General features: G+C 64.3%; 109 protein-coding genes, 1 tRNA gene, 1 pseudogene and 1 riboswitch (2 of these 112 only partly in view). Of the genes and pseudogenes, 56 read left to right on the top strand and 55 right to left on the bottom strand.

The genetic code is table 11. The features are described 5' to 3' along the window. Positions 1-957: the 5' portion of a YeaH/YhbH family protein gene (locus CK224_RS16280; protein ID WP_066990345.1), read on the bottom strand. The gene continues 354 nt to the left of window position 1, outside the view; the window shows 957 of its 1311 coding nt (coding positions 1-957); it begins with the start codon at positions 955-957; its stop codon lies off the left edge, out of view. A gap of 20 nt (positions 958-977) precedes the next feature. Beyond that, on the bottom strand, positions 978-2927 hold the full coding sequence (locus CK224_RS16275; protein WP_095782455.1) for a PrkA family serine protein kinase: 1950 nt from the start codon (positions 2925-2927) through the stop codon (positions 978-980). A gap of 698 nt (positions 2928-3625) precedes the next feature. Here CK224_RS16275 and CK224_RS31290 point away from each other — a divergent pair. After that, on the top strand, positions 3626-3838 hold the full coding sequence (locus tag CK224_RS31290; RefSeq protein ID WP_176477940.1) for a hypothetical protein: 213 nt from the start codon (positions 3626-3628) through the stop codon (positions 3836-3838). A gap of 110 nt (positions 3839-3948) precedes the next feature. Beyond that, a complete protein-coding gene (locus CK224_RS16260; protein ID WP_095782454.1) occupies positions 3949-5502 on the top strand; it encodes an acetolactate synthase large subunit in 1554 nt (517 codons plus the stop codon). Between the two features lie 21 nt (positions 5503-5523). On the opposite strand, the gene CK224_RS16255 is transcribed toward CK224_RS16260, so the two are convergent. Then, complete coding sequence (locus CK224_RS16255) at positions 5524-5826, bottom strand: BolA family transcriptional regulator (RefSeq protein ID WP_095782453.1); 303 nt, start codon at positions 5824-5826, stop codon at positions 5524-5526. A 145-nt stretch (positions 5827-5971) separates the two neighbouring features. Between CK224_RS16255 and CK224_RS16250 the strand changes: the two genes are divergently transcribed. The 4 genes from CK224_RS16250 (at position 5972) to CK224_RS16235 (ending at position 10666) form a co-directional block, all read left to right on the top strand. Continuing rightward, complete coding sequence (locus CK224_RS16250; RefSeq protein ID WP_066990335.1) at positions 5972-6586, top strand: J domain-containing protein; 615 nt, start codon at positions 5972-5974, stop codon at positions 6584-6586. 122 nt (positions 6587-6708) lie between these two features. Next, positions 6709-7695: a cobaltochelatase subunit CobS gene (cobS, locus tag CK224_RS16245; protein WP_066990333.1), complete on the top strand. Its 987-nt coding sequence runs from the start codon at positions 6709-6711 to the stop codon at positions 7693-7695. A gap of 53 nt (positions 7696-7748) precedes the next feature. Further along, positions 7749-9647, top strand: coding sequence for a cobaltochelatase subunit CobT (cobT, locus tag CK224_RS16240; RefSeq protein WP_095782452.1), 1899 nt, complete (start codon positions 7749-7751; stop codon positions 9645-9647). Beyond that, positions 9644-10666, top strand: a complete 1023-nt coding sequence (locus tag CK224_RS16235; RefSeq protein ID WP_066990326.1) for an esterase-like activity of phytase family protein — start codon at positions 9644-9646, stop codon at positions 10664-10666. Before cobT ends, CK224_RS16235 begins: the two co-directional genes overlap by 4 nt. A gap of 67 nt (positions 10667-10733) precedes the next feature. On the opposite strand, the gene CK224_RS16230 is transcribed toward CK224_RS16235, so the two are convergent. The 3 genes from CK224_RS16230 to rpmB form a co-directional block, all read right to left on the bottom strand. Then, positions 10734-12512 (bottom strand): glycosyltransferase family 39 protein, encoded by a 1779-nt coding sequence (locus CK224_RS16230; protein ID WP_095782451.1) that lies wholly within the window; start codon positions 12510-12512, stop codon positions 10734-10736. Between the two features lie 86 nt (positions 12513-12598). After that, a complete protein-coding gene (locus CK224_RS16225; protein ID WP_095782450.1) occupies positions 12599-13276 on the bottom strand; it encodes a queuosine precursor transporter in 678 nt (225 codons plus the stop codon). Positions 13277-13387: 111 nt separating this feature from the next. Continuing rightward, entirely contained in the window at positions 13388-13684 is a 297-nt protein-coding gene (gene rpmB, locus CK224_RS16220; RefSeq protein WP_066990317.1) for a 50S ribosomal protein L28, read from the bottom strand. 253 nt (positions 13685-13937) lie between these two features. On the opposite strand from rpmB, the gene CK224_RS16215 reads away from it, so the two are divergent. Both CK224_RS16215 and CK224_RS16210 read left to right on the top strand, forming a co-directional pair. Then, positions 13938-14729: a DUF3108 domain-containing protein gene (locus tag CK224_RS16215; protein WP_095782781.1), complete on the top strand. Its 792-nt coding sequence runs from the start codon at positions 13938-13940 to the stop codon at positions 14727-14729. A 143-nt stretch (positions 14730-14872) separates the two neighbouring features. Then, a complete protein-coding gene (locus CK224_RS16210; protein WP_095782449.1) occupies positions 14873-15544 on the top strand; it encodes a lysoplasmalogenase in 672 nt (223 codons plus the stop codon). On the opposite strand, the gene CK224_RS16205 is transcribed toward CK224_RS16210, so the two are convergent. Together CK224_RS16205 and gloB are read right to left on the bottom strand one after the other, a co-directional pair. After that, positions 15541-15972 carry a cupin domain-containing protein gene (locus CK224_RS16205; RefSeq protein ID WP_095782448.1) on the bottom strand — a complete coding sequence of 144 codons (432 nt, stop codon included), beginning with the start codon at positions 15970-15972 and terminating at the stop codon, positions 15541-15543. The genes CK224_RS16210 and CK224_RS16205 overlap by 4 nt on opposite strands. A gap of 10 nt (positions 15973-15982) precedes the next feature. After that, positions 15983-16750, bottom strand: coding sequence for a hydroxyacylglutathione hydrolase (gene gloB, locus CK224_RS16200; protein WP_095782447.1), 768 nt, complete (start codon positions 16748-16750; stop codon positions 15983-15985). Positions 16751-16850: 100 nt separating this feature from the next. On the opposite strand from gloB, the gene CK224_RS16195 reads away from it, so the two are divergent. The 3 genes from CK224_RS16195 to CK224_RS16185 all read left to right on the top strand — a co-directional run bounded on the left by CK224_RS16195 (position 16851) and on the right by CK224_RS16185 (position 20401). Continuing rightward, positions 16851-17621: a methyltransferase domain-containing protein gene (locus tag CK224_RS16195; protein ID WP_095782446.1), complete on the top strand. Its 771-nt coding sequence runs from the start codon at positions 16851-16853 to the stop codon at positions 17619-17621. 119 nt (positions 17622-17740) lie between these two features. Beyond that, positions 17741-19552 carry an ABC transporter ATP-binding protein/permease gene (locus tag CK224_RS16190; protein WP_095782445.1) on the top strand — a complete coding sequence of 604 codons (1812 nt, stop codon included), beginning with the start codon at positions 17741-17743 and terminating at the stop codon, positions 19550-19552. Positions 19553-19603: 51 nt separating this feature from the next. After that, on the top strand, positions 19604-20401 hold the full coding sequence (locus tag CK224_RS16185; protein WP_245425963.1) for a DUF1194 domain-containing protein: 798 nt from the start codon (positions 19604-19606) through the stop codon (positions 20399-20401). A 43-nt stretch (positions 20402-20444) separates the two neighbouring features. Here CK224_RS16185 and CK224_RS16180 read toward each other — a convergent pair whose 3' ends face one another. From CK224_RS16180 to CK224_RS16160, 5 genes are all read right to left on the bottom strand, one after another. Next, the gene (locus tag CK224_RS16180) at positions 20445-21380 is read right to left on the bottom strand and encodes a glycosyltransferase family A protein (RefSeq protein ID WP_095782444.1); all 936 of its coding nucleotides are present in this window, start codon (positions 21378-21380) and stop codon (positions 20445-20447) included. Between the two features lie 201 nt (positions 21381-21581). After that, positions 21582-22571, bottom strand: a complete 990-nt coding sequence (locus CK224_RS16175) for a glycosyltransferase (protein WP_095782443.1) — start codon at positions 22569-22571, stop codon at positions 21582-21584. 120 nt (positions 22572-22691) lie between these two features. Continuing rightward, complete coding sequence (locus CK224_RS16170) at positions 22692-23510, bottom strand: Stf0 family sulfotransferase (RefSeq protein ID WP_141245818.1); 819 nt, start codon at positions 23508-23510, stop codon at positions 22692-22694. Then, positions 23459-24073, bottom strand: coding sequence for a methionine biosynthesis protein MetW (gene metW, locus CK224_RS16165; RefSeq protein ID WP_066990286.1), 615 nt, complete (start codon positions 24071-24073; stop codon positions 23459-23461). Before metW ends, CK224_RS16170 begins: the two co-directional genes overlap by 52 nt. 88 nt (positions 24074-24161) lie before the next feature. Further along, the gene (locus CK224_RS16160) at positions 24162-25331 is read right to left on the bottom strand and encodes a homoserine O-acetyltransferase (protein WP_095782441.1); all 1170 of its coding nucleotides are present in this window, start codon (positions 25329-25331) and stop codon (positions 24162-24164) included. Between the two features lie 90 nt (positions 25332-25421). Beyond that, positions 25422-25499, bottom strand: a riboswitch (SAM riboswitch). 135 nt (positions 25500-25634) lie between these two features. Here CK224_RS16160 and hisC point away from each other — a divergent pair. Continuing rightward, positions 25635-26738, top strand: a complete 1104-nt coding sequence (hisC, locus tag CK224_RS16155) for a histidinol-phosphate transaminase (protein WP_095782440.1) — start codon at positions 25635-25637, stop codon at positions 26736-26738. A 6-nt stretch (positions 26739-26744) separates the two neighbouring features. Continuing rightward, a complete protein-coding gene (locus tag CK224_RS16150; RefSeq protein WP_176477939.1) occupies positions 26745-27683 on the top strand; it encodes a prephenate/arogenate dehydrogenase family protein in 939 nt (312 codons plus the stop codon). Here the strand turns inward: CK224_RS16150 and CK224_RS16145 are convergent. Together CK224_RS16145 and CK224_RS16140 are read right to left on the bottom strand one after the other, a co-directional pair. Further along, on the bottom strand, positions 27680-28627 hold the full coding sequence (locus CK224_RS16145) for a sugar kinase (protein WP_095779342.1): 948 nt from the start codon (positions 28625-28627) through the stop codon (positions 27680-27682). The two genes, CK224_RS16150 and CK224_RS16145, sit on opposite strands and share 4 nt — an antisense overlap. Before the next feature lie 7 nt (positions 28628-28634). Next, complete coding sequence (locus CK224_RS16140) at positions 28635-29633, bottom strand: DUF2125 domain-containing protein (RefSeq protein WP_066990272.1); 999 nt, start codon at positions 29631-29633, stop codon at positions 28635-28637. A gap of 125 nt (positions 29634-29758) precedes the next feature. On the opposite strand from CK224_RS16140, the gene CK224_RS16135 reads away from it, so the two are divergent. The 3 genes and pseudogenes from CK224_RS16135 to CK224_RS16125 all read left to right on the top strand — a co-directional run bounded on the left by CK224_RS16135 (position 29759) and on the right by CK224_RS16125 (position 32119). Then, entirely contained in the window at positions 29759-30289 is a 531-nt protein-coding gene (locus tag CK224_RS16135) for a gamma-glutamylcyclotransferase (RefSeq protein WP_066990269.1), read from the top strand. Positions 30290-30407: 118 nt separating this feature from the next. Further along, positions 30408-31355, top strand: a complete 948-nt coding sequence (locus CK224_RS16130) for an aldo/keto reductase (protein ID WP_067319141.1) — start codon at positions 30408-30410, stop codon at positions 31353-31355. Positions 31356-31497: 142 nt separating this feature from the next. After that, a pseudogene (locus tag CK224_RS16125) lies at positions 31498-32119 on the top strand (LysE family transporter). A 7-nt stretch (positions 32120-32126) separates the two neighbouring features. Here the strand turns inward: CK224_RS16125 and CK224_RS16120 are convergent. Together CK224_RS16120 and CK224_RS16115 are read right to left on the bottom strand one after the other, a co-directional pair. Next, positions 32127-32921, bottom strand: a complete 795-nt coding sequence (locus CK224_RS16120; RefSeq protein ID WP_095779346.1) for a 1-acyl-sn-glycerol-3-phosphate acyltransferase — start codon at positions 32919-32921, stop codon at positions 32127-32129. Positions 32922-33002: 81 nt separating this feature from the next. Further along, entirely contained in the window at positions 33003-33905 is a 903-nt protein-coding gene (locus CK224_RS16115) for a LysR family transcriptional regulator (RefSeq protein WP_095782439.1), read from the bottom strand. Between the two features lie 102 nt (positions 33906-34007). Between CK224_RS16115 and CK224_RS16110 the strand changes: the two genes are divergently transcribed. After that, complete coding sequence (locus tag CK224_RS16110) at positions 34008-34628, top strand: pyridoxamine 5'-phosphate oxidase family protein (protein WP_095782438.1); 621 nt, start codon at positions 34008-34010, stop codon at positions 34626-34628. Here CK224_RS16110 and CK224_RS16105 read toward each other — a convergent pair. From CK224_RS16105 to ftsE, 3 genes are all read right to left on the bottom strand, one after another. After that, on the bottom strand, positions 34625-35353 hold the full coding sequence (locus tag CK224_RS16105; RefSeq protein WP_066990251.1) for a YdcF family protein: 729 nt from the start codon (positions 35351-35353) through the stop codon (positions 34625-34627). The two genes, CK224_RS16110 and CK224_RS16105, sit on opposite strands and share 4 nt — an antisense overlap. A 184-nt stretch (positions 35354-35537) precedes the next feature. Further along, positions 35538-36527, bottom strand: coding sequence for an ABC transporter permease (locus tag CK224_RS16100; RefSeq protein ID WP_095779349.1), 990 nt, complete (start codon positions 36525-36527; stop codon positions 35538-35540). Beyond that, a complete protein-coding gene (gene ftsE / locus CK224_RS16095) occupies positions 36520-37179 on the bottom strand; it encodes a cell division ATP-binding protein FtsE (RefSeq protein WP_095782437.1) in 660 nt (219 codons plus the stop codon). Before ftsE ends, CK224_RS16100 begins: the two co-directional genes overlap by 8 nt. A gap of 181 nt (positions 37180-37360) precedes the next feature. Here ftsE and CK224_RS16090 point away from each other — a divergent pair, with 181 nt between their 5' ends. The 3 genes from CK224_RS16090 (at position 37361) to CK224_RS16080 (ending at position 39169) form a co-directional block, all read left to right on the top strand. Beyond that, on the top strand, positions 37361-38002 hold the full coding sequence (locus CK224_RS16090) for a hypothetical protein (RefSeq protein WP_095782436.1): 642 nt from the start codon (positions 37361-37363) through the stop codon (positions 38000-38002). A gap of 177 nt (positions 38003-38179) precedes the next feature. Beyond that, positions 38180-38722: a hypoxanthine phosphoribosyltransferase gene (gene hpt, locus CK224_RS16085; RefSeq protein ID WP_095782435.1), complete on the top strand. Its 543-nt coding sequence runs from the start codon at positions 38180-38182 to the stop codon at positions 38720-38722. A gap of 75 nt (positions 38723-38797) precedes the next feature. Further along, on the top strand, positions 38798-39169 hold the full coding sequence (locus CK224_RS16080; protein ID WP_067319126.1) for a response regulator: 372 nt from the start codon (positions 38798-38800) through the stop codon (positions 39167-39169). A 4-nt stretch (positions 39170-39173) separates the two neighbouring features. Here the strand turns inward: CK224_RS16080 and CK224_RS16075 are convergent, their stop codons facing one another. Then, positions 39174-40124 (bottom strand): DMT family transporter, encoded by a 951-nt coding sequence (locus CK224_RS16075; RefSeq protein ID WP_095782434.1) that lies wholly within the window; start codon positions 40122-40124, stop codon positions 39174-39176. Positions 40125-40313: 189 nt separating this feature from the next. On the opposite strand from CK224_RS16075, the gene CK224_RS16070 reads away from it, so the two are divergent. Beyond that, on the top strand, positions 40314-41198 hold the full coding sequence (locus CK224_RS16070) for a LysR substrate-binding domain-containing protein (protein ID WP_095782779.1): 885 nt from the start codon (positions 40314-40316) through the stop codon (positions 41196-41198). A gap of 17 nt (positions 41199-41215) precedes the next feature. Here CK224_RS16070 and CK224_RS16065 read toward each other — a convergent pair whose 3' ends face one another. The 7 genes from CK224_RS16065 to argH all read right to left on the bottom strand — a co-directional run bounded on the left by CK224_RS16065 (position 41216) and on the right by argH (position 48982). Beyond that, positions 41216-41818 carry a 2-hydroxychromene-2-carboxylate isomerase gene (locus CK224_RS16065; RefSeq protein WP_095782433.1) on the bottom strand — a complete coding sequence of 201 codons (603 nt, stop codon included), beginning with the start codon at positions 41816-41818 and terminating at the stop codon, positions 41216-41218. Between the two features lie 87 nt (positions 41819-41905). Further along, entirely contained in the window at positions 41906-42271 is a 366-nt protein-coding gene (locus CK224_RS16060; RefSeq protein WP_066990233.1) for a glyoxalase superfamily protein, read from the bottom strand. Positions 42272-42294: 23 nt separating this feature from the next. Further along, positions 42295-44892 carry a TIGR02302 family protein gene (locus tag CK224_RS16055; RefSeq protein ID WP_095782432.1) on the bottom strand — a complete coding sequence of 866 codons (2598 nt, stop codon included), beginning with the start codon at positions 44890-44892 and terminating at the stop codon, positions 42295-42297. 113 nt (positions 44893-45005) lie between these two features. Next, on the bottom strand, positions 45006-45947 hold the full coding sequence (locus tag CK224_RS16050; protein WP_095782431.1) for a threonine/serine dehydratase: 942 nt from the start codon (positions 45945-45947) through the stop codon (positions 45006-45008). Between the two features lie 34 nt (positions 45948-45981). Then, positions 45982-47250 (bottom strand): diaminopimelate decarboxylase, encoded by a 1269-nt coding sequence (gene lysA, locus CK224_RS16045; protein WP_095782430.1) that lies wholly within the window; start codon positions 47248-47250, stop codon positions 45982-45984. Between the two features lie 52 nt (positions 47251-47302). Further along, positions 47303-47509 (bottom strand): lipoprotein, encoded by a 207-nt coding sequence (locus CK224_RS16040; protein ID WP_066990222.1) that lies wholly within the window; start codon positions 47507-47509, stop codon positions 47303-47305. 72 nt (positions 47510-47581) lie between these two features. Then, a complete protein-coding gene (argH, locus tag CK224_RS16035; RefSeq protein WP_095782429.1) occupies positions 47582-48982 on the bottom strand; it encodes an argininosuccinate lyase in 1401 nt (466 codons plus the stop codon). A 36-nt stretch (positions 48983-49018) separates the two neighbouring features. Here argH and CK224_RS16030 point away from each other — a divergent pair, with 36 nt between their 5' ends. Continuing rightward, complete coding sequence (locus CK224_RS16030; RefSeq protein ID WP_095782428.1) at positions 49019-49708, top strand: TlpA disulfide reductase family protein; 690 nt, start codon at positions 49019-49021, stop codon at positions 49706-49708. On the opposite strand, the gene CK224_RS16025 is transcribed toward CK224_RS16030, so the two are convergent. Beyond that, positions 49700-52126 carry an EAL domain-containing protein gene (locus tag CK224_RS16025; RefSeq protein WP_095782427.1) on the bottom strand — a complete coding sequence of 809 codons (2427 nt, stop codon included), beginning with the start codon at positions 52124-52126 and terminating at the stop codon, positions 49700-49702. The two genes, CK224_RS16030 and CK224_RS16025, sit on opposite strands and share 9 nt — an antisense overlap. A 326-nt stretch (positions 52127-52452) precedes the next feature. On the opposite strand from CK224_RS16025, the gene ugpB reads away from it, so the two are divergent. The 4 genes from ugpB to CK224_RS16005 all read left to right on the top strand — a co-directional run bounded on the left by ugpB (position 52453) and on the right by CK224_RS16005 (position 56663). Beyond that, positions 52453-53763, top strand: a complete 1311-nt coding sequence (gene ugpB / locus CK224_RS16020) for a sn-glycerol-3-phosphate ABC transporter substrate-binding protein UgpB (RefSeq protein ID WP_066990210.1) — start codon at positions 52453-52455, stop codon at positions 53761-53763. A 69-nt stretch (positions 53764-53832) separates the two neighbouring features. Next, positions 53833-54717: a sn-glycerol-3-phosphate ABC transporter permease UgpA gene (ugpA, locus tag CK224_RS16015; RefSeq protein WP_095782778.1), complete on the top strand. Its 885-nt coding sequence runs from the start codon at positions 53833-53835 to the stop codon at positions 54715-54717. An 8-nt stretch (positions 54718-54725) separates the two neighbouring features. Then, positions 54726-55574 (top strand): sn-glycerol-3-phosphate ABC transporter permease UgpE, encoded by an 849-nt coding sequence (ugpE, locus tag CK224_RS16010; RefSeq protein WP_066990208.1) that lies wholly within the window; start codon positions 54726-54728, stop codon positions 55572-55574. Positions 55575-55580: 6 nt separating this feature from the next. Then, the gene (locus tag CK224_RS16005) at positions 55581-56663 is read left to right on the top strand and encodes a sn-glycerol-3-phosphate import ATP-binding protein UgpC (protein WP_095782426.1); all 1083 of its coding nucleotides are present in this window, start codon (positions 55581-55583) and stop codon (positions 56661-56663) included. A gap of 7 nt (positions 56664-56670) precedes the next feature. Here CK224_RS16005 and CK224_RS16000 read toward each other — a convergent pair whose 3' ends face one another. From CK224_RS16000 to CK224_RS15990, 3 genes are all read right to left on the bottom strand, one after another. After that, complete coding sequence (locus CK224_RS16000) at positions 56671-57753, bottom strand: ABC transporter ATP-binding protein (protein ID WP_095779358.1); 1083 nt, start codon at positions 57751-57753, stop codon at positions 56671-56673. Beyond that, positions 57750-59321, bottom strand: coding sequence for an iron ABC transporter permease (locus tag CK224_RS15995; protein WP_095782425.1), 1572 nt, complete (start codon positions 59319-59321; stop codon positions 57750-57752). The genes CK224_RS16000 and CK224_RS15995 overlap by 4 nt, the downstream gene beginning before the upstream one ends. Before the next feature lie 161 nt (positions 59322-59482). Beyond that, positions 59483-60490, bottom strand: a complete 1008-nt coding sequence (locus tag CK224_RS15990; RefSeq protein WP_095782424.1) for an iron ABC transporter substrate-binding protein — start codon at positions 60488-60490, stop codon at positions 59483-59485. Positions 60491-60694: 204 nt separating this feature from the next. Here CK224_RS15990 and CK224_RS15985 point away from each other — a divergent pair, with 204 nt between their 5' ends. The 3 genes from CK224_RS15985 to CK224_RS15975 all read left to right on the top strand — a co-directional run bounded on the left by CK224_RS15985 (position 60695) and on the right by CK224_RS15975 (position 63956). Next, the gene (locus CK224_RS15985) at positions 60695-61222 is read left to right on the top strand and encodes a sigma-70 family RNA polymerase sigma factor (protein WP_095782423.1); all 528 of its coding nucleotides are present in this window, start codon (positions 60695-60697) and stop codon (positions 61220-61222) included. Position 61223: 1 nt separating this feature from the next. Beyond that, entirely contained in the window at positions 61224-61862 is a 639-nt protein-coding gene (locus tag CK224_RS15980) for an NrsF family protein (RefSeq protein ID WP_095782422.1), read from the top strand. Positions 61863-61994: 132 nt separating this feature from the next. Then, entirely contained in the window at positions 61995-63956 is a 1962-nt protein-coding gene (locus CK224_RS15975; RefSeq protein ID WP_245425962.1) for a PAS domain S-box protein, read from the top strand. A gap of 34 nt (positions 63957-63990) precedes the next feature. On the opposite strand, the gene CK224_RS15970 is transcribed toward CK224_RS15975, so the two are convergent. From CK224_RS15970 to CK224_RS15940, 7 genes are all read right to left on the bottom strand, one after another. Beyond that, complete coding sequence (locus tag CK224_RS15970) at positions 63991-64869, bottom strand: 3-hydroxybutyryl-CoA dehydrogenase (protein ID WP_066990182.1); 879 nt, start codon at positions 64867-64869, stop codon at positions 63991-63993. A gap of 272 nt (positions 64870-65141) precedes the next feature. Next, positions 65142-66071: an electron transfer flavoprotein subunit alpha/FixB family protein gene (locus CK224_RS15965; protein ID WP_095782420.1), complete on the bottom strand. Its 930-nt coding sequence runs from the start codon at positions 66069-66071 to the stop codon at positions 65142-65144. A 24-nt stretch (positions 66072-66095) separates the two neighbouring features. Continuing rightward, a complete protein-coding gene (locus CK224_RS15960; protein WP_095782419.1) occupies positions 66096-66845 on the bottom strand; it encodes an electron transfer flavoprotein subunit beta/FixA family protein in 750 nt (249 codons plus the stop codon). 248 nt (positions 66846-67093) lie between these two features. Then, positions 67094-67903 (bottom strand): rhomboid family intramembrane serine protease, encoded by an 810-nt coding sequence (locus tag CK224_RS15955; RefSeq protein ID WP_095782418.1) that lies wholly within the window; start codon positions 67901-67903, stop codon positions 67094-67096. Between the two features lie 25 nt (positions 67904-67928). Continuing rightward, positions 67929-68510, bottom strand: a complete 582-nt coding sequence (locus tag CK224_RS15950) for a cob(I)yrinic acid a,c-diamide adenosyltransferase (RefSeq protein WP_095782417.1) — start codon at positions 68508-68510, stop codon at positions 67929-67931. A gap of 18 nt (positions 68511-68528) precedes the next feature. Then, positions 68529-68720: a twin transmembrane helix small protein gene (locus CK224_RS15945; protein ID WP_066990167.1), complete on the bottom strand. Its 192-nt coding sequence runs from the start codon at positions 68718-68720 to the stop codon at positions 68529-68531. Between the two features lie 25 nt (positions 68721-68745). Further along, positions 68746-69612, bottom strand: coding sequence for an SDR family oxidoreductase (locus CK224_RS15940; RefSeq protein WP_095782416.1), 867 nt, complete (start codon positions 69610-69612; stop codon positions 68746-68748). Between the two features lie 58 nt (positions 69613-69670). Here CK224_RS15940 and CK224_RS15935 point away from each other — a divergent pair, with 58 nt between their 5' ends. Beyond that, the gene (locus CK224_RS15935) at positions 69671-70522 is read left to right on the top strand and encodes a YihY/virulence factor BrkB family protein (RefSeq protein WP_066990164.1); all 852 of its coding nucleotides are present in this window, start codon (positions 69671-69673) and stop codon (positions 70520-70522) included. Here the strand turns inward: CK224_RS15935 and CK224_RS15930 are convergent. Continuing rightward, a complete protein-coding gene (locus tag CK224_RS15930; protein ID WP_095782415.1) occupies positions 70492-71394 on the bottom strand; it encodes a DMT family transporter in 903 nt (300 codons plus the stop codon). The genes CK224_RS15935 and CK224_RS15930 overlap by 31 nt on opposite strands. A 160-nt stretch (positions 71395-71554) precedes the next feature. Between CK224_RS15930 and CK224_RS15925 the strand changes: the two genes are divergently transcribed. Further along, positions 71555-71842: a hypothetical protein gene (locus tag CK224_RS15925; protein ID WP_066990158.1), complete on the top strand. Its 288-nt coding sequence runs from the start codon at positions 71555-71557 to the stop codon at positions 71840-71842. On the opposite strand, the gene gluQRS is transcribed toward CK224_RS15925, so the two are convergent. Next, the gene (gluQRS, locus tag CK224_RS15920; RefSeq protein WP_095782777.1) at positions 71843-72718 is read right to left on the bottom strand and encodes a tRNA glutamyl-Q(34) synthetase GluQRS; all 876 of its coding nucleotides are present in this window, start codon (positions 72716-72718) and stop codon (positions 71843-71845) included. Positions 72719-72810: 92 nt separating this feature from the next. Between gluQRS and CK224_RS15915 the strand changes: the two genes are divergently transcribed. After that, positions 72811-73470, top strand: a complete 660-nt coding sequence (locus CK224_RS15915) for a DNA-3-methyladenine glycosylase (RefSeq protein WP_095782414.1) — start codon at positions 72811-72813, stop codon at positions 73468-73470. A gap of 110 nt (positions 73471-73580) precedes the next feature. Beyond that, complete coding sequence (locus CK224_RS15910; RefSeq protein ID WP_066990153.1) at positions 73581-74138, top strand: HNH endonuclease; 558 nt, start codon at positions 73581-73583, stop codon at positions 74136-74138. Positions 74139-74337: 199 nt separating this feature from the next. On the opposite strand, the gene CK224_RS15905 is transcribed toward CK224_RS15910, so the two are convergent. Further along, positions 74338-74856 (bottom strand): disulfide bond formation protein B, encoded by a 519-nt coding sequence (locus CK224_RS15905; protein ID WP_066990150.1) that lies wholly within the window; start codon positions 74854-74856, stop codon positions 74338-74340. Positions 74857-74983: 127 nt separating this feature from the next. Beyond that, on the bottom strand, positions 74984-75574 hold the full coding sequence (locus tag CK224_RS15900) for a YqaA family protein (RefSeq protein ID WP_066990147.1): 591 nt from the start codon (positions 75572-75574) through the stop codon (positions 74984-74986). A gap of 264 nt (positions 75575-75838) precedes the next feature. Here CK224_RS15900 and CK224_RS15895 point away from each other — a divergent pair. Continuing rightward, positions 75839-75923, top strand: a tRNA-Leu gene (locus tag CK224_RS15895). A 97-nt stretch (positions 75924-76020) separates the two neighbouring features. On the opposite strand, the gene CK224_RS15890 is transcribed toward CK224_RS15895, so the two are convergent. From CK224_RS15890 to secA, 7 genes are all read right to left on the bottom strand, one after another. Next, positions 76021-77220, bottom strand: a complete 1200-nt coding sequence (locus CK224_RS15890; protein WP_095782413.1) for an MFS transporter — start codon at positions 77218-77220, stop codon at positions 76021-76023. 14 nt (positions 77221-77234) lie between these two features. After that, complete coding sequence (locus tag CK224_RS15885) at positions 77235-78623, bottom strand: NAD(P)-binding protein (RefSeq protein WP_066990487.1); 1389 nt, start codon at positions 78621-78623, stop codon at positions 77235-77237. Between the two features lie 51 nt (positions 78624-78674). Then, positions 78675-78995 (bottom strand): metalloregulator ArsR/SmtB family transcription factor, encoded by a 321-nt coding sequence (locus CK224_RS15880; RefSeq protein ID WP_066990141.1) that lies wholly within the window; start codon positions 78993-78995, stop codon positions 78675-78677. Between the two features lie 173 nt (positions 78996-79168). Beyond that, positions 79169-80323 (bottom strand): YncE family protein, encoded by a 1155-nt coding sequence (locus CK224_RS15875; protein WP_095782412.1) that lies wholly within the window; start codon positions 80321-80323, stop codon positions 79169-79171. 70 nt (positions 80324-80393) lie between these two features. Beyond that, positions 80394-81674, bottom strand: a complete 1281-nt coding sequence (locus tag CK224_RS15870; RefSeq protein ID WP_095782411.1) for a GNAT family N-acetyltransferase — start codon at positions 81672-81674, stop codon at positions 80394-80396. Next, positions 81674-83077, bottom strand: coding sequence for a lipopolysaccharide biosynthesis protein (locus CK224_RS15865; protein ID WP_095782410.1), 1404 nt, complete (start codon positions 83075-83077; stop codon positions 81674-81676). Before CK224_RS15865 ends, CK224_RS15870 begins: the two co-directional genes overlap by 1 nt. 122 nt (positions 83078-83199) lie before the next feature. Continuing rightward, positions 83200-85932, bottom strand: a complete 2733-nt coding sequence (secA, locus tag CK224_RS15860) for a preprotein translocase subunit SecA (protein ID WP_095782409.1) — start codon at positions 85930-85932, stop codon at positions 83200-83202. Between the two features lie 263 nt (positions 85933-86195). Between secA and CK224_RS15855 the strand changes: the two genes are divergently transcribed. The 6 genes from CK224_RS15855 to CK224_RS15830 all read left to right on the top strand — a co-directional run bounded on the left by CK224_RS15855 (position 86196) and on the right by CK224_RS15830 (position 90493). Next, positions 86196-87113 (top strand): peptidylprolyl isomerase, encoded by a 918-nt coding sequence (locus CK224_RS15855; protein WP_066990127.1) that lies wholly within the window; start codon positions 86196-86198, stop codon positions 87111-87113. 175 nt (positions 87114-87288) lie between these two features. Then, positions 87289-88530, top strand: a complete 1242-nt coding sequence (gene argJ / locus CK224_RS15850) for a bifunctional glutamate N-acetyltransferase/amino-acid acetyltransferase ArgJ (protein ID WP_066990124.1) — start codon at positions 87289-87291, stop codon at positions 88528-88530. Next, complete coding sequence (locus tag CK224_RS15845) at positions 88530-89309, top strand: GNAT family N-acetyltransferase (RefSeq protein ID WP_176477585.1); 780 nt, start codon at positions 88530-88532, stop codon at positions 89307-89309. The genes argJ and CK224_RS15845 overlap by 1 nt, the downstream gene beginning before the upstream one ends. Continuing rightward, the gene (locus CK224_RS15840; RefSeq protein ID WP_066990121.1) at positions 89306-89728 is read left to right on the top strand and encodes a (deoxy)nucleoside triphosphate pyrophosphohydrolase; all 423 of its coding nucleotides are present in this window, start codon (positions 89306-89308) and stop codon (positions 89726-89728) included. The genes CK224_RS15845 and CK224_RS15840 overlap by 4 nt, the downstream gene beginning before the upstream one ends. Before the next feature lie 153 nt (positions 89729-89881). Beyond that, positions 89882-90199, top strand: coding sequence for a hypothetical protein (locus CK224_RS15835; RefSeq protein ID WP_067319072.1), 318 nt, complete (start codon positions 89882-89884; stop codon positions 90197-90199). Between the two features lie 105 nt (positions 90200-90304). Next, positions 90305-90493, top strand: coding sequence for a Flp family type IVb pilin (locus tag CK224_RS15830; RefSeq protein ID WP_095779373.1), 189 nt, complete (start codon positions 90305-90307; stop codon positions 90491-90493). A 29-nt stretch (positions 90494-90522) separates the two neighbouring features. Here CK224_RS15830 and CK224_RS15825 read toward each other — a convergent pair whose 3' ends face one another. Beyond that, complete coding sequence (locus tag CK224_RS15825) at positions 90523-91395, bottom strand: methyltransferase domain-containing protein (RefSeq protein ID WP_095782408.1); 873 nt, start codon at positions 91393-91395, stop codon at positions 90523-90525. Positions 91396-91459: 64 nt separating this feature from the next. On the opposite strand from CK224_RS15825, the gene CK224_RS15820 reads away from it, so the two are divergent. The 4 genes from CK224_RS15820 (at position 91460) to CK224_RS15805 (ending at position 93891) form a co-directional block, all read left to right on the top strand. Further along, positions 91460-92260, top strand: a complete 801-nt coding sequence (locus tag CK224_RS15820; protein ID WP_095779390.1) for a ComF family protein — start codon at positions 91460-91462, stop codon at positions 92258-92260. Between the two features lie 76 nt (positions 92261-92336). Further along, positions 92337-92606 carry a glutaredoxin 3 gene (gene grxC / locus CK224_RS15815; RefSeq protein ID WP_095779375.1) on the top strand — a complete coding sequence of 90 codons (270 nt, stop codon included), beginning with the start codon at positions 92337-92339 and terminating at the stop codon, positions 92604-92606. Between the two features lie 2 nt (positions 92607-92608). Further along, a complete protein-coding gene (locus CK224_RS15810) occupies positions 92609-93469 on the top strand; it encodes a carbon-nitrogen hydrolase family protein (protein WP_095779376.1) in 861 nt (286 codons plus the stop codon). Continuing rightward, positions 93466-93891: a DUF1178 family protein gene (locus CK224_RS15805; RefSeq protein ID WP_066990107.1), complete on the top strand. Its 426-nt coding sequence runs from the start codon at positions 93466-93468 to the stop codon at positions 93889-93891. Before CK224_RS15810 ends, CK224_RS15805 begins: the two co-directional genes overlap by 4 nt. Here CK224_RS15805 and CK224_RS15800 read toward each other — a convergent pair. Further along, complete coding sequence (locus CK224_RS15800) at positions 93854-94369, bottom strand: MarR family transcriptional regulator (protein WP_095782407.1); 516 nt, start codon at positions 94367-94369, stop codon at positions 93854-93856. The two genes, CK224_RS15805 and CK224_RS15800, sit on opposite strands and share 38 nt — an antisense overlap. Positions 94370-94471: 102 nt before the next feature. Between CK224_RS15800 and CK224_RS15795 the strand changes: the two genes are divergently transcribed. Then, positions 94472-95386 carry a DMT family transporter gene (locus tag CK224_RS15795; protein WP_095782406.1) on the top strand — a complete coding sequence of 305 codons (915 nt, stop codon included), beginning with the start codon at positions 94472-94474 and terminating at the stop codon, positions 95384-95386. A 17-nt stretch (positions 95387-95403) separates the two neighbouring features. Here the strand turns inward: CK224_RS15795 and ubiG are convergent, their stop codons facing one another. Next, positions 95404-96153, bottom strand: a complete 750-nt coding sequence (ubiG, locus tag CK224_RS15790; RefSeq protein WP_095782405.1) for a bifunctional 2-polyprenyl-6-hydroxyphenol methylase/3-demethylubiquinol 3-O-methyltransferase UbiG — start codon at positions 96151-96153, stop codon at positions 95404-95406. A 125-nt stretch (positions 96154-96278) separates the two neighbouring features. Next, positions 96279-96575, bottom strand: a complete 297-nt coding sequence (locus CK224_RS15785; RefSeq protein ID WP_176477938.1) for an antibiotic biosynthesis monooxygenase — start codon at positions 96573-96575, stop codon at positions 96279-96281. Between the two features lie 218 nt (positions 96576-96793). Between CK224_RS15785 and CK224_RS15780 the strand changes: the two genes are divergently transcribed. The 11 genes from CK224_RS15780 (at position 96794) to CK224_RS15730 (ending at position 111685) form a co-directional block, all read left to right on the top strand. Beyond that, on the top strand, positions 96794-98047 hold the full coding sequence (locus CK224_RS15780; protein WP_066990093.1) for an aspartate kinase: 1254 nt from the start codon (positions 96794-96796) through the stop codon (positions 98045-98047). An 83-nt stretch (positions 98048-98130) separates the two neighbouring features. Further along, the gene (ptsP, locus tag CK224_RS15775; RefSeq protein WP_095782403.1) at positions 98131-100401 is read left to right on the top strand and encodes a phosphoenolpyruvate--protein phosphotransferase; all 2271 of its coding nucleotides are present in this window, start codon (positions 98131-98133) and stop codon (positions 100399-100401) included. A 137-nt stretch (positions 100402-100538) separates the two neighbouring features. After that, positions 100539-101618 carry a peptide chain release factor 1 gene (prfA, locus tag CK224_RS15770; protein ID WP_095782402.1) on the top strand — a complete coding sequence of 360 codons (1080 nt, stop codon included), beginning with the start codon at positions 100539-100541 and terminating at the stop codon, positions 101616-101618. After that, on the top strand, positions 101611-102480 hold the full coding sequence (gene prmC / locus CK224_RS15765; RefSeq protein WP_095782401.1) for a peptide chain release factor N(5)-glutamine methyltransferase: 870 nt from the start codon (positions 101611-101613) through the stop codon (positions 102478-102480). Before prfA ends, prmC begins: the two co-directional genes overlap by 8 nt. Before the next feature lie 337 nt (positions 102481-102817). Beyond that, entirely contained in the window at positions 102818-103792 is a 975-nt protein-coding gene (locus tag CK224_RS15760) for a DUF4167 domain-containing protein (protein WP_245425960.1), read from the top strand. Between the two features lie 153 nt (positions 103793-103945). Further along, positions 103946-104311: a metalloregulator ArsR/SmtB family transcription factor gene (locus CK224_RS15755; RefSeq protein ID WP_095782399.1), complete on the top strand. Its 366-nt coding sequence runs from the start codon at positions 103946-103948 to the stop codon at positions 104309-104311. Further along, on the top strand, positions 104289-104810 hold the full coding sequence (locus CK224_RS15750; protein ID WP_245425958.1) for an SRPBCC family protein: 522 nt from the start codon (positions 104289-104291) through the stop codon (positions 104808-104810). The genes CK224_RS15755 and CK224_RS15750 overlap by 23 nt, the downstream gene beginning before the upstream one ends. A gap of 255 nt (positions 104811-105065) precedes the next feature. Beyond that, positions 105066-107672: an ATP-dependent chaperone ClpB gene (clpB, locus tag CK224_RS15745; protein WP_095782397.1), complete on the top strand. Its 2607-nt coding sequence runs from the start codon at positions 105066-105068 to the stop codon at positions 107670-107672. 182 nt (positions 107673-107854) lie between these two features. Then, positions 107855-108214, top strand: coding sequence for an MmcQ/YjbR family DNA-binding protein (locus CK224_RS15740; RefSeq protein ID WP_095782396.1), 360 nt, complete (start codon positions 107855-107857; stop codon positions 108212-108214). A gap of 159 nt (positions 108215-108373) precedes the next feature. After that, positions 108374-109888 carry a L,D-transpeptidase family protein gene (locus CK224_RS15735; RefSeq protein WP_095782395.1) on the top strand — a complete coding sequence of 505 codons (1515 nt, stop codon included), beginning with the start codon at positions 108374-108376 and terminating at the stop codon, positions 109886-109888. Between the two features lie 240 nt (positions 109889-110128). After that, positions 110129-111685 (top strand): MFS transporter, encoded by a 1557-nt coding sequence (locus CK224_RS15730; protein WP_095782394.1) that lies wholly within the window; start codon positions 110129-110131, stop codon positions 111683-111685. Here CK224_RS15730 and CK224_RS15725 read toward each other — a convergent pair. Continuing rightward, on the bottom strand, positions 111682-113006 hold the 3' portion of the coding sequence (locus CK224_RS15725; RefSeq protein ID WP_095782776.1) for a M23 family metallopeptidase. It continues 655 nt past the right edge of the window; 1325 of the gene's 1980 nt are visible here — the last part of the coding sequence; the start codon falls outside the window, past its right edge — the gene reads right to left on this strand; it ends in the stop codon at positions 111682-111684. The genes CK224_RS15730 and CK224_RS15725 overlap by 4 nt on opposite strands.

The raw sequence follows: 113006 nt of genomic DNA, 5'->3' as shown, positions 1-113006 counted from the left end.
GAGCGCCGTCGAGACGACGGTACCGCCGCTCTCGGTGTGGTAGAAGAAGGTGTGCTCATCCACCTCCTTGGCCTCATGGGTGTGGCGGATGAAAACGATGTCCGTCCTTTCGTAGCGCCGCGTCAGGAACAGATGCAGCAGCACGAAAAACCGTTTGGCCAGATCCTTCTCGCGCTCTCCCATCGATCCCGACACGTCCATCAGGCAAAACATGACGGCGCTGGCATTCGGCACCGGCTGGGGGTCGAAGCGGTTGAACCGAATGTCGACCGGATCGACATAGGCGATCCGCCTGCGCCGGCGTTCAAGCCGATCAACTTCCTCGCGCAGAGCAGCGATGCGTTCGCGCGTTGCCTCGGTTGGCGGCTTCGCTTCCAACTCGGCGATCTGCGTTGAGATGGCGTCCAGCTCCGCCTGCTTGGGACGCCTGAGCGCGATGCGGCGGCCGTGGCTGTTTCGCATGGTGCGTCCGACATTGACGTTGGTCGGCGCCCCGCTTGCCGTGAAGCCCGCCCGTCTTGGCTTGAAGCTCAGTATCTGCTTGAGATTGAGCTTGACCAGATCGGGCAGTTCGAGATCTTCGAAGAAGAGGTCGAGCACTTCCTCGCGCGACAGCACGAAGCGAAAGTCATCCTCGGATTGCTTGGTTCCCGGCGCCGAAGAGCCAGTGCCGCCGCCGCCAGGCTTGGGTATCAGATCACCGGGACTGAACGATTTGTTGCCAGGCAGTATGTGCTGGCGCTGCCCACTGTCCCTGGCGTCGCTGAAGGTCGGTTCGCTGGTGCCTTTGCGGGGCATCGGCACGGCATGCTCGCGGTCGACCTCGGCGATGCGGCCTGTCCGGACATGGTCGCGGATGCTGCGCTTGAGCTCTTCCCGAGCGCGCTTGAGGAAGCGCTGGCGATTGCTCAGGCTCTTGTCCTTCGGATTCAGGCGGCGGTCGATGAAGATCGGCATGCGAACCCTTCGGGCTTTGGTCAGCCAGCCTTGTTCACGCGCATGTACCAGTCGACCAGCCGGCGCACCTGCCGCTGAGTGTAGCCGCGCTCCACCATCCGCTGCACGAATTCGTTGTGCCGCTTCTCGGTGACGCTGTCCTGCTTGGAGCCGAAGCTGATCACCGGCAACAAATCCTCGACCTGACCGAACATGCGCTTCTCGATCACTTCGCGAAGCTTTTCATAGCTCGTCCAGGACGGATTGCGGCCATGGTTGCGCGCCCGGGCGCGCAAGGTGAACTTGACCACCTCGTTGCGAAAATCCTTGGGATTGGCGATGCCGGCCGGCTTTTCAACCTGCGACAATTCCTTGTCCAGGACCTCGCGATTGAGGATCTGGCCGGTATCGGGATCCTTGTAGTCCTGATCCTCGATCCACGCATCGGCATAGGCGATGTAGCGGTCGAAAAGGTTCTGGCCGTACTCGCTATACGATTCCAGGTAAGCCTTCTGGATCTCGTGGCCGATGAACTCGGCGTAGCGCGCTGCAAGTTCCGATTTGATGAACTCGAGGTACGCGGCTTCGGTTTCCTTGGGGAATTGCTCGCGTTTGATCGCCTCCTCGAGGATGTACATCAAGTGCACGGGATCGGCTGCGACCTCCTTGGTGTCGTAGTTGAAAGTCTGCGACAGAATCTTGAAGGCGAAGCGCGTGCTGACCCCGGTCATGCCTTCGTCGACGCCGGCGGCATCGCGATATTCCTGGACCGACTTCGCCTTCGGGTCGATCTCCTTGAGGTTCTCGCCGTCATAGGCGCGCATCTTGGTGTAGAGCGGCGAGTTCTCGTGCTCGGCAAGCCGGGTCGAGACGGTGAAACGGCTGAGGATGTCCAGCACTTCGGGCGCGCAGGGACTGTTCGCCAGATCGCTCTCGCGCAGAAGTTTCTCGTAAATCTGCCTCTCTTCGGTGATACGAAGGCAATACGGAACCTTGACCACAAGGATGCGGTCGAGGAAGGCCTCATTGTTCTTGTTGTTCTTGAATTGCTGCCATTCCGATTCGTTGGAATGGGCAACGACGATGCCCTGATAGGGGAAGGAGCCGAAATTCTCGGTGCCGTTGTAGCTGCCTTCCTGGGTTGCCGTCAGCAACGGGTGCAGGACCTTGATGGGCGCCTTGAACATCTCGACGAATTCGAGCAGGCCCTGCGTCGTCCGGTTCAAGCCGCCGCTGTAGGAATAGGCATCCGGATCGGATTGGCTGAAATGTTCCAACTGCCTGATGTCGACCTTGCCGACCAGGGCCGAGACGTCCTGGTTGTTCTCGTCGCCGGGCTCGGTCTTGGCGATGGCGATCTGACGCAGACGCGACGGCGACAGCTTGACCACGCTGAATTTGGAAATGTCGCCGGACAGTTCGTCGAGTCGTTTGGCCGCCCAAGGCGAGATGAGCCCATTCAGGCGGCGGCGGGCTATCCCGTATTTGTCTTCCAGCAGATCGCCCATCCGATCGGGGTGGAAAAGGCCAAGCGGCGATTCGAATATAGGGCTGATCTGGTTGCCGACCTTCAGCGTGTAGATCGGGCGCTGTTCCATGAGCTTCTTCAGCCGTTCGGCAAGCGAGGACTTGCCGCCGCCGACCGGCCCGAGCAGGTAAAGGATCTGCTTGCGCTCCTCGAGACCCTGCGAGGCATAACGGAAATACCCGGCGATGCGCTCGATCGTATCCTCCATTCCGTAGAAATCGGAGAAGGAGGGGTACACCTTGATGGTCCGGTTCGAGAAGATGCGCCCGAGCCGCTCATCCTTGCTGGTGTCGACCAGGTTGGGCTCGCCGATGGCCTCGACCATTCGCTCAGGTGCCGAGGCATACATGGATTTGTCTTCGCGGCAGCCAAGCAGATACTGCTGGAGGCTCATATCTTCCTGGGCCGCGTTGGAATATATCTCCGAAAACAGATCGAAGACGTCGGATTGGTTCTCTCGCATGATATTCTGCCCTCAGAGCCGCTCTGGTTGCCAGTCGGCCAGTCAGCTCGTCTCGTATTCAACTGCCGGAAAGCATTGTGGTTCCCTCATATGAGAGAGAGCGCCTGCAATCGGGCATTGACGACTCACAGCACCCGATGCGGACGGAATGCTCACCCATGATGATTAGGTGGTGATGGCCGGGAGAGCTTCAAGGAAAATCTTAGGTTTTCCACTCACATGTCGTGATCGGGAACGTAGAGGCAGAAGGAATGCTGAGAATTCGCGTCGCCTCCGGGCTTACACTCGTGAAAGAACTCGTCACGCGAACGCCTGATCCGACGATCGGAGTAGGGAATGAGCTCTCCGGTGGAGAGCTGGTACCCATATTTCGTTTCCTTCACGTCGGCCGCGGGTGCTTGGTAGCAGTCCATTCCCGAGCAGCATGAGCTGTCATACTGCCAGCCCTTGGGCGCCTGATGCGCAGCCGCCGGAGCCGAAAGGAGTACCGCCAGTGCAATTGCCGGAAACAGGCGCAGAGGTTCTGAGCGGCTTGAGCGCCCATTGGGCGGCGCGGCTGGAGGTCGATACGTCTTCCTCATTGGTGGTCACCGTTCCGAAGCGCCGGCCGAGGGCATCGGTTCTCCGGTCCGACTAGCAATCCGCCCAGCATGGACGAGGCAAGGGCCGAGCCTGCATCAAACCGCCAGATCAGGCAAATGTTCCATGGTGCCCCCCCCGGGGCGGCGGAGCGCGCCGGCCCATGCAGCCGCGGCCCACGATCTCGCGAACCGGCCGCGACCAGGGAATCCGAGGTAACCCGATTCGACGGCGGCGCCTATTGGCATATGGCGATCAACCACCGCTTCGGGGAGGACGGCGATGCGCTGACTGCCGCCGTCATGGCTTTCCTGAAGGCGAGGGTCGCCTGAACGCGCCGGCACTCCTGAAACTGGATCACTTCAAAGTCGTTGACCGGACATTGCGGCATGAAGACTTGTCGGCTCAATTGTCCGGGGGCAATCGGACGAGAGGGAACGCGATGAATGGCGCCGATGTGCTTTGCGATGTGCTACTGGCGAACGGCGTGAATGTCTGCTTCGCCAAACCCGGTACCTCGGAAATGCACTTCGTCGCCGCGCTCGACCGCAAGCCGGAGATGCGCTGCGTGCTCGGTCTTGCCGAGGGCGTGGTGACGGGTGCCGCCGACGGCTACGCCAGGATGACCGACCGGCCGGCTGCGACGCTGCTCCACACCGGCCCCGGACTGGCCAATGGCCTCTCCAACATCCACAATGCCCGGCGCGCCCGCGTGCCGATGATCAACATCGTCGGCGACCATGCCTCCTATCACCTGCCGCTCGACGCGCCGCTCACCAGCGACATTGAAGGTCTCGCCGCGCCGATGTCGAACTGGGTCCGCCGCATCGCCGGTCCGGCCGACATCGCGCCGGCCGCGCAGGCGGCCTTTCGCGCTTCGCTGACGCCTCCCGGCATCGCTACGCTGATCCTGCCGGCGGACGCGGCGTGGGGAGAGGCCAGTTCGCTCCTGTCGGCCAAGGTGGAGCTCGCGGCGCCGCGTTCGGTCGACGCAGCCATCGTGCGCAAGATTGCCGGAGCCATTCGCGCCGCGCCCGGTCGCGTCGGCATGATCCTGCGTGGGCCGGCCGCGCGTGAGGATGCCTTGGAAATCGCCGGACAGATATCGGCGGTTTCGGATGTCCGGCTGTTCAGCGACGTTCTGATCGCCCGGATGCAGCGCGGCCGCGGCCGAGTTGCGCCTACCCGCGTTCCATATCCGATCGACGCCGCGCGCACTCTCCTTGCCGACATCGATCTCCTGATCCTCGTTGGAGCCAAGGAACCGGTGGCGTTCTTTGCCTATCCCGGAAAGCCGAGCCGGCTTGTGAGCGAAGGCTGTGAACTGATGTCGTTGGCCGAGCATGGCGAGAATTTGAAGGCGGCACTCGCTGCGCTTCGCGACGAACTGGGCATCAAACCGTCGCAGCCGGTGCCTGTCGCCACGGCCTTTCCCGATGAGCCGGCCCCACGCGGCAAGCTGACGGACGACGCGGTTGCACTTTCGGTAGCCCGGAAGCTGCCGGAGAATGCGATCGTCTGTGACGAGGCCGTCACCTCGGCGCGGCGCTATTTTGCGCTCTCGGCCTTTGCCGCCCCGCACGATTACATGATGGGCACAGGCGGATCGATCGGCGGCGGCATTCCAATGGCGACTGGCGCGGCCATCGCCTGTCCTGGCCGCAAGGTGCTGAATCTGGAGGCGGACGGCAGCGGCATGTACACGGTGCAGGGATTATGGACCCAGTCGCGGGAAAAGCTCGACGTGGTGACGATCGTCTTTTCCAACCGGACCTACGCCATCCTGCACGGCGAGATGCGCAATGTCGGGGTGAACGCGATCGGCGAGAATGCCAGGCGAATGCTCGACCTTGATCAGCCGGCTCTGGACTGGGTTTCGCTGGCAAGCGGCATGGGGGTGGAAGCAGCCCGCGCCGACACATGCGAGCGCTTCGACGCGCTGCTCGACAGCGCGCTGTCGCGTCCGGGGCCGTTCCTCATCGAAGCGGTGATCTGAGCGGCCCCCGGCCCGCCGAGCTTACCAGCGTGTCTTCTCACCAGGTGCTGCAGGCTCGATCGCCAGCGCGTGCACGCCGGCCTTCAGTTCGTCGGCAAGCAGGTGATTGACGGCGCGGTGGCGCTCGATGCGGTTCATGCCGGCAAAATCCTGCGAGACGATACGGACGCGGAAATGGGTCTCGCCGGTGCCGTCGAAGACGGCCTCGTGGCCGTGCTCGACGTGGTGATGGCCGGCGTGAAGATGGCTTTCGTTGATGACGGTGAGCCTTTCCGGCGAAAATGCCGCCTTCAGCTTGTTTTCCATCGTCGACTGTATGGACATCGGGGCTTCCCTTCACCACATCTGCGGTACCGCCGCAAAATCTGTGCTTTCGACCGCTTTAGGCCGCGATTCAGCGGTTAGGGCGATCATCGGCGAAATGTCAATTCTTGTTTCGCGGTAGCGAACAGCCCATAAATGGGTGAGGATGAAACCGTATCCCAAATATTTCGAGAAGATTCGCATCCGACCGGAAAAGGACGCGGAGCTGAAGTCGCGCGCGCCGATCTGCCAGTGGGACGGTTGCAGCGAGGCCGGTACGCATCGCGCGCCGGTCGGGCGCCTGAAGGAGGGCGAGTATTTCCGCTTCTGCTTTGAGCATGTGCGCGAATACAACAAGAGCTTCAACTACTTCTCGGGCGTGTCGGACAGCGAGATCGCCCGCTTCCAGAAAGAGGCGCTGACCGGACACCGGCCGACCTGGCGCATGGGCGCCAATGGCGGCGGCATGCGTTCGGCACCCGACTTCGCGCAGCAGCGCTCCGGGCGTGCAGGCTACTACAACCGCATGCGCGATCCCTTCAATCTGTTCGGCGGCGGAACGCGCGAAGTGCGCGAGCGCAAGGCAAAGCCGCTTGAGGCCAAGGCGCTGGAAACGCTTGGCCTTGATACAAAGGCGACTGGCAAGGATATCAAGGCACGCTATAAGGAACTCGTAAAGCGCCACCATCCGGATGCGAATGGCGGCGACAGAGGTTCGGAAGACCGGTTCCGCGATGTGCTGCAGGCCTATCGCGTGCTCAAGCAAGCAGGATTGTGCTGAGCGACCCTACGGTCCATGTCGTTTTCCAACTTTCATAAGGTTGGAAAAGGCTCTAAGACCGCCCCCGAACAAATCGATTGCCGGCGAAACGCGGCGTTTCGCCCGTGGAGACGTTGATAGAGATGAACAAGGTCGATCGCGACATCGCCAACCTGCCCGATACGACGGTGCCGGTGAAGGAGAAATTCGGCTTCGACTCCAAGATGGTGGTTCCGGCCTATTCGGCGGCGACCGAGCACGTGCCCGACATCGACCCGGACTATCTGTTCGACAAGGCAACGACTTTGGCGATCCTCGCCGGCTTCGCCTACAACCGCCGCGTCATGGTGTCGGGCTATCACGGCACCGGCAAGTCCACCCATATCGAGCAGGTTGCCGCGCGCCTCAACTGGCCCTGCGTGCGCGTCAATCTCGACAGCCATGTCAGCCGCATCGATCTCGTCGGCAAGGACGCCATAGTCGTCAAGGAAGGCCTGCAGGTCACGGAATTTCGCGACGGCATCCTGCCCTGGGCCTATCAGCACAACGTCGCACTCTGCTTCGACGAGTACGATGCCGGACGCCCGGACGTGATGTTCGTCATCCAGCGCGTGCTGGAATCGTCGGGCCGGCTGACGCTGCTCGACCAGAGCCGCGTCATACGCCCGCATCCGGCTTTCCGGCTGTTCGCCACCGCCAACACGGTGGGTCTCGGCGACACCACCGGCCTCTATCACGGCACGCAGCAGATCAATCAGGCGCAGATGGACCGCTGGTCGATCGTCACCACGCTCAACTACCTGCCGCACGACAACGAGGTGTCGATCGTGCTGGCCAAGGCCAAGCACTATCGCGACAGCAAGGGCAAAGAGATCGTCAACAAGATGGTGCGCGTCGCCGACATGACGCGCTCGGCCTTCATCAATGGCGACCTGTCGACGGTGATGAGCCCGCGCACGGTCATCACCTGGGCCGAGAACGCCGAGATCTTCGGCGATATCGGCATGGCGTTCCGGCTCACCTTCCTCAACAAATGCGACGAGCTGGAGCGTTCGGTGGTCGCCGAATTCTACCAGCGCGCCTTCGGCGAGGATCTGCCGGAGAGCGCCGCCAACGTGGTGCTGGGGTAAGGCGCGTGCCGGAAGGCTTGGCCTTTCGGACCACAACGCGCAGGGAATGATCGATGGCGGGTCCGGGCGACAACACGCGCAACAAGCCGAAGAACGGGTCTGAAGCGGACAGCTTCAAGCGCGCCGTCATCGTCTGCATGCGCGCCGTCGCCGGCGACAAGGATCTCGAGGTCGGCTTCGCCAAGGACCGGCCGGCGCTGGCCGGCAACCGCGCCCGCCTGCCCGAACTGCCGAAGAAGGCTTCCCGGACCGACATCGCGATCACCCGCGGCATCGGCGATTCCATGGCGCTGAAGCGCGCCTGCCACGATCAGCGCATCCACAGCAAGCTGGCGCCGGAAGGCAAGCTCGCGCGGGCTATTTTCGATGCCGTCGAGCAGGCCCGCGTCGAGGCGATCGGCAGCCGCGCCATGCAGGGCGTGGCCGACAATATCGGCTCGATGCTCGAGGACAAATACGCCAGGGCAAACCTGGTCGACGTCAAGGACAAGGCCGACGCCCCGCTCGAGGAGGCGGTGGCGCTGATGGTGCGCGAAAAGCTTACCGGCCGCACCGTGCCGAAGAGCGGCGAGCGACTGGTCGATCTGTGGCGGCCCTGGGTCGAGGAAAAGGCCAGCAGCGACCTCGACGGCCTGTCGTCCAGGCTCGATGACCAGCAAGCCTTCGCCCGCATCGTACGCGACATGCTCGTCTCCATGGAGATGGCCGAGGAGCTCGGCGACGACCAGGAGACGGAAGACTCCGAGGACAACGAGGAAAACGAGCAGCAGGGCGAGGAGCAGAGCGAGGAAGGCGGCGAGGACGATTCCGGCTCCGAACAGTCGCAGTCCGAGGACGCGGAGGCTTCCGCCGACGAGGAAGAGTCGGCCGAAACGGAGGCGACCGACGCCACATCGGACGACCTTTCCGACGAGGATGATTCCGACGCCGAGACGCCGGGCGAGGCGCGCCGCAACGACAATCCGTTCCTCAACCTGCCGAAGGACATCGACTACAAGGTCTTCACCACCGCCTTCGACGAGACGGTCGGCGCCGAGGACCTTTGCGAGGAAGAGGAACTCGACCGGCTGCGCGCCTTCCTCGACAAGCAGCTCGCCAATCTCTCCGGCGTCGTCGGCCGCTTGGCCAACCGGCTGCAGCGCCGCCTGATGGCGCAGCAGAACCGTTCCTGGGATTTCGACCTGGAGGAGGGCTATCTCGATCCATCCAGGCTGGTGCGCGTCGTTATCGATCCGATGCAGCCGTTGTCCTTCAAGCAGGAGCGCGACACCAAGTTCCGCGACACGGTGGTGTCGCTGGTGCTCGACAATTCGGGCTCGATGCGCGGGCGGCCGATCACGGTTGCCGCGACTTGCGCCGACATCCTGGCGCGCACTCTGGAGCGCTGCGGGGTTTCGGTGGAAATCCTCGGCTTCACCACACGTGCGTGGAAAGGTGGGCAGGCACGCGAGAAGTGGCTGAAGGACGGCAAGCCGTCGAATCCTGGCCGGCTCAACGATCTGCGCCACATCATCTACAAGTCCGCCGACCATCCGTGGCGGCGCGCGCGCCGCAATCTCGGCCTGATGATGCGCGAGGGCTTGCTCAAGGAAAACATCGACGGCGAGGCTCTGCTTTGGGCGCACAACCGGCTGATCGGCCGGCCGGAACAGCGCAAGATCCTGATGATGATCTCAGACGGCGCGCCGGTCGACGATTCTACGCTCTCGGTCAACCCCGGCAACTATCTGGAGCGCCATTTGCGCGCGGTGATCGATCTCATCGAGACGCGCTCGCCGGTGGAGCTTTTAGCCATCGGCATCGGCCACGATGTCACGCGCTACTATCGCCGCGCCGTCACCATCGTCGATGCCGAAGAGCTGGCCGGCGCCATGACGGAGCAATTGGCATCGCTGTTCGGCGAGGAGAGCGCGCGCGACACGCGGCGCGGTGGCTTGAGGCGCGCCGGATGATCCTTTCGCGAGGCGGATGCCGGCGGACGGCTTTTGTTTGCGCGCTGGTCTGTTCGGCCGCCTCTCCAGTCTTCGCCGAGGGAGGCGCTGCGGTTGAGACGATCGAAGTTTCAGCGCGGCCGATCACCGAGTTCCATATCGGCCGCGACCGGAAACAGTTCGGGTCGCTCGAGTTCGTCGGCGGGCTGGAGATGACCTCGCCGTCGCGCGATTTCGGCGCACTTTCGGCTTTCCGCTTCCTCAAATCAGGCAGCGATTTCATTGGCGTCACCGATACCGGCTTCTGGTTCTTCGGCACCATCACCCACGATGCCGACAAGCGCCCCTCGGGCGTGTCGAATTTCCGCATGCAGCAGATGGTCGACGCCTCGGGCCAGCCGATCGAGAAGAAATGGGAGGTCGACGCCGAAGGCCTCGCGGTCAAGGACGGTATCGCCACCGTCGGTTTCGAGCGCGACCAGCGCGTCGTCCAGTTCAAGGTCGAGCCGGACAATATGAAGGCGCCGTTCAAGACGCTCGACTATCTGGTCCCGGCGCGGGAGCTGCGCCAGAACCGCGGCTTCGAGACGGTCACCCACGCCAATCCTTACGGCCAGCACGAGGGCGGCCTGGTCGTGGTGTCGGAAAAGAGCCTCGACAAGGCCGGCAACATCTATGCCGCCATCATCGAGGGACCGAGGAAGGGCGTCTTCACCGTCAAGCGCAACGGCAATTTCGACATCACCGACGGCGCCTTCCTGCCCGATGGCGACCTGCTGCTACTCGAACGCAGCTTCTCGATGGCGCGCGGGGTGAAGATGCGGCTGAGGCGTATCTATGGCGAGAGCATCGAGAAGGGCGCGGTCGCCGACGGCCCGGTGCTGATCGACGCCGATATGGGCTACCAGATCGACAATATGGAAGGGCTCGACGTCTGGACCCGCGACGACGGCGCGCTGATGGTGTCGCTGGTCTCGGACGACAATCAATCGATCCTGCAGCGGAACCTCTACCTGGAATTCATCCTGCACCAGGACTGAGCGGTGCTTGATTTTGTCCAATTCGGGACGGAAATTCGCTGCGCATTTTCCCCGAAGTTGCCGGCCCTCAGTGGACTTTATAGATCTCTACCGGCTTGTTCGCCGTCGCGCTGTCCAGTTCCAGCCAATCGGGAACGTCCCGCTTCAGCAGCCGCGCGGCCAAGCCCGTGGGAGCTTGGGCGGCGAGCGAAAGCTCTTCCGAATTGCCGCGGCATATGGCAACCAGCCCGACGTGCTCGCGCTCAACGATGGCGCGGGCGGCATCCGGCGTTCCCATGAAGGCGTCGAGCATGGCGAGATTGCCGCTGACATTGCGATGATAGGGGCCGGCCAACGCCCTATGGCCGGTGAACATCAGGATGGGGGAGCCGAGATTGGAGGACGCAAGCACCGTCGTTGCCGGCATGCCGGCCAGGTCGCTGAAGTCCGAGGCCTTGCCGCAGGTCAGCGCATGATCGGCATCGGAATTGATCTTGGTGGGTGCCTTTTGGACCACGGACTGCGCGGCGACGGCGACGCCGGCCCAGGTCGCATTGAGCGACACCAGCCATGCCGCCGCGATGCGGGTGGAGACGCGCCACGATTGCGCGGCGGTTGCCTGCAGGCGAACCCCGGCGATCCAGGTCGAGAGCGGCAGCACCGCGAAGGCAACCGAGAAGGTCGAGCCGCGCACCTGCCATAGGCTGACGGCGAAAGCGACGATCAGCAGCACGGCGGTAAGGGCTTCCTCGCGGCGCAGGCGGCGGCTGCGCAGCTGAAGGCCAATCAACAGGATTGCGATGAAGGGCGTCACATAACGCGCCGCCATCAGCTTCGGCTCGTTCACGGCCACGCTGAGGAAGGGCTGCGCCTCAACGACGTCGTTCAGCCAATAGGTGCGAATGCGCTCATCCATGCCGGCATAGGGCGATGCCAGGCATTGCGGAAAGAACAGGAGCGCAACGGCCGCAATTGCAACGGCCAACGCGGACATTGAGAGGAACCGCCTCTTAGCCGTCGACTGTCCGGGTAGACACGCAATCGCCGCGAGTCCAAAGCCCGACAGCGCCGCGATGACGAACTGGAAAGCCGAGAAGGCGTCGCACTCGGCCACGCCCCAGGCCGACGGCGGTATGGTGGCAACAAGAACCACCAAGGCTATCGCGGCAAATCCGATGCCGAAGCCGCGCGCGGTCTGGCGCTCCCTTTCATCGAAGATGAAGAGCACGGCGGCGCAGGCGCCAAGTGTGGCCACATAAGGCGCTGTCTCCATCCCGACGGCAAGGGTGAGGCCTGCACACAGGCCGGACAGAAGAGCGGCTGACCGCCGGAAGGGAGCCTCCGTCATAAGCCAGAGACTGGCTGCCGTGAGCAGGAGCTGGACGTTGTGGTGGTCAAGCGTGCCAGGGTGGAAGATGCCGATAAAGAACAGCGCCGCAGTGGACAGGACCAGCGCAGGCATCGCCACGTCCGTACCGGCGAGACGCCGGGAGGCGCGCAGGATGACGAATATGGTGAGTCCATACAGGGAAAGCGGCCAGATGATCTGCGCTGCCTTTTCAGCGGCAGCCGTGCTGGCGCCCAGGGCCTGGAAGGTGAAGATGATCAGCGCGATCGGGGTGTCGACCAGCCGCGACCAGTGCATGACGAAGCCGCCGGTCAGGCCCATCCTGTATTGATGAAGATCGAACCAGCCCTGTCCAGCCAAGAGGTCGCGAACTTCGACCAGCCTCAGCATGCTGTCATTGTCGGCGCCAAGGTCCGCGATCGTTGGGAAGCCGGAGATCGCATTGATCCCCAGCACGAGCAGCGTCGCGCAGAGCGCAAGCAGAAGGTCATGTTTCCAACCGGTGCCCTGGATGGTCATGCTGATGGCAATGTCCTGGATCGTTTTGGCGATCCTGCACCAATGGCCGTAACAAAGCGTAAAGCCGCGAAGGGCCGCTTCAAGGGTCAGGCGATGGCCGGCTGGCTCCAGCGGGCGGCAAGCAGCCGGTAGGGGATCAGTGCCACCACCGCGATGATCAGTTTGACCGAGAGATCGCCAAGCGCCCAGGACACCCAGCGCATGGTTTCGACAGGCATCACGCCCATCAGCGGTGCCGTCTCCAGCGCGAAGCCGTCGTTCGGCCCGACAAAGGCGAAGGCGGCGGAGAAGCCGACGCCGAAGAACACCACCGTGTCGAAGACAGAGCCGACCAGCGTGCCGACGATCGGCGCGCGCCACCAGCTTTGCCGGCGCAGACGATTGAACACGGTCACGTCGAGCAGTTGTGCGGCGAGGAAGGCGGCGCCGGACGCGGCCGCGATTCGCACCAGCCGGTCAGCGGCGGTCTCGAACGCGATCAGACCGTGGCGGAACAGGAAGGGCGGAACGAGGATCGAGCAGACGACCGCCGTCATGAAGCCGACGAAGACCACTTTGCGCGCCACCGCCGGGCCGTAGCGACGATTGGCAAGATCGGTGACCAGGAAGGAGAAAGGATAGGTGAAGGCGCCCCAGGTGAGCAGGTCGGCCAGCGACAGGCCGCCGATCTGGCCCTGCATCGGGAACTGGACAAGGATGTTGGACGCCACGACGACAAGCGCCATGGCAGCCACGAAAGGCAGGTATCGTGAAAGGAAGTTCATTTTTTTATCCTGGGTAATGGAACCAGCCGAGCGTCATGACGGCGCTCACTGTCCGAGCACCAGTTTGGAGCCGGTGCTCGAGGCGGTCGTCCCCCGCCTGAAAAGAGAGCTTTAGGCGGCCGACTGCTCGGCGAGCTTCTTGGCGATCTGCTTCTTCAGCAGGCGAGCGCGCTGCGACAGCTCCTTGGCGTCGGCCTTGGCCAGGAACGCGTCGAGGCCGCCGCGATGCTCGACCGAACGCAGCGCGTTGGCCGAAATGCGCAGGCGAACGTTCTGGTTCAGCACTTCGGAAATCAGCGTCACATTGACCAGGTTGGGCAGGAAGCGACGCTTGGTCTTGTTGTTGGCATGGCTCACATTGTGGCCGGTCTGGACTGCCTTGGCAGTGAGCTCGCAGGTGCGGGACATCTTGTCTAACCTTCAGTTCTAAACCTGCCAAACCATTCTGCCCGCGCCAGGCGGCGCGCGGTCTCGGTCAGGCGGCCTTTGGAAAAGTTGGCGTTCCATAGTTGCATTTCGCCACTACGTCAAGCTCCGGCACCTACGCGGCGGCCAAGCTCGCTCCATATAAAGGCCGGAATTCGTCGTATAAGCCCTGCGCGAAGGGATTGCCAGGGTGAAACCGTTGCGTTTCCGCCAGTATCAAGGACCTGCCGCCGCCATGCTTTGCCCATCCCATGCCCTTGCCGCGCTGCTCGCCGTCGCTGTGCCTTCAACCGCCTTCGCTGCTGCCTCGCCGCAGTCCTTCAAGGGCGAATACACCGTGTCGTTCCTGGGCCTTTCGGTCGCCAGGGCGACGTTTTCCAGCCGTTACGACGGCGACACCTATGCCATCAATGGCACCGTCTCGGCCGCCGGCATCGCCAAGCTGTTCGACGATACGAAAGGCACGATCTCGTCGAAGGGTACGATTTCGGGCCAGCAGATGCGGCCGCGGGCCTTCCGGGCCGACTATACTTCCGGCAAGAAGGCATCGGTGGTCGACATACGCTTCGCCGATGGCGACGTCTCCTCGACGAAGGTCGTTCCGGAGCCCGGCAAGCGCGATCCCAAGAATTGGGTGCCGGTCGGCTCCGGCGACCTGAAATCGGTGGTCGATCCGATGGCCGCGACCGTCGTCCATGCCGACAGCCTGGACAAGGTCTGCGGGCGGACCGTCAAATTCTACGATGGCGAGATGCGCGCCAACCTGTCGCTGACCTATGCCTCGAAAGGCTCGATCTCGGTGCCGGGCTACAAGGGCGACACCGTGACCTGCAAGATGGGCTTCGAGCCGGTGGCGGGCTATCGCAAGGGCCGCAAGGCGCTGGACTTCCTGAAGAACAAAAGCCGCATGATGGTGACATTTGCACCCGTCGGCCAATCCGGCGTATATGCGCCGATCCGCGCCACGGTCGGGACCCAGATCGGCCCGCTGACCATCAGCGCAAGACGGTTCGAAGCAGCCGAATAGTTAGGCGCCACGGCGCGCCTCCGGGGATGGGGCATGGGGCGCGCAACACTGATCGGTTTCTCGGCGGACGCCCTGTGGGCGCTGTTTGCACTGCTCGCCGAAGCCTCGGGGCTGCGCAAGCCGGCGACCGGCGGAGCGCGCGCATGATGCCGTTTCCAGGCGGCATCGACGCCAATCCCAATGCGACGCTTTTGTTCTCGATCGCCGCCGCCGCGATTTACGTCCTTGCGCTCGAGCTGCCGCCACGCCTCGCCCGTTCGGCCGCCAAGACGCTGGCCGTGGCCTTGTTGGCGGCGCTCGCCGTCATGCAGGGCGGTCCGCCGCTGCTCGTCGCAGCGCTGGCGCTCAGCGCCGCCGGCGACGCGTTCCTCTCCCAAGACGGTGAAAAAGTCTTTCTTGCAGGGCTGGCGAGCTTTCTTGCCGCACATGTCGCCTATGTCGCCTTGTTCCTGAACGCCGGTGGCGGAATCGGCCTGCTCACCGCCGAGTCCTGGCGCGGCGCCATTGCGCTGGCGCTGGCGGTTTTCGTTATCACGATGCTCGCCGCGCTTTGGCGGCGCGTCGGACCTGCCCTGCGCGTTCCGGTCGCCGTCTATGCCGGGGCGATCCTCGCCATGGGTGTTTCGGCGCTCACGACCTTTCATCCCTGGGTCATCGCCGGAGCCGTGCTGTTCATCATATCGGACGGGCTGCTGGCGGCAGAGCGCTTCCTGCTGGCCGCGAGCTCGCCGCATCGCGTCTCGATGCGCTACGCGGTCTGGGTGCTCTATTATGCGGCCCAGTTGGCGATCACGCTTGGTTTCCTGCTGGCCTAGGCTGTTTTCGGCTGCCAGTCCGGCTCGGCCAGCTCGAAGGCGGCGAAATCGAAGCCCGGTGCCACCGTGCAGCCGACCAGCGTCCATCCGCCGAGGCTGCGCGCCGACTGCCAACAGCCGGCCGGGACCACTATCTGCGGCCGCTCGCCGGCGGAAAGTGCCGCGCCCAATAGATGTTCGACGATGGTGCCGGAGCCTTCTTCGTGCGTGGCGAGAGCCAGCGGCGCGCCAGCATAGAAATGCCAGACCTCGGCCGCGTCCTTGACCCGGTGCCAGGCCGAACGCTGGCCTTGCTCCAAAAGGAAATAGATCGCGGTCGAATGGCCGCGCGTGCCACCCTCCGCGTCGCGAAACGTCTCGGCATACCAGCCGCCCTCGGGGTGCGGCTCGAGGCTGAGCGCGGCGATGATTTCGGCGGCGCTGGTCATAAAGGAGCGCTCAGAAGTTATCCTTGCGCTTGCGGATCTCGGCGAACACGTCCGTATCGCTCGCCCTCTCCATGCCGAGATGTCTGCGGATCGCCGGGTCGTGCCAGCGCAAGAACGGATTGGTCGACAGTTCCTCGCCGATCGTCGTCGGCAGGGTCGGCTTGTTTTCGGCGCGCAGATTCTCGATCCTGCCGGCGCGCTCTTTCAATGCTGAATTGCTGGGATCGACGGTCAGGGCGAAGCGCGCATTGGCCAATGTGTATTCGTGGCCGCAATAGATGACGGTCTCGGCCGGAAGGGCGGCAAGCTTCTTCAGCGATTCGTGCATAACCGGCGGCTTGCATTCGAAGAGCCGGCCGCAGCCCAGCGCAAACAGCGTGTCGGCGGTGAAGGCCACCTTCGAGGCCGGCAAATGGTAAGAGACATGGCCGGCGGTATGGCCGGGCGTCTCGATGACCTCGATCTCTTCTTCGCCGAGGCGGATGACGGAACCCTGGCTGACCGTCTCGTCGATGCCGGGGATCTTCGCCTTTTCCGCTTCCGGTCCGACGATGGTGAGCTTGAAGCGCTCCTTCAGGGCCAGGTTGGCCTCGACATGGTCGCCATGATGATGCGTGGTCAGGATCATCGTCGGGGACCAGCCGGTGCGCTTGATCGCGGCGAGGATCGGCGCTTCTTCCGGGGCATCGATGATCGCCGTCTGCCCGCTCCTGGGGTCATGCACCAGAACGCCGAAATTGTCGGTGCGGCACATGAACTGTTCGATTTCGACCGGCATCTCGTCGCTCTCCGTTTATGGCCGCAGACATAGGGCGCCCGGCTGTCGATGTCATCCGCCTTTGTTGAACTCGCCGGATATCGCGGCTACCGTCCGGCGCATGCATTCCGATATCGTCGATCTCCGGTCCTTCTATTCGACCACGCTCGGGCGCCTCGCCGAGCGCGCGATCACCATGTCGCTGTCGTCGATATGGGCGCCCGTTCCGAACGAGCGCCTGGTCGGTCTCGGCTACACGCTGCCGTGGCTGGAGCGGTTCGGCGCCGATGCCGAGCGCGTCTTTGCCTTCATGCCGGCGACGCAAGGGGCGGTGGTCTGGCCGGCGACGGGGCCGACGGCGACGGCGCTGGTCTTCGACGAGGAGCTGCCGCTGGTCGATTCCTGCATCGACCGCATGCTGCTCGTCCACTCGCTCGAACATGTCGAAAATCCGCGCGAGACGCTGAACGAGATCTGGCGCGTGCTGTCGCCGGCGGGCAGGGTCGTCATCGTCGTGCCCAACCGGCGCGGCGTCTGGGCGCGTTTCGAGCACACGCCCTTCGGCAACGGCCGGCCGTTCTCGCGCGGCCAGCTCACCGAATTGCTACGCGAGGCCAATTTCACGCCGGCCGCATGGTCAGACGCGCTGTTCTTCCCGCCATCGCCGCGGCGCTCCATGATGCAGTTCCACAACGTGCTGGAGCGAGCCGGCCGGCGGCTCTGGCCGATCTTTTCCGGGGTCATCGTCGTCGAGGCGCAGAAGCGGCTCTACCAGGGCGTGCCTGTCGCGCAGCGCGCGTCGCGCCGCGTCTTCGTGCCGGTGTTCTCGCCGCAGGGCGCAACGACGCTCGGCCGTCGGGCCGACGGCCCGGTGCCGCAGGCAGGCGGATGACGCGTTCGTGATCGGGGCCAAGCCTTGCGTCATACGGCAATCGTCACCCTATCTCAGAGGCGGGTTCGGGGTGCGGCATCGCCGCCAATGACCGTTCCTGGCAGCAGGGATCTCGCATCATGGACCACACGCCCAGTATCGAACAGGCCGCGTTCTCAGTCGAGACGAGCCGCCTCTCAGACCAGCTGGCGGCGATCAGGCTGGCGCTGAAGGCATCGCCGGTGCGCAGGCGGCTCCTGTGGGCCTCGATCGGCATTGTCGGCGTCATCGTCGCGACCTCGATCGGGCAAGTGCTGCTCAATCGCTGGAACCAGCCTTTCTATGATGCCCTGGCGCGGCGCGACCTGTCGGGCTTCCTGCATCAGCTGATGGTATTTGCCGCAATTGCCGGCAGCCTCCTGGTGCTCAATGTCGGCCAGACCTGGCTCAACCAGACGATCCGGCTGAAGTTGCGCGAGGCGCTGACGCTCGACCTGATCGATGAATGGATGCGGCCGGCGCGTGCGTTCCGGCTCACCCATGCGGGTGCGATCGGCGTCAATCCCGATCAGCGCATGCAGCAGGACGCGGGGCATCTCTCCGACCTGTCGACCGATCTCGGCGTCGGCCTGCTGCAATCCTTCATCCTGCTTGTATCCTTCATCGGCGTGCTGTGGGAGCTCTCTTCCGGCTTCGTCTTCCATGTCGGCGGCCATTCGCTGGAAATACCGGGCTACATGGTCTGGGCGGCGATCCTTTATGCCGGCATCGCCTCCTGGCTGAGCTGGCTGGTAGGCCGGCCGCTGATCCGCTTCAACAGCGATCGCTACACGCGCGAGGCCGTGCTGCGCTCCTCCGTGGTCCGCGTCAACGAGAATGTCGACGCCATCGCGCTCGCCCATGGCGAGGCGGACGCCAGGCGGCAGCTCGAGCTCGACCTCGGCGGCGTGCTCGACGCCATGCGGCGCATCTACAGCGCCCAGATCAACCTGTCCTGGGTTACCGACGCCTATGGCTGGATCACCGTGGTGGCGCCGATTCTGGTCGCCGCACCGGTCTATTTCGCGGGCGACATCAGCTTCGGCGGTTTGATGATGGCGGTCGGCGCCTTCAACCAGGTGAATTCCTCGCTACGCTGGTTCATCAACAACATCGGCGCCATCGCCGATTGGCGGGCAACGCTGATGCGCGTTGCCGACTTTCGCATCGCGCTCGGCGAAACGGACATCCTGCACGCCAAGCAAAAGCGCATCGCGTTCGGCGAAAACGCAAATGGCACGCTGACATTCGACAAGCTCGAGGTCGCCTCGCCCGACGGCTGCACCAGGCTTGCGGAGACGGAGGTCGAGATAAAGGCCGGCGAGCGCGTCATGATCACCGGCGATCCGCGCGCCGGCAAGACGCTGTTCTTCCGCGCCATCGCCGGCCTCTGGCCGTGGGGCGGTGGCCGCATCGGCATGCCGGCCGGAGAGACACCGTTCTTCGTGCCGCGCACCCCCTATTTCCCGCTCGGCACGCTGCGCGAGGTGCTCAACCATGCCGAAGGCGCCAAGATCGACGACGCCGAGATTTCCGACGTGCTCGGTGAAGTCGGCCTCGAGCGCCTCTCGTTCCAGCTCGACCGCTCGGCGCGCTGGGAGCATGAGCTGGCCGACGACGAGCAGCGGCTGCTCGCCTTCGCCCGGCTGGCGCTGAGGAAGCCGAAATGGGTGATCATCGACGAAGCGCTGGATACGTTCGACGGCGCCACGCTTCGGCGCGTGCTGGCGATGCTGCAGTCCAGACTGCCGCACGCCGCCATCCTCAATATCGGGCGCGGTCTGCACAACAACCAGTTCTTCCCGCGCGCGATCACCATCGTAAAGGACAGCGGCGGATCGGCGCTCAAGCCGGCCCGTCTCCGCGCCGGGGCGATCGAGCCCCCGCCTGTTGCCGCGCGCGCCAAGAAATAGCTTTATTTCGCCGCGATCGCCGGGAACAATCCCGGCGTGGTGGAACCTGCCGTGGTCAAGCTGTTCAGCCTGCTTGCGTGCCTTGCCTGCGCCGAGGCAGCGCCAATGCCTGCAATCGGCGGCACTGCCGTCGATGTCGAACTCGTGCTGGCCGTCGACATCTCGCAATCGATGGACGAAGAAGAGTTCGCCCTGCAGCGCGCCGGCTATGTCGAGGCGCTGCGCCATCCCGACTTCATCAGCGCCGTGCGCTCGGGCCCGAGGGGCCGCATCGCGCTCGCCTATTTCGAATGGGCGGGCGTCGTGCGCGACGACGGCGTGATTGGCTGGCAAGTGATCGACGGCGCGGACAGCGCCAACGCCTTCGCCGACAAGATCGCGGGTCGTCCATTCCGGAGCTTTCGCGGCACGTCGATTTCAGGCGCTCTCGGATTCGGCGCCGGACTTCTGGAGAAAAACAGCTACTCGGCGCCGCGCCGGGTCATCGACATATCGGGGGACGGGCCCAACAATGCCGGGCTGCCCGTCGCGATGATCCGTGATGCGGCTTTGGCCAAAGGCATCGTGGTCAACGGCCTGCCGATCCTGATCAGTCCGTCGCCGAGCGTCATTCGTCTCGACCGCTACTATGCCGATTGCGTCACCGGCGGCCCCGGTTCGTTCGTGTTGCCGATCTATGCGGCGTCGGAATTCTCGACGGCTATCCGCCGCAAGCTGATCCAGGAGGTGAGCGGGATCGGCGACGCCGGAAGCATCCGCGTCGACGCGGAGGCGCCGACCGACTGCCTGCTTGGCGAACGGCTGCGGCAGCGGTTTTCCGATCCGTATTTTCCGGAGCTGGATCGGTGAGGTCCCAATTTGCACTGTTTCGGCCAGAGCGCCGCGCTGTGCCTCAGGCCGCTCTGGCGCCGTATTTGGCGCGGAACTCGTCATAGCAATCGCGGCGCCAGCGCCGGCCGACGACATAGCCGCGCAGCAGTTCGGTCGGCGAGTAGCCGAGCGCCTTTGACGACCGATTGGCGAGATAGCCCGAAAAGGCCTGTGGCAGCCTCCCCTTTAATATGTCGGCGATGATCTGCCGCGCGATCATATAGGGCGGCACGTCGGGATAGCGGTCGGCAATATAAGGATGTTTGCCGATCAGGTTGGCGTAGGCCTCGACATAGCCGTCGCGCCGGCCGGAGATCGAATTTTCCGAATTGTATTTCTTCCAGTCGATATCATCCGACAGCAAGGCGCCGCTGCGGTTGGCAAAACGCAGCAGCAATTCGCGGTCCTGCATGCGCGTGATGTCGCTGTCAAAGCCGCCGATCGCAAGCAGCGATTCGTGCCGGGCGGTGATCGCCGAGCCGGCGATGAAAATCGTCTGCGAGACCAGGGCGCGCTGCAGCCTGCTTTTGTCGAGCAAAGCCTGACGATTGATGCATTTGGTGCTGCGGCCGCCCTTGACCGAGATGAAGGAACTGATCAGCACTTCGAGCGAGGGGTTCCTGTCGAAGTGCGACAGCGTCCGGTCGAGGCGGTCCGGCAGATAGACATCGTCCGAATCAAGAAAGGTCACGATCGGCGCCCGCGCGCGCTCGATGCCCGCGTTGCGCGCGGCATTGGCGCCGCGCCATTTCGCGCCGACATAGATCAGTCTGGGATCGCGAATCTCGGCCAGCGCCAAGGCCGTTCCGTCGGTCGAACCGTCGTCGACAACAATGTGCTCGAAGCGGGTAAGTGTCTGGGCAAGAACACTTTCCACCGCGCGCACGACCTGGCTTCGCCGGTTGTGCGTCGGCGTGATCACGGTGATCAGCGGAGCTGGGTCGGAGGCAGTCGGCATCTAACTTTCGTTATGGGCAGATAAACGATGACCGTAAGATACTCGCACCACCTGCCTCCATGTCCGCCCCCGGATGGATTCGGCAAACGCTACAGAAAAGAGCCGCCTATGTCACCTGAGGTGTCGCATCGGGGTCAAGTTCAGAGCGTGTTTCCTCAAAGTCATGCGGTTTGAAAGCAACACTTCGCGGCGGTTTATCCTTCAACTATGCCCGACATAGTCAGGCACGGTTTCGATTTCGTCGCTTACGAGACCGGCAGCGAGGCTGAAATGACCAAGAAATGCCAGGGTATAAAAAGCCAGGCCTACCACCAGTGAAAACGGGATCTGCCAAAGAGGCATACCCGTTTGCGGCGCGTGGCTGAGCACGCGTCGCGTCGTGCGCCACGACATGGTCCACCAGCGACTGAACGACTTGACGATCCGCTGGCTGCGACTGGGGGCATGAAGCGCGACGAACTTGCGGTCGGCGTCCCTGCCGGTCACCAACGCGCGCCAATAGAAGAACCGCCAGCCGCGCGGAGAGTAGTGGTAAACGCGCGCATCGACGTTGACAATCTTGTGGCCCTCGCGCCGAAGCTGGTGCATCAGCAGCGTGCAGGACACCTTGAAGCCGTTATGTGCCGGGAAAGGGTGGTTGACGATCCAATGGCGCCGGAAGGCGACATTGTTGGCATTGATCGCCCGCTTCGAGGCGAATCTTTCATCTCCGCGGGCCATCGGGAAGAACCAGATCAAGGCGAAGGTTCTCGAGAAGAAGTCGTCATAGGACAGATAGGTATGGCCGTTCACGCAGACGGTTTGCGGCTGTTGAAACGGCTGCAGCAGATTTGAAAGCCAACCTGGCTGAGGGACCGTGTCCGAATCCAGGAAAACGACGATGTCTCCTTCGGTCAAAAGCACGCCGTTGTTCTTGAGTTCGTAATACCGACCGTCGGGGCAAGCTGTGATTGTCAGGTCGGCAACCTGCATCAATTCAGGCGCTTCAGCTTCAATGCTCGCTTGCAGCAAGCTGCCGTCCGAATCGGGCCCGCCATGCGACACGACAACTTTTGGCCTTGTAAAACCGCTAGCGGAAACAGCCGCGATTTCGCGCGCCAGTGACTTCAGCCCCAGGCCGATCTCGTCCCAGTCGATGGATTTGGCGTTCTCCATCTCCATGACGATCGAATAGATCGGGTGTTCAGCCATAGATAATCACCACCAGTTTTGCCGGTACAGTCGCAGTAGCCGTGCGGAGTATGCCGTCAAACGATTCTCGGTGCCATTCTATTTGCAAGTCTGCGCTTCAATCGCATGAAGCCCCAGTTTCTAGATCTTCAGGAAGCCACGCTTTTTTCTGTGCTGGAAGCTGGACGGGTCGGCATATTCAGACAGGAAACGTTTTCGCCATTCGTCATTGGTCGCGTCGCGTTGGATTTCGAGGCCCGACACGAGATTCGTTCCCCAGACAGGCTCGACCCTGGCCAACTGGGCAATTTTCTCGAGGCTTCCTCTCGGGTCTTGCTGGACCTGCTCGTAAGTTAGCGCAAGGACGGACAGCCCGTTTTTCGCGAACCACCGGTCCCAAGCCAGAGTCTCCATCAGAATCTTTTCAAGCGATTCGGCGATAGCCTCGCCGTCATAGCGTGGGGATGCGCGATTGACCTCGCTAGAGCGGAATCTGCGGGTTTGGCGCGCACGCGCCCATGAGATCGCCTGACCCAGCAGATCGCTGCGCGTCAGGCGCACATAGTGAAGGTTGGGAAGACTGGCGGGGAGGTTCACCTTCTTGGTAACTTGAGCGAACTGACTCGCAAAAAGCTTGATCGCGTAGATTCCGCAAGAGGACCGTCCTTCCGTCAGCGCCCTCAGAAGCTGCCCTCTGGCATCGCGCGGATAGCCTGGCTGTTCGAGCAGCCGGCGCCCGCCAAACCATTCCAGTGGATTGCCCAGCCCGGCGGAAGCCATCAGTCCTGCAAGATGATTGCTGCCGGTACGCGGCGAAGTGCACACAAGAATCCCAGTGCTTATCTCCGACAGAATTTCCGACGGGATTTGAACCACGGCCGGCCGGCGTCGAAAGAGATCGAGCGAGATCATCGTTTCAGCAAGAACACTGCCTGCTGGCCGAAGAAGTTCCAGAACCACCAGGGCATCGACAGGCCGATCTTCTGGCCGTTGGCGTCGAGCGCGGTCGCCTTCTCGACCGTCGCGCCGAGCTCTTCGCACAGATTGACGAAGTCGCGAATGGTGCAGAAGTGGATGTTCGGCGTGTCGTACCAGGAATAGGGCAGGTCCTTGGTGACCGGCATCCTGCCCTTGATCAGCAGCGAGAAGCGCACGCGCCAATGGCCGAAATTGGGGAAGGAGACGATCGCGCGGTTGCCGATCCGAAGCAGCTCGTCGAGCACAAGTTTCGGGTTGCGGGTCGCCTGCAGCGTTTGCGACAGGACGACGAAATCAAAACCTTTGTCGGGGTAGAATTCGAGGTCCTTGTCGGCATCGCCCTGGACGACGGAAAGGCCTCGCGCCACGCATTCGTTGACGCCGCGCTGTGACAGCTCCAGGCCGCGGCCATCAACCTGCTTGGTCGCCTGCAGAACCTCCAGAAGCACGCCATCGCCGGAGCCGACATCGAGCACGCGCGAATGCGGCGGGATGAGATCGGTGACGACTTCGAGGTCGACGCGCTGGGCGCGATTGACGCTCATGGGCACACCTCCGGCCTTTGAGCATTTGCGGCCAATGGGAATCTCGGCGCCTCAGAAGTGCGGCTAAGACACAGAGATCGCGCGCCGCTCATAGGCTGAGCCCCCTTGCGCGCGCCGCCGAGGCTATGAAGCCGTTGATGGCCGCGAACAATTCCGGTTCGTCGAGCAGGAAAGCGTCGTGGCCGCGGTCGGTCTCGATCTCGACGAAGGAGACGGACGCGCCGGCGGCGTTCAACGCATGCACGATCGAGCGGCTTTCCTCGGTCGGAAACAGCCAGTCGCTTGTGAACGATACCAGGCAGAAGCGTGTCTTGGTGCCGGCGAAGGCATCGGCCAGCCGTCCGCCGTGGTCGGCGGCGAGGTCGAAATAGTCCATAGCGCGGGTCAGATAGAGGTAGGAGTTGGCGTCGAAACGGTCGACGAAGGTCATGCCCTGATGGCGCAGATAGCTTTCGATCTGGAAATCGGCGTCGAAGCCGAAGGTCAGCGCCTCGCGATCCTGCAGGTTGCGGCCGAACTTGCGGTGCAGCGCTGCTTCCGAGAGGTAAGTGATGTGCGCGGCCATGCGCGCCACGGCGAGGCCCTTTTCCGGCCGCCTGCCGAAATCGAGATATTTGCCGCCGTGCCAGTCCGGATCGGCCATGACGGCCTGCCGCCCGACCTCGTGGAAGGCGATGTTCTGCGAGGAATGGCGGGCGCCGGTGGCGATCGGCAACGCGGAGAAGACGCGTTCCGGGTAGCTTGCGGCCCATTGCAGCACCTGCATGCCGCCCATCGAGCCGCCGAGCACGCAGAACAGCTTCTCGATGCCGAAATGATCGACCAGCATCAGCTGCGCCCGCACCATGTCGCGGATGGTGATGATCGGCAGGTCGAGCCCATAGGGCCTGCCTGTCGCCGGATCGGTCGAGGCCGGGCCGGTGGAGCCGAGGCAGCCGCCGATGACGTTGGCGCAAATGACAAAAAAGCGGCTGGTGTCGATGATCCTGCCGGGGCCGATCAGCACCTCCCACCAGCCCGGCTTGCCGGTCACCGGATTGGTGCTGGCGACATGCTGGTCGCCGGTCAGCGCGTGGCAGACGAGGATGGCGTTGGAGCGGGCGTCGTTGAGGGCGCCGTAGGTCTGGTAAGCGACCTGGAACGGCGACAGCACGGTGCCCGCATCGAGCTTTAGCGGTTTGTCGGGACCGAACTGCAACACCGGGCTCGACGGTTGGTCGGCCTCGTGGTTGGTCCTTGGAGCGCGCTGAGCGGCCATTGCATTCCCCATCCAGTCGCATCGATCTCGCGATACGGCGTCCGGCCGGCAACGGACAACAAAAAACCGGCCTGCCTTCGCAAAGCCGGTTACAGGTTGCAAACGGCCCTTTAGCGAATTGTTTAACGTGGCTGCAAGCCGACCGGCCAAATCACCACGGGAGATCCGGCTGTTCTTCTAGGGCCAGCGCCGCGCTTCGTCAACGGTCTGCCTACGCGCGAGCGCGCCGGCCCTCGACATTCGGGGCCACGGCCTGTATTTCCGCTGCGGCCTCGAACCAGGGCCTCTCGACGGATTTGTGACATGAAGCAGGATCAGCCACGTCCGACGCCCCGCGCGGGCATCATGGACATCGAGGCCTATGTGCCGGGAAAAAGTACCGCGCCGGCCGGCGTGACGAAGGTCTACAAGCTGTCGTCCAATGAGAATCCGCTCGGGCCCTCGCCGAAGGCGATCGAGGCCGCCCGGGAGGTGGCTGCCAAATTGGACGTTTATCCCGACGGCTCCGCCCGCCGGCTGCGCGAGGCGATCGCCGATGTGCACGGCCTCAATCCGGCAAACATCGTCTGCTCCAATGGCTCCGACGAGATCCTGGGGCTGCTGGCGCAGACCTATCTCGCGCCGGGAGACGAGGCCGTGTTCACCGAACACGCCTTCATGGTTTACAAGAACTATATCCAAGCCGCCGGCGCCAAGCCGGTGGCGGTCAAGGAGACGGACGAGCGCGCCGACATCGACGCAATCCTCGCCGCGGTGACGCCGGCGACGCGGATCGTGTTCCTCGCCAACCCCAACAATCCGACCGGCACTTATGTGCCGTTCCAGGAGGTGCGCCGGCTGCATGCCGGACTGCCCAAGAGCGTGCTCCTGGTGCTCGACGCGGCCTATGCCGAATATGTGCGGCGCAACGACTATGAAGCCGGCATCGAGCTGGCCGGGAGCTCGGAGAACGTGGTCATGACCCGCACCTTCTCCAAGCTCGGCCTCGGCGGCGCACGCATCGGCTGGATGTACGGACCGGCGCATTTCGTCGATGCCATCAACCGGGTGCGCGGGCCCTTCAACGTCAATGCGACCGCGATCGAGGCCGGTATCGCGGCCATCCGCGACCGCGCCCATATTGAACGCAGCGTGGCGCATAACGAGAAGTGGCTTGCCTGGGTCAGCGAGGAACTGACCGGGCTCGGGCTGCGCGTGACGCCCAGCGTCGGCAATTTCGTGCTGATCCACTTCCCCGACAACAAAAAGCATTCGGCAGCGGCCGCGGACGACTATCTCAGCGCGCGTGGCTACATCCTGCGGCGCGTCACCGGCTACGGCTTTCCCAACGCGCTGCGCATGAGCATCGGCATCGAGGAGGCCAATCGCGGCGTCGTCGAGGCGCTCAAGACATTTCTGAAAAGCTGAAGCACCATGACAGCACCGATGTTCGGAAGAATAGCGCTGGTCGGCATCGGCCTGATCGGTTCGTCGCTCGCCCGCGTCATCCGCCGCGAAGGCCTGGCGCGCCACATCGCTATCGCGACGCGCAGCCAATCGACGCTCAAGCGCGCCGAGGAACTGGGTCTCGGCGATTCCTACACGACCGAGGCCGAAGACGCAGTGCGCGACGCGGATCTCGTCATCGTCTCGGTTCCGGTCGGCTCGTCCGGCGAGGTCGCGGCCGAAATCGCGCCGGCGCTGAAGAAAGGCGCGATCCTTACCGATGTCGGCTCAACCAAAGCTTCGGTGATCGCGCAAATGCAGCCGCATGTGCCCGTCGGTGTGCATTTCATCCCCGGGCACCCGCTGGCGGGCACGGAAAAGTCCGGGCCGGATGCCGGGTTCGCCGATCTCTTCGACAACCGCTGGTGCATCTTCACGCCGCTGCCGGGCACGGATCCGGAGGCGCTGGAAAAGCTCTCCGAATTCTGGCGGCGCTGCGGCTCCAACATCGACACGATGGACCCGCAGCATCACGACATGACCCTGGCCATCGTCTCGCATCTGCCGCATATCATCGCCTACAACATCGTCGGCACCGCCGACGACCTGGAATCGGTGACCAAGACGGAAGTCATCAAATATTCCGCTTCCGGTTTTCGCGACTTTACCCGACTGGCCGCTTCCGACCCGACCATGTGGCGGGACGTGTGCCTGCATAACAAGGACGCGATCCTGGAAATGCTGGCGCGCTTCTCGGAGGATCTGGCCTCGCTGCAGCGGGCGATCCGCTGGGGCGACGGCGAAAAGCTGTTCGACCTGTTCACCCGCACGCGCGCCATCCGCCGCTCGATCATCGAGGCCGGCCAGGATATCGATGTCCCGGATTTCGGCCGTCAGGCCGTAGAGCACCCGCGGGCCAAGCCCTAGGCCTTCTGCTCGATCTGTCCCGATGGGGGCCAGTGCGCCGCCATCATGGCCATTGTCTCGGCTCTGTTTGGAGCGCCGAGCCGGCCGCCGAAGCGCAGGCATTTAAGCGCGGCGGCGGCGCTGGCAAAGCGCAGCGCCTGCTCGGGCGGCATGGCTTCGGCAAGCCCGACGGCGAAGGCGCCGTGGAAGACGTCGCCGGCGGCGAGCGTGTCGACCGCCTTGACCTTCGGCGCCTCGACATGCCGGACGCGACCGGTTCCCCGGTCATGCCACCAGGTTCCGGCAGCGCCGCCCGTTACCGCAACGAAGGCGTCGGTGCGCGAGGCGAGATCGGCGCATGCGCTTTCCGGATCGAGCGCATGGCCGCAGACGATCCGCGCCGCCGGCTCCGAGGCGACGATGTGCGAGGCCAACGGCAAAAGCCGCTCGAGCACGTCGATCGGCGCCGTGTCGGCGTCGAGGATCGCCGGACGGCCGGCATCCCGCGCGGCTGCCAAGGCAAGTGCGGCGGCGCCCGGCCAGCGGACGTCCACCAGCACGGCGTTGAAGGCGGAAAATTCGGCAAGCGGCAGCGTGTCGGGATCGGCTTGCGCCCTGCTGTCATAGAAGGGCACGATGATGCGCTCGCCATGGGCATCCACCAGGATCGCGGCCAGCGCCGAGCGCGCGCCGGCGACGCGGCGGACCAGGCTGCAGTCGACGCCTTCCGCCTCGATCTCGGCGATCAGCCGGTCGCCGACCGCATCGTCTCCCGCGCTCGCCCAAAGCGACACATCGGCGCCGAGGCGATGCGCGGCGCAGGCCGCACTCGTCGCCATGCCGGAGGCGATCTGGACACCGTCGCTGGCGATGAACTTGCCCTGATGCGCGGGCAGCATCTCGACACGCAGGATCGTGTCGAGGGTGAACGCGCCGACGCTGAGCAGTTTGATCGGTCCGGCCATCGCAGTCTCAATCGACCGGCTTGATCTTGCCGAGCGGGATGAAGCCAAGCGAAGCTTTACCCTTCACGATCTTGAGCGGCATGGACGGTTGGTTGCCGAGCATGGCAATGCCGGCAAAACCCTGCTCGATCTCGCTCTTGTGCTCGGGAATGGCGCCGGCGAGGATCGCCGCTACGGCCTTTGGGTCCTTCAGCTTGATCGACAGATTTGCATCGATCAGGCCGTCGGCGTCGATCGAGATCGGCCCGGACACAGTTACGCGCGCCGTGCCTGATGACACGTCGAGGCTGGCAATCTCGACCGACTGGCCGCGCAGGCTTTTCGGCGGCGCCTTAATCAGCGCGACGCCGTTCTTCACTGTCGCTTCGCCGGCGCCGTCGAGTTCCGGCAGCACGCGTCCGCCGACAGCTTCCGCGTCGATCTTCAGGTCGCCAAAGCTGCCGGTATAGACGAGGTCCTGGCCGTTCGGCTGCAGCTGGCCGGCCGCCTGGCCGGCGCTGAACAGCTGCACGGGATCGGTGTCGTCGGCCGGATCGGTCTGTCCAGACAAGCCTTCCGCCTGAAGCGAAATGCGGCGCGGAAGCGGCCATGACAGCTTGACCGTGGCGTGCAGCTTGTCCCAGTCGAGCCAAAGCGGCGGCATGCCCGGCGCCACAGTCCGCAACGGCCCGCGCAGGTTCGCCACGGGCGACAGAGGCTGGGTGATGCGAGCGACGACGTTCATATCGCCGGTCGAGGCCGCTACATTCCTGGCATCGTCCTGATAGGCCAGGCTGTCGCAGGCGACCGTGAAGTCCAGTGGATAACCGCTGACCGTGAGATTGGCGCAGTCGGCCTTGATGCCCTTGCCTCCAAGCTCGGCCACGGCCCGCTCGGCCTCGGTCTTGACCTTGCCGGCGAGATAGAACCATCCGCCGCTGTAGAGCGCGAACAGCACCAAGATGAACGCCGCAAGCCAGAACAGCCGGCGGCGAGGTTTGCGCGATCGCTCGTCACTTGACGTCATGCTGCGGCTCTCGTTAACCCGCTCATGCGGCGAGCGGGTGGTTGTTCTTACGCACGACAAGCGGGGACAGAAGAAGCACCTTACTGGTGTGGTGTCGTCACTCGAATGCAATCAGGCTTGGCGATATGGGCGATTTTTGGGTTTTTGGCTACGGGTCGCTGATCTGGCGGCCCGGTTTCGCACATGTCGAGACGCGGCGCGCCCGTCTTTACGGCTTCCGCCGGTCGCTCTGCGTCTATTCCTTCGTCCATCGCGGTACGCGTGAGCGGCCGGGCCTGGTGCTCGGCCTCGACCGCGGCGGCTCCTGCGTCGGGCTCGCCTTCCGCGTGCCCGGCGATTTGCGTGACGAAGTGCTTTCCTATCTGCGCGAGCGCGAGCTGGTGACCAGCGTCTATCTCGAACGCACCCTCGATGTCCGGCTGGATGGGGCGGGACAAGGCGGAACGGTCGAAGCGGTCGCCTACATCGTCGACCGCGCGCATGAGCAATATGCCGGCGGGCTCGACGCCGACCATGCGGCAAAAGTCGTGCGCGGCGCCGTGGGCCAATCGGGCAGGAACGAAGACTATGTCCTGAGCACAGTGGAGCATCTGAGGGCGCTCGGCATCCGCGACCACTGGCTGGAAGAGGTGGGGCGGCAGGTCGCGCCTTCGTGAAGATCTGGCCCGATCAAAAAGCAAAACCATGCCTTTGACCTGGGCAAGGCACGACCTAGGTTAGCCGCAATCCATCCTCTGGGCACCCAGGCCCTTCCCAGCATCACGGAGATCAGTCTTGCAGAAACGCCGTCTCGGTCGCACCGACCTTTCCATCGCGCCGCTGGTCCTTGGAGGCAACGTCTTCGGCTGGACCGCCGACGAGAAGACCTCGTTCGACCTGCTCGACCGCTTTGCCGAGGCCGGCTTCAACGCAGTCGACACGGCGGACGCCTATTCGCGCTGGGCGCCGGGCAACAAAGGCGGCGAATCCGAAACCATCATCGGCAACTGGATGAAGAGCCGCGGCAACCGGGACAGCATCGTCGTCATCACCAAGGTCGGCTCCGACATGGGACAGGGCAGGCGGGACCTCTCCGCAGCCTATATCGAAAAGGCGGTCGACCAATCGCTCAAGCGGCTGCAGACCGACGTCATCGACCTCTATCTGTCGCACTGGCCGGACCCGGCCACGCCTTACGAGGAAACGCTCGGCGCCTATCAGCGCCTGCTCGAGAAGGGCAAGATCCGCTATCCGGGCTGCTCCAATCTCGATGCGGGGCAATTGCGCGCGGCCCTCGATGTCGCCAGCCTGCGGGGCCTGCCGCGTTACGAGGTTCTGCAGCCCGAATACAATCTGTACGATCGCTCTTCCCTGGACGGCCCGCTGCTCGACCTGTGCAAGGCGGAAGGCCTCGGCGTCATCACCTATTTCGGCCTGGCCAAGGGGTTTCTCAGCGGCAAATACCGCAGCAAGGCCGACCTTGGCCGGAGCGAGCGTGGCGAAGACGTGGCCGAGTATCTCAACGAACGCGGCATGCGCATTCTCTCCGCGCTCGATGCCGCGGCCGGGCGCCATTCGGCCAAGCAGGCCGAAGTGGCGCTCGCCTGGATCATGGCGCGGCCGGGCATCACCGCGCCGATTGCCAGCGCCACCACGCCCGCACAGATGGAAAGCCTGATCCGCGCAGCATCGCTCAAGCTTTCCGCCGACGACATCGCAGCGCTCGATCGCGCCAGCGCTTAAGGCGTGTCGATATTCAGGCGGATGCCGGCCTGACCTGGATCCAACATGCGTTGGTGCAGCAGGTCCCCCACACGATCGTTCAAGACCTTTTCGGTGCCTCGCGATAATTCCTGCCCGATCGCGGCAGGAATTGAGGTTCGGCATGGTCGGAGACGTTTTGTCCGAAGCGCAGCCCTGGCAGCAGGTGCTGGCGCTGGTCATGGCGGCGACCGTTGTCATGGGTAGCCCAGGTCCGGCGACGATCAGCGTCACCGCCGTCGGCGCCGCTTTCGGGCTGCGGCCTTCGCTGGGTTATACGTTCGGCATCGTGCTTGGAACGACGGCCGTGCTCCTGGTTGTGGCCGCCGGGATATTCGGCATGCTCGCCTCGGTGCCGGGGCTGGCGCCGTTGCTGACTGTCGCTTCGGCCCTCTATATCCTCTACCTTGCCTTCAGGATCGCGACAGCGCCGCCGCTTGCCCAAGTCGGCAATGCGGCGGCGCGTCCCACCTTCTTCGGCGGCTTCATGCTCGCCGTCGCCAACCCGAAAGCCTATGTGGCGATCGGCGCGGTCTTCGCGGGAGCTTCATCCACGGTCGACGGGCTCGGGATGTCGGCCAAAACTTTTGGTGCTGGCAGCGATGATCGTCGCCATTCATGTGCTCTGGCTTCTCGCTGGGACGATTTTCGCGAGGCTGCTGCGCGATCCATTGGCGTCGCGGATCATCAATCTCGTCTTCGCGGCGACGCTGGTGCTGACGACTGCACTGGCGGGGCTGCCGTAAGGGGAGCTCAGGCCTTTGCCGCAGCGCCGAGCTCCGCCAGCCGCTTCACCGCCGTCGGCGGCATCGGCGGCGGGTTCGGCGCGCGCGAGGCCTCGACCAGCAGCTCGTCGCAGGCGGTCTCGGTCTCGCCGATCAGCCGCTGCATGAACTCCTCCTTGTCGAGCCCCGGAGGAATCGGCGGCAGGAAACGGGCCTTTATGGTGCCCGGATAACGCATGAACTTGCGGCGCGGCCAGTAGAGGCCGGCGACATGGGCGACCGGCACCACGGGAACGCCCAGCTGGGTATAGAGCTCGACGATGCCGTATTTGTAGGACGGCTCGGCGCCCGGTGGGCGACGAGTGCCTTCCGGGTAGATGATAAGCTGACGCGGGTTGCGCGCCATCTCCTGCCTTGTCGCGGCAACGACCGCTTTCAGCGCCTTGGAGCGGCTGCCGCGGTCGACCGGGATCATGCGCATCTTCATGATGTACCAGCCGAAGAAGGGGATCCAGGTCAGTTCCCGCTTCAGGATATACAAGGCGTCGTCGAGATAAGGAAAAAAGGCGATCGCGTCCCAGAAGGACTGATGCTTCGGCGCCAGGATGAAGGACCCCTCAGGCAGGTTCTCGGCGCCCGTGATTTCGCTCCTGGTGCCGGCGATCTTGTCGTAAAGCCACATCGAGGTGCGCGACCAGAATTTCGGCACGAACCAGGCGCGGTGGCGGGGCGACAGGAAATAGAAGGGCGTCCAGAAGATCATCTGAACGACCAGGCTGAGATAGAAGGCTAGGTTGAACGCCAGCGAGCGGATAATGAGCATGCGGGAAAGGGCCCGGTGTGGAAGTGAGCGTTGGTTACACCAAGCGCGGGCAAAAAGGAAACGGCGCGACGGTGGGGCGCATCACAGCGAGCGCGCCAGCCGCTCCTTCAGGCGGGGCGCCGCGAAATCGAGGAAGGCGCGCAGCTTCACCGGCAGCAGGCCCTGACCGGCATGCAGGAGATTGACCGGCCATGGCGGCGGCTCGAACGGCTCGAGCACGACATGGAGCGCGCCGGCGCGCACCGCGGCGTCCGCCTGATAGGAGAGCACCCTCGTCAGGCCGAGGCCGGCGATCGCCGCATCGATTGCTGCCTCGGCGGTGTTGAGCTGCAGCCGCGAGCGGACCGGAACCACGGTTTCGCTCTTGTCGGTGCCGAAGCTCCACGTCGCGGGAGAGGCAAGCCCTTCGAAGGTGATGCAGTTGTGGCCTGAAAGGTCGCGCGGTTCGAACGGCGTGCCATGCTTCGCAAGATATGCCGGGCTGGCGCAGACGATGCGGCGGATCTGGCCGACGCGCGCTGCGACCATGGCCGAATCCGGCAGCTCGCCGATGCGCACGGCAAGATCGATATGCTCCTCGATCAGTTGCGTGATCCGATCGGACAGCGTCAGGCGGATGTCGACGTCGGGATAGGCGGCCAGAAAATCTGTGACGACCGGCAGCACATGCAGGCGGCCGAAGACGACCGGCGCAGTGATCACCAGCTCGCCGGTCGGGCTCAAATATTCGCCAGCGGCGGCTCGTTCGGCTTCGCCCACCTCATCGAGGATACGGCGGCAGGCGGCGAGATAGGAACGACCAGCGTCCGTCAAGGTGAGGCGCCGCGTCGAGCGGTTGAGCAGACGCGTGTTGAGGTGCCTCTCCAGTTCGGAGAGCTTGCGGCTGACGGTGGCGAGCGGTACGCCGGCGTGTCGCGCGACGGCGGAAAGGCTGCCGGCCTCCACCGTGGCTACGAACAAGGACATGGCGTCGAGGCGGTCCATCTATTCTTCCGAAATGTGGAAGGATGGATTGCAACTATGCCTTCTACCTCCGGATTTCGGAAGGGGCTACATGTCGTTCCACTTTGGCAGAGGACCGCCGCCATGGACGCCTTCACCAGCGACGTCGCCTTTACCCCTACGGTCAAGGCCATCCAGTCCCGCAAGGGCTCGCGCGCATCTTATGCGCGGGTCGAGGAGCGCGGCGGCTGGCGGGCGACGATCACGCCCGACCTCGCCGCCTTCATCGAGGCGCAGACCAGCGTGTTCCTGGCGACAGCCAATGGCGGAGGTCAACCCTATGTTCAGCATCGCGGCGGGCCAGCCGGCTTCCTGAAGGTGCTGGACGGGCATACGATCGGCTTTGCCGATTTCTCGGGGAACCGGCAGTTCATCACCCAGGGCAATCTTGCGGACAATGCCCAGGCCTTCCTGTTCCTGATCGACTACATGCTTCGGCAGCGCATCAAGATCTGGGGCACAGCGCGCGTCGTCGAGGACGATGCGGAGCTGACGGCGAGGCTGATGCCGGCCAACTACAAGGCGCGGCCAGAGCAGGCGATCCTGCTCAGCGTCACGGCCTGGGATGCAAATTGCCCGCAGCACATTCCGCAGCGCTTCGAGGCGGCGGATGTGGCCGCGGCGCTTGCCGAGCGGGATAGACGCATTGCCGGTCTGGAGCAGGAGATCGCACGCCTGCGCAACAGCGCGTCTGGCGAAGCTTAGTTCTTGCTCACCGTAGAGGCTTCGGCGAGCGTGACGCCCTCGGTGGTCGGCCGAAGCGGGACGATGCCGCGCGCCAGCGCCAGCACATATTTGCTGTATTCGGTGAGCAGCACGCGCAGCGCTTCCGGCTTGGTCAGCCAGCTGCCATTGCCGAGCTTGTTGTTGACCACCGGATAGGGCTCAAGCCGCGCGCCATGCAGCAGCCGGCCCATCTCGAGCAGGCTGCGCGGCATGTGGTAGTTGTTGGTGACGACGATGATGCTGCCATAGGCGTGGCTTTCCACCCATTTGGCGCTCTCCTCGGCATTGCCGATCGTGTCGAGCGCGGCGCGGTCGATGTCGACGCAGCAGGAGAACAACTGCTTGTCGCCGCCCATTGCCGCTTGCAATTGGCGGCGGCTGGCGGTGGGGTGAACACCGCTGATCAAGAGCCGCTCGCCCTTGCCTGATGCCAGCAGATCCATGGCGGCGTCGAGTCGCGACTGGCCCCCGGTGAGCACGATGATTGCGTCGGCCCTGGCCGGATTGACCGGCGTCGTCATGTTGCTGACCTTGTCGGCAAACCAGCCGAAGCCGCCGGCGAAAAGCGCCAGCAGGGCAAGCACGAAGAAACCGCAGAGACGAAGCGCAAATCTGAGACGACCGGTTCTTGCAGACGCAGCACCGCGCGTAAGCGCCGCTGGCATCCGTCCAGCCGTTCCGATCGAGTCCCGCGCGTCCATCATCCCCAGGTTAATCCTGAAAACATCCAATGGTTAACTCTGAAACGTCGCCTTTCATAGATAGCACGGCGCACATTGCGTTACGGCAGTTTCCCTTGCGTGATCATGCACTTGTAGGGTCCGGGTCGCATTGGAAACCCAACTTGCCAACTCTTGCATTCGCGCCACACTTGGTTTCGCGTCATGATCAGCTTGCCTCCGGCTGCCGGATGTCGATCTCACTGAGATAGGCGACGACCGTGGCATGTGAGGTCGCCGCGGTCAGCGCGCCGATCACCAGCACCATCAGGGCGACGCCGAGATAGCCGGTCGAGCCGATCGCGAAATTGCCGAACAGCGCGGTCGCCTGGTCGGCCTCAGGCGTCGCCATGTTGCGCGACGACCACCAGGAAAAGACGATGAAGACCAAGATAGCGGCGGCACCTCCGGCGGCGGCGCCCTTCATGCCGGTGACCAGGAAATGCCAACGGAATTCGCGCGCGATGAAGCGGGCCTCGGCGCCGACAAAATGCAGGACCTCGATGATGTGGCCGTTGCCGGCCATGGCGCCGCGCGTGGCGAACACCACCGTCAGCACCGTCGCCGACAATATCAGCGCCAAAACGGCAAAGCCGATCGTCACCGTCGTATGCGCCATGGCGACCAGCCGGTCGACCCAGGTGCGATGGTCGTCGAGCGCGGCGCTCGGCAGCTTGGGCGTGATCGCGGCGCGCATGGCCGCGAAGTCGGGCGGATTGGCCTCGTCGATGGTGACGACGATGAGGCGCGGCACCGGCAGTTCATCGATGTTGAGGCCGGTGCCCAGCCACGGCTCCAAAAGGCGCGCCGTCGCATCGCGGTCGACGATCCTCGTACCCTTCACACCCGGGAACTCGCTGGCGATCTCAGAGGCCTGCGCGAGGGCTGCTTCCATGTCGAGGCCCTCGACGGGCTTGATCTGGATCGTCGCCTCGCGCGAGATCTGGTTCTCCCACACCGAGGCGGTGTCACGCACCAGCGTCACGGCGCCGAAGGTCAGGCAGGACAGGAAGGTCATGATGGCGATGACCAGCACCAGGGCTCTGCCGGCGATGTTGTGCGCCGGCACGATCGGCGCCATCTTGCGCTGGACACGGCGAACGGCAGCCGGCGTCTCGGCGGCTTCCTCGTGCAGGTGATCGGCCGGAAGCTCAGTCATAGACGTCCAGCCTTCCGCCGGCGAGAATCATGCGCCGCGCATCGACCTGCTCCATCAGGCCGAGGTCGTGGGTTGCGATCACCACGGCGGTGCCGAGCCGGTTGAGCTCGATGAAGAGCCTCAGCAGCCGGCGCGCCAGTGGCGGATCGACGTTGCCGGTCGGCTCGTCGGCAAGCAGGATCTCCGGCTGCTCGATCAGCGCGCGAGCGATCGCAGCACGCTGCTTCTCGCCGCCCGACAGCACCGGCGGCAGCACATGCATGCGCTCCCCGAGGCCAACCCATTTCAGGAGCTCGGCGACGTCGGTGCGATAGCTCGCCTCCTCGCGCCCGCGCACGCGCAACGGCAGCGCCACGTTCTCGTAAGTGGTCATGTGGTCAAGCAGGCGGAAATCCTGGAACACCACGCCGATGCGGCGCCTGAGCAGCGGCAACTCGCCGCGCGAGATGCGCGAACGATCCTTGCCGAAAATGGTGATCAGGCCGCGCGTCGGCTTCAGCGACATGAAAAGCAGGCGCAGCAAGGTGGTCTTGCCGGCGCCCGAGGGGCCGCTCAGGAACTGAAAGGAGCGCTCCGGAATGTGCAGGGAAATGTCGCGGAGGATCTCCGGACCCATGCCATAGCGGAGGCCGACATTTTCGAAGCGGATCACGTTCGGCGACCTGAAACCTTAGGCGGCATCCCGCCAGCCTGTTCTCTGCCAAGACCATCGGCCGGCATGGTTAATCGTTGGTTAATTTCTGCGCGCTTTCGACGTTTCACAGCAGTTCCGGTGGGGAAGCGTTAACCATTTGCGTTTACCCAAAAGCAACGAAGATTGCACTGGGGCCGTAATGGCTGAGGATAGAACCGCGCGCTCTGTTTCCGGCGAAATCATGACCGGCACGGCGACAAAGGCCGCGCCGGAGCGCGTCATCCTCGACACCGATGTCGTCGATGCCGACTATGTGGTGCTGCCGCGATTCGCCGCCCGTTCGGAACCGATTGCGGCGCCGTTGCCGCCGCAAGCGCCCTCGACGCCATCCATCGCTGGCATGGGCATGCTGCGCAAACCGGAGGCCGCGCCGGCGCGGCCGGCCTCGCGTGGCGATCCAATCTTCTGGGCCGCCGGAGTGGGCGCCGCACTCGTGGCTTTCTGGGTGTCGGGCGGACATGCCCTGGTGCGTCAGAGCCCCTTCTGGGCGGCTGCGCAGCCGGCAAGCGCGCTCAGCATTTCCGGTGTGACGTCGCGAATCGATGCCTCGGGGCTGAAGCCCATCCTGTTCATCGACGGCGAGGCCGCCAATGACGGCGTACGGGCGGAGTCGCTGCCGCCGCTCGAGATCCGCGTCACCGACAATGCCAGCAATGTCATCCGCTACAGGTTGGGGACATCCAACCGCTCGCTGGCGCCCGGCGAAAGATTCGGCTTTTCCAGCCGGCTCGATGTCCCTAGAAACGGCGTGAAGGCCGTATCCGTCACCTTCGCCGGGTAGGTGCATCGATATTCAGGTGATGCCGGCCTGCAATTAGTGGTTTCCTGCGCTTAGGTGCTCACGTGCTTGAGTACGCTCTGCACCGGTTCTCGGAACCCGCTATTTTGGGTTCGGCTGCCCTGAATATTGATGAACCTAGCCCTTCCGGCGTTGCAGGCGATTCTGAAGGAAAAAGCTATGCCAGTTGTACGCGGCAAGGACATCGAGGTCCTGTTTTCGGCGTCGGCGATCGCCCGGCGCAATCTCGAGCTCGCCAAGGAAATCGCCGGGCGCGACTATCACGACCTGCTTGTGATATCGATCCTGAAAGGCTCGTTCGTCTTTGCCGCCGATCTTATCCGCGCCATGCACGATGTCGGCCTGTCGCCCGAGGTCGAATTCATCTTCATCTCCAGCTACGGCGCCGGCACCACAAGCGGCGAGGTCAAGGTGCTGCGCGACATCGACAACGAGGTCGCCGGCCGCGACGTTCTTTTGATCGACGACATCCTCGAATCCGGCAAGACGCTTTCCTTCACCCGCGACCTGATGCTGTCGCGCGGCGCCAGGAGCTGCGCCATCGCGGTGCTGCTCGACAAGCGCATGCGCCGCCAGACCACGCTCAACGCCGATTATGTCGGCTTCGACTGCCCCGATTATTTCGTCGTCGGCTACGGCATGGACGTCGCGCATGCTTTCCGGGAATTGCCGTTTGTCGGGGTCGTGAAAGAGGACAAGTAAGGTCGCGCCGAAAAGGCCGCATGGACGTTTCAAATTTTCAGAAAACGTCAACGTTTCGGCGGCATCTATCTCGGCATGGCAAAGCTTTTGATCGTCGAGGACGATGAATCCGTCCGCACCCTCGCTGCCCGCGCGCTGGAGCGTGATGGGCACAGTGTCACCATCGCCGCCGATGGCGCGCAGGGGCTCACCCTGATCCGCCAGCAGCGCGGCAGCTACGATCTCGTGGTATCCGATATCCGCATGCCGGAGATGGACGGCATCGAGATGGCGACCGCGGCGGCAAAACAGTTTCCGGCCATGAAGATCATGCTGATGACCGGCTATGCCGACCAGCGCGAGCGCGCCGAGGAATTGAACGGCATCATCCTCGACGTCGTGCAGAAGCCGTTCACGCTTGCCGAAATACGCGCCCGCGTCGGACGGGCATTAAGCTGCTTCGCTTGATCGTTTAGACGGCATCGCCGGTCGCTGCGATTGCAGGTGCTGCGCCGCGTCGGCGCTCACCGTTGAGTGCAACCAGACCGGCGCCGATGATCAGCGCCGCGCCCAGCACCGTCGTTGACCGCGGGATCTCGGCGAAGAACAGGAAGCCCCACAGCGGCGACCAGAGGATGCCCGTGTATTCGAAGGTTGCGACCCGGTTGGCGGGCGCCATCCGGTAGGCCTGCGACAGCAAGATCATGCCGGCGGAGGCAACGAAGCCGCAGGCCGCCATCTTCAGGAAGTCCGGCAGCGCCGGCCAGACCCAGGGCCGCACCAGGAAGTCGAGGCTCGGGTGGCCCGCATGGGTGATGCCGGCAAGATGAAACACCGCGGCGACCGCCACAGCGCCGGTGAGATAGGCGCCGTTCTGGTAGAAGGCCATCACCGTCGAGGATTCGGTCTCGCCGATCCGGCGCGCCATCAGCTGCGAGAACCCGTAGAGGAATGCCGAGCCGAGCGACAGCAGTGCCGCCCAGTCGAATAATCCGGCGCCCGGACGCAACATCACGACCACTCCCACGAGGCCGATCAGCACCGTCGTCAGCGTCCGCCCGGAGACGTGCTCGCCGAGATAAGGCCCGGCAAGCAACATGATAAAGAGCGGCGCCATGAAATAGAGCGCTATCGCGTCGGCCAGCGAGAGGGCGGCAATCGCCAGATAGTAGACGGTGTAGGAGCTGAATTGGATGAAGCCGCGCAGCGTCAGCATGCCCGCTCGTTTCGACAGCAAGGCTGTCAGGCCGACATCGGCCTGGACGATAACGACCAGGATCGGCAGCGCCACGAGGGCGCGGATCGCCATCACTTCCGTCACCGGATAGCTGCCCGAAACCGCCTTCACCAGCGGGTCCTGCAACGAAAAGACGAGAACGCCGAGGCAGAGGCTCAAAATGCCAAGCACCATCCGGTTCTGCATGTTCGTTCCAGTGAAAAAGAGCCCGCCACCGTTTCGGGCAGCGGGCACGAGTGAGGACTCTTCGAATTGGTCCGCGGCCGAATCTCACGGCCGCATATCCAATGGGTAGAGCAACTATCCTGCGGCGTTTGACATGTTGCAAACGAATTGGAATGATACCAGCAATAAAAATTTCTTATGGCGGCATCGATGAAGCCCACCCTCGACAGCGACCTCCTGCGCACCTTCGTGGCGGTGGCCGAGACCGGCAATTTCACCAAGGCGGCCGAAAAGGCCGGACGCACCCAGTCGGCGGTGTCCATGCAGATGAAGAAGCTGGAAGACATGGTGGGCGACAGCCTGTTCGAACGCGGCTCTCGCGGGGTGGCGCTGACACGTCGCGGCGGCGAGCTGATCGCCAACGCCCGCCGCATCGTCTCGCTGCTCGACGAGACGGCGGCATCGCTGGTCGCGCCGCCGCTCGGCGGGCTGGTGCGCATCGGCATTCCTGCCGAATACGGACGGTCGATCTTGTCGCGGGCACTTGGCGAATTCGCCAAACGCCACCCGCGCGTGGAGGTCACGGTGCGTTACGCGCATTCCGACTCGCAGGTGAGGGCGCTTGCGGCCGGCGAACTCGACCTTGCGGTGGTGTTCGAGTGGGAAGGTTTTTCCGGCGGCGATGTGCTGATGCACGATCCCACGGTATGGGTGACGTCAACGCTGCATCACATGCATGAGGAGCGGCCGGTGCCGATCGCGCTTTACAGCCGCAATGGCTGGTGCCGGGACTTCGCGATCAAGTCGCTGCAGCAGCGCGGCCTCGACTACCGCGTCGCCTACACCAGCGACACCAATGGCGGCCTGACGCTGGCGGTCACTTCTGGCCTGGCGATCGCACCGATCTCGCGCAGCAACATCCCGCCCGATTGCCGCGAGCTGACCGCCGCCGACGGCTTCGGCGACATCGATTCCTCGAATGTGGTGCTGCACCGCAATCCGCTGGCGACGGGCGAAGCGATCGACGGGATGGAAAACGCGATCCGTGAGGCTTTCATGCTGACCAGGCAGGCACAGGCAACAGTCAGTCTTTGACTTACGAAACGGTCCGCTCAATCCGGCGGTCCGCTCTCCATCTGCTTGAGCCAGCGCATGGCATCCTCAAGGCGATCGTCGCCCCAGAACAGCTCGCCGTCGACGACGAAGCTCGGCGAGCCGAAGATGCCGAGCGCCTTGGCCTGCTCCGTCGCGGCCGCGAGCTCGGCCTTGGCGTCATCGCTGTCGGCCCGCCGAAGAACCGGCTCCGCTTTCTGTCCGGCCTTCTCGATGCTCGCCGAAATGTTTGGCTCGCTACCCGCCGGCTCACCCATTTCGAACCAGCGCCGGTAGCTTTCCCGGGCATAGGCTTCGCACCAGCCCTCGTGCGCCGCGATGAGAGCCACGCGATTGGCGCGTTCGAGCTCGGCCAGCGGGTAGGGGGCCGGCAGTTTCGGCACCATCCTGTACATCGCCGCTCGGCGCTCGATGTCGCGCCACATATAAGCCGCCTTCGCCGGCTTCTTGGCAAAGGGAATGTTGTCCATCTCGATCATGATGGCGCGCACATTGAAGGGTCGCCAGCGGAACTCGATGCCGGTCTCAGCCGCAACCTCGGCGAGACGCATCACCGAAAGATAGGTGTAGGTGCTGCCGATGGAGAACCAGAAGTCGATCATCGCCAGTCTCCCTTGACGATGACGATACCGGTAGGCAGCGCGGCCTGCAATGCGTGTGGCGAGAGCGACCTGCGGCTGCCCGCTACCTCAGTCTCTTTCGAAAAAGGTCAGGCGATTGCCGAACGGATCGATCACCGTGACCTCCTTCGTCTGCCAAGGCGTCGTCTCAAGGCCCGGCCTGTTGAAGCGGTAGTTCTTGGCCTTGAACTCGCGATGCAGCTCAATGATGCCGGTCGCTTCGATGCGTATATTGGCACCGGGCGAGCCGTCGCCATGATGCTCGCTCAAATGCAGCTCGCAGCCGTCGCGGGCGACGCCCATATAGAGCGGCGCGTTGTCGTCGAAGCGATGCTCGAAGCGGACCTCGAAACCGAGGAAGTCGAGATAGAACTCTCGCGCCTTGACGGTATCGAACATGCGCAGGATCGGCGTGACGGTTCCAAGCTTCGGCATGTCGGCGGTGACCGGTGTGGGCGCTATTTCAGTTCGAGCAGGCGTTCGAGGTAGCTGCGCTCGATGTCCGGGCTGAGCGCGTTGCCGAGGCGCTTGCGGATCGCTTCGAGGATCTGGCGGGCGCGCTGCACGTCGATCTCGTCGGGCACCTTGACGGAGTTGCCGTCGTCGGGGCCCTTCGTGGCGCGCGGCCGGCCAAGCGGGTCGCGGTCGGCGTCCTGCTGACGTCCGCCCTGTTCGCTGCCGCCCTGGTCGCCCTGCATGGCCTGCATCTGCTTCATCATCTCCTTGGCGCCGCGGCGCAGCGCCTCCAGCGCGCGGCCCTGGTGGCCGACCGCCTGGTCGCCTTCGCCTTCGCCCAGCGCCTGCTCGGCATCGCCCATGGATTTGCCGGCCTCGCCAAAGCCCTCATTGGGCTGCATGCCCATGCCTTCGAGGCCCTTCTTCAGCTTGTCGAGCTCGCTCTGCAGCTGGCCCTGACCTTCCTGCAGCTGCTTCAGCGCATCCGCGAATTCCTGCGGCGTCATTTGCTTCGGCCGGCCGAGCGGGTCGCGGTCATCACCGGGCTTCTGCCCATCCTGCGACTGCTCGCCATCCTCGCCCAGCTGCTCGTCGCGATTTGCACCGCGCTGCCGATCGCCGCGCTGCATCTGGTCGAGGCGGAAGGTATCGTTCATCATCTCCTGCTGGCGCCGCATGATCTCGCCCAGCTTGTCCATCTGCTGGCGCATCTCGCTGTCCTGCTCGCCGGCCTGCTGCTGGCGCCCGGCCTGCAGGTTGTTCATCATGTCCTGCAGTTCCGACAACAACTGCTGGGCCCGGTCTCGGTCGCCGGATTTGGCGAGATTCTCGATCTCGTCCATCATCCGGTTGATGTCGCTCTGGCGCAGTTCCCGACCGTTCTGCTGCATCTGCGGCGCGTTCGGGTTCTGCTGGGCGCGCTGGGCGAATTCCTGCAGGAACTGGTTCATCGCCTCGCGAAGTTCCTTCATCGCCTTTTCGAGCTCTTCGTCGCTGGCGCCGTTTTTGATGGCGTCCTGTAGCGCCTGCTGCGCCTGGCGCAGCCGACGCTCGGCGGCCGACAGATTGCCTTCCTCGATGCCGAGCGCGATCTCCCACAGATAAGCCACCTCGTTGCGTAGCTGGTCGTCGTTCTCGGCAAGCTTCAGCCGGCTCCTCGCGCTCATGATCGCCAGGTAATGCGACATGTTGTCGAAGGTATCCTCGGGGCGCAGGGTGATCGCGTCCATCAGGTCGAGCACGCGCGGCTTGGCGTTGGCGTCGAGCGCCAACAGGCGGCGCTGCTCGATCACAGCGCGGGCCAGCGGATTGGAGAAGGGCCGCTCCGGCATCACCAGCGTCTTGGTCTCACTGGTGGCGGTATGGCCGGCATCGTCGGTGGCGGTGAGCGTCAGCTTGATGGTGCTGCCGGCCCAGACATGCTCGGTCAGATCCTTGGTCGTCTTGGCCGCGTTCGCCTTGCCGCCGCGGCGCGGCAGCGTCAGCGGCATGTCGGGCGGGCCGTAGAGCGGATGCGCATTGGCCGGCGGCGGCTCAGACAGCTCGAAGACGGCCTTGGCGGAGGCCGCGCCATAGTCGTCGTCGATCTGGTAGTTGAGCTCGATAGCGCCATTGACGGCACGCTTGGGCTCGCCGACGAAACGGATCGTCGGTGGTTTGTCCGGGATGATGGCGAAGGCCCAGTGGCTGAGGTCGTCCTCGCCGGACTTGAGCCGCAGCGTGCCGTTGGTGTTCAGCTTGCCGGAGAACTGGCGCACTTTGAGCCCGGCTGGGGACCCCGGCTGCGCCGCGGCTGGCGCGGCGCCCTTCGGCGCAGCCGGCTCGATGGCGCGATCGTTGCCGTTCGCGTCGGCATAGCTCAGCGTCTCTTCGCCGGTTCCGCCGGTGACGCGCAGCGAGACGTCGCTGCCCTCTGGGACGCTGAAGACCTGCGCGGCCTGGTTCACGTCGGCGGTCAAGAACAGCGGCGGCTTCCCGGTATAGGACGGCGGCGTCACCCAGGCATCGATGCGCGGCGGCACACTATCGCGCGCGGCGCTGGCGACGAAGCCGTCGCTGATCCTGCCGCCGAAAGGTCCGAACGAGAAGGCAAAAGCGGTGACGAACAGCAGCCCCACCACAGCCCGCAGGCCCCAGCGGTCATAATCCGGCACGCTTGTGCGCGGCCGGTCGGCGCCCAGGCCGGAGAGCCGCTCGGCCATGCGCTTCTGGTGCTCGCGCCACAGCGCCTGCGAGAAGAGGCTGTCCGCGCCGCTCGGCCGGTCGGTCTGCACCTGCACGGGGCTGTGCAGCAGCTCGTTCGCTGCCTCGATGCGCCGGTCGACCTCGGCGGCGGAAGGAATGCGGAAGAAGCGCAGCGCAAAGAGCGCGGCGAGCGCCGAGATGGAGAAGAGGATCAGGAGGCCGATCCGCGCCAGATCCGGCAGGCGCTGGAACAAGCCCAGCCACGAGACACTGAGGAACAGGCCGGCGACCACCGCCAGCGGCAACAGCAACGGCCAGCCGCGCTCGAAGATCATCGAGGCCCGCGTCGCCAGCCGGCTCAAGGCAAGGCGCCCGGCCAGACCGCGTTCGCCGCTGGAAATGGGTCGTTCCGTCATCGGCCCTTCCTGCCCGGGCAGGATCGCCCGGACCTCATGAGCAGAGGATAACACCAAACACGGCGAAGGCGAGGCGGGTTCCAAAATCTGTGAAGGGTTCGCCGCCTTTACGATCAGAAATTCGCGGGATTCGTGTTGGAGCCGCAGACCAGGACGGCCGCGCGCTCGCCGAGAGCCGGCGCGTAGCGACCGGAAAGCATCGCCGCAAAGGCAGCGGCCCCGCCCGGCTCGGCGATGATTCGCGTGCGGTCCCAGAGCGCTTTCTGCGCCGCCACGATGTCGTCGTCGCTGACCAGGATCGAGCGCTCGACGAAGGCTTTCGCGATCGGGAACATCATTTCGCCGACGCGCTTCGGCGCCAGCGAATCGGCGGCGATGCCCTCGGCCGGTGCATCGACCGGCTTGCCGGCTTCGAAGGCGCGGTGAAGCGTCGGCGCGCCCTCGGGCTCGATGGCGATGATGCGGATGCGGCCAGCGAACCAGGCGGCGATGCCGCCGATCAGGCCGCCGCCGCCGACCGCGACAAGCAGTGTGTCGATCTCCGGCAGATCGGCTTCGATCTCGAGCCCGAGAGTGCCTTGGCCGATTAGCGTCTCTTCCTGGTTGAAGGCGTGGATCTGCAGGGCGCCGGTTCGTTCGGCAAAATCCTCGCTGGCAGCCAGCGCCTCGGCATAGCGCGCACCGCCGACCACCAGCTCGGCGCCGTAGCTGCGGATGCGCTCGAGCTTTGCCGGCGGGCTGACCTCGGGCACGAAGATGGTGGCCCTGTGCCCGAGCTTCATGGCGGCATAGGCGACGGCGGCGCCATGATTGCCGCCGGAGGCGGCGACCACACCCGCTGCGGGCACCTGCCGCTCGAGCAGGTTGGTGAAGGCGCCGCGCGCCTTGAACGAGCCGGAATGCTGCAGACATTCGAGCTTCAGATCGACCGGAAAGGCCGGCCGGCCGAAGTCAGCCATGTCGACGCGCAGCACCGGCGTGTGGCGGACGAACGGGCGGATGTGCGGTTCCACCGCGGCGATGCGATCCCGCGTGATAGCTCCAGTCTCCAGCATGGCTTGCTCCTTTGAGCGCGGGACCCTCGTGCTTCTATTTCAGCCACTCGGGCAATGAATCCAGCCCGATCAGCTCCTCATAGGTCGGGCGCGGCCGTACGACGTGAAAACGGTCGCCGTCGACCAGCACTTCGGGCACCAGGAGCCTTGTGTTGTAGGTGCCGGCCTGCACCGCGCCATAGGCGCCGGCCGTGGAGACGGCGATGAGGTCGCCGGCCTTCAGCCTGGGGAGATCGCGGTCGAGGCCGAGGAAATCGCCTGTCTCGCAGACGGGGCCGACGATATCGACCTTCATGCGCGGCGTGGCAGCCGGCGGCTGCACCACCGGTCTGATGTCGTGGAAGGCGTCATAAAGCGTCGGCCGGATCAGGTCGTTCATGGCGGCATCGACGACGAGGAAGTTCTTGGCGTCGCCTTCCTTCACATAGATCACTTCCGAGACCAGGATGCCGGCATTGCCGACGATCAGCCGGCCAGGCTCGAACATCACCTTCAGGCCGAGCCGGGTGACATGCTTCCTGACGATCTCGGCATAGGCGTCGGGCAAGGGCGGCGGGCTGTTGTCGACGCGGTACGGAATGCCGAGGCCGCCGCCGAGATCGACATGCTCGATGGCGTGTCCGTCAGCGCGCAGCACGCCGACCAGTTCCACCAGCAGCGCGAAAGCGTCGTCGAAAGGCTGCAGTTCGGTGATCTGGCTGCCGATATGGGTGTCGATGCCGGTGACCTTGATGCCCGGCAGCTCCGCCGCGCGGGCATAGACCTGGCGCGCCCGCTGCCACGGGATGCCGAACTTGTTCTCGGCCTTGCCGGTGGAGATCTTCTTGTGGGTCCTGGCGTCGACGTCCGGGTTGATGCGCAGCGAGACGGGTGCCACCTTGCCGAGCGCTGTGGCGCGCGCCGACAGCAGTTCGAGTTCGGGTTCGGACTCGACGTTGAAGCAGAGGATGCCGGCATTGAGGGCGAAGTCCATTTCCCGCGCGGTCTTGCCGACGCCGGAAAACAGGATCTTGCTCGCGGGGATGCCGGCGGCCAAAGCGCGCCGCAGTTCACCTTCCGACACCACGTCGGCGCCGGCGCCTTGTCTTGCCAGGGTCTTCAGGACGGCCTGGTTGGAATTCGCCTTCATCGCGTAGCAGACCAGCGCGTCGAGACCGGCAAAAGCTTCCTTGAAGACCCGGAAATGCCTGGTCAGGGTCGCGGTCGAATAGCAGTAAAACGGCGTGCCGACGCTGGCGGCGATGTCGGGGATTGCCACATCCTCGGCGTAGAGAACGCCGTCGCGGTAGTCGAAATGGTTCACGGGGAGAGGTCCGAAAATTGGAGCGCGATGAGATCGGATGATCTCCTCGGCTCTAGAGCAAGGGGTCGAGAATGAACTTCTTGTCCTTGACCGGTTTCTCAGGCTCGGGCGGCAGCGGCTGTTTGGCTCGCTCCGCATCCTTGCGCGCCTGCACGGCAGCCTCGTAAGGCGTATCGAGGCCGCCTCTCCTGCCGCAGGCCGTGACGGTGACAACCGCCGCCAGCAGCGCGAGCGTCACCAAAATCCTGCCTCGGGTCATCGATCCATCCGTTCGAAACTGTTTTGTCCAGCCGCGCTTTTAGCCGAGTTTTCGGCGCATTGCATCCCGGCATCACGCCTTGGCGAGCCGCTTTTTCCAATAGCGGATCTGCTTCTTCACCTCCGACGGCGCGGTGCCGCCGAAGCTGGTCCGGCTCTTCACCGAATTCTGCACGGCAAGCACGGAGAAGATGCCGTCGGTGATGCCGGGATGGATCGAGCGCAGGTCCTCCAACGAGAGCTTTTCCAGCCCGACCTTCTTCTCCTCGGCGAGCGCGACGGCGCGGCCGGTGACGTGATGGGCCTCGCGGAAGGGCAGGCCGAGATTGCGCACCAGCCAGTCGGCGAGGTCGGTGGCGGTGGCGTGACCGGCGCCGGCGGCCTTCTTCATGGCGGCCGTGTTCACGGTCATGTCGCGCACCATGCCGGTGGTCGCCGCCAGCATCAGGTCGAGCGTCTCGGCGGCGTCGAAGACCGATTCCTTGTCCTCCTGCATATCCTTGCCGTAGGTCAGCGGCATGCCCTTCATCACCGTCAGCAGGCCGACCAGATGGCCATTGACGCGGCCGGTCTTGCCGCGCACCAGTTCGGCGGCGTCCGGGTTCTTCTTCTGCGGCATGATCGAGGAGCCGGTGGAGAAGCTATCCGAGAGCCGGACGAAGCCGAATTGCGGCGTCGACCAGATGATGATCTCCTCGGCGAGCCGCGACAGATGCGTGCCGCAGATCGCGGCGATGGACAGGAAGTCGAGCGCGAAATCGCGGTCCGACACGCTGTCGAGGGAATTGCGCATCGGCTCGCGGAAGCCGAGCGCCTTCGCCGACATATGGCGGTCGATGGAAAAGCTCGTGCCGGCCAGCGCGGCGGCGCCCAGCGGGCTTTCGTCCATGCGCTCGATGGCGTCGCGGACACGTGACAGATCGCGGCCGAACATCTCGACATAAGCCATGCAATGATGACCGAAGGTCACCGGCTGCGCGGCCTGCATATGGGTGAAGCCGGGCATGACCGTCGCGGCGTGCTCCTCGGCGCGCTCGAGAAAGGCGCCGATGAGGTCCTTCAGCGCCTGGGCGACGCGCTGGCATTCCTCCTTGACCCAGAGTTTCAGATCGACCGCCACCTGATCGTTACGCGAGCGGGCGGTATGCAGGCGGCCGGCAGCCGACCCGATCAGATCGGCCAGACGCGCTTCGACATTCATATGGATGTCTTCGAGCTTGGTCGAGAATTCGAATTTCCCGGCCTCGATCTCTTTCAGGATCGTGTTCAGGCCGTGAGCGATTTTTTCTTGATCGGCGGCCGAAATAATGCCCGTTTCAGCCAACATCTCGCTGTGGGCGATCGAGCCGCGGATGTCCTGCGCGTAGAGTTTGCGGTCGAAGGCGATCGATGCGTTGATCGCTTCCATGATCGCGGCCGGACCCGAGGCAAAACGTCCGCCCCACATCTGGTTGCTGGCCTTCTTGTCGCTCATCGCTATAACCCGTGCTCCGGAGCAGTTTTTAAGAAAATGGCAGACGGCAATAAGTTCTTCCCGGCCCCGCGCCTCATCCTCGCCGCGCTTGTGGCGGGCGTGCTGGCCGGCGCGGTCGCGGTATATGTCAGCGAGAGCGGTTCTGGCAACAACGCGCCGGATCAGGTTGCCGCCGCCGGCACCGGCAAGGACGACGTCGCCTGCAAGGCTAAGGCCGAACGGGCCAAGCAGGTTGCGGCAAAGGCGGTCGGCCAGGTCGCGGCGCTGCAGCCGGCGGATCCGCCGCAATCGCTGAAGAGCCTCGCCTTCAACGGACCCGATGGCAAGCCGACGACGATCGCCGGCCATGCCGGCAAGACGGTGCTGCTCAATCTGTGGGCGACATGGTGTGCGCCCTGCCGCGCCGAAATGCCGGCGCTCGACGCATTGCAGAAGGAAAAGGGCAGCAACACTTTCGAGGTCGTCGCGGTCAATGTCGACACCGGCGACGACGCCAAGCCGAAAAAATTCCTGAAGGAGATCGGCATCGAGACGCTCGGCTACTACCGGGATGCGACGATGGGCCTGTTCAACGAGGCCAAGACGCGCGGGCTGGCGCTTGGCTTGCCGGTGACGATGCTGATCGACGGCGAAGGCTGCCTGATCGCACATATGAACGGCCCGGCGGAATGGTCGAGCCCCGATGCCAAGCGATTGGTGGAAGCCGCGCTCAGTCCGTCAAGCTGAGCGCGCGGCGGCGGGCTCGAGCATGAGGATGCGGCCGCCGCGGGCCTCGACAGCATCCATGGCCGCCGGCACGCCGGTCAGCTCGCTGAAGGTTTCGATCGGGCCTGGCCTGCCGAGATAGTATCCCTGGCCGATCTCGCAGTCCTCGGCATCGAGGAAGCGCAATTCGTCCAGCGTTTCGACGCCTTCGGCCAGAACAGGCAGGCCCAGGCCGCGCCCCAGCCCCAGCACGGCGCGCACGATGGCCGCGACCTGACCATTCCTGTCGACCGACTTGATGAAGGAGCCGTCGATCTTGATCTTGTCGAAAGGGAAAGCGCGGAGGTTGGAAAGCGATGAATAGCCGGTTCCAAAATCGTCCATCGCGACGCGAATACCAAGCGCCTTGACCTGCCGCAGAGTCGCCAGCGCCCGCGGCATATCCTTGATCAGCGCCGTCTCGGTCACTTCAAGCTCCAGCCGTCCGGCCGGAAGTCCCGAACGCAGCAGAATCTCGTGCACTTTGCGGCTGAAATTCGGGTTGTGGAGCTGCACCGCCGAGACATTGACGGCGATGGTCAGCGGATTTTTCCAGCGCACGGCTTCCTCGCAGGCCGTCGCCAGCACCCATTCGCCGATCTGGGCGATGGCGCCGCTGTCTTCCGCGACCGGGATGAAGACCGACGGCGGGATGTTGCCGCGCTCCGGATGATGCCAGCGGATCAAGGCCTCGAAACCGATCATCTTGCCGCTGCTGATCTTTTTTTGCGGCTGATAGACCAGCCGGAACTCGCCGCGCGCAACCGCCTGGCGCAGATCGTGCTCCATGGCGCGCCTGTCGCGCGTCTCGGCACCCATCGACGCCTCGAAATAGCGATAAGTGTCCTTGCCCTCGGCCTTGGCGCGGTAGAGCGCGGTGTCGGCATGGCTGACCAGCGCCGCCTGCTCGTCGGCATCCAGCGGGTAAAGAGCAATGCCGATGCTGGCCGACACCAGTTCGCCGCCGGGCGACAACTGGCTTTCTTGGCGCAGCTTGGAAAGCACCGCCTCGGCGATGCGGCCGGCGGCCTGCGGGTCGGGAAGGTTCGGCGCGATGATGGCGAATTCGTCGCCGCCGAGACGGGCGAGCATCTGCCCATGGCGGAGCACGCTCGACGCGCATTGCGCCACCCTCTGCAGCACGGCGTCGCCGGCCGCATGACCGAACAGGTCGTTGACTTCCTTGAAGCGGTCGAGGTCGATAAGCATCAGCGCGAGCTGCCCTCCCTTGCCGCTCGTCGTGGCGATCTCGGCCTCGAGCCGGCTGGTGAAGCTGCGGCGATTGGCAAGCCCGGTCAGCGGATCGAAATGCGCCAGGCGAAGGATCTCGTCCTCGGCCTTCTTGCGCTCGCGCATGTCGCGGACGGCGACGACGTCGTGAGGCTTGCCGCAATAGTCGATGCTGCGGGCGATCAGCTCGACGGGGATGCGGGTGCCGTCCTGGCTGCGCAGCTCGGCTTCCTGCGCCTGGCCGCTGCCGCCGGCGATGGCTGAGGCGATGCGTTCGCCGAAGAGGTCGCCAAGCGTCATCACGTTCAGCGTGCCGGGCGCGATGCCGCTCAGCGCCGCGATGCTGTCGTTGGCGCTGACGATGCGGCTGCCGTCGCAGACGATCAGCCCCTCGACCGCCGCGTTGGCCAGGCCGTGCATGCGCTGCGCTTCCGCCTGATGGCGGCGGAAGCGCAGGTCGATGCGGAGCGCCGCCGCCGAGAGCACCAGGATGACCAGACTTGCCGCCGCGGCGGCAAAGGCTTGCGACATCGGCGCGATGGTGAATTTTGAGATCTCTATCGAGGAGTCCGGATAAATCGAGACCGCCGCCATGGCGATAAAATGCAGTGTGCAGATGGCCAGTGTGAGCAAGACGGCGGCAGCGATCGTCGTAAGCGTCGACGGGCGGCGCAGCACGACGAGCAGCGAAAGCGCGGCAAGCGTGACGCCCGCCGCCAGCGAAAGAGCGACGAGCAGCTCGTTCCAGACGATCCGGCCCTGGACCTCGAACGCCGCCATGCCGGTATAGTGCATCACGGCAATGCCGACGCCGAGCACGGCGCCGCCGACAAGGTAGTGATCAATGCCGCCGCGGATGGTGGCGATCCACATTCCGGCCGCCGTCAGAACTACGGAGGCAGCCAGCGAAAGGGCGGAAAGCTCCGCGTTATAGGCGTTGGGTATTCCCGGCGTGAAGGCGATCATGGCGACGAAGTGCGTCGCCCAGATGCCAAATCCGGTCGCCGTGGCTGCAATCAACAGCCATGCGTAGCGATTTCGACTGGTCGATTGCTCGACATGGCGAAGAAGATTGACCGCCGAGAAAGAAGAAATTCCGCAGATGAGCGCCGCAAGCGCGACCAACCTCAGATCGTGCTCGTGCACGATGCAATTATAGACGGTCAACATTTGGCCCCACCTGATCTTCCCGCATCAATCAAGTTAAGATTGCTTAAGGCCCGACGGCTGAAGAATCGATTAGTGGACCTGCAACCGACGCGTGTGTCTCGGGTTGTAAGGGCGGATAAGGTTAGGCCGGCTGTCGCACACGATGGTTGGAGTCGCTCAAATCCTAAGCCGGCAAGCAATCTGCCCGGCCGTGACTGATGCACGTTATTTTAGGATCAGTTGATGTTCATCGACGCATAACAAAACCGTTGTCCGATTGTCATGCGCAACACATACTGGTTTCTGCGGAAGCCCCCCTTTCGCCAATCACAACGGGAGATGAAAACATGAAGCTCTTCGGCTTCGCGGCAGGTGTTGCCGCTACCTTGACCCTGCTTTCCACCACGTCCGCTTTCGCTGTCACGCAGATCAGCTGGTGGCATGCGATGACGGGCGCCAATGCGGAAGTCGTCGACAAGATCTCGAAGGACTTCAACGCCAGCCAAAGCGACTACCAGATCGTTCCGGTCTTCAAGGGCACCTATCCCGAGACGCTGAATGCAGGCATCGCCGCGTTCCGCGCCGGCCAGGCGCCGGACATCATCCAGGTGTTCGATGTCGGCACCGGCGTCATGATGGCGGCAGAGAGCGCGATCAAACCCGTGGCCGAAGTTTTGACGGGCGCGGGGATGACGTTCGATAAGAGCCAGTATCTGCCCGGCATAGTCGGCTACTATTCGAAGCCGGACGGCACCATGTTGTCTTTCCCTTACAATTCCTCCTCGCCGATCCTCTACTACAACAAGGACATCTTTCAGAAGGCCGGCCTCGACGTGAACAACCCGCCTAAGACCTGGAACGAGGTATGGGAAGCGGCGAAGAAGATCAAGGCGAGCGGCGCGGCCCCTTGCGGCTACACCTCGACCTGGCTGACCTGGATCCATCTGGAAAATTTTGCCGCCTGGAATAATGTTTCCTGGGCGACCCAGCAGAACGGACTGGCCGGCGGCGACGTCGAGCTCAAGATCAATGCGCCGATTTTCGTCAACCACTTTCAGGCGCTGGCTGACCTCGCCAAGGATGGCACTTTCAAATATGGCGGGCGCACCTCCGAGGCCAAGCAGATATTCCTCGCCGGGGAATGCGGCATCTTTACCGAGTCCTCGGGCGGGCTCGGCGATATCGTCAAGTCGGGCATGAACTACGGCATCGGCCAACTGCCGTATGACAGCGATGCCAAGGGCGCGCCGCAGAACACGACGCCCGGCGGCGCAAGCCTCTGGGTTTTCAGCGGCAAATCCGATGCGGAGTACAAGGGCGTCGCGGCCTTCTTCGCCTATCTCTCCAAGACCGAGGTGCAGGAATATCTGCACCAGAAGTCGGGCTACCTGCCGGTGACGCTGGCGGCCTATGAGGCGACCAAGAAGTCCGGCTTCTACGACAAGAACCCGGGCCGCGAGACACCGATCCTGCAGATGACCGGCAAGGCGCCGACCGAGAATTCGAAGGGTGTGCGCCTGCCCAATCTGCCGCAGGTGCGCGATATCCAGAACGAGGAGTTCGAGAAGATGCTGGCCGGCCAGGAAACGGCTCAGCAGGCGCTCGACAATGCCGTCTCGCGCGGCAACGCGGCGATCAAGGACGCTTTGGGCAACTAGACCTGGCCGAGATGAAACGTCGCCCGCGCGGATCCGCGCGGGCGATCCTTGCTTGACGAGGAAACCAAGCTGACCCTGCGCGTCGTTTTCCCCCACAAAGTTCTGCCTTACCTGCTTGTGGCGCCGCAACTCGCCATAACACTGGTTTTCTTCTACTGGCCGGCCGGGCAGGCGCTCTACCAGTCCATGCTCAGGCAGGATCCATTCGGGCTGAAGAGCAAGTTCGTCTGGTTTGCCAATTTCCGCAAAGTGCTTGCCGACCCGGCCTATCTCAACTCGATCAAGGTAACGGTGGTATTTTCGCTTGCCACCGCAATCGTGGCCATGGCCGTGGCGTTGCTGCTCGCCGTAATGGCGGAAAAAGTGGTGCGCGGGAAAGCGCTCTACCGCACGCTGATGATCTGGCCCTATGCGGTGGCGCCGGCGATCGCCGGCATGTTGTGGCTGTTCCTGTTCAACCCTTCGATCGGCTCGCTATCCTACGTGCTGAGAAGTCTCGGTATAGCCTGGGACCCGTTGCTCAACGGCAGTCACGCCATGATCCTTTTGGTTTCCGCCGCCGCTTGGAAGCAGATCAGCTACAATTTCCTGTTCTTCGTCGCCGGGCTGCAGGCGGTGCCGAAGACGCTGATCGAGGCGGCGGCGATCGACGGCGCCCGCGAGACCAAGCGTTTCTGGACCATCATCTTCCCGCTGCTCGCGCCGACGACCTTCTTCCTGCTGGTCGTCAACACTGTCTATGCCCTGTTCGACACGTTCGGCATCGTCCATGCCGTCACCGGCGGCGGACCGGGCAAGACCACCGAGACGCTGGTCTACAAGGTCTACAATGACGGCTTCGTCAACCTGATCCTCGGCGACTCGGCGGCGCAGTCGGTGATCCTGATGGTCATCGTCATAGCGCTCACCGCCATCCAGTTCCGCTATGTGGAACGCAAAGTCCACTACGGCTGAGGCAAGCGATGATCGGCCAGTCCCCGTTGCGTGTCCTGATCGCCCATGCCGCTCTCATTCTCGGCATTTTGATCGTTGCATTTCCCATCTACTACACATTCGTGGCCTCGACACAGACGCTGCAGACGATCCTCAAGCCGCCCCTGCCGCTGCTGCCCGGTGACCAGCTCTGGAACAATTACAGCGAGGCGTTGTTCGGCGGTGTCGGGCGCATCGGCGGCGTCAGCGTCGGCAGGCTGCTTCTCAACACGACGGTCATGGCGCTCGGCGTCGCGGTCGGAAAGATCTTCATCTCGATCCTGTCGGCTTATGCCATCGTGTTCTTTCGTTTCCCGCTGCGCATGACCTTCTTCTGGCTGATCTTCATCACTCTGATGCTGCCCGTCGAGGTCCGCATCCTGCCGACCTACAAGGTGATGGTCGATCTCGGCATGATCGACACCTATGCCGGTCTGATCATTCCGCTGATCGCCTCGGCCACGGCCACGCTATTGTTCAGACAGTTCTTCATGACCATCCCGGGCGAGCTCGTCGAGGCGGCGCGCGTCGATGGCGCCGGGCCGTGGCGCTTCTTCTTCGACATCCTCCTGCCGCTGTCGCGCACCAACATCGCGGCGCTGTTCGTCATCCTCTTCATCTATGGCTGGACGCAATATCTGTGGCCGCTGCTGGTCACCAACAGCAACGACATGAACACCATCGTCATCGCGCTGAAAAAGATGGTTTCCTTCGCCGATGCCGATACCCAGTGGCACCTTGTGATGGTCACCGCGATGCTGGCCATCGTGCCGCCGATCCTTGTCGTGGTGCTGATGCAGCGCTGGTTCGTGCGCGGCCTGGTCGAATCCGAGAAGTGAGGGGCGATGGCGACGGTTGATCTCAATGATGTGAGGAAGGTCTATGCCGGCGGCGTCGAGGCCGTGAAAGGCGTTTCCATCGCCATTCCGGACAAGCAGCTTTGCGTGCTGGTCGGTCCCTCCGGCTGCGGCAAATCGACGTTGCTCAGGATGATCGCCGGACTCGAGACCATCTCGTCCGGAACGGTTGCGATCGACGGCAAGATCGTCAATGCCGTCGGTCCGACCGAACGCGACATTGCCATGGTCTTCCAGAATTACGCGCTCTACCCGCATATGAAGGTCTACGACAACATGGCCTATGGCCTGCGCAATCGGGGCACGCCGAAGGCCGAGGTCGACAGCAGAGTGCGTTCAACTGCCAAGGTGCTGGAATTGTCGGGACTGCTCGACCGGCGCCCACGCGAGCTTTCCGGCGGCCAGCGACAGCGCGTCGCCATGGGCCGGGCGATCGTGCGCAATCCGAAAGTCTTCCTGTTCGACGAACCGCTCTCCAACCTCGACGCCAAGCTGCGCGGCCAGATGCGGGTCGAGATCAAGAGCCTGCAGCGCAGGCTCGGCGTCACTTCGGTCTATGTCACGCACGACCAGCTCGAGGCGATGACGCTAGCCGACATGCTTGTCGTCATGAATGCCGGGCTGGTCGAGCAGATCGGCGCTCCTCTCGACATTTACGAGAAGCCGGCCTCGACATTCGTCGCGTCCTTCATTGGCGCGCCGCCGATGAACCTGCTCTCACTGAGCACAGAAAGTTCTGCAAATGAGCTGGAACGAAAGTTGCTTGGGCTTGCCCCGCCCGGCGGGCAGGCGGCAATGCTAGGCTTCAGGCCCGAGGACGCCGAACTCGTCGCCGATGCCGAGGACCGATCCGGGGCGCTGATGCTGTCCGCAACGGTCGAGGCCGTGGAGCCGGTCGGCGCGGAAACCTTCCTGCACTGCTCGGCCGCCGGCAATCGTATCGTGATACGGGTTGGCGGCCGCACGGCGGCAAAGCCCGGCGACAAGTTGCGCATCACCGCCACAGCCGAGAAGTTGCACTGGTTCGATCGGGGCGGCAGGCGCCTCGACAGCACAAGCCCCTCCTCTTGACCCAGCTTCAGGCAAACACATGCGCCTTGCCGGTCACGGTGAGGCGCACGATCTCGCCGACCTCCGGCACGTCCATGCCGGTCTTGCGCAGGATGAGCGGTGTGTTGCCGATCGCGGCCGCATCCGGCGGATCCGGGCTGTTAAGCAGCCGCACGGCGATGGTGCAGACCGAGCCGGCGAATTCGGAGTCCGTCACCTCGCCGAACAGCATGTCCGGCGTCCCCGACATGCCTTCGCGGGAGGTTCGTTTAAGCACCACTTGCTCGGGCCTGAGCATGATACGGGCGACGTCGCGCCGCTCGGTGATGTCGACCGCGATGCGGCCGAGCGGCGATATGGCAAAGCCGTCGGCGATCTTGGCCGGCACGATGATGGCGTCGCCGAGGAACTCGGCAACCATCCTGTCCCTGGGCTGGAAGTAGAGCTCGCGCGGCGTGCCGACTTGCGAGAACAGGCCGTCGCGCATGACGGCTACCTGGCTGGCGAAGGACAGCGCCTCGGCCTGATCATGGGTGACCAAGATGGTGGTGATGCCCGCATCCTCCAGAAGCTCGGCCACAGCCTTGCGCATCGAGGCGCGCAGGCCGGTGTCGAGCGCCGAGAACGGCTCGTCGAGGAGCATCAGCCGGGGTTTCATCGCCATGGCGCGGGCAAGTGCGACACGCTGCTGCTGGCCGCCGGAAAGCTCGTGCGGACGGCGCTTCAGGATCGCCTTGTCCAGCCCGACGATATAGGCGAGCTCGACAATGTGTTCGGCGCGCTTCTCGGCGCTTCGGGGCATGCCGAAGCCGATGTTGTCGGCGATGGTGAGATGCGGGAAGAGGGCGCCGTCCTGCGCCACCACGCCGATGCCGCGGCGATGCGCCGGCACCGCCGCCCCGCCATTGGCGAGCAGCTTGCCGTCGAGCGCGATGCGGCCGCGGTCTGGCGCCTCGAAGCCGGCGATCAGCCTCAGCAAGGTGGTCTTGCCGCAGCCGGAGGGTCCGACGATCGCGGTGCGGCTGCCGCTTTCGACGGTGAGGTCGACGCCGGCAAGTGCTGCCACCGGGCCATAATGTTTTGCTACGTCGCGGAGCTCGAGGAAGCTCATCGGCCGGCCATCCGCTTTGACTGGACGTAGAGCACCCAGGTCATGGGCAGCGACATCGCCACCATGATCAAGGCGTAAGGGGCGGCCGAGGCGTAGTCGATCTCGCCGCTGTAGGACCAGAACGCCATCGCAAGGGTGCGGGTGCCGTTCGGCGCCAGCATCTGCGTGGCGGTCAATTCATTGGTGATGCCGAGCGCCACCATCGCCATCCCGGCCGCCGCGCCCGGCGCCGACAGCCGGATCGTGGTCGACCATAGCGCCCTGAGCGGCGGGCGGCCGAGGCTCGAAGCTGCGCGTTCGAGTTCCACCGGCGCCTGGGCGATCGAGGCGCGCAGGCTGACCAGCGCGCGCGGCAGGAACATCAGCGCATAGCCGAAAAGGATGGTGAAGAGCGTCTGATAGAGCGGCAAGGCGATGCGTACGGTGATGGTCACCAGCGCCAGCGCGACGACCACACCCGGCAGCGAGCCGACGATGTAGTTGCAGCTCTCGAGTAGGCGCTGCAAGCGGCCGGGCGCACGGATCGAGATCCAGGCCATGGGCATCGCGGCGACCGTGGCAAGCAGCGCGCCGGCGACGGCGAGGACCAGCGTCTGGCCGAGCGCCAGGCTGATCTCGTCCCAACGCCAGACGTCGGCGCCACCGGCAAGGAGCCAGCGGCCGACGGTCACAAAGGGCACGCCGAGCGTGAGCAGCGCAGTCCCGGCGGGCAGCAGCAAGCAAGGCAGCGTGGCGCGGCCGAGGGCGACACGCTCCTGCTGGCGCGCCGCCCCGGAGCCGACGCGGGCATAACGCTCCTCACCACGCACGATCACCTCCACGCCAAGCAGCACGAAGCAGCAGGCGACCAGCACGGCGGCGAGCATGTTCGCCGCCGCGCCGTTGAAGGTCGACTGGAACTGGTCGACGATCGCGGTGGTGAAGGTATCGAAGCGGATGAAGACATAAAGCCCGTATTCGGCAAGCAGGTGCAGGCCAACCAGCAGCGAACCGCCGCAGATGGCCAGCCTCAACTGCGGCAGCACGACACGCGCGAAGACGCGCCAGGGTCCGAGGCCCAATGCTGCGGCGGCATCTTCCAGCGCAGGGTCAAGCCGGCGCAGCGCCGCTGCGATCGGCAGATAGAGGAACGGGAAATAGGCGATGACGGAGACGAGCACGCCGGCCCAGAGCCCGTGCAGGCCGGGGATCAGGCTGATCCAGGCGTAACTGTGGACGAAGGCCGGGATAGCCAGCGGCGCTACCGACAGCCACGACCACCAACGGTTGCCGGGAAGGTCGCTGCGCTCGGTCAGCCAGGCAAGCGCCACCGACAGCGCGATGGCGATCGGGACGGCCAGGACGACAAGCAGGATGGTGTTGACCAGGAGCGCGCCGACGCGAGGCCGAAAGATCAGCGCCACCACGGTGTCCCATCCCGTCTGGATGCCCACCCAGACGATGAAGGCAAGCGGCAGGAGAGCGATCAGCGAGACGATGGCGGCCGCAAGCGTAATCCACGACGTGGACGGCCGGCTCTGTCTTGCGGCAGCCGGCGGCCCGGAATGCGTGAGGTCGATCGCGGACATCAGCCGGAATGCACCGCCTGGAGACGATCTGATGAACCGCGAATGCGGTCGGAAACGCAGATGATCGTCATCGACGAGGCCATCTCCAAAACAAAAGCGCTCCCGCGGAAAGCGAATTCCGGCGGGAGCACGGTCGGTTGTCCTTTTAGGACGAACGCGGACTAAAGCAAGCCGGCTTGCGTCATCAGGTCGATGACCTTCTTCGAGTTCAGGTGCGTCGGATCGATCTTGGGCGCCTGCAGATCGGCCAGCGGCACGAGCTTCGGGTTCGACATGGCATCCTTGCCGACCGCGTATTCATAAGAGGTCCCGGTTTTCAAAACCTCCTGGCCGGCCTTGCCGGTGACCCACTTCAAGAAAGCCTGGGCTTCCTTCGGATGCTTGCTCGAGGCCAGCACGCCGCCGCCAGAGATCGACACGAACGCGCCCGGGTCCTGGTTCTTGAAATAATGCAGGCCGACATTCTTGCTGTTCTCGCCGGTCTTCGCCTGGTCGCCGAAATAGTAGTAGTGGTAGATCACGCCGCCATCGATCTCCCCGGCATTGACCGCCTTCATCACCGTATTGTTGCCCTTGTAGGCGGTGAAGTTCTCCTTCATGGCCTTCAGCCAGTCGGAAGTCGCGGCTTCACCTTTGAGCTCGAGCATCGCGCTGACGATGGCCTGGAAATCGGCGCCGGACGGCGAGGCGGCCCACCGGCCCTTCCAGCTCGGATCGGCAAGGTCGAGCAGCGACTTGGGCAGCTGGCCTTCCTTGAGCTTGTCCTTATTGTAGGCAAAGACGGTGCTGCGCGCGGCGACGCCCACCCATTTGCCGCTCGAAGGCTGGTATTCCTGCGGAACCTGAGCGAGGGTGTCGGCATCCACCGGCGCGAACAGGCCGGCCGCCTCGACCAGCGCCATTGCAGGCGAATTCTCTGTCAGGAACACGTCGGCCGGCGAGGCAGCACCCTCGGCGACGATCTGGTTGGAGAAATCGCTGTCGCCGCCGTTGCGCAGCGTGACCTTGATGCCGGTTTCCTTGGTGAAGCCCTTCGCCCATTCCTTGGCCAGGCTTTCATGCTGGGCGTTGTAGACGATGATGCCTGCATCCTCCGCCATGGCCGGTCCGGCAATCAGGCCGAGCGCCAGCGCGGCGGCGCCGGCAAGAATGGAAAAGGCAGTTTTCATGGGCATCGTCCTCAAATCTGGAGACAGGGGTTCGGGCTCAGGCGCACCTATCAATACCTGATTACGATAGTCAACATTCCGGCCTGCTTCAATCGGTCGCCGTGCCGCAAACTTTCGTGATTTTCCGGTACTTTGGCTTGGACATTATTTCGCCGGACACGTAACAAACCAGGGCCGAGACGCGAACATCGGGGGTAAACTCTTGTGACCGGCAAGGACGAGGCCGAGCTTTCCCGGCTGCTCAGGGCCGCGATCGCGGGAGACGAAAGGGCTTACGCCGACTTTCTTCACCGGATAGCCGCTCTCGTTCGTGGCTTCGTCCGGCGCAAGATCGTCCAGGGCGGGGTCGACCCCGAGGATGTCGTGCAGGAAACCTTGCTGGCCATTCACGTCAAACGGCACACGTGGCGAGAAGACGCGCCGGTGCTGCCATGGGTCTATGCGATCGCCCGCTTCAAGCTGATCGATGCATTCCGCAGGCGCGGCCGTCGCATCGAGGTCGAGATCGCCGAGACGTTCGCCGAGCCGGAAGCGGAGACGGTGAGCGAGCGCGACATAAACCGGGCCCTGGACGGCTTGCCGCCCTCGCAGCGTTCCGTGGTTTCCTCGATCTCGGTCGACGGCCATTCGATCGGCGAAACGGCGGTCAAGCTCGGCATCAGCGAGACGGCGGTGCGCGTGTCGCTGCATCGCGGCCTTGCCGCGATCGCCAAAAGGTTCGGACGACGGTGACATGAGAACCGAGGACCTCATAAAGGCGCTCGACGCCGATGCCCGCAACAAGGCGATGCCGCTTGGCCTCGCCTGGTGGCTCGCCGTCGGCGTGGCGGTTGTGGTCGCGGCGATGGTCTTTTTCATGACCATCGGTCCCCGCCCGGACATCATGCCGGCCATGCATACGATGCGCTTCATGTCGAAGTTCGTCTTCACCTTGGCGCTCACGACCAGCGCATTCGCTCTGATCCGAGCCCTGTCGACGCCCGGTGCGGCGAGCAGGCGAGCGAAACTATGGACGCTCGCCGCGCCCGCGCTCGTCATGATCGCGGTCTTCCTGGAGCTTTTCGTCGTGCCGGAGGCGGACTGGGGCAGGCGGCTCGTGGGTTCCAACATGATGATCTGCATGAGCTTTATCCCGTTGATCGGCATCGGTCCCCTGGCTATCTTCCTCGGCATGCTGCGCTATGGCGCGCCGACGCGGCCGGTGCTGGCCGGCGCGGTCGCGGGCCTGCTCGCGGGCGGCTTGGCGGCGACCTTCTATGCCGCGCATTGCTTCGACGATTCGCCGCTGTTCGTCGCCACCTGGTACACGATCGCGATCGCGTTCCTCACCGCGCTCGGCGCGCTTGGCGGACGGTTTTTCGTCCGCTGGTAGGATTACACACCGATCCTTAATCATGCCGGCAATTGCTTTGCCGGTTAGCGGCGTGGCCGCCGCAGCTTACAACCATTCCTTAAAATCGATCCGCCAGGGTTGTGGCAGTTGCGCATGGGGTGGGATCGCATTGTGGCGTGGTTGAGTTGGAAAGGTCCGCGGGCCGGCAAGCGCGCTGTGCTCGCCTTGATGGCGGCAGGGCTTATCACCCTGATGGCATCGGTCCTGTTGCCGGCGCTGGAGCTCGGTGCGGACGCGCTGAAGTTCTGCCTACAGATATCGGTCGCCGTCACCGCCGTGACGCTCTTTGTCTCGGCGCTGTTCATCCGCAGGATCATCGACGACCGCCGGCAGATTGCCGAGAGCGAGCAGCGCTTTCGCCGCGCGATGGAAGATTCGGCGATCGGCGTCGCCATCGTCGGCCTTGACGGCCGCATCCTTCAGACCAATCCCGCCTTCGCGGTGATGCTCGGCTACAGCCGGGCGGAAATCGAGGCGCTGACCTTCTTCCAGATCACGCATCCCGACGACCTGCAGATCGGCCGTGAGACGATGATCGCGCTGAAAGAGGGAAAGATCGATTCCTTTCATTTCGAGAAGCGCTACCTCAAGAAGGACGGCACTCCGGTCTGGGCGCAGCTTGCGGGCTCGGTCATTCGCGAAGACGAGACCGGCAAGCCGCTCTATCTTGTGTCGCAGATCGAGGACATCGATGCGCGCAAGCAGGCCGAAGCGCGCATCGCCGAAGCCGAGACGCGCTGGAATTTCGCACTGACCAGCGCCGGACAAGGCGTCTGGAGCCTCGACATGCGCAAGGGCGGCACGACTTACTCCGAAACCTGGGTCAGAATGCTGGGCTATGACGATGGCGAGCTGGACGGCGACCCCGACCGCTGGCTGACGATGATCCACCCGGACGACCGCCAAATCGTCGCCGAGGCGGACCGGGCGCATCTTGACGGCGAGACGGCCTTCTTCGAGGCCGAGTTCCGGATGCGCCACAAGGACGGCCATTGGGTCTGGATCCTCGACCGCGGCAAGGCGATCGAACGCGACGGCGAGGGCCGGCTGATCCGGGCGATCGGCAGCTTGACCGATATCACGGAGCGCAAGGAGGCCGAAGAACGGCGCAAGATCTCGGCGGCGATGCTCGCCGACGAAAAGGAGCGGCTCAGGGTGACGCTGCAGTCGATCGGCGACGCGGTGATCTGCACCGATGCCGCGAACCGCGTCACCTTCATGAATCCGGTCGCCGAAAAGCTCACCGGCATTGCCAGCGGCGAGGCGCTTGGCAAGGTGCTCGGCGATGTCTACTGGGCGGTCGACGAGGAAACCGGGCAGAGGATCGGCCTGACACGATCTTCGGCCGCCGACCGCCATCATTGCGATCAGAACGCCCGCGCCGTGCTCATCAGGCGCGACGACACGCGCTGCAGCATCCGCCAAATGGTGTCGCCGATCATGAACGACCGCGACGAGTTCTGCGGGCTCGTCATCGTCTTCCAGGATTTCACCGACGCGCGCGCCCTGCAGCGCCAGCTCGCTTACGCCGCGGCGCATGACGCGCTGACCGGGCTCGCCAACCGCCCAAGCTTCATCCGCACGATGGAGGAGTTGGTCGATCGGTGCCGGTTGAATGGCGGCGAGCATCAGTTCATGTTCGTCGACCTCGACCACTTCAAGGCGGTCAACGACACTGGCGGCCACGCGGCGGGCGATGCGCTGCTGAAGCGCGTCGCCGACGCCATCCGCAACGTGCTCGGGCCGGAAGATATCGTCGCTCGTCTGGGCGGCGACGAGTTCGCGGTCATACTGAAATCGGGCGCGCCGGCGCGAGCGACGGTCGCGGCGCGTTGCATCATCGAAGCCATCCGCAACCTGGGCTTCAGCTGGGACGGCCGTCCGCATTCGATCGCCGCCAGCATCGGGCTTGCGCCGATCCGCGCCTGCTGCGGCGAGGTGGATGAGATCATCGCCCGTGCCGATGCCGCCTGCTATGCCGCCAAGGCGGCCGGCCGCGGCTGCGTTTCGGCAGCACCCGATGAAGTTTCGAAGGACGAGGCGGCACCGCTGCCGCTTGCGGCGGCATCCTGAACGCCGGCTGGGAGAGCGTTCAGTCGCGGGCGGCTCAGCGTGTCGGCACCGGATGATCGCCGCGATAGTCGTAGAAGCCGCGGCCGGTCTTGCGGCCGAGCCAGCCGGCCTCGACATATTTCACCAGCAGCGGGCAGGGGCGATACTTGGAGTCCGACAGGCCCTCATGCAGCACCTGCATGATCGACAGGCAGGTGTCGAGACCGATGAAGTCGGCCAGCTGCAGCGGTCCCATCGGATGGTTGGCGCCGAGCCGCATGGCGGTGTCGATGGCGTCCACCGTGCCGACGCCCTCATAAAGCGTGTAGATCGCCTCGTTGATCATGGGCAACAGGATGCGGTTGACGATGAAGGCCGGGAAATCCTCCGAAACGGTGATCGTCTTGTCGAGCCTGTTTACGAAGGTCTTGGCGGCCTCGAACGTCTGGTCCTCGGTGGCGATGCCGCGCACCAGCTCGACCAGCTTCATCACCGGCACCGGGTTCATGAAATGTATGCCGATGAAGCGCTCAGGCCGGTCGGTCTGCGCGGCGAGCCGGGTGATCGAGATCGAGGAGGTGTTGGTCGCGAGAATCGCCTCCGGATTGAGCTGCGGGCAGAGTTGGGCGTAAATCTTGCGCTTGACCGTCTCATCCTCGGTCGCCGCCTCGATGACGAGGTCGGCGGCGGCGAGATCGGCCATGGCGGACGCCGATGAGATGCGGGCCATCGCCTCGTTGCGCGCCTTCTCCTCAAGCTTTCCCGAACCGACCTGACGGGCCATGTTGCCGCTGATGGTGGCGATGCCCTTCTCGACCCGGTCGGGCGAGATGTCGTGAATCAGGACCTTGTAGCCGGCCAGCGCCGAGACGTGGGCGATACCGCCCCCCATTTGACCTGCGCCGACAATGCCGATCGTCTCGATCTTGCTCATTACCCCAATCCCGTCTGGAGCATTTCCGCTTCTGCGAGACACGGAAGCGCTCCCTTCTCTTTGTTTCCCGCAATTCCGGACGCAAAGTGGCTCGGCACTTTCCTGGAATTGCCCTTTTTGTTTATCGCAATTCCGGAGGGAAAACCGCTACGGACTTTTCCTGGAATTGCGCAAGCCTTTACCGGCCTGCTTTTTGTGCAGTGCAAACTAAAAGGGCGGGGCGACTTCGTCTACCCCACCCTTCCGATTTTAATATGCCAGAGCAGAAAGCGTCAAAGCGCCTTTTGCAGTTCCGGCAGGATGACGAAGAGATCGCCGACGAGACCGTAGTCGGCAACCTGGAAGATCGGCGCTTCCTCGTCCTTGTTGATGGCGACGATGACCTTGGAATCCTTCATGCCGGCAAGATGCTGGATGGCGCCGGAGATGCCGACAGCAATGTAGAGATCGGGGGCGACCACCTTGCCGGTCTGGCCGACCTGCCAGTCGTTGGGCGCATAGCCAGCGTCGACGGCGGCGCGGGATGCGCCGACGGCAGCGCCGAGCTTGTCGGCGACCGGCAGGATGACCTCCTGGAACTTCTCCGAGGAGCCGAGTGCACGGCCACCCGAGATGATGATCTTGGCCGAAGTCAGCTCGGGACGGTCGTTCTCGGAGAGCTTGTTCTCGACGAAGGAGGAGAGGCCGGGATTGGCGGCGGCGTTCACCGTCTCGACCGGGGCCGAGCCGCCCTCGGGCGCCCCTTGGAAGGAGGCGGTGCGCACCGTGATCACCTTCTTGGCGTCGGTCGACTGCACGGTCTGGATGGCGTTGCCGGCATAGATCGGCCGCTTGAAGGTGTCGGGCGAGACCACCTCGATGATCTCGGAGACCTGCGCGACGTCGAGCAGGGCCGCCACGCGCGGCGCGGCGTTCTTGCCCGCTGAGGTCGCGGGGGCGACGATCGCGTCATAGGAGCCGGCGAGCGAGACGACGAGTGCAGCCAGCGGCTCCGCCAGCCGTTCGGAGAGTTCGTCGGCCTCGGCCAGCAGGACTTTGCGAACACCTTTCAGCTTGGCGGCCGCGTCGCTTGCCGCCTTGGCGCCTTTGCCGGCGACCAGCACATCGACATCCGAGCCGATCTGCAGGGCCGCCGCGAGCGCCTTGGCAGTCTGGTCGGAAAGGCTTGCGTTGTCGTGTTCGGCGATGAGGAGAATTGCCATTTTCCTGTTCCTTTCCTGACCGCTTTAGAGCACGCCGGCTTCGTTCTTGAGCTTCTCGACCAGCTCGGCGACGCTCTTGACCTTGACGCCCGCCTTGCGGCCGCCGGGCTCCTCGGTCTTGATCACCTTCAGGCGCGGCTTGACGTCGGCGCCGTAGTCGGCCGGGCTCTTCTCGTCGAGCGGCTTCTTCTTGGCCTTCATGATGTTGGGGAGCGATGCATAGCGCGGCTGGTTCAAGCGAAGGTCGGCGGTCACGATCGCCGGCATTTTCAGCTCAACCGTCTGCAGGCCGCCGTCGACCTCACGCGTTACCTTGGCATGATCGCCGGCGAGCTCGATCCTCGAGGCGAATGTCCCTTGAGCCCAGCCCAGCAACGCCGCCAGCATCTGGCCGGTCTGGTTGCTGTCGTCGTCGATCGCCTGCTTGCCGAGGATGACGAGGCCGGGCTTCTCGGCCTCGACCACGCCCTTCAATACCTTGGCCACACCCAGCGGCTCGGTCTGCTCGTCGGTCTTGACCAGGATGGCGCGATCGGCGCCCATGGCGAGCGCGGTGCGCAGCGTCTCCTGGGCCTGCTGCGGGCCGATCGAGACGACGATGATCTCCTCGGCCTTGCCGGCTTCCTTGATCCGGATCGCTTCCTCGACCGCGATCTCGTCGAACGGGTTCATCGCCATCTTGACGTTGGCAAGCTCGACGCCCAGTCCGTCGGCCTTGACCCGGACCTTGACGTTCGCGTCCACAACCCGCTTCACGGGCACAACGATCTTCATTTTCCTGTCACCTCTCCTGAGATAGTCGGGCGCGCTATAGCAGTGTGCGCCTTGTCAGAGTTGTCGAAAGCCGACATTCCGGGCGGAATTCTGGTCTCCAACGGCCAAGAAGCAGTTCCACCCCGATGTTTCGGTTGAGCATGATCGTTCCGAAAACCGGTTCCCACTTTTCGGGATCATGCTCTGTGGTGGCGTTCCGTAGTGGCGGCAATCCGGCGCGTCAATATGCACGTCGCACTCAAATCGGTTCAGTCTGGCGGCGACGCCGCGCCGCGGCCCCATCGAGGCGCAGTCTGTGCCGGCGCCTCGGGCGCTGGTCCGGGCTCGATCGGGAGAGGGACGTTCTGCACCTTCGGCGTCGGGTCCGGCTCGCCGTCTGCGCCGGCAAGCAGCGGCACGCCGCGGCTGCGCAGCACCAGGACGAGAACGGCGCCGGCAATGATGCCGCCGATGTGGCAGGCCCAGGAAATCTGATCCTCTCCGCCGGCGGCAAACATCACGATCTGGAACAGGATCCAAAGGACGAGCGGGATGAAGGCGGGGATGCGCAGAGGAATGCGCGCAAAGACCAATACCCACACCTTAACCTTCGGATAGAGGATCAGATAGGCCGCAACCACGCCGGCGATGGCGCCGGAAGCGCCGATCAGCGGCACCTGGGAATCCCAGCCGACCAAGCCTTGAAAGAAAGCGCCCGCCGCCGCGCAGGCGAGGTAGAAGATCAGGTAGCGGATATGGCCGAGCGCGTCCTCGACATTGTCGCCGAACACCCACAGGAACAGCATGTTGCCGCCGAGATGGAAGATGTCGGCATGCAGGAAGGAATAGGTGAGATAGCTGAGGCTTTCGGGAATGACGACGAATTCGGGCGACAGCTCCACCTTGTCATGGACGACAGAGGGGATGAAGCCGAGGCCAAGCACTGCGGCATTGGTGAAGCTCTCGCCGCCAAGCGTGGTAGCGAGATAGACCAAGGCATTCGCGGCGATCAGGCCGATCGTCACATATTGCAGGCGGATGTGGCGGAGCCTGTTGGTATCGTAGAGCGGGATGAACATCGGACCCTCCCGCCATACCCGGTTGTCAGCGGTTCTTGCCGGGAACCCATAGCACGTCGGCATTTCCGTTGTCATTGACCGCCCGGGCGGCGACGAACAGGAAGTCGGAGACGCGGTTGATGTATTTCAGCGCTTCGCGGTTGACGTGCTCGGCCGGGTCCTGCGCCAGCGCCACCATGAGGCGTTCGGCGCGCCGTGTTACGGTGCGCGCAAGATGCAGGGCTGCCGCGGCAGGCGTGCCGCCGTTCAGCACGAAGGATTTCAGCGGCTGCAGGTCCTTGTTGAGAGCATCGATGTCCTTTTCGACGCGCCCGGTCTGCGCGGCGACGATGCGCAGCGGCTCGTAGCCGAGCGGTTTGCCGTCGTCCGGGACCGCAAGGTCGGCGCCGAGGTCGAAAAGATCGTTCTGGATGCGGGAGAGCATGGCGTCGAGCGCCGGATGATCGGTTGCGGTGTGGACGCGCGCCATGCCGACGCAGGCATTTGCTTCGTCCACCGTGCCGTAGGCTTCGACGCGCAGATCTGACTTCAGGCGCCGCTCGCCGCTGCCCAGACCGGTAGTGCCGTCGTCGCCGGTACGGGTATAGATCTTGTTGAGCTTGACCACCTTCTCCTCCCCGGCCAGTTACTTGCGGGTGAAGTAGACGGTCAGCATGATCAGCACCAGAGCTATGAACTGCAGCAGTACGCGGGCCTGCATCAGCTTGTTGGAGGTGAAGCCTGAGCCGCCGCGCATCATGTTGACGAGGCCGCGGATCAGCACGACCACGACGGCAGCCATGACGACAATGGCGAGGATGTTGAAGACGGTTGCCATGGTGCTGGCTCCAGTTGGGTTTCGGTCAGGCCCGCCTGGCGAGCACGCGGTAGAGCATCGAGGCCGGCAGGATGCGCTTGAGCGCCACGCCGATTCTGGCCGGCACCGTTACCACATAATGCGGGTGCGGGCGCTGTGACAGAAGCGCGTGGCGCAAGGCGCCATGGACCACCTCAGGTCCGGGCTTCAGACGCGAGACGCTGCCGCCGGCCTTGAGCCGCGCGAGCTGCGCCCGGTAGTCGGCGCGGTGAACGGAGTTCTCGACGTCGATGTTCTTCAAGAACCATACCAGGCCGTTGCTGGCGATCTTCGAGGTCACCGGCCCCGGCTCGATCAACGAGACATGAATGCCGCTGCCTTCGAGCTCCTGGCGCAGGCAAAGCATGAGGCCTTCGACGGCATGTTTCGACGCCGAATAGGCGCCGCGAAAACGGACCGGGGCGAGCCCCAGGATCGAGGAGCAGTGGACGAGGCGACCGTGCCCCTGGCGGCGCATGACCGGCACGACGCGGCGGGTCAGGTCGTGCCAGCCGAAGAAATTGGCTTCGAACTGCTCGCGCAGCGCTTCGACCGGCAGGTCCTCGACGGCACCGGGTTGCGCGTAGGCGCCATTGTTGAACAGCGCGTCGAGCGTGCCGCCCGTGCGCTCCAGCACGGCCTCGGCCAAGGCGGCGATGGACTCGGGCTCGCGATAGTCGAGATAGAAGGCTTCGATGCCCTCCGCCTCGAGCGCGGCGATGTCGGCCGGTGCGCGAGCCGTGGCGAACACGCGCCAGCCTTCCGCCTTCAATGCCCGCGCGCAATAGGCGCCTATGCCGGAGGAGGTGCCGGTGACGATGATGCTGCGCAACTGTTCAGCGGTGGGCAACGTTGTGGGACCTGGGGTTGCCATTTGCCGCAATCCCTTCCCATATTCGCGGCGTCGACACAATCGAGCGGAGCGCGGGTCCTTGCTCAGGAATATCGTCGCGGTCAAGCGCGTGCTCTACGATGCGATCGGCCATTTCACCACCGACGATGGCTGGGCAATGGCCAGCCATCTGGCGATCACCTCGCTGATGGCGCTGTTTCCGTTCCTGATCTTCGCAACGACGCTGGCCAGCTTTCTCGGCGCGCGCGCCTTCGCCGACACGGCCGTGCATCTGGTCTTCGACACCTGGCCGGAGCAGATTGCCAAGCCGATCGCGCGCGAGGTGCAGAATGTGCTCACCGTGCGGCGCAGCGACCTCCTGACCTACGGCGTGCTCTTAGCCGCCTACTTCGCCTCGAACGGCATCGAGGCGCTAAGGACCTCGCTCAACCGCGCCTATCGCGTTACCGAGACGCGCGGCATCATCCACCGCCGGGTGCAGAGCATCGTCTTCGTGCTGATCGCGACGGCCTGCTTTCTCGCCGTCAGCGTGCTTCTGGTGCTCGCGCCCCTGCTCGCGCGGCTGGCCGAGGCGCATCTGGAATGGATCAAGCCCTATATGGGCACGATCACCATATGGCGTTACGTGATCGCCTCGACGGTCATCGTCATCGGCCTGTTCGCGGTGCATATCTGGCTGCCGGCCGGCAAGCGCCGCTTCGTTTCCATCGTTCCGGGCATCGTCTTCACGCTGGTCGCGTGGCTGGCCGGCTCGACCATCTTCGCCACCTATCTCGACCATTTCTCGTCCTATGTGACGACCTATGCGGGGTTGGCCTCGATCATGATCGCGGTGGTGTTCCTCTACATCATCTCGGCCATTTTCATCCTTGGCGGCGAGCTCAATGCCGCGATCAGCCGCTATCTCGAGGCGCGCGCCCGCGTGGGTTGAGCTCTGTCCTGACGGGCGGTCGCGAGCCCGACGCCCAAAGTGGCGATCGCCATGCCGGCGATCTGCAGCAGAGTGAGCTCTTCGCCGAACAGAGCCCACGCGATGACGGCGGTGACGGCGGGCACAAGATAGAACAGCGATGCGACCTTCGACATCTCGCCGTCCCTGATCATCACCATCAACAGGAAGATGGCGCCGAGAGACAGCACCAGGACCAGCCATGCCATGGCAAAGATGAGCTCGCCGTTGACGGTGATGGTGCGCGTCTCGAAGGCGAGCGACCCCAGGAGCGTGACGACCGAGCCGCCGACATACTGCCACATGGTCGCCGAGACGAGGTCGCCGCCGGAGGCGAAGCGCTTTTGCCAGATCGTACCAGCGGCCATGCCGAGCACCGAGACCAGCGAGGCCGTCAGCGTTGCCGCGGTAACGCCGCCGCCAATCATGCCGAGCTTCGGCCACAGCACGATGACGACGCCCAGAAGCCCGACGGCAAGGCCCGCCCAATGGCGCGGCAGGATCGCCTCGCCGAGAAATTTGCCGGCGAGCACCGCCGTGATCAGCGGCTGCAGGCCGACGATCAGCGCCGAAAGCCCGGCCGGCATGCCTCTGTGGATCGCCCAGAAGACGCCGCCCAGATAGACACCGTGCATTAGGACGCCGGCCACCGTCGCATGAAGCGCCTCCTCGCGGGTGGCCCGTCGCGAGCCGATAAGGACAGTCAGTCCCGCAAACAGGATCGCCGCCAGCACGAAGCGGATGGCGAGGAAGGTGAAAGGCTCCGCCCATGGCATGGCATAGCGCGCGCCGATGAAGCCGGTCGCCCACAGAACGACGAAAGAGGCGGGGATGAACCGCTTGATGCTGTGCATTGGAAGGAGGGCTCTGGCTGCGCGTGAAAAGTTAATGTCGGCAATTGCTCTAATGCCGATCAATTCGGCAAGCAAAACGAAACGGTTGATCCATAAGCTCATCCGAATTCAACAAACGGTGCCAAGAGGGGCATGGCGTTAAGGCACGCCATGAGCAGGCATGCTTTTGCATCTCGGGACGACATGGCTGCTGTTCGCGGTCGCCACCGTCGCGGTTTTCGGATTCTTCTTCGGTACCGCGCTCGATGCCATCATGAAGGACGACGGCTTCGGCTCGACCGGCAACACGCTGCTCTTCACGCTGGGCTTCTTCGTCGCGGTGATGATCGCCAATGAGCACGGCATCACCTTCCGGGATATCAAGCTAGCTGTGGCATGGGGATTGAGCGGCGCCTTCGTCTTCATCAGCGTGATGGCGCTGATCAAGGCCGGACTGGCTCGCTTGTAGTTAAAGCCCAACGAGCCGCATGACATCCTGCGGCGAGACGCCTGCCTGCCTGAGTGCGGCAAGACCGGTGTCCTTGAAACTCTTGGACAGCTTCCGCCCGTCCGAGCCGAGGATCAGCCGATGGTGGAAGTAGCGCGGCGCGGGGAGGCCGAGCAGGTCCTGCAACAAGCGCTGCACGCTGGTCGCCGCGTAAAGGTCCTGACCACGCACGACATGGCTGACGCCCTGCAGCGCGTCGTCGACGACGACTGCGAGATGGTAGCTGGTCGGGATATCGCGGCGCGCCACGACGACGTCGCCCCAGGCCTGCGGCGATGCGTCGACCGTTTGCGTCGCGGCCATGGCCTCGTCGGTGAACTCGACCCATGACAAGGCGCCCGGCATGCGCGCCATGGCTGCCTCGATGTCGAGCCGCCAGGCAAAAGGCGTGTTCTCGGCAATGCGCCGCCTGCGCTCCTTAGACGGAAGTGCCTTGTCGAGCGGCGGATAAAGCGGCACGCCGTCGGGGTCGCGCGGCCAATCGCGGCCGCGTTTCTCGGTCTCGGCAATGAAGGCGCGGATCTCGCCGCGGCTCATGAAGGCGGGATAGACGAGTTCCTCGGCGATCAGCCGGTCGAGCACGGCCCTGTATTCGGAAAAGTGTTCGGACTGGCGCCGCACGGGCTCTTCCCATTCGAACCCCAGCCATTCCAGGTCGCGGAATATGCCGGCCTCGAATTCCGGCGTGCAGCGGATGACATCGATGTCCTCGATGCGCAGCAACAGCCGTCCTCCCGCCCGCGCCGCCATTTGCCGGTTCAGCAGGGCCGAATAGGCATGGCCGGGATGCAACTCGCCATTGGGGCTCGGCGCGAAGCGGAATGTCGGGAGCGTCATGTCTCGGACGGCATTCGGGTTGAAAGGCGCTTCCGCCGGTTGATAGTTAGCCATCAATTGCCACTTCATGAGCGCCCTGGGAACAAGCAAACGTGCAACGCATCGCCTCGCTCGACGACATTGCGGCAGGACTCGACGCGCTCTGCCAGTTCGATCCACGGCTGGAGAAGGTACGCGGCATGGCCGGCGAGGTGCCGCTGAGGCTCTCCGAGCCCGGATTCGGCAGCCTCGCGTCGATCATCGTCTCGCAGCAGGTATCCCGCGCCAGCGCCGATGCCATTTTCGGCCGGCTGATCAGGCTGGTCGATCCGCTGACGCCGGAAGGCATCCTTTGCGCCGGCGAGGATATTTTCCGCGAGGCCGGCCTGTCGCGGCCGAAGCAGCGCGGGCTGATCGCCATCGCGCAAGCCGTGGCCGGCGGGCTTGACCTCCACCATCTCTGCTCGCTCGATGCCGACGAGGCGATCGCGGCGATGACGGCGGTGCCGGGCATCGGACCGTGGACGGCGGAGTGCTACCTGCTGTTCGCCGCCGGCCACCCCGATGTGTTTCCCGCGCGCGACGTCGCGCTGCAGACGGCGGTCGGCCATGCCCTGGGCATCGACCCTCGTCCGCCGGAGAAAACTCTGATTCGACTGGCCGAATCATGGAGCCCGTGGCGAGGGGTCGCGTCGCGGCTTTTCTGGGCCTACTATCGGGAATTGAAGGGCAGGGACGCGGCGCCACCTGTCGAGATGGCCGAAAAAGCATGAAAATCATGCGTTTTTGAACGTTTCGCCGAACGACAATCCGCTTCACATCCCTGTCATGTCGGGCTTACAGTATCCGTGGCGTTCGGTTTGGAACGAAGGAGGCCAACTACGTGACGGTTGCCGTATCTCCGGATGGGCTTCCCGCGCTGGTGCTGAATGCGGATTACCGTCCGCTCAGCTATTACCCCCTGTCGCTCTGGTCGTGGCAGGACGCCATCAAGGCTGTCTTCCTCGACCGGGTCAATATCGTCGCCGAATACGAACACGCCGTCTCCTCGCCGACCTTCTCGATGAAGCTGCCGAGCGTGGTGAGTCTGAAGGCCTATGTGAGGCCGTCGCGGCATCCCGCCTTCACCCGCTTCAACGTCTTTCTGCGCGACCGCTTCCAGTGCCAGTATTGCGGCACGACCGACGATCTCACCTTCGACCATGTCATCCCGCGCCATCGCGGCGGGGCGACGACCTGGGAGAACGTCGTGGCCGCCTGCTCGCCCTGCAATCTCAGGAAAGGCGGCATGATGCCGGCGCAGGCCAAGATGTGGCCGCTGCAAAAACCCTATCAGCCGACCGTGCACGATCTGCACAATAACGGCCGCCTGTTCCCGCCCAACCATCTGCATGAAAGCTGGATGGATTATCTCTACTGGGATGTCGAATTGGAGCCGTAGAGTTCGGCACAATCGACCGGCCATGCAACGACAAATTGCCGATCTTCGGCGTTGCCCTCATCCGGCTGGCGCCACCTTCTCTCCGTTTAGTTACGGGGAGAAGGAATTGTGCGCCGCGACGTCGCCCATTCTGCACGTCGATCATTGGCGAAGCCATTGATGACGGCCTCTTTTCTCCCCGTCACTACGGCTGTGTAGCTCAGTCGCGCGCGAGCGCGCAGCGTAAGGCGACGGCGGCCAGGATGAGGCTAGCGATGGCGTTCCAGCCGGCGAGCGACAGGCCGAGAATGCGAAGCGCGGCCTTGTCGCAGGAGGGCGGCACGAACTTGTCCAGCGCATCGAGCACGCCCTTGCCGCCGGTGTCGACCGGACCGGCGCTGGCCGTGCAGTCGGCGGGGCCAGGCCACCACGCCCACTCGACGCCCGAGTGGTAGACGCCGAGATAGAGGCCATAGAGCATCAACAGGCCACCGATCGCCAGCAGGCCGCGCGTCAACCAGGCCGGCGCGCGCAGCATTGAGGCAGCGGCCGCGACCAGCATCAGCGGCGCGCCGATATAATAGGGCGTGCGCTGCTCCAGGCACAGATGGCAGGGAATGTAGCCGCCGATATACTGGAAGGCGAGCGCCGAGCCGACCGTCGCCGCCATGGCGACGGCCAGGAACAGCGCGGCACGCGTCCGCTGGCGTCCAGTGTCGGCGGTCATGGTCGCTGTCATCGGTCGTGATCCGTTCGCTTGGCACCTAAAGCGCGTCGCGCAGAAATGAATTCAGGCGCCGCGCTTGAGTCTTGTTTCGATGCATGTCGTTCTCCCAAAACCGCTGCGCACTTTTGGCCGACATGCATTATCCGTGGGCGTATCTGACCGCGATATAGAGCAAAATAAGGGCAGCGGCGCCGGCGCTGACGATCATGCCCAGCCGTTTCTCGATGAACTCCCTGATCGACTCGCCGTAGCGGCGCAGCAGCCAGGCAAGCAGCAGAAAACGGGCGCCGCGCGCAACGATCGCCAGCCCGATGAACAGCAGGAGGTTGACGCCGATGACGCCCGACAGGATCGTCACGACCTTGATCGGCGGCAAATGCGCCGCGCCCGAGGTGATCAGCATCAGGACGATGAAGCCGACGCCGGATGAGGTCCGCAACTGCTCGAACTCGTCATACTTGCCGTAGAATTCCAGAATCGGCTTGGCGACCGCCTCGTAGGCGTAGTGGCCGATGAACCAGCCGGCGACGCCGCCGAGCACCGAGGCCACCGTTGCTACCAGCGCGTAGCGATAGGCGCGCTCCGGCTTGGACAGCGCCATCGGCAGATAGAGCACGTCGGCCGGCACCAGAAAGACCGAGCTTTCCACGAAGGCGATGAAGGCCAGCCACCATTCGGCCGATTTCCTTGCCGCCAGGGACATCGTCCAGTCGTAAAGTCCGCGAAGCATCGGCTCTCCTGAAAAGCGCGCAGTGGTTTTGGACACCGGGTGGCAGGAAGACAAGGTCCCAAAGCGCCGCATCCACCCTTTGGGATCCGAGGCGCTTCAACGCATCCCCTGTCTAGAAAGATTTTCCGCGCCGCACAATGGCGGCACCTTCACGAGACTGAAAGGCATGGCCGGGTGCAGCCAGCATTGGCAAATCGCAACAGGCCAGTTGACGAAAGCCCGTCCGCCCGTATAGTCCGCGCCCATCCAGGCCGCCCGGCCTGAGCCCCTATGGCGGAATAGGTAGACGCGCTCGACTCAAAATCGAGTTCCGCAAGGAGTGCTGGTTCGATCCCGGCTAGGGGCACCAATTGGTCTCTTTGATCTTCAACCAGGCAGTTGCCGAAGTGACGGAGCTTCATGGGCTGGCCAACCGCTTCACAGGGCTACCGGCCGGTTACAAAGCATCACTGCGCCTGTACCTCTAAGGTTCGACGACGGAAGATCAGCCAGCCAAGGCTACACGCCAGTCCGACGTTCAGCAGCGCCAAGCCAGCGAGAGCTGCTAGAGTGCCGTGAGCGCCCACATGCTCCAACAATAGCGCTCCGACAGACGGCGCTGCTGCTTGAGCGATCAAGCTGGGCATGGCAAGTCGCCCCATCAGTCTCGCGTATCCCGACGGACCGAACAGAGCGAGCGGCAGCGTGCCTCGCGCTATCGTTTCGAGGCCGATGCCTGCACCGTAGAACGCCAGCGCCACAGGCACCACCGGAACCCCGACGCAGAGCGCACCAATGCCGATGGCGACGAAGCTCACCGACGCGAACTTGGTCCAGATGGGATGATGGTAGCGGGCGATGATCATCTCGACGGCACGCGCCGACACCTGAGCGGGGCCGACCAGTGCTCCGAGCCCAACGGCAGCGGCGAGCGCCATGCCGCTGGCCTGCAAGATGGTGAGGAGATGAACTGACACCGTCGACGAAATGACCGCCGCCAAGGTCAGCGTGGCAGCCAGGACGACCATGATCGGAACTGCGGCCGGCTGAACTGGGGTGCCAACCTGCTCCTTTCCAGGCCGATCTGTGACGCACGGCAGCGGCGCCCGACGCGGCAACATTCCGAGATAGAGAGGCAGGGCGAAGAACAACTGCACCGAAGCATAGACGAGGCATGTGCCGCGCCAGCCCGTCTCGCCCATCAGGAAGGCCGAGATCGGCCAACAGAACGTGCTGGCGAAGCCGCCGAACAGCGAAAGGGTTGTGATGGCCGAGCGCGCGCTATGTCCGTAGAGCCGGCCGAGGGTCGCGAAAGCGGCATCGTACAAGCCCGCCCCCATTCCAAGCCCAACAACGAGCCATGCTGCGATGTAGGCGGCAAGGTTCGGCGAGGCAGCGAGCCCGATCTGGCCGATGCCGATGCAGCCGGCGCTGAACGCAAGAACGTTCCGGCCGCCGTGGCGCTCAATGGACGAGCCGACGCGAGGTGAGATCAGCCCGGCGACGAGCAGGCCAAGCGACAATCCACCCAGGACCCAAGGCAGCGGCCAGCCGGTGTCGGCGGCGACCTTTGGTGCAATCACCGCCGGCAGGTAATAGGTGGACCCCCAGGCCATGATTTGGGTCAGGCCGAGGACGGTGATGATCGTTCGGCGACTGCGTTCCATCGGGCGTGATGCGATTAGGCTGCCACCCCGCACCCGCAGCCACCCTTGCCAGCGGCCTTCGCTTCAGCATCGGCGAGACAACAGGCGTCAGCCTCGGAAGAAGCGGGACCACCACAGCATCCGCCAGCGGTCGCGCGTATGGTCGACTGGGGAACCGTGCAGACGCCGGTTTCGGGTAGCACCAGTTGCACCGCATCCGCAGCCGCCATGTCGTCAGCGAGGGCTGCCGCGACCGACCGCACCTGTTCATACCCGGTCAGCAGCAAGAAGGTCGGGGCGCGGCCGTAGCTCTTGATGCCGACAGTGTAGAAGTCGGGCTCGGGGTGGCTCAGTTCGCGATGGCCGTGCGGGGGGACGTCGCCGCAGGAGTGCTCGTTGGGGTCGATCAGAGGCCCCAGCGCCTTTACGCCCTCAAGCCAGGGGTCGAGATCAAGCCTAAGCTCGCGCGTAAGGGACAGATCGGGCCGCTGGCCAGTCGCTGCGATGATGCGGTCGAAAGGCCCGAGCATTTGTAGGCCATCCTTCGTCTGACCTTCGACTGCCAGGCGGCCGTTTGAGCTGCGGATGGCCAGCGTTGCGAACCCAGTGACGAGCTTTGTGCGCCCGCTCTCCGCAAGTTCGCGAACGTCAGAACCAAGCTCGCCACGGGCAGGCAGTTGATCCAAGTCTCCACCGCTGTAAATGCGAACCAGATCGGTCCCGCGTGTCGCCCAGACAAAAGCGGTTCCCGGCTCAACCGCAGCCAGCCTATCGAGATCGAGCAGGGCATTGGCGGCCGAATGACCCGAACCGACAACAAGCGTGGCGCGGCCGGCATAAAGGGTGCGGTCGCGGCCGAGAATGTCGGGAATGCCATAGGCAATCTTGTCTGCGAACTCCGCTTCGCCCTCCGCCGGGACACCACCGGCCCCAAGTGGATTTGGCGTCTGCCACGTGCCTGAGGCGTCAATGACGGCTCGTGCACTGTCGCGCCTGATGCCTTCCCCGGTTTCGACCACCAGCATGAACGGTCGCGCCTTTCGATCTTTGCTCAAGACCTTGTCTGCGCCCCAGCGCGAAACAGCAATCACGCGTGCACTGGTTTCGATGGACGAGGAGAGTTCAGGGAGCCTTGCTAGCGGCTCGAGGTAGCGGGCAATCAATTCATCAGCGGTGGGGAACGCCTCGGGCTTGGGCATCGTCCAGCCGCTCTCCTCAAGACGCTTTCGGGCCGCCTGATCAACACAGTAGCGCCAAGGCGTGAACACCCGGACATGGCCCCAGTCCTTGAGATTTGTGGCGATGCCAGCGCCGGCCTCATAGACCTTCACCGGGAGCCCCCTTTGGATGAGCTGGACGGCAGCCGCCAAGCCGACCGGGCCGGCTCCGATGACGGCGACAGGGAGGGCGTCAGGGTCATTCATCGACATTTTTCCATCCTTCCGGGATCATCGAAATACGATGCAAAAAAGAGGCTATGCCGCCGCGTCGCTCTCCGTCGCGCCGCAAGCTGCGTCAGCACAGCACTCGTCAGCCAGGAAGCCGATCAAGTCGCGCATGATAGGATAGTTGGCCCGGCAGATGAGGGTCGTCGCCTGACGCTCCTGCGTCACGAGGCCGGTCAGAATGAGGCGATGCAGGTGATGGGACAGCGTCGAGGCCGCGATGCCAAGGGTGTCCTGCAAGTATCCCACCGGCCGGCCAGCTTCGCCGGCTCTGACCAGTGTGCGATAGAGCTTGAGCCGTGTCGGGTTGCCGATGGCTTCGAGCTGTTTTGCGGCTTGTTCGAGTTTCATGGAAATAGACTGCACCCTCCGCCGCTGCCGGTCAACTCTATTTCGACAATGATCGAAATATGGTCAGACGAGTTCCAAGTGCATCGGCAGGGAGCCGTCGCGGAAGGGCAGCGGACATGGTGCCAAGGCTCCATTGGGATTGAGGTCGTCAGCATTTGCAGGTCACCGACACCCTACCGCATATTCCCCGTATGCCCCTGCGAGTAGCGCCCCGGCTGCGGCCACACCGTCAGGCCGTGCGGCTCGACGCCGACGCGGATCTTCGTCACGGCGCCCGACGTCGTGTCGATCATATAGACCTCGCTGTCGAAGCGGCCGGAGAGCCAGAGCTGCTTGCCGTCGGCGCTGACATTGCCCATGTCGGGGCTGCCGCCGCCGGGGATCGGCCATTGGGCGACGACCGAGCGCGTCGCGAAGTCGATCACCGTCACGCTGCCCGGCCCGTCGGCGCGGCCTTGCTCCATTTTGTGCGAGCCGCGATTCGACACATAGAGCCGCTTGCCGTCGCGGCTGACGACGAAGCCATGCGCGCCAATGCCCGTCGGAATGAAGCCGATCTCCTTGAAGCTGTCGCCTTCGATCAGAAAGACGCCGTCATTCATCATATCGGCGACGTAGAAGACCTTGCCGTCGGGCGAGAGCCTTATGTCCTGCGGCATGCCCATCTTCGACAGGTCGAGATGGCCGAGCACCTTGCGGTTCTTCAGGTCGATCTTGGCCAGTCCGCCGTCGCCATATTCGCAGGTGAAGATCGCATAGGAATTGTCGGCCGCGAAATCGGCATGGTTGATGCCGGGGCAGGCCGGCGTCGGGATGACGGCTTGCAGCGCCATGGTCCGCGGATCGCGCAGATCGAGCCGCCTCAGGGCCTCGTCGACGATGATGGCGGCGCTGCCGTCCGGCATGAAGTACATGTTGTAGGGGTCGTCGACCGGCACCTGCTTGCCGGGCTTTCCGGTCGTCGGGTCGATCGGCGTCAGGCTGCCGTTCTTGCCGGTGCCGTTATTGGCCACCCAAAGCGTCTTCAGGTCCCAGGAAGGAACGACGTGCTGCGGCTTGCTGCCGACCGGAAACCTGTCGACCTCCTTCAGCGTCGCCGGGTCGATGACGGAAACGCTGTTCGAGGAACGGTTGGGCACATAAACGCGCGGCAACGCAGCTGCCGCGGCTGGAGCCATATGGCCGGCGGTGGTGTGGCTGTAGATGTCGACGGGCGCGGGCTCGGAGCAATCCTCGGGGCAGGACTCGGCGAAGGCTCGCGCCGGGAGCATGGCGAGCAGGACAAGCGGCGCACTGAGGCGGGCGAAGCGCAGGAAGGTTTCGAACATCTGGATTGCTTTGTGAAGAAGGCATGGCGGCTCGGCCGCCGGATGCCATAGCCGGTATGCGGCCTTTCAGCTAGCGCCTTTTCAAGAGGCTCCGCATGCGATTGCGCAGGAGCCGCGCCATGTTGCGGGTCTCGCGGTAGAGATGGAGCTGCGAGGCCGCCTGGCGGGCCGGCCGGTCGGCGTCGGGCGTCAGGCCGACCACCAGCGTGCCCATCGGCTTGCGCTCCGTCCACAGGCGACTCATCACCGGATGGTCGGGCACCGCGCAGGAATCGGTCATGGCGACATTAGGATCATCGAGATGCTGCTTGGTCACCTCGATCATCAGCAGTGTGCCCGGCGAATAGGCCGAGAGCGTCTCGTCATAAGCCGTCTTCCAGGTGTAGGCGACGCCCGCTTCGACGAAGACGACGAGAGAAGCGATCGTACGGCCCTCGAGCGTCAGTGTGTGGATGCGGCACATGTCGTGCTCGGCGAGCCTGTGCACCGCCTCGCGGGCGAAGGCGGCGCGGTAGCGGTCGATCGCCATGGCCGTGCGCTCGCGGCCCTTCCAGCCGGCCGCCTCCAGTGTCAGGAAGCTTTCGATGGCGTGGCGGATCTCGTCCGGTCCGCGCGCCACCACATGGTCCAGCTTGCCAAGGCCGGCGAGGCGCCGCTTCAGCCGGCGGAATTCACGATAGTGATGCGGGCGCAGCGAGGCCTTGAGGTAGTCGTCGCCATCGGCATCGCTTTCCAGCACGGGGCGCTCGGCCTTGCCGGTGACGACCAGGGTCAGGCCGCGGCTGTCGGCAAAGGAGGTGAGCAGGCTCGCCACCGGGCCGTCCAGCTTGATGTCGGGGAGCACGAAGACCTTCGGCAATTTGAGATGCGGCCTGGACAGCATCGAGAAGAAATCCTCGATGACGCCGACCGGATCATCACGATCGACCAGCGGCGTGCCGAGCGGGCCGAACGGGCTCGACCATGTGCGCATGACCGGCACGCCGAGCGGAATTGCGGGGCGCTCAACCGAGAACGGCACAAGGAGCCGCAGCCGGTTGCGGAACTCGTCGCCGTCGCGGATCACGGCCAGCCGCACTTCGCGGTCCTCGAGCCTCGGCATGGCCGGCGCCAGGAAGCGCGGGTTGAAGAAGACGTTGGGCTCGATCGTGCGAGCGCTAAGATAGTCGAGCTCCTCGACCAGGTCGAAGCCGGCCGAGGCGGGATAGATCGCGAGCTTGCGCTCCGGCCGGTTGTTGGCGAAGAGCTCGATATGGGCGGGATCGGCCTCCCTGACGAGGCCGGCAAGGCCCGACACCATGGCGCCGGCGGGGCCGCCGCTGGTCTCTTCAAGCAGCGGAATGGCGGCCATCAGGCGACTTCCTTATTTGCGGGCACGAAGATCGCCATGACGATGCCGAGCTTGCGCCAGACGGTGAAGGACAGCGCGCCGGCCTCGAAGACCATGGCGAGGCTGGTGGCGATCGCCGCGCCCCAGAGGCCGAAGAGCGGGATCAGAACCACATTGAGAGCGATATTCAGCGCGAGCGTCATGGCATAGACGGCGGCGCAGATGTTCTGGTTGCCGCTCATGGTGAGCAAGCTTTCGCAGGGGCCGACGGCGCCGCGCGCGACGACGCCGAAGACCAGCAGGAAAAGCAGCGGATAGCCGGCGGTGAATTCAGGGCCGAACAGCACCAGCATCGGCTCGCCGAGCGCCAGCACCAGCAGCGCCATCGCAAGCGAGGGCCAGAAGGTCCAGGAGACGGTCTCGCGGGCGAAGGCGGCGAGCCTTTCCGGCTCGCCATGGGTGAATTGCGCATAGCGCTGGGCAACGCCCGCCTTGACGGCGAAATAGACGAAATGCACCAGAGCCAGCGTTTTCACGGTGGCGAAATAGACGGCGACGTCATTGGGCTCGAGATAGGCGCCAACCATCAGCACGTCGGCATTGGTGAGCAGGAAGAAAAAACTCTCGACCAGGAAGATCGGCAGCGAGACCAGGAACCACCGGCCGAAATGCACGGTCATCGGCCCGGCCGGGATCTGCTTGTCCATGCGCGAGGTGACGCCCATCAGCTGGCCGAGCGTCGTGGCATAGGTGGCGGCGATCGAGGCGAAGATCGCGGTCTTGGCATCCGGCACGTAGTGCATGGCGAGCATAAGCGCCATGAACACCAGGATCAGCACCGGCCGCACCAGATAGGTCGGCGACAGCGCGAACAGCGCCCATGAGTTCGCCCGCGCCAGTCCCTGCAGGAGGTCGCCCATCGCGATCATCGGCAGGCAGATGACACCGAGGATGAAGGGAATGACGTAGTAGTTCTCGATCCAGGGCGAGGCGAGCCAGACGCCGAGCGCGCCCAGCCCCGCGATCACCGTCGAGGCGACCAGCACGAACAGCCGGCTCGCCAGCACGATGCCGCGCAGCTCGGCGAGCATGCCGCGCTCGCGATATTCGGGAATGAAACGGATGACCGAGGTGTGGAAGCCGAGGCAGGCGAGGTTGCCGACGATGACCATCGTCACCCAGACCAGCACGAAGATGCCGTATTCGAACGAGCCCATCCAGCGTGCCATCAGCACCTGGCTGACGAAGGCGATGACCGCGCTGACGATGCGGATGGTGAATGCGATCAGCGACATGCGGCCGGCTTCGCCGCGTTCGTCGGCGCTGAACAGCACGGCGTCGATGCGGCCAAGCAGCGGCCGCATGCGCAGCGCCCAGCGCTGCGGCAAGAACCGCCCGGCAGTCGTCGCCGCGGAAAAGCGCACCCCGAGTACTCTCCGTTTTCCGCCTGTTTCCAAGGTTTCGGTGTATGCGAAACACATTAAGAAACGGTTGGGTGGAGGGCTTCCTTCTCCCCGTCATATCCGGGGAGAAGAAGGGAAGGGGATCAAGCGAAAGCGCCGTGGCAGTGCTTGTATTTCTTGCCGGAGCCGCAGGGGCAGGCCTCGTTGCGGCCGACCTTGCCCCAAGTCGCGGGATTCTTCGGATCGCGATTTTCCGGTGCCACCATGGCATGGGATTCCTGGCGGACCAACAACGCCGTCTCGCCGCCCTGGAAGTCGTCCTCGCCGGTGGTGCCGTCGATATGGCTGCCGAACATATCCGGCGCCGACGGCGGCGGCGCTTCAGCCGCCTGGCGGACCAGCTCGACGCGCATCAGCTGCGCGGTCACGGCCTGGCGCAGATTGCCGAGCATGCCCTGGAACAGCTCGAAGGCCTCGCCCTTGTATTCCTGCAGCGGATCGCGCTGGGCATAGCCGCGGAAGCCCACGACCGAACGCAGATGGTCGAGGTTGACGATGTGCTCGCGCCACAGATGGTCGAGCGTCTGCAGCACGACCGAACGCTCGACATAGCTCATGACGTCGGGGCCGAAGCGCTCGGCGCGTTCCTTGGCGGCTGCCTCGGCGGCGGCGGAGATGCGCTCGCGGATGTCGTCCTCGGCGATGCCCTCCTCCTTGACCCAGTCGTCAATCGGCAGGTCGAGATTGAGGTACTGCGCCACTTCCTCCTTCAGGCCGGCGACGTTCCACTGCTCGGCATAGGCGTTTTCCGGGATGTTCTTGGCGACGATTTCCTCGATGACGCCCTCGCGCATTTCGGCCACCGTCTCCGACAGGCCTTCGCCATCCATCAGCTCGATGCGCTGCTCGAAAACCACCTTGCGCTGGTCGTTGGAGACGTCATCGTATTTCAGCAGGTTCTTGCGGATGTCGAAGTTGCGCGCCTCGACCTTCTTCTGCGCCTTCTCCAGCGCCTTGTTGATCCACGGGTGGATGATGGCCTCGTCTTCCTTGAGGCCGAGCTTCTGCAGCATGCCGTCCATGCGCTCGGAGCCGAAGATGCGCATCAGATCGTCCTGCAGCGACAGGAAGAATTTCGAACGGCCAGGATCGCCCTGGCGGCCGGAACGTCCGCGCAGCTGGTTGTCGATGCGGCGCGATTCATGGCGCTCGGTCGCCAAGACGTAGAGTCCGCCGGCGGCCAGCGCCTTTTCCTTCAGCTGCGCGACGTCATCGCGGATCTGCTGTTCGCGCGCCTCGCGCTCCGGGCCGGCGGGCATATCCGCCAGTTCTTCCGCGATGCGCATGTCGGCATTGCCGCCGAGCTGGATGTCGGTACCGCGTCCAGCCATGTTCGTGGCGATGGTGATGGCGCCGGGCTTGCCGGCCTGGGCGACGATAGCCGCCTCGCGCTCGTGGTGGCGGGCGTTGAGCACCTCGAAATTCTTGACGCCTTCCTTGCGCAGGCGCTCGGCCAGCTGCTCGGATTTCTCGATCGAGGTGGTGCCGACCAGGATCGGCTGGCCGCGCTCTCGGGCGTCGCGGATCTCCTTGACGATGGCCTTGTACTTCTCTTCCACCGTCCGGTAGACCTCGTCGTCCTCGTCCCTGCGGGCGACCGGCAGGTTGGTCGGGATCTCGGTGACTTCGAGATTGTAGATGTTGGCGAATTCCTCCGCCTCGGTCAGCGCCGTGCCGGTCATGCCGGCGAGCTTCTTGTAAAGGCGGAAATAGTTCTGGAAGGTGACAGAGGCCAGCGTCTGGTTCTCCGGCTGGATCTGCACATGCTCCTTGGCCTCGAGGGCCTGGTGCAGGCCTTCCGAATAGCGGCGGCCCGGCATCATGCGGCCGGTGAACTCGTCGATGATGACGATCTCGCCGTTGCGCACGATGTAGTCCCTGTCCTTCTGGAACAGCAGGTGCGCCTTCAGCGCATTGTTGACGTGGTGGACGATGGCGACGTTCTCGACGTCGTAGAGCGACTCGCCCTTCAACAGGCCGGCATCGCGCAGCATGTTTTCCAGCTTCTCGGTGCCGTCCTCGGTGAAGATCGTGGTTTTCTGCTTTTCATCGACCTCGTAGTCGGCCGGGCCGAGCTTCAGCATGAAGGCGTCGATGGTGTTGTACATTTCCGAGCGGTCCTCGAGCGGACCGGAAATGATCAGCGGCGTGCGCGCCTCGTCGACCAGGATCGAGTCGACCTCGTCGACGATGGCGTAGGCATGGCCGCGCTGGACCATCTGCGAGCGCTCATACTTCATGTTGTCGCGCAGATAGTCGAAGCCGAGCTCGTTGTTGGTGGCGTAGGTAACGTCGGCGGCGTAGGCCTCGCGGCGCTCGTCGTCGGAGAGGCCATGGACGATGATGCCGACGGTGAGGCCGAGGAACTTGTAGACGCGGCCCATCCATTCGGCGTCGCGCCTGGCAAGATAGTCGTTGACCGTGACGACATGCACGCCCTTGCCGGCGAGCGCGTTGAGATAGACCGGCAAGGTGGCGACCAGCGTCTTGCCCTCACCGGTGCGCATCTCTGCGATGCCGCCATTGTGCAGCACCATGCCGCCGATCAATTGGACATCGAAGGGACGCATGCCGAGAACGCGGCGGGCCGCCTCTCGCACCGTGGCAAAGGCCGGGATCAGCAGGTCGTCGAGCGAGGCGCCATTGGCGAAGTCCTGGCGGAATTTCTCGGTGCGGCCGGCAAGCTCGGCATCGGAGAGCGCCCGCATCTCGTTTTCCAACCCATTGATGGCCTCGACCCGGGGCCTGGTCGCCTTGACTCGGCGGTCGTTGGAAGAGCCGAAAACCTTACGCGCGAGAGCGCCGAGACTGACCATCCAATGGTCCTTTCGATAGCAATTTTAGCCGTTTGCGACAGGCGCCTGGCGGGCCCATCAAATCCGCGTGAATGCGGACAAACGCAAAAAGCGCCCGGAAAACGGTTCTGGACGCCAAGTCGTTGGACAGATAAGAGGGGGCTCAACTGATGTCAACGCCGCGTTAGCCCTATGGGCAGCGCCAAATTCCGCCACAATCGGACTGATCTGGAACCTTCCCGTTCAAGCGATCCTTATCGGCAATCCCCATTGGAGTTATCTTGATGTCCCTGTCGTTCCGCCGCGCGTCGCTCGCCAGCCTTGGCTTGGCCTTCGGGCTCTCGGCTCTTTCGCTGTCGCCCCTGATGGCGCAGGAAACCAAGCCCGCCCAGCCGGGCGCAGCGGCTCCCGCAGCCGCTCCCGTAGATCCCAACGCCGTGGTCGCCACCATCAACGGCGAGAAGCTGACCGAGGCCGACCTCGCGCTGGCCGAAGGCGAACTGTCGCAGCAGTTCGCGCAGCTGCCGCCGGAACAGCGCCGCGCCGCTGCTCTTTCGGCGGCCATTGAAATCCGCGTCATGGCCAAGAAAGCGGTCGACAGCGGCCTCGACAAGGACGCCGATTTCCTGCGTCGAATGGCCTTCCTGCAGCAGCGCGCCCTGCACGGCGAGGTCGTCGAGAAGGAAGTCGTCGACAAGGTGACGGATGCAGATGTCCGCGCCCGCTACGACCAGGAAATCGCCAACACGCCGCCGGTCAATGAGATCCACGCCCGTCACATCCTCGTGAAGACGAAGGAAGAAGCCGAGGCGATCATCAAGCAGCTCGACGGCGGCGCCGATTTCCAGAAGCTCGCCAACGAGCACACCAGCGACCCGAGCGGCAAGTCGAATGGCGGCGACCTCGGCTGGTTCGGTCCCGGACAGATGGTGCCGGAGTTCGACAAGGCCGCGTTTGCGCTTGATGTCGGCAAGTACAGCAAGGAGCCGGTGCAGTCGCAGTTCGGCTGGCATGTCATCAAGGTCGAGGACAAGCGCGCCAAGCAGCCGCCGGCCTTCGACGACGTCAAGGACCAGGCCAAGCAGGCCGTCATCCGCGACAAGTATTTCGCCATGGTCAAGGAATTGCGCGGCGCCGCCAAGATCGAGATCCCGGACGCGAAGCTGAAGTCGGCGGTCGACACGCTGGAGAGCGGCAAGTAAGCCGGCCAGCCTGAAACATGCTGCTCAGGGCGCCTTCGGGCGCCCTTTCGCATTTCAGGCGCGCGCTATGCCGCGCACCCCGAGAGCCCATGAAGCGCGGCCAGAACGCTCTTGCGCCAGCGCGCGCTATCGGGCAAACCGGCCTCCTATTTGCGTTCTGCCGCTCCGGGGTCCCATGTCCGCAACGATTTCGCCGCTCGCACCGAAGAAATATCCCAAGATGCCGGTCATCGAGGGCGTGCGCATCGCTACCGCCGAGGCCGGGATCAAATATCGCAATCGCACCGATCTGCTTGCCATGATCTTCGATCCCGGCACGGCCGTCGCCGGTGTCTTCACCAAGTCGAAATGCCCCTCGGCGCCGGTCGACTACTGCCGCCAGAACCTGTCCGCCGGCAAGGCGCGCGTGCTGGTGGTGAATTCCGGCAATGCCAACGCCTTCACCGGCAAGAAAGGCCGCGCCTCGACGGCGTTGACCGGCGAGGCGGCGGCGAAGGCCGCCGGATGCTCCGAGAGCGAAGTGTTCCTGGCCTCGACCGGCGTCATCGGCGAGCCGCTCGACACCAACAAATTCAGCCATCTGCTCGCCGGCCTGGTGAAGGACGGCAAGCCGGACCTGTGGACCGAGGCGGCGAAGGCCATCATGACCACGGACACCTATCCGAAGGTGGCGACCCAGATGGTGAAGCTCGGCGACGCCGACGTCACCATCAACGGCATCGCCAAGGGCGCCGGCATGATCGCGCCCGATATGGCCACGATGCTCTCCTTCATCGCCACCGACGCGCCGATCGCAGCCCCGGTGCTGCAGGATCTGTTGTCGCGCGGCACGGCAAAGACCTTCAACGCGGTCACCGTCGACAGCGACACCTCGACCAGCGACACGCTGCTCTTCTTCGCCACCGGCAAGGCTGGTTCGCGCGGCGCACCCCAGATCAGCGACCCGAAAGATGCGCGGCTCGGCGCCTTCCGCCGCGCACTCGGCAAGGTGCTGAAGTCGCTGGCGCTGCAGGTGGTGCGCGACGGCGAAGGCGCGCGCAAGCAGGTCGAGGTCACCGTCACCGGCGCCAAATCCGCGCGCTCGGCCAAGCGCGTCGCGCTTTCGATCGCCAACTCGCCGCTGGTCAAGACGGCGGTCGCCGGCGAGGACGCCAATTGGGGCCGCGTCGTCATGGCCGTCGGCAAGGCCGGCGAGCCTGCCGACCGCGACCGGCTGTCGATCTGGTTCGGCGACAATCGGCTGGCGCATGAGGGCGAGCGCGATCCGGCTTACTCGGAAGAAGCGACCTCGGCCTATATGAAGCGCGACGACATCCGCATCCGCGCCGACCTTGGCATCGGCCGCGGCAAGGCGACGGTGTGGACCTGCGACCTCACCAAGGAATATGTCGCCATCAATGGCGACTACCGGAGCTGATGGCACCGGTGTCGACGCATCCGGCAAGCGTGCTCGCGATCGTGCGCCGCTACGAGGCGGCGGGCTTTCGCGCCTGGCCGGCGGCGGCCGTTCACTATGACGGGACATGGCTGGTGCGGCTGACGGCGGGCCATCCGGCGAAGCGCCTGAATTCGGTCAATCCGCTCGATCCCGGCGACACGCATGCCATTGCCGAACGCATCGTGCGCGCCAGCCGTCGCTTCGAGGCTTACGGCCGGCCGCTGACCTTTCGTATGTCGCCGCTTTCGGGGCAGGTGCTGTCGACGCATCTCGACGATGCAGGCTGGAGCCGGTTCGACGAATCGGTGGTGATGCGTCTGCCGCTCAAGGAGGCGCAACTCGACGCCGCGATGGACCAGATTCCGCTGAAAGACATCAGCCGCTTCATCGGCGCGGCGATCAGGACGAACGGCTCGGACGCCTCGCTGCGAGCCGGCCTCTCGGAAGTCATCGGCGCAATCCAGCCTGAGGCGGGGCTGTTTGCGCTCGAGGACGGCAATGAGCCGCTGGCAACGCTGATCTGCGTCCACGACGGCGATCTCGCCGGCCTGTTCGAGGTGGCCACCGAAAAATCGGCGCGCAAAAAGGGCCATGGCCGCAACCTCATCCTGTCGGCGCTGAAATGGGCCAGGCTGCGCGGCGCGCGCGAAGCCTGGCTGCAGGTGGAAGCCGGCAATGTTGCGGCGCTGTCGCTCTACCGGTCGCTCGGCTTCGAGGAAGTCTATCGCTACCATTATCGCCGGCGGCCGGACGCATGAGCGAGATCACGCCAGCCGGAAAGCGCCTGCTTCTTGTCGCGGCCTGCGCGCTGGTGGATGCCGACCGACGCGTGCTTCTGGCGCAGCGTCCCGAGGGCAAGCAGCTCGCCGGCCTTTGGGAGTTTCCGGGCGGCAAGGTCGAGCCAGGCGAGACGCCCGAGGAATGCCTGGTGCGCGAGCTGCATGAGGAGCTCGGTATCGAGACCGAGATCCCCTGCCTGGCGCCGCTCACCTTCGCCAGCCACAGCTATGACCATTTCCACCTGCTGATGCCGCTCTACATCTGCCGGCGCTTCCGCGGCATCGCGCAGCCGAGGGAAGGGCAGGGGCTGAAATGGGTCAGGCCGCGCCAGATGCGCGACTACCCGATGCCGCCGGCGGACGCGCCGCTGATCCAGTTCCTCATCGATCTCTTGTGATCGTCACAGCCGTTCAGCGTTTCACCAAACGCAGTCCAAGCTGCCGTTTGCTCCGTCTGCTTTAGGCAGCGTTAATGGAAGATTTATCTCGACATGGAAAATTGACGCGAATCGTCCGCGTGGCGGCATGCCGATTTTGATTGGAGCCAATCCATGAGCCTCGACAGAGAATGGGACTCGATCCGGCCCGATCGCGCTTTCCGCGCCGCCGATGCCGGCATGGGTATCTTGCGGATCACCCTGCTTTTCGGGTCGGCCGCGGTGGCGCTGGCTCTGATCGCGACGCCTTTCCTGGACAGCCAGTTGCGTCCGCAGGGCGCGCGCGAGAGCTTGACCGGCGGACTCGACCTAAGCAGCACCGGTTCGATCGGTCGCCGCGATACCTACACCCTGCGGCGAAGCGTGCTGCAGCCGCTGCCAAGTTCCGTTTGCGTAATCCGCAACGATGGCAGCCGCTACGGCGAGTGCTAATTGGTTAATAAATTCAGCAAGAAACCGCTATTTCACCGCCCGTTAAGCTTTTGCCGTTAACCTTTCTTAACGGGTAGGCGCTATGGTTCCCGCCAAGAGGGATCGATGACCATGAAAAACCTGCTGCAGCAATTCATAGAAGATGAATCAGGCGCCACGGCCATCGAATATGGCCTGATCGTTGCCGTGCTGTCGCTTGCAATCGTCGGCGGCGTCGGCAAGGCCGCCGACGCGATCCAGTGGCTGTTCTCCGACAACAACAGCAGGCTTGCCAACGCCTTTGCCCAGCACTGACCGCATCGGTCAGACCGCGGCGCGCATGGTCAGTGCCCCGTCGGCTTCTCGAGGATCGTCTTCAGCGAGACCCTGGCCGAGCCAGGCTTCAGCGGCTTCTGCTGTGAGGCATCGGGCGCCCAGCCGGACATCCACACAATCGAAAAGCTTGCCCGGATGCGGCCGTCCGGGTCGGAAAACCGATCGGCATAAATTTCGGCGGCGCGGGCGAACAGCCGCCGGGTGGCGGGACGCCGGCTGCGGTCCAAAAGCGGGCTGGTCTCGCCCATGGCGCGCAGGTCGGCGGCAAGCCCGAACAGCGATTCGTAGCGCACCGTGACCATCTCCACGTCGGCGACCGGCAGCGCCAGGCCGGCCCGCTGCAGCAGCGCGCCGGCGTCGCGCACATCGGTGAACGGCAGGACGCGAGGGCTCGCGCCACCGTAAAGCTCGGTCTCGGCGGCAAGCAGGCTCTCGCGCAACTCGGAAAGCGTGCCGGCACCGGCTAAAGCGCCGAGGAACAGCCCATCGGGCCTCAGCGCGCGGCGGATCTGCGCCAGCACGCCGGGGATGTCGTTCATCGCCTGCAGCGACAGCAGCGAGACGACAAGATCGAGGCTCTCCGCCTCGAACGGCACGGTCTCCGCCGGGGCGACCATGCCGGCTTCTCCGGCAAGGAAGGCACCGTCTGTTTCCACGCGCACTGTGTCGGCCACCTTGCCGCTGCCGGCGAGCACCCTGGCCGCAGCCGATGTCTGGCAAAACAGCGCCGCCGCCTTGCCGAATTTGCGCTCGACGGCGCCCAGCCGGTCGGCAAGGTCCTCGGCTGCCCGCCGCATCAGGAAATCGGCTCCGTCGACCGGGTGCATCAGCGCCCGGCGCTTGTGCGCAAGCCAGAGCTCCGTGTCGATCAAAGGCTGCAATGGGTTATTCCTGTTGTCGGCGCATGCCGGACCGATGCTATGGTGGCGCGGGGTTTCGCTTCACGTGGCCGATCCGGTGCGCAAGATCAAGACCATTGCGATGAAGGACATGGCGCGGCAGGCTCTGGGCTGGCCGGCGCGCCTGTTGTTTCCGCCGGTCTGTGCCGGCTGCCGCCGCCACGTCTCGCAGCCTGGCGTGCTGTGCGGCGCCTGCTGGCCGAAGCTTCGGCTGCTGGAGAAGCCTTGGTGTCCGGTTATGGGCACGCCGTTCACGCATGACATGGGCGACGGTTTTCTTTCCGCCGAAGCGATCGCCGATCCGCCGCCTTTCGAGCGGGCGCGGGCGGCGGTCGTCTATTCAGGGGTCGCGCGCCAGATGGTGCAAGGGCTGAAATACCAGGATCGCACCGATCTCGCGCCCTGGATGGCGCGCTGGATGATGCGCGCCGGCGCCGAACTGATCGCTGAAGCCGATGTCGTGGTCCCGGTGCCGCTGCATTGGCGACGCTTCTTCCGGCGGCAGTTCAACCAGTCGGCGGAGCTGGCACGGGCGGTTTCGAAGCTGAGCGGCCTGCCTTTCGCGCCGGCTGCGGTGAGGCGCGTAAAACTCACCCGCCAGCAGGTCGGGCTGGAGCGGCACGAACGCGAGGAGAATGTGCGCGCCGCCTTCCGCGTCCGGCCCGAGGCGGAAATCGAGATCGCCGGCCGAAGGGTGCTCGTCATCGACGACGTCTTCACCACCGGCGCCACGGTGCGGTCGGTGGCCAAGGCGCTGAAGAAAGGCGGCGCCGGAGCGGTCGACGTGCTGACCTTTGCCCGCGTCCTGCCGGGGGACTTCCGGGCCGATGAGTCTGCAACTATATAGGGCTTAAGTTGTTGTTTTGGTGCATGTCGCTTTCGCATAACCGTTGGGCGATGGGCACAGGCAGGATTGCTGATCGATGGTTGATGTGACGATCTATACCCGGATGATGTGCGGCTATTGCACCGCCGCCAAGCGGTTGCTCGAGCGCAAGGGTGTAGCCTATACCGAGCATGACGCGTCGTTCTCGCCGGAATTGCGCCAGGAAATGATTTCGCGGGCGCATGGGCGCACCACTTTTCCGCAGATTTTCATCGGCGACACGCATGTCGGCGGCTGCGACGACCTCCATGAATTGGAGTCCGAGGGCCGGCTGGACGTGTTGCTTGCCAACGGGGTGAGGGTTTGATCATGGGTGTTTTCAAGGCGGCGGCGGTGCAGATGCGTTCGGGCACCAGCCCGGAGCGCAACGCGGCTGATATGGAAAGGCTGGTCCGCGAGGCTGCACAGCAGGGCGCCACCTACGTGCAGACGCCGGAAATGACCGGCGCGCTCATCCGCGACAAGCAGGCGGGTGCCGCCGCTTTCACCAGCCAAGACAAGGACGTCGTCGTTTCGACGGCGCGGAAACTTGCGCAGGAACTCGGCATTTTCCTGCATGTCGGCTCGACGGCCATCCTGCGCGCCGACGGCAAGCTCGCCAACCGGGCGTTCCTGTTCGCGCCCGATGGCGCCATGATCGCCAATTACGACAAGATCCACATGTTCGATGTCGACCTCGACAACGGCGAGAGCTGGCGCGAATCCGCCTCTTACGAGCCGGGAACAGAGGGCGTCGTCACCGATATCAACGGCGTGAAGCTGGGCTTTGCCGTCTGCTACGACCTGCGCTTCCCGCAGCTATTCCGTGCCGAAGCGCTGGCGGGGGCCCAGGTGCTTTCGGTGCCTGCGGCCTTCACCCGCCAGACCGGCGAGGCGCACTGGCACGTGCTGCTCAGGGCACGCGCGATCGAGAACGGCACCTATCTCATCGCGGCCGCGCAGGGCGGCCTGCACGAGGACGGCCGCGAGACGTACGGCCATTCGCTGATCGTCGATCCGTGGGGACGCATCATCGCCGAGGCCGCGCATGATGAGCCCGCAGTGATCGTCGCCGAGATCGACCCGGCGCAGTCGGCTGCGGCGCGTCGCAAGATTCCCAATCTCAAGAACGCGCGGGATTTCACCGTCAATGCCGGCGAGGCGCCGCGTCTCAGGGGTGCAGCCTCTTGATCCGTTTTTCGCTCATCTGTGAACACGAGCACGAATTCGAAGCCTGGTTCCGCAGCAATGACGACTTTGGCACGCAGAAGAAACGCGGTTTCGTCGATTGCCCGATCTGCGGCTCGCACAAGGTCGAGAAGGCGCTGATGGCGCCGGCCGTCTCCACCTCACGCAAGCAGGAGAAGATGGCGCTGGCCATGGGCGACGCGCAGAAACAGGCGCTGGCACAGCTCAAGGCGCTCGCCGACAAGGTGCGCGAGAATGCCGACTATGTCGGCGACAAGTTCGCCGAGGAAGCGCGCAAGATCCATTTCGGCGAGACCGATCCGCGCGGCATCTATGGCGAGGCCACGCCGGACGAGGCGAAAAGCCTCGCCGAGGACGGCGTCGAATTCATGCCGATCCCGAGCTTTCCGGAGGACCGGAACTAAGAGTTCCGATCAGCTTTTTCAGCAGTGTCGCGAGCATTTTCCGGTCCTCTGGCGCCAAACCGGCGAGGATTTCATGCTCATTCGCGACGTGGGCGGCAAGGGCCTCATCGATGAGTTCGAGGCCTTTCGAGGTGAGTTGCACCACAACGCCGCGGCGATCGCTGGGATGCGGCGCGCGCTGGATCAGGCCCGCCTTTTCCAGCCGGTCGAGCCGGGCGGTCATTGCTCCGGAGGTCACCATCGTCGCCTCGTAGAGTTCGGTCGGCGTCAGCGCGTGAGGCGCGCCGGAGCGGCGAAGCGTGGCCAACACGTCGAATTCGCCCTGCTGCAGGCCGAAACGGGCAAAGAGCGGCGCGAGCCGGTCGCGCGCGATCAGCGCGGACGCTTCGTTCAACCGCCCGATCACTCCCATCGGCGAGACGTCGAGGTCCGGCCGTTCCTTGCGCCATTGCTCCATCGCTCTTGCCGCACGGTCCATGTGCCTCACCGTAAAGTATCTTGACATTGAGAATCTTTATGCTATATTATCCCAAGTTGGAGCGGCCGCCAAGCTTGGCCGCGTAGCCACAGGATCACGCAGATGAAATTGCTCTGGGATTCCGCACTGGGTCTTCTGATCGTCACCGGCGGATTGCTCGGCATGACGCTCCCCTTCGGCAAGCTGGCAACGGCGGCCGGTGCCCCGGCAATGGTCTGGGCTTTCGTGATCTCGTTCGGCGCCGGCGGCGTGTTGCTCACAACGCTTCTGCTGCTCGGTCAGCGCATCCGGCTCACGGCGCACAAGTTGCGCTATTTCTTCATCACCGCAGCCATTTCCTACGCCTTTCCCAACTTGCTGATGTTCTCGGCCATCCCGCATCTCGGCGCGGGTTACACGGGCATCATGTTCACGCTGTCGCCGGTCATCACGCTGGTGTTCTCGATCCTGCTTGGGGTGCGGCGACCGAACCTGCTCGGCGTCATCGGCATTATCGTTGGTTTTATCGGCGCGGTGATGGTCGCGCTTACGCGTGGGGAGGCCGGCCAGCCGGCCGAATATTTCTGGGTGGCGGTCGGCCTTCTCATCCCCGTCAGCCTCGCCGCCGGCAACATCTACCGCACCATCGACTGGCCCGAGGACACCGGTCCGATCGAGCTCGCCGTCGGCAGCCATCTGGCGTCGGCAACCTTGCTTCTCATCGGCATCCTGACGCTGCTCGGCTGGCAGGCATTTGCTCCGCTCGGCGGCGTGCCGCTGGTGGTCGCCGCACAGGTGGCGTCGGCATCGGCGATGTTTGCCTTCTTCTTCCGGCTGCAGGCGGTCGGCGGGCCGGTCTATCTCAGCCAGATCGGATATGTGGCGGCGGCGGTCGGGCTCTTTGCCGGCACGATCTTCCTCGGCGAGCATTATCAGCTTCTGACCTGGCTGGGCGCGGCCATCATCACCGCCGGCGTGCTCATCACCACCAAGGCGCAGAGCCAGCCAAGCCCGAAGCTGCAAAGACAGGCGGCGTAAACGCTTCAGTTGGCCGCTTAGACCGAGGCTTTTTCGGCCAGCACCATGTAGTTGACGTCCATGTCCCTGGATTTCTGCCAGCGGTCGGCCAACGGATGATAGATCACGCCGGTCCGGTCGATGATGGTCAGCCCCGCCGCGCCAAGCGCCTTTGCCAACTCCTCCGGCCGCACCAGCTTGCCGAACTGATGCGTGCCGCGCGGCAGCCAGCGCAGCACATATTCGGCGCCGATGATGGCAAGGCCAAGCGCCTTCAGCGTGCGGTTGATGGTGGCGACGAACATGATGCCGCCGGGCCGGACCATCTCGCTGCATTTGGCGACGAAGAGATCGACATCGGCGACATGCTCGACCACCTCCATGTTGAGGATGACGTCGAATGTCTCGCCGGCCGCGGCCAGCGCCTCGGCCGTGGTGGCGCGATAGTCGACATTTACGCCGGCTTCGGCCGCGTGCAGCTTAGCGACCTCGATGTTGGTAGCCGAGGCGTCGGCACCGACCACTTCCGCGCCAAGCCGCGCCATCGGTTCGCATAAGAGCCCGCCGCCGCAGCCGATGTCGAGGAAGCGCAGTCCCTCGAATGGCCTTGCCGCGCGCGGATCGCGGCCGAAGCGCGCCGCCACCTGGTCGCGGATATAGGCAAGCCGCACAGGGTTGAACTTGTGCAGCGGCCGGAACTTGCCGTTCGGGTTCCACCATTCGGCGGCAAGGGCGGAGAAGCGTTCGACTTCTCCGGCATCTATGGTCGATCGGCGGGGCTCAGGCATGGGGCGGGTCTCCTCGAACGCCAGCAAGTCGGGGAACGCTAGGAAGTCGGGTCCCCGGCAGCGAAAGTCAAGGCGGGTTTTTCCACTGCCGCCAACCAGCCGCAGCGAGACGAGGACGGTCGAGCCTAACGCGACAGCGCAATCGCGGCATGGCTCATGGTAACGCTGGCCGGCTCGATCGCCTGCATCGCTTGGCAATCGCCGATCTCGGCCATGATGCGCTGAGTCGCGGACTGAGCCTGCTCGAGGCTTTGCCAGCGCACGACGTCGACCCAGCTTCCGTCGTCGCGCTCGCCGAGATGGCGGCTGAGAAAACCGGGCTGGTGCGCCAGCCAGTCGGTGACGACGCCATTTTGGGCAACAAAACCAGCCGCAGCATCCGGCTTGAGGCGGAAGGTCACGATCTCCAGCGTCTCGGTCATGCAATCCTCCATGCGATTTTCCAAGTTTATCCCATTGCGCGGCAGGAATCCGCCAGGGGACTTCAAAAATCGGGCCAAGGCCGCTTCTCCCGTGCCCTCGCTTGCGAAGCCTTGCTGTTTTAGCTAAGGAGGCCGCGCATTTCCGCGGCTCGGCTGGTCCGGGCGCAGTTTCCGTTTTCCGGCCCCAAGCCGGCTTCAGTCAAAGGCATCTCGCTTCCATGGCGCGCATCGTGATGAAATTCGGCGGAACTTCGGTCGCCGACATCGCCCGCATCCGCAATGTGGCGCGCCATGTCAAACGCGAGGTCGATGCCGGCCATGAGGTCGCCGTGGTGGTTTCGGCCATGGCCGGCAAGACCAACGAGCTGGTCGGCTGGACGCGCGAGGCCTCGCCCATGCACGACGCGCGCGAATATGACGCCGTTGTCGCCTCCGGTGAGCAGGTCACGGCCGGCCTGTTGGCGATAACCCTGCAGAACATGGGTGTCCATGCCCGTTCCTGGCAGGGCTGGCAGATCCCGATCAAGACCGACAACGCCCATGGCGCGGCGCGCATCCTCGACATCGACGGCGCGTTCCTGATCAAGCGCTTCGGCGAGAGCCAGGTGGCGGTCATCGCCGGTTTCCAGGGCATCGGCCCGGACAACCGCATCTCGACCCTCGGCCGCGGCGGCTCCGACACCAGCGCCGTGGCGATCGCGGCCGCGGTCAAGGCCGACCGTTGCGACATCTACACCGATGTCGACGGCGTCTACACGACTGATCCGCGCATCGAGCCGAAAGCCCGGCGGTTGGCCAAGATTTCGTTCGAGGAAATGCTTGAAATGGCCTCGCTCGGCGCCAAGGTGCTGCAGGTACGGTCGGTGGAGCTTGCCATGGTGCACAGGGTGCGTACCTTTGTGCGGTCGTCCTTCGACGATCCCGACGCGCCCGGAATGGGGGATTTGCTCAATCCGCCCGGAACGCTTATTTGCGACGAGGAAGAGATCGTGGAACAGCAGGTCGTCACCGGAATTGCCTATGCCAAGGACGAAGCGCAGATCTCGCTGCGCCGCGTCGGCGACCGCCCAGGCGTCGCCGCCGGCATCTTCGGCCCGCTGGCCGAGGCCAACATCAATGTCGATATGATCGTCCAGAACATCTCCGAGGACGGCAAATTCACCGACATGACCTTCACGGTACCGTCGGGCGACATCGACAAGGCGCTGGCAGTGCTCGAGCGGCTGAAGGCCGATGTCGGCTACGACGTCGTGCAGTCGGAAGCCGGCATGTCGAAGGTCTCGGTCATCGGTATCGGCATGCGAAGCCATGCCGGCGTCGCGGCCACCGCCTTCAAGGCGCTGGCCGATAAAGCGATCAATATCCGGGCGATCACCACCTCCGAGATCAAAATCTCGATACTGATCGACGGTCCCTATACGGAACTTGCAGTTCGTACTTTGCATTCCGTCTACGGGCTCGATAAGCAATAGCAAGAACTGAGTCCGTTATTGCGTGAGCGCCGGCCGTGGCGGAAGCTACGGCGGGCAACGTGCCCATTGGAGAAGAAGCCGCGATGCGTGACATGGCCGGTGGCCCGCGCGTTCTGCTGAGACGGCTCCGCGAGCTCATGCAGGAGCCGCTGGAGCCGCAGGAGCGGCTCGACCGTATCGTGCGCGACATCGCCTCCAACATGGTCGCCGAGGTGTGCTCGCTCTATGTGCTGCGCGCCGATTCGGTGCTGGAGCTCTACGCCACCGAAGGTCTGAACCCCACCGCCGTCCATTTGGCGCAGTTGAGGCTCGGGCAAGGCCTGGTCGGCACCATCGCCGCCAGTGCGCGGCCGCTCAATCTCTCCAACGCGCAGGAGCATCCGGCCTTCGCCTACCTGCCGGAGACGGGCGAAGAGATCTACAATTCCTTCCTCGGCGTGCCGGTGCTGCGGGCAGGGCGAACGCTGGGCGTCCTGGTGGTGCAGAACAAGACCATGCGCCACTATCGCGACGACGAGGTCGAGGCGCTGGAAACGACGGCGATGGTGATCGCCGAGATGGTCGCCACCGGCGATCTTGCCCGTCTCACCCGGCCGGGGCTCGAACTTGACCTGCGCCGTCCGGCAAGCTTCACCGGTCTTGCCTTCAACGAAGGCGTCGGGCTTGGCCATGTCGTGCTGCACGAGCCGCGCATCGTCGTCACCAACCTGTTCAACGAGGACAGCGAGGAGGAGGTGCGTCGCCTCGACCGTTCGCTCGGCTCGCTGAGGCTGTCGATCGACGACATGCTCGAGCGCCGGGACGTCGCTTTCGAGGGTGAGCATCGAGAGGTGCTCGAGGCGTATCGCATGTTCGCCAACGACCGCGGCTGGGTGCGCCGGCTGGAAGAGGCGATCCGCAACGGCCTGACTGCGGAAGCGGCCGTCGAGAAGGTGCAGAGCGACATGCGCGCACGCATGCTGCACATGACGGACCCCTATCTGCGCGAGCGCATGAGCGACTTCGACGATCTCGCCAACCGGCTCTTGCGCCAGCTGATGGGGCGCGGTCCGGAGGATGTCGCGGCCTCGCTGCCAAAGGATGCCATCATCGTCGCCCGCTCGATGGGTGCGGCCGAACTGCTCGACTATCCGAGGGACAAGCTGCGCGGCCTGGTGCTGGAGGACGGCGCCGCCACCAGCCATGTCGTCATCGTCGCGCGCGCCATGGGCATTCCGGTCGCAGGCCAGGTCAAGGGCGCCGTCTCCATGGCGGAGAACGGCGATGCCATCATCGTCGACGGCGAGGAAGGCACCATTCACCTGCGGCCGCAGTCCGACCTCGAGGCCGCCTATGCCGAAAAGGTCCGCTTCCGAGCTCGGCGGCAGGAAATCTATCGCGAACTGCGCAAGAAGCCGTCGCTGACCAAGGACGGCGTCCCCGTCGATCTCCTGATGAATGCCGGCCTTGCCGTCGACCTGCCGCAGCTTTCAGAATCGGGAGCGGCCGGCATCGGCCTGTTCCGCACCGAATTGCAGTTCATGGTGGCCTCGACCTTTCCGCGCGCCGAGGCGCAGGAGCGGCTCTATCGCGATGTGCTCGAGGCGGCGCGCGGCAAGCCGGTCACCTTCCGTACCATCGATATCGGCGGCGACAAGGTGCTGCCCTATTTCAAGGGCGCGGTGCAAGAGGAAAACCCGGCACTCGGCTGGCGGGCGATCCGCCTCACTCTCGACCGCCCCGGTCTCCTCAGGACACAGATCCGCGCGCTGCTCAAGGCTTGTGGCGGGCGTGAGCTGAAGCTGATGCTGCCAATGGTGACGGAACTGTCGGAAATCGCGCAGGCGCGCGAGATCATCGACCGCGAAGTCCGGCACCTGTCGCGTTTTGCGCATCATTTGCCGACGAGCCTCAAGCTCGGCGCGATGCTGGAGGTGCCGTCGCTGCTGTTCCAGCTCGACGAATTGATGAAGGCGGTCGACTTCGTCTCGGTCGGTTCCAACGACCTCTTCCAGTTCGTCATGGCAGTGGACCGCGGCAACACGCAGCTTGCCGACCGTTTCGACACGCTGTCGGCGCCGTTCCTGCGCGTGCTGAAGCAGATCGCCGACGCCGGCGCGCGCAACCATACGCCGGTGACGCTGTGCGGCGAGTTGGCGGGCAAGCCGATCTCGGCGATGGCGCTGATCGGCGTCGGCTTCCGCTCGATCTCGATGTCGCCGGCCTCGATCGGCCCGGTCAAGGCGATGCTGACTGAACTGCCGCTGCAGGAGCTGGAAGCCTTCTTCAAGGACAATCTGATGGCCCCCGCCCAAGGAACGCCAATGCGGGCGCTGCTGCAAGCCTTTGCCGACGACCGCTCCATTCCGCTCTAGATTCACGTGAGGGCGGTCTGAATGTCGATTTTCTGCGCTTCCGGTGCTCATGTACCTAAATGTACATTCCGCTCCGGTTCTCGAAATTCGCCAGTTTCGACTCGTCCTGACGTGAAGTCCACCGAAGTCCCAAGCCCATGATCAACCTGCCCCGCGACCGCATGGACCAAGTCGTCAAGCGTTTCGACATGCTCGAAGCGCAGATGTCGGCAGGGCCGTCGGCCGATGCCTATGTCAAAATGGCTTCCGAATATGCCGATATCCAGGAGATGGTGGGCAAGATCCGGGCGTTGCGCGCCGCCGAGCAGGAACAGGCCGACCTCGAGGCGATGCTCGCCGACAAGAACATCGATGCCGAGATGCGGGCGCTGGCCGAGGCCGACCTGCCGGAGGTTAAGGAGCGCATCGAGGTGCTGCAGAAGGATATCCAGATTCTGCTCCTGCCCAAGGATGCCGCCGACGACAGGAACGCCATCCTCGAAATCCGCGCCGGCACCGGCGGCGACGAGGCGGCCCTGTTCGCCGGCGATCTGTTTCGCATGTATGAGCGCTACGCCGCCTCGCGCGGCTGGCGTTTCGAGGTCGTTTCGGCGAGCGAAGGCGAAGTCGGCGGCTACAAGGAAATCATCGCCTCGGTGTCGGGCAAGGGCGTGTTCGCGCAGCTGAAATTCGAATCCGGCGTGCATCGCGTGCAGCGCGTGCCGGAAACCGAGGCCGGCGGGCGGATCCATACCTCGGCGGCGACGGTCGCCGTACTGCCCGGGGCCGAGGAGGTCGATATCGATATCCGGGGAGAGGACATCCGCATCGACACCATGCGCGCGTCCGGCTCCGGCGGGCAGCACGTCAACACCACCGATTCGGCGGTGCGCATCACGCATCTGCCGACCGGCATCATGGTGGTGCAGGCGGAAAAGTCGCAGCACCAGAACCGGGCGCGGGCCATGCAGATTTTACGGGCGCGGCTCTATGACCTGGAGCGCAGCCGCGCGGACGAGGAGCGCTCGTCGTCGCGAAAATCGCAGGTCGGCTCGGGCGACCGCTCGGAGCGCATCCGCACCTATAATTTCCCGCAGGGACGCGTCACCGACCACCGCATCAACCTCACCCTTTACAAGCTCGACCGGGTGATGATGGGCGAGCTCGACGAGGTGATCGACGCGCTGATCGCCGACCATCAGTCGAAGCTGCTCGCCGACATGGGCATTGATGGCTGATCCTTTGCCCTCGGCACTTCGACCGCTGCTGCGCGCGGCGAGGGAGCGGCTCGCTGCCGCCGGCATTGCCGATCCGGCGCTCGATTCCAGGCTGATCGTCGAGCATTTTTCCGAAACCACGCGCACCCAGGCTATCGCGGAGCCGGGCCGAACGGTGGATTCTGCGGCTCTTGCGGCAATCGAGGCGGCCCTGAGGCGTCGCGTCGCAGGTGAGCCGGTGCATCGCATTCTCGGCTATCGCGAGTTCTATGGGCTGCGGCTGTCGCTGTCGCCGGACACGCTGGAGCCGCGCCCCGATACCGAGACGCTGGTCGACGCGATCCTGCCCTTCGCCAAGTCGACGGCCGAAAGGCTTGGCCAGTGCCGTCTTCTCGATCTCGGCACCGGAACCGGTGCAATCGCGCTGGCGCTGCTCAGCGCGATTCCGGCCGCGACCGCGACCGGCGTTGATATTTCGCCCGGCGCGCTGGCGACCGCCACGCGAAACGCCGCGGATCTGGGGCTCGGCGGGCGCTTCAAGGCCTTGTATTCCAACTGGTTCGAAAAAGTTTCGGGCCGATACCATTTAATTGCCGCGAATCCACCCTATATACCCAGTCGAGACATTGGAAATCTGCAGGACGAGGTCCGCGATTTCGATCCACGCCAGGCCCTTGATGGCGGTGTGGACGGGCTGATCCCCTATAGGATCATCGCCGGAGAGGCGGAAGGATTTCTGGAAGCGCAAGGCAAGGTAGCGGTCGAGATCGGCCATACGCAGCAAAGCGAGGTGACCGCGATCTTCGCGGCAGCCGGCTACAGGCTGCCGGAGGCGCGACGCGATCTCGGCGGAAACGACAGGGTTCTGGTGTTTGAGCGTTGAAACCCCTGATGCAGTGCGAAAAAACGCTTGGCAATATTAGGGAATGCAGCTAGGTTCCGGCTTAACCGGATGAGACGAAGCAGGCAGTGCTCTTAGCGATTCGGTTCTCCTTGGAAATAGCTGCCTCCTTGCGCAAACGACGCCCATGCTTCGTGCGGGAATCGTCCGGCAAGTGATGTAACCGGAACAGGATGGCACGTGGCGCCAACGCAATCGATGCGGGCGAACGCCGGTGAAAAAACGAAACGGTCGGCTGCATGAGCGCCACCGTTCGCGACGAGTTTTAGAAAATTCACATGAAGAGAGTCGAATGAGGCCACAACAGCAGAACAGGCGCATGCGCGGTCGCAACAACAATGGCGGCGGTGGCAACAACAACCGCAAGGGGCCCAATCCCCTGACGCGCAACTATGAGAGCAACGGTCCGGACGTGAAGATCCGCGGATCGGCTCAGCAGATCGCCGAAAAATATGCCGCACTCGCCCGTGACGCGCAAAGCTCCGGCGACCGGGTGATGGCGGAGAACTATCTCCAGCACGCCGAGCACTACAATCGCATCATCGCGGCCGCGCAGGCGCAGCTGCCCATCCAGAACGCCCAGCAGAACCGCGACGACTTCGATGACGACGTCGATGAGGATCGCGACGAGTTCGACACGGTCGGCAACGCAAATGCCGGCGAGTCGCAGGCCGCCGCGAACGGTTCCGGGCCGCAGCCGGTGATCGAAGGCACGCCGGCGGAACTCGCCTACAACCAGGAAAACGGCCGCGACAACAACCGGCGCGACAATAATGGTCGTGACAGACACCGCGACCGCCGCAATGGCGGCTATGGCCAGTACGGTCAGAATGGTCAGCGCGGCGACAATGGTCAGCGAGAGCGCAGCGAACATGGCGGCCAGCAGATCGATCAGAGCCGCCGCAATGAGGCGCAGGCCAAGCCGGAGGGCTCCGCCGAAGACGGCGTTGCGGCCGAGCAGGCTCCGCTGTTCGACAGCTTCTCGCCTGCCGGCCTTGCCGCCCAGGCCGAGCGCAACGAAGCCGGCACGGACAATGGCGGTGGGCGTCGGCAGAGACGTCCACGTCGCGGTCGCGGCAATGCCGAGCAGGGCCATAGCGCCGAGCAGGGCAATGCCGATGAAAGCAATGCCGGCCGGGCGGACAGCGCCGCCGATGGCGGCAACGTCGCGGACAGCGGCAGCGCGACTGCCGCGACTGCCGCCAAAGAGGCAAATGCAGCGCCGAGCGAGAACGGCGCCGGTGAGCCGGCAGGCGGCGCCGGCGAGCCGGCAGTCGCCGACGCAGATAGCTGACCGCAGGTCTATTTCCAGGCAATTCGAACGGCGGAGAGGTTTCTCCGCCGTTTTTCGTTGTGCGTGCCTAAAGCACGTCGCCTGAATCCGTTTCAGCGCGACGCGCTTTCGTTTCCTTGCATGGCGGTAATTTGTGCGCTAATACTGAACCATATGGTTCAGTATATCAAGACCCGCCTCGATGCTTCATTCGCCGCGCTCTCGGATGCGACCCGACGCGGCGTGCTGGAGGAGCTCGGCCGTGCGGACGCTTCGATCACGGAACTGGCCGAGAAGTTCCAGATGACCCTCACGGGCATGAAGAAGCACGTCGGAGTCTTGGAGCAAGCGGGGCTCGTCAGCACGGAAAAGGTCGGGCGTGTGCGGACCTGCAAGCTCGGCCTGCGCGGGCTGGAGCAAGAGGCGGCATGGATCGAGAGGTACCGCCAGCTCTGGGACGCACGCTTCGACGAGTTGGACAAGGTAGTCGAGGAACTGAAACGAAAGGAGAAGGTCGATGGACGCAAGCAAAGGGAGTGAGGCCACACCGATGCAGAACCGCACGACGGTGGAACGGACGTCGGACCGCGAGCTCGTCGTCACGCGAACCTTCAACGCTCCGGCGCGCATCGTGTTCGAGGCGTGGACCAAGCCTGAGCTGTTCAAGCAGTGGTGGGCGCCGAAGTCGATGGGAATGGTGCTGCGTTCCTGCGAGATGGATGTCCGTGTCGGGGGCAGGTACCGTTTGGCGTTCGGCCGCGATGGCTCAAACCTTGACGAGTTCTTCGGCAGGTACATCGAAGTGACACCGCACTCGCGCCTCGTCTGGACCAATGAGGAAGGCGGTGAGGGTGGACCCGTCACGACGGTGACCTTCGAGGAAAAAGGTGGCAAGACGCTGCTGGTCCTGCACGAGCTCTATCCCTCGAAGGAGGCTCTCGACGCTGCCGGCACCGGTGCGGCGGAGGCGATGGGCGAGACGTTCGGGCAACTGGACGAGCTTCTCGTCACCCTGGGCGCGAGCGGTGGACGATCATGAAGCCGTCGATGTCGCGCGTCACGCAGCCGCAGCATTTAAGCCCTTGTTTTAATGCCTAATATTCGCCCAAAACCGCTGCGCGCTTCGGGCGACCAGGCCCTAGAATATTCTGCGCTGACCGAGATCAGGGCGTCTTGAGAGACCTGAGCTAATACACCATATCTCGGCTGAACAGGACTCGGCTCGAATGAGCGGGTCCGTCACCGCAATCTGATCCGGTGCCGCAAAGCGGGCCGGTGATGGAAGGAGACATACATGAATACGGAGAAATATTCCGAGCGCGTGCGCGGTTTCATCCAGTCCGCGCAGACCATGGCGCTCTCGCGCAACCACCAGCAATTCACTCCCGAACATATGCTCAAGGTGCTCGTCGACGATGACGAGGGCCTTGCCGCGTCTCTGATCGAGCGCGCCGGCGGCAGCATTCGCGACGTGAAGCTCGGCGTCGAGGCGGCGTTGGAGGCTATGCCCAAGGTCGAAGGCGGCAACGGCCAGCTCTATCTCGCCCAGCCGCTTGCCAAGGTGTTTTCGACCGCAGAGGAACTGGCCAAGAAGGCCGGCGACAGCTTCGTCACCGTGGAGCGGCTGCTGCAGGCGCTCGCCATGGAGAAGTCGGCGAAGACCGCCGACATCCTGGCCAAGGCCGGTGTCACCGCGCAGGCGCTGAACCAGGTTATCAACGATGTCCGCAAGGGCCGCACCGCCGATTCGGCCAGTGCCGAGCAGGGCTACGACGCGCTGAAGAAATACGCCCGCGACCTGACCGCGGATGCGCGGGCGGGCAAGCTCGACCCGGTCATCGGCCGCGACGACGAGATCCGCCGCACCATCCAGGTGCTGTCGCGCCGCACCAAGAACAATCCCGTGCTGATCGGCGAGCCCGGCGTCGGCAAGACGGCGATCGCCGAAGGCCTGGCGCTGCGCATCGTCAATGGCGACGTGCCGGAATCGCTGAAGGACAAGCGGCTGATGGCGCTCGACATGGGCGCGCTGATTGCCGGCGCCAAGTATCGCGGCGAGTTCGAGGAGCGGCTGAAGGCCGTGCTGTCGGAAGTCACTTCCGCCGCAGGCGGCATCATTCTGTTCATCGACGAGATGCACACACTGGTCGGTGCCGGCAAGGCCGATGGCGCGATGGACGCCTCGAACCTTTTGAAGCCTGCACTGGCGCGCGGCGAGCTGCACTGCGTCGGTGCGACCACGCTCGACGAATACCGCAAGCATGTCGAGAAGGACGCGGCGCTCGCCCGCCGCTTCCAGCCCGTTTTCGTCGACGAGCCGACGGTCGAGGACACTGTCTCGATCCTGCGCGGCCTGAAGGAGAAATACGAGCAGCACCACAAGGTGCGCATCTCCGATTCGGCGCTGGTTTCGGCCGCGACGCTTTCCAACCGCTACATCGCCGACCGTTTCCTGCCGGACAAGGCGATCGACCTGGTGGACGAAGCCGCATCGCGGTTGAGGATGCAGGTCGATTCCAAGCCCGAGGCGCTGGATGAGATCGACCGCCGCATCATGCAGCTCAAGATCGAACGCGAGGCGCTGAAGGTCGAGAAGGATGACGCCTCGAAGGACCGGCTGACCAAGCTGGAGAAGGATCTGGCCGACCTCGAGGAGCAGTCGACCGAGCTGACCGCCAAGTGGCAGGCCGAAAAGCACAAGCTCGGCCTTGCCGCCGACCTGAAGAAGCAGCTCGACGAGATGCGCAACGAGCTGGCGATTGCCCAGCGCAAGGGCGAGTTCCAGCGCGCCGGCGAGCTTGCCTACGGCAAGATCCCGGAGCTGGAGAAGAAGCTCAAGGAAGCCGAAGCCCAGGACGGTAAGGCCGGCATGGTGGAAGAGGTGGTCACGCCTGACCACGTCGCCCATGTCGTGTCACGCTGGACCGGCATTCCGGTCGACAAGATGCTTGAGGGACAGCGCGAGAAGCTGCTGCGTATGGAGGACGAGATCGGCAAGCGCGTCGTCGGCCAGGGCGAGGCGGTGCAGGCGGTCTCCAAGGCCGTGCGGCGCGCCCGTGCGGGTCTGCAGGATCCGAACCGGCCGATCGGCTCGTTCATGTTCCTGGGTCCGACCGGCGTCGGCAAGACGGAGCTCACCAAGGCGCTCGCCGCCTTCCTGTTCGACGACGAGAGCGCCATGGTGCGCATCGACATGTCGGAGTTCATGGAGAAGCACTCGGTCGCCCGGCTGATCGGCGCGCCTCCCGGCTATGTCGGCTATGAGGAGGGCGGCGCGCTCACCGAAGCGGTGCGGCGCCGGCCCTACCAGGTCGTGCTGTTCGACGAGATCGAGAAGGCGCATCCGGACGTGTTCAACGTGCTGCTCCAGGTGCTCGACGACGGCCGGTTGACCGATGGTCAGGGCCGCACGGTCGACTTCCGCAACACGCTGATCATCATGACCTCCAATCTCGGCGCCGAATATCTGGTCAATCTCCGCGATGACCAGGACGTCGATGCCGTGCGCGACGAGGTGATGGGCGTGGTGAGAGCCTCGTTCCGTCCGGAATTCCTCAACCGCGTCGACGAGGTGATCCTGTTCCACCGGCTGCGCCGCCAGGATATGGATCGCATCGTCGAGATTCAGCTCAAGCGGCTGGAGAACCTGCTTGTCGATCGCAAGATCACGCTGTCGCTCGATCACGATGCGATCGAGTGGCTGGCCGGCAAGGGCTACGATCCGGCCTATGGCGCCAGGCCGCTGAAGCGGGTGATGCAGAAGGAACTGCAGGATCCGCTGGCGGAGAAGATCCTGCTCGGCGAAATCCTCGACGGCTCGACCGTCAAGGTCACCGCCGGTTCCGATCGCCTGAACTTCCGTTCGAAGCAGACGGTGGTGGCGGCTGAAGCCGCCGCCTGAGTCGAGCCGGGGCATGTGACCGGAGCCATTCCAGGAAAAGCGCTTGGCGGTTTTCCGTCCGAATTGCGCAAACAAGGATACGAGGAGCGCGTCGCATCCGGCAGGGGCGGCGCGCTCTTGCTTTTCCACAGCGCCTTGCTGCAGAACCGGGCTTGATTGCGGGTCCCGGAGGGCCGATTCCAATGAAGCTCGAGGACTATAACGGCTTCTGCGCCACGCTGCCCGCCACGACCCATGTCGTGCAGTGGGGCGGGGCTCACGTCTGGAAGGTCGGCGGCAAGGTGTTCGCGATCGGCGGCCATGACCGGGAGGGCGAGGTCTTCGTTACCTTCAAATGCTCCGACATTGCCTTTGACGTGCTGAAGGAACAGCCGGGCTGTCGGCCCGCGCCCTATCTCGCGTCGCGCGGCATGAAATGGATCCAGCGCCAGACAAGCCAAAGCGTGGATGATGCCGCGCTGAAGGACTACCTGCGCGAAAGCCACCGCCTGGTCGTGCTGAAGCTGACGAAACTGGCGCGCAGCGAATTGGGGCTGCACTGACATTCGGTTGGGGACCATGGTGAAACTGGGGACCATGGTGAAACGCCGGAAATCCGCCATCTTCATGCCCGGTTCATATTGGAACCTTAGTTTTGGTAACTGGTTTGCTGGCGAAGGGTTCGCCCAGCAAGACCGAGCCGACCGGAGAGCCTGACCCACATGCTGCGCACGATCTTTTACCTTTCGGCACTTGTGGCCGGGCTGGCGGCTTCCGGCGCGCTCGCAGCGCCGAGTCTGGAAGGCGCGCAGAAGACGGTTCGGCCCGCTCAGCACGGCGCGCTCCTGCTCGCCCAGGACGGCAATATCGACATCTATTACGATGCCAGGGGCAACCGGGTGCTTGTCGATGCCGATACCGGAAAGGTTATTGCCATCCAGCCGCCGCAGACCAGGCTCGATCGCCGGGCGCTGCGCCGTCAGCTGCGGATGCAGGAACTCGGGCGTGCGCCCGTCGAGGACGACGACCGCTATTATCTCGACGATCCCGACGACATGGCCCGCTTCCGCCGCAGGCAGCTGGACGAGAACGGCCGGTATATCCCGCCGCCGGTCGACGACTACGATTCCAACAGCGGCAATTCCGTCGAGGCCTATCCGCCGGCGCCGAACGACGAAGGGTATGCCACAACCTATCCGGAGGCGCCAAGGTCCGACACCATCAAGCGCGAGCCGCTGAACGAAGCATCGATCGAACCGCACCCTGGGCAGGGGGACGTGCTGCAAGTCAATCCGGAGACCCAGGCCGCGCTGCCGCCGGACACGGGCGGCAAGGCCACCGTCGATCCGTCGCTTTCGCTCGGCATGCGCCAGGACGTGGCCGAACTCCAGGTGCTGCTCGACCGCGCCGGCGCCTCGCCGGGAGTCATCGACGGCCGCTTCGGCTCGAATGTCGACAAGGCCCTGGCCGCCTACAACCAGATCACCGGCAGCAATCTGAAATCGACCGACTCGGCCGCCATCAAGGCGGCGCTCGCCCAGTCGGGGGGCGACGCCTTCGCCTCCTACACGATCACGCCCGAGGACGTGGCCGGACCCTATGTCGCCTCGATCCCGGAAGATTACAGCCAGAAGGCCAAGCTCGACCGCATGGGTTACACCTCGGTCACCGAGGCGCTCGCCGAGCGCTTCCACATGGACGAAGGCTATCTGAAGTCGATCAACAAAGGCCTCGACTTCAACCGTCCCGGGACCATCGTCAAGGTCGCCAATTTCGGCCAGTTGGTGTCGACGCCGGTTGCCCGCATCGTCGCCGACAAGGACAAGAAGGAAGTTTTCGCTTATGACGCGGGCGGCAAGCTGGTCGCAGCCTATCCGGCCACCATCGGTTCGGCCGACACGCCGTCGCCCACCGGCATCCACACCGTGTCGCGCATCGCGCTCGATCCCAATTACACCTATAATCCCAGCATCAATTTCAAGCAGGGCCAGAACGACAAGATCCTGACCATCCCGCCGGGGCCGAACGGTCCGGTCGGCTCGGTCTGGATCGCACTGGACAAGCCGACCTACGGCATCCACGGCACGCCCGATCCTTCCAAGATCGGCAAGACCGAAAGCCACGGCTGCGTGCGCCTGACCAACTGGGATGCGCGAGAGCTCGCCAAGCTGGTGTCGCCGGGCGTGACCGTCGAGTTCGTCGGCGGGTCTTCAGTCGATGATTTTGCGCAGCAATGAGCCGCGCAGGGCGGTTGCATAGATCAGCTGCAGCGCCAGGATGAACCCGCGCTGAGCAGCGGGTGATGAGGCATAGGCTGGCTCTTCCCCTTCTGGAATGACGGGCCGGAACCTACTACGCGACGGCTCGTTTGCATTTACGATAGCTACCTTCCTGGCCATGCCGTCACCAAACTGGTTTCAGAACTGCAATCTTCTGGCTCGTTGTTACCGATACGCCGGAGAGCTAAGCAGGTTTTCATGCCTTCCTCGAGTGAAGCCACAGCCGATTCGCTTTCGACCGCGACGCGCGCGAACGGCACCTTTTGCCCGCAGACGCAGCGCAAGTTCGTACTGGTCGCGGCAATCCTGGCCTCGGCGCTCGGCTTCATAGACGGTTCGATCCTGGCGATCGCCATGCCGGCCTTGCGCGTCGATCTCGGCGCCAGCCTGGCGGAAGCGCAATGGATCTCCAACGCCTATGCGCTGACGCTTTCGGCGCTGATTCTGGCCGGTGGTGCCGCCGGCGACCGATTCGGCCTAAGGCGCGCATTCGTGACCGGCATCGCGCTCTTCATCGCAGCATCGCTCGCCTGCGCGCTGGCGCCCAATCCGGCGGTGCTGATCGCGTTCCGCGCCATCCAGGGCATTGGCGCCGCCATTATGGTTCCGGGCAGCCTCGCCATCATCGCCAAGGCCTATCCGAAAAAGGAGCGCGGCCGGGCGATCGGCATCTGGGCCGCGGCCTCGGCGATGACGACGGCGCTCGGGCCGGTGCTTGGCGGCTTCGTGCTATCGACTTTCGGCAACGGCGTCTGGCGCGCGATCTTTGCCGTCAACCTGCCGCTCGGACTGGTTTCGATCTATCTGCTGCTCGCCAAGATACCGGCGGACCAGCCGACCGAAAAGCGCAGCCTCGACCTCGGGGGCGCCGCGCTCGCCACGCTCGCCTTCGGGGCTCTGGCCTATGGGCTGACGGGGATAAACGCCGAGGGCGGCGGGATAATGGCCGGGCCGGCAATCGTCGCCGGCGTCGTCCTGCTTTTCATTTTCATTCTCTACGAGCGCTGGCAGCGCGAGCCGATGATCGATCTCAGCCTGTTTCGCATCGGGGCCTTCGCGGGCGCCAATCTCGCGACCTTCTTCCTCTATTTCGCGCTGTCGGCGAACCTGTTCTACCTGCCCATGGTTCTGATCGCGGGCTGGGGACTGAGCACAGCCGAGGTCGGCTTCATCTTCCTGCCGCTGTCGGCATTGATCGCGCTGCTGTCGGGGCCGGTCGGCCAGTGGTCCGACAAGATCGGCCCGCGCCTGCCGATAGCCGCCGGCAGCTTGATCGTCGCCATCGCCTTTGCCGGCATGGCCCTGCTCGCCCATGCCGGGGTCCATAATTTCTGGACCGGGACCTTTCCGCTGATGGCGGTCATGGGGCTCGGCATGGCGCTCGTCGTGTCGCCGCTGTCGACGGCGATCATGACCTCCGTCGAGGACAAGGACACGGGCGCGGCATCCGGCATCAACAATGCCGTCTCGCGCGTCGGCGGCCTGATCGCAGTGGCGGCGATGGGCTCGCTCGCGGCTTTCGTCTATGCGCGATCGACCGGCAGCCCTGCCGGCATGCCCGGTTTCGGCGAACCGCCGGCGTCCGGGCTCGCGGCCAATCTCGACGCGTTGAGGATTGCGGCAAGCGACTCGGCCTTTGCCGCGGTCGCCGCCGTCACGACGCTGCTTTGCCTGCTATCGTCGATCCTCGCCTGGTTCACCGTGCCCGGACAGGCGCTGCCCTGGCCACGGCAGACGGGCGATTCGCCGGATTAGTTTGGAAGCTGCGAATCGGTCTTGGCGCTGGCGACCTTCAGCGAATTTCCGTCTTCCTGCTTGAGCAGGTCGTCGATGCGCTCGCGCTCGCGCTTGAAGGCGACGAGATCGTCGCCCTTCAGCACCTTGCCGACCGGCAGGCGGACGCGCATCGGGTCGACCTTGGTGCCGTTGACGATCAGCTCGTAGTGGAGGTGCGGGCCGGTGGCGAGGCCGGTCTGGCCGAGATAGCCGATGACCTGGCCCTGACGCACGCGCACGCCCGGCTCGATCCCTTTGGCGAAAGCGCTCTGGTGATTGTAGGAGGTCTCGTAACCATTGGCGTGGCGGATGATGATCTGCTTGCCGTAGCCGCCGGCCCAGCCGACCTTTTCGACAACACCGTTGCCGGCGGCGATGATAGGCGTGCCGATGGGCGCGGCCCAATCGACGCCGGTGTGCATGCGCACATATCCCAGAATCGGGTGCCGGCGCGCGCCGAAACCGGAGCGGAACTTGCCGGCGGGCAGCGGATTGCGCAGCAGGAATTGCTCGGCGCTCGACCCGTTCTCGTCGAAATAGTCGGTGCCGCCGTCCTGCATCTGGAAGCGGTAGAAATTGCGCGTCTGGCCGCCGAAGGTGGCTGAGACGTAGAGAAGCTCCGAATTGTCGGAGGTCTGGTCATCATCGTCGGGCTGAGAGAACAGGACCTCGAGACGGTCCGACGGCGAAAGCCGCGACTGGAAATCGACGTCCGAGGCAAGAAGCTTGATCAGCTTCTGGGTCATCGATTTCGACATGCCATAAGAATAGGCGGCTCGATAGATGCCGTCATAGACGTTGGGCAGGTTGCCGCGCACCACCACCGGCTGCGAATCGTCGAACGCCGTCAGCAATTCGGGATTAGGCTCCGGCTCCTGCGCCGGCACGAACTGTCCGCGATCGTCGAGCGCGATGGTCACGATATGCGTGGTGCGGTCGTAAACGCTGGTGCGGACTACCTTGGCGACGTCGCCGCGCACCTCCAGACCGACGCGCAGCACCGTTCCGGCCTTGAGCGCCGTCGCGTTCAAGAGCTTGCCGATCGCTTCCGACATGCCGGTGGCGTCATCGCCGGTGTAGCCCGAATCAGCGAAGGCCTCGGTGATATCGGTGTCCTCGGTGAAAGGGATGATTTCCTCGGCGAAGGCCGGCGTCTGGTCGTCCGGCGTGGCGCGCGGCGCCACCGAGACGTTCTCCGGCGTGATCTTGACGTCGTAGGAACCCGCCATGCTCTCGGCGAAGGCGTCGCCGAAGCGCTGCGGGTCGACATAATGAAGCGCCGCAACCTGGACGGCGCCGT

The organism is Mesorhizobium sp. WSM3862, assembly GCF_002294985.1.
In the GTDB taxonomy this organism is placed as follows: Bacteria; Pseudomonadota; Alphaproteobacteria; order Rhizobiales; family Rhizobiaceae; genus Mesorhizobium.
The sequence above is the reverse complement of the archived record's forward strand: the minus strand, read 5'-3'. Positions and strand labels throughout refer to the sequence as shown.

Coding starts and splice junctions, on each gene's coding strand:
- CK224_RS16275 (WP_095782455.1), bottom strand. CDS start 2,927: ATGCGAGAGAACCAATCCGACGTCTTCGATCTGTTTTCGGAGATATAT.
- CK224_RS31290 (WP_176477940.1), top strand. CDS start 3,626: ATGTTCCATGGTGCCCCCCCCGGGGCGGCGGAGCGCGCCGGCCCATGC.
- CK224_RS16260 (WP_095782454.1), top strand. CDS start 3,949: ATGAATGGCGCCGATGTGCTTTGCGATGTGCTACTGGCGAACGGCGTG.
- CK224_RS16255 (WP_095782453.1), bottom strand. CDS start 5,826: ATGTCCATACAGTCGACGATGGAAAACAAGCTGAAGGCGGCATTTTCG.
- CK224_RS16250 (WP_066990335.1), top strand. CDS start 5,972: ATGAAACCGTATCCCAAATATTTCGAGAAGATTCGCATCCGACCGGAA.
- cobS (WP_066990333.1), top strand. CDS start 6,709: ATGAACAAGGTCGATCGCGACATCGCCAACCTGCCCGATACGACGGTG.
- cobT (WP_095782452.1), top strand. CDS start 7,749: ATGGCGGGTCCGGGCGACAACACGCGCAACAAGCCGAAGAACGGGTCT.
- CK224_RS16235 (WP_066990326.1), top strand. CDS start 9,644: ATGATCCTTTCGCGAGGCGGATGCCGGCGGACGGCTTTTGTTTGCGCG.
- CK224_RS16230 (WP_095782451.1), bottom strand. CDS start 12,512: ATGACCATCCAGGGCACCGGTTGGAAACATGACCTTCTGCTTGCGCTC.
- CK224_RS16225 (WP_095782450.1), bottom strand. CDS start 13,276: ATGAACTTCCTTTCACGATACCTGCCTTTCGTGGCTGCCATGGCGCTT.
- rpmB (WP_066990317.1), bottom strand. CDS start 13,684: ATGTCCCGCACCTGCGAGCTCACTGCCAAGGCAGTCCAGACCGGCCAC.
- CK224_RS16215 (WP_095782781.1), top strand. CDS start 13,938: ATGCTTTGCCCATCCCATGCCCTTGCCGCGCTGCTCGCCGTCGCTGTG.
- CK224_RS16210 (WP_095782449.1), top strand. CDS start 14,873: ATGATGCCGTTTCCAGGCGGCATCGACGCCAATCCCAATGCGACGCTT.
- CK224_RS16205 (WP_095782448.1), bottom strand. CDS start 15,972: ATGACCAGCGCCGCCGAAATCATCGCCGCGCTCAGCCTCGAGCCGCAC.
- gloB (WP_095782447.1), bottom strand. CDS start 16,750: ATGCCGGTCGAAATCGAACAGTTCATGTGCCGCACCGACAATTTCGGC.
- CK224_RS16195 (WP_095782446.1), top strand. CDS start 16,851: ATGCATTCCGATATCGTCGATCTCCGGTCCTTCTATTCGACCACGCTC.
- CK224_RS16190 (WP_095782445.1), top strand. CDS start 17,741: ATGGACCACACGCCCAGTATCGAACAGGCCGCGTTCTCAGTCGAGACG.
- CK224_RS16180 (WP_095782444.1), bottom strand. CDS start 21,380: ATGCCGACTGCCTCCGACCCAGCTCCGCTGATCACCGTGATCACGCCG.
- CK224_RS16175 (WP_095782443.1), bottom strand. CDS start 22,571: ATGGCTGAACACCCGATCTATTCGATCGTCATGGAGATGGAGAACGCC.
- metW (WP_066990286.1), bottom strand. CDS start 24,073: ATGAGCGTCAATCGCGCCCAGCGCGTCGACCTCGAAGTCGTCACCGAT.
- CK224_RS16160 (WP_095782441.1), bottom strand. CDS start 25,331: ATGGCCGCTCAGCGCGCTCCAAGGACCAACCACGAGGCCGACCAACCG.
- hisC (WP_095782440.1), top strand. CDS start 25,635: ATGAAGCAGGATCAGCCACGTCCGACGCCCCGCGCGGGCATCATGGAC.
- CK224_RS16150 (WP_176477939.1), top strand. CDS start 26,745: ATGACAGCACCGATGTTCGGAAGAATAGCGCTGGTCGGCATCGGCCTG.
- CK224_RS16145 (WP_095779342.1), bottom strand. CDS start 28,627: ATGGCCGGACCGATCAAACTGCTCAGCGTCGGCGCGTTCACCCTCGAC.
- CK224_RS16140 (WP_066990272.1), bottom strand. CDS start 29,633: ATGACGTCAAGTGACGAGCGATCGCGCAAACCTCGCCGCCGGCTGTTC.
- CK224_RS16135 (WP_066990269.1), top strand. CDS start 29,759: ATGGGCGATTTTTGGGTTTTTGGCTACGGGTCGCTGATCTGGCGGCCC.
- CK224_RS16120 (WP_095779346.1), bottom strand. CDS start 32,921: ATGCTCATTATCCGCTCGCTGGCGTTCAACCTAGCCTTCTATCTCAGC.
- CK224_RS16115 (WP_095782439.1), bottom strand. CDS start 33,905: ATGGACCGCCTCGACGCCATGTCCTTGTTCGTAGCCACGGTGGAGGCC.
- CK224_RS16110 (WP_095782438.1), top strand. CDS start 34,008: ATGGACGCCTTCACCAGCGACGTCGCCTTTACCCCTACGGTCAAGGCC.
- CK224_RS16105 (WP_066990251.1), bottom strand. CDS start 35,353: ATGATGGACGCGCGGGACTCGATCGGAACGGCTGGACGGATGCCAGCG.
- CK224_RS16100 (WP_095779349.1), bottom strand. CDS start 36,527: ATGACTGAGCTTCCGGCCGATCACCTGCACGAGGAAGCCGCCGAGACG.
- CK224_RS16090 (WP_095782436.1), top strand. CDS start 37,361: ATGGCTGAGGATAGAACCGCGCGCTCTGTTTCCGGCGAAATCATGACC.
- hpt (WP_095782435.1), top strand. CDS start 38,180: ATGCCAGTTGTACGCGGCAAGGACATCGAGGTCCTGTTTTCGGCGTCG.
- CK224_RS16080 (WP_067319126.1), top strand. CDS start 38,798: ATGGCAAAGCTTTTGATCGTCGAGGACGATGAATCCGTCCGCACCCTC.
- CK224_RS16075 (WP_095782434.1), bottom strand. CDS start 40,124: ATGCAGAACCGGATGGTGCTTGGCATTTTGAGCCTCTGCCTCGGCGTT.
- CK224_RS16070 (WP_095782779.1), top strand. CDS start 40,314: ATGAAGCCCACCCTCGACAGCGACCTCCTGCGCACCTTCGTGGCGGTG.
- CK224_RS16065 (WP_095782433.1), bottom strand. CDS start 41,818: ATGATCGACTTCTGGTTCTCCATCGGCAGCACCTACACCTATCTTTCG.
- CK224_RS16060 (WP_066990233.1), bottom strand. CDS start 42,271: ATGCCGAAGCTTGGAACCGTCACGCCGATCCTGCGCATGTTCGATACC.
- CK224_RS16055 (WP_095782432.1), bottom strand. CDS start 44,892: ATGACGGAACGACCCATTTCCAGCGGCGAACGCGGTCTGGCCGGGCGC.
- CK224_RS16050 (WP_095782431.1), bottom strand. CDS start 45,947: ATGCTGGAGACTGGAGCTATCACGCGGGATCGCATCGCCGCGGTGGAA.
- CK224_RS16040 (WP_066990222.1), bottom strand. CDS start 47,509: ATGACCCGAGGCAGGATTTTGGTGACGCTCGCGCTGCTGGCGGCGGTT.
- argH (WP_095782429.1), bottom strand. CDS start 48,982: ATGAGCGACAAGAAGGCCAGCAACCAGATGTGGGGCGGACGTTTTGCC.
- CK224_RS16030 (WP_095782428.1), top strand. CDS start 49,019: ATGGCAGACGGCAATAAGTTCTTCCCGGCCCCGCGCCTCATCCTCGCC.
- CK224_RS16025 (WP_095782427.1), bottom strand. CDS start 52,126: ATGTTGACCGTCTATAATTGCATCGTGCACGAGCACGATCTGAGGTTG.
- ugpB (WP_066990210.1), top strand. CDS start 52,453: ATGAAGCTCTTCGGCTTCGCGGCAGGTGTTGCCGCTACCTTGACCCTG.
- ugpE (WP_066990208.1), top strand. CDS start 54,726: ATGATCGGCCAGTCCCCGTTGCGTGTCCTGATCGCCCATGCCGCTCTC.
- CK224_RS16005 (WP_095782426.1), top strand. CDS start 55,581: ATGGCGACGGTTGATCTCAATGATGTGAGGAAGGTCTATGCCGGCGGC.
- CK224_RS16000 (WP_095779358.1), bottom strand. CDS start 57,753: ATGAGCTTCCTCGAGCTCCGCGACGTAGCAAAACATTATGGCCCGGTG.
- CK224_RS15995 (WP_095782425.1), bottom strand. CDS start 59,321: ATGTCCGCGATCGACCTCACGCATTCCGGGCCGCCGGCTGCCGCAAGA.
- CK224_RS15990 (WP_095782424.1), bottom strand. CDS start 60,490: ATGAAAACTGCCTTTTCCATTCTTGCCGGCGCCGCCGCGCTGGCGCTC.
- CK224_RS15980 (WP_095782422.1), top strand. CDS start 61,224: ATGAGAACCGAGGACCTCATAAAGGCGCTCGACGCCGATGCCCGCAAC.
- CK224_RS15970 (WP_066990182.1), bottom strand. CDS start 64,869: ATGAGCAAGATCGAGACGATCGGCATTGTCGGCGCAGGTCAAATGGGG.
- CK224_RS15965 (WP_095782420.1), bottom strand. CDS start 66,071: ATGGCAATTCTCCTCATCGCCGAACACGACAACGCAAGCCTTTCCGAC.
- CK224_RS15960 (WP_095782419.1), bottom strand. CDS start 66,845: ATGAAGATCGTTGTGCCCGTGAAGCGGGTTGTGGACGCGAACGTCAAG.
- CK224_RS15955 (WP_095782418.1), bottom strand. CDS start 67,903: ATGTTCATCCCGCTCTACGATACCAACAGGCTCCGCCACATCCGCCTG.
- CK224_RS15945 (WP_066990167.1), bottom strand. CDS start 68,720: ATGGCAACCGTCTTCAACATCCTCGCCATTGTCGTCATGGCTGCCGTC.
- CK224_RS15940 (WP_095782416.1), bottom strand. CDS start 69,612: ATGGCAACCCCAGGTCCCACAACGTTGCCCACCGCTGAACAGTTGCGC.
- CK224_RS15930 (WP_095782415.1), bottom strand. CDS start 71,394: ATGCACAGCATCAAGCGGTTCATCCCCGCCTCTTTCGTCGTTCTGTGG.
- CK224_RS15925 (WP_066990158.1), top strand. CDS start 71,555: ATGCTTTTGCATCTCGGGACGACATGGCTGCTGTTCGCGGTCGCCACC.
- gluQRS (WP_095782777.1), bottom strand. CDS start 72,718: ATGACGCTCCCGACATTCCGCTTCGCGCCGAGCCCCAATGGCGAGTTG.
- CK224_RS15905 (WP_066990150.1), bottom strand. CDS start 74,856: ATGACAGCGACCATGACCGCCGACACTGGACGCCAGCGGACGCGTGCC.
- CK224_RS15900 (WP_066990147.1), bottom strand. CDS start 75,574: ATGCTTCGCGGACTTTACGACTGGACGATGTCCCTGGCGGCAAGGAAA.
- CK224_RS15890 (WP_095782413.1), bottom strand. CDS start 77,220: ATGGAACGCAGTCGCCGAACGATCATCACCGTCCTCGGCCTGACCCAA.
- CK224_RS15885 (WP_066990487.1), bottom strand. CDS start 78,623: ATGAATGACCCTGACGCCCTCCCTGTCGCCGTCATCGGAGCCGGCCCG.
- CK224_RS15880 (WP_066990141.1), bottom strand. CDS start 78,995: ATGAAACTCGAACAAGCCGCAAAACAGCTCGAAGCCATCGGCAACCCG.
- CK224_RS15875 (WP_095782412.1), bottom strand. CDS start 80,323: ATGTTCGAAACCTTCCTGCGCTTCGCCCGCCTCAGTGCGCCGCTTGTC.
- CK224_RS15870 (WP_095782411.1), bottom strand. CDS start 81,674: ATGGCCGCCATTCCGCTGCTTGAAGAGACCAGCGGCGGCCCCGCCGGC.
- secA (WP_095782409.1), bottom strand. CDS start 85,932: ATGGTCAGTCTCGGCGCTCTCGCGCGTAAGGTTTTCGGCTCTTCCAAC.
- CK224_RS15855 (WP_066990127.1), top strand. CDS start 86,196: ATGTCCCTGTCGTTCCGCCGCGCGTCGCTCGCCAGCCTTGGCTTGGCC.
- argJ (WP_066990124.1), top strand. CDS start 87,289: ATGTCCGCAACGATTTCGCCGCTCGCACCGAAGAAATATCCCAAGATG.
- CK224_RS15845 (WP_176477585.1), top strand. CDS start 88,530: ATGGCACCGGTGTCGACGCATCCGGCAAGCGTGCTCGCGATCGTGCGC.
- CK224_RS15840 (WP_066990121.1), top strand. CDS start 89,306: ATGAGCGAGATCACGCCAGCCGGAAAGCGCCTGCTTCTTGTCGCGGCC.
- CK224_RS15835 (WP_067319072.1), top strand. CDS start 89,882: ATGAGCCTCGACAGAGAATGGGACTCGATCCGGCCCGATCGCGCTTTC.
- CK224_RS15830 (WP_095779373.1), top strand. CDS start 90,305: ATGACCATGAAAAACCTGCTGCAGCAATTCATAGAAGATGAATCAGGC.
- grxC (WP_095779375.1), top strand. CDS start 92,337: ATGGTTGATGTGACGATCTATACCCGGATGATGTGCGGCTATTGCACC.
- CK224_RS15810 (WP_095779376.1), top strand. CDS start 92,609: ATGGGTGTTTTCAAGGCGGCGGCGGTGCAGATGCGTTCGGGCACCAGC.
- CK224_RS15800 (WP_095782407.1), bottom strand. CDS start 94,369: ATGGACCGTGCGGCAAGAGCGATGGAGCAATGGCGCAAGGAACGGCCG.
- CK224_RS15795 (WP_095782406.1), top strand. CDS start 94,472: ATGAAATTGCTCTGGGATTCCGCACTGGGTCTTCTGATCGTCACCGGC.
- ubiG (WP_095782405.1), bottom strand. CDS start 96,153: ATGCCTGAGCCCCGCCGATCGACCATAGATGCCGGAGAAGTCGAACGC.
- CK224_RS15785 (WP_176477938.1), bottom strand. CDS start 96,575: ATGACCGAGACGCTGGAGATCGTGACCTTCCGCCTCAAGCCGGATGCT.
- CK224_RS15780 (WP_066990093.1), top strand. CDS start 96,794: ATGGCGCGCATCGTGATGAAATTCGGCGGAACTTCGGTCGCCGACATC.
- ptsP (WP_095782403.1), top strand. CDS start 98,131: ATGCGTGACATGGCCGGTGGCCCGCGCGTTCTGCTGAGACGGCTCCGC.
- prfA (WP_095782402.1), top strand. CDS start 100,539: ATGATCAACCTGCCCCGCGACCGCATGGACCAAGTCGTCAAGCGTTTC.
- prmC (WP_095782401.1), top strand. CDS start 101,611: ATGGCTGATCCTTTGCCCTCGGCACTTCGACCGCTGCTGCGCGCGGCG.
- CK224_RS15760 (WP_245425960.1), top strand. CDS start 102,818: ATGCGCGGTCGCAACAACAATGGCGGCGGTGGCAACAACAACCGCAAG.
- CK224_RS15755 (WP_095782399.1), top strand. CDS start 103,946: ATGGTTCAGTATATCAAGACCCGCCTCGATGCTTCATTCGCCGCGCTC.
- CK224_RS15750 (WP_245425958.1), top strand. CDS start 104,289: ATGGACGCAAGCAAAGGGAGTGAGGCCACACCGATGCAGAACCGCACG.
- clpB (WP_095782397.1), top strand. CDS start 105,066: ATGAATACGGAGAAATATTCCGAGCGCGTGCGCGGTTTCATCCAGTCC.
- CK224_RS15740 (WP_095782396.1), top strand. CDS start 107,855: ATGAAGCTCGAGGACTATAACGGCTTCTGCGCCACGCTGCCCGCCACG.
- CK224_RS15735 (WP_095782395.1), top strand. CDS start 108,374: ATGCTGCGCACGATCTTTTACCTTTCGGCACTTGTGGCCGGGCTGGCG.
- CK224_RS15730 (WP_095782394.1), top strand. CDS start 110,129: ATGCCTTCCTCGAGTGAAGCCACAGCCGATTCGCTTTCGACCGCGACG.